The organism is Bradyrhizobium sp. CCBAU 45389 (assembly GCF_028128625.1).
GTDB lineage: Bacteria > Pseudomonadota > Alphaproteobacteria > Rhizobiales > Xanthobacteraceae > Bradyrhizobium > Bradyrhizobium liaoningense_B.
Genome location: NZ_LBIY01000084.1, coordinates 57,672 through 162,484, shown reverse-complemented (window position 1 = coordinate 162,484; position 104,813 = coordinate 57,672). Strand labels below are relative to the sequence as shown.

The window sequence follows — 104,813 nt, the reverse complement described above, 5'->3', positions numbered from 1 at the left end:
GGCACACCCGCGCGCAGATCTCCTGTTCGCGGTAAGGCTGGATGATATAGACTTTGCCGTAGCGCTGCAGTGCCCGATCGACGCAGTCATTGAACCAGGATTTCGGCAGCTCCCAATAGGCCTCTGTCCCGCCGATCCACTCAGGCGGCGTTCGTCGCCCGTTCTGTAGCCATTGCCTGTTGTCGGCAGCAAATGGCAACCGCGCCCGAAGCCGTTCGCCAGCCCAGTTCGGCGCAGCACAACAGGAACCGGCTTCTGCTTCCCAGACATAGTTGAGGTCGAGCCGCACCATAGGGACCTACCTCCATCACGGGCGACCGCCCGAATCGCCGGCCTCATACTCGAGGCGCAACCACCGATACCGAGTTTCGCTTCAGATCTCTGTTAACGTTCACGACGTTAAGGACCCTATTCCCTTGAAGTGCGCCCCGAAGAAGCAGGGCACATTTTGCACAAAAATTGTTCCACCGGGCTACCCCTCACAGGCACCAATCTAGCGCAGTCCGCGACCCCTTATAGCCAAGGTTTACGCGAGCCCTCTCACACCCTCTCCGTTGAGGCTCCTTTGGCGGGGGGGCACCATGAAGGCGGGCATGACGCTCATGCTCGTCGGGGCGTACAGGTACGCGTAGGTGTCCTATCCCTGAGCGCCGCAGCAGCGCCACCGTCTCCTCGACGGCTTCGAGTACGAAATTCCGCCACACGGCCTCGCCTTCGTCGTCGGAGTCAGCCTCAGTCAAGAACTGCGGGCGAGGTACGATGCTGAGCGCAAGCTCGCCGGAAGTCCCGCCATCGCTGTCAGCAATCGCCTTTTCGCGTTTTGAGATCGGACTTTCGACCGGGCAGCTTACCGACCGATCATGGCTCCGGTCCGGCTGCTTAGGCCGACGGGCTTGCGGATGCAGGGCCGCGAAGTGAAGCGGCGCCGAGATCCAGCATGAACTGGCGCATATGCGCCGCAATCCTTTCCTGAATGCGAGATAAGAGCAGCCAACGTCACCTCAAATCCTATCAGGCTTGAGATCCGAATTGCGATTTGGCGAACACCTTTGGGCATCCATTCACACGCGTATGGACGCGACGACACTAGATCGGACTACTCGTCCTCGAAACCTGTCTCTTTGAGAGGCGCAAATTCCGTTGTGCCAAGCTTTGAGCTGTCCATGATCAGGCAGGTTCGATGCTTGAGGGCCCGACAGCCATGCAGGAACGAGCGAGGAATAGGATCAAAGGGCCTCCCCAGCCCGACAAGGACGGCCTAAACTCGCGCCCCATCTGCCGGATCCGCACCAGCATTTGTTTTGAGTGTTCTTGTTCTAAAGTCGAGCGCGGGTCCGGCAGGTGCCGCTAAGATTTGCGGCTTTGGTGCTAACCCGTTTGGTTGGAGAAAGTGAGTTTTCAGGTCTCGATACTTAAGATTCTCGCCGGCCAACCGGACGGCCGGGCGAGCCTTCCCGTCCTAAAGGATTACCTGGCGGTGTTCTACACCAGCGGTCCGGAGTGGACGGATCGTACGAAGCGATTGGCGGCGCGGGCGCCGGACCTCAATATTTTCGGACAAGGACTGGTTACGCGAGAACCCGGACAATGGATCATAACGGACAAAGGCCGGGCCTTTCTTGCTCTTCTGGAACAGAAGAGCGTACCTGACTCTCAGGCGCGAACGCTCGAAGGCATGGCTGAGCCCCCCCTTGCAAGTAAGCTTCCCGCGCTTGCGCCGGGCCGACAAGGTCACAGTGCCAGTCGCCGGCACCTCCGCCGAAAGCGGCTAAGGGCGCGCGATGGGCGTTCCACCTAGCTCATCCGTAAAGCTCACGCCCGGCGACGATGTTGCTCCATATCGTGCTGGAGCAACATTGCCCCCCCGCACCGGCCTGATGCCTTCGCAAACCATACTTAGATCGCGGTTGTTTGAGACGGAGACATTGTAGTGGCAACCGGTATTGTGAAGTGGTTCAGCGCGACAAAGGGTTAGGGATTTATTAAGCCCGATGATGGCGAAGCCGACGTAGCCGTGCACATCAGGTCAGTCGAGAAGGCCGGATACACCTCCTTGCTGAGGGGGCCCGGATCAGCTTCGAGCGCAAGACCGGCAGCTCCGGCAAAGTGTCCGCAGACAATCTGCGTATAGGATGACCTTTTTTCGCGGCGAGGGAAGACATGGTTCTCTAAGGACCAAGCCACCACAATACGAGGTGCACAGGCTGCCGTGCCTGCTTCCAAAGTAAGAGCTGCAAAGCCGGCTTTGGTGCCTCGCTGCTCACGTTCTCGCGCTCCATTGCAGCTCAAATGCGCATAAGGGCGGCGGTGGACATAAATCCGGCGGAGACAATCGAGTTTTTGACGGATTTAATCGCAACGATTTTGCGAATTTGCGTGGTACACTCGAAGCCGGCGCTGGGTGATATCCTCATAAATCGAACCGGAACGAATGGACTGGCTGTGGCGCCTGATTGATCGGGCGCTTTGGGCGTCAAAGTGATCAGCGAGGATCGGTCCTCTTTGCTGAGCCACCCAGCCAGCAAGCAATATTTTGAGGATGGAGCTCCTGAGATCAGATGCCACCCAAGCTGCCTGCATTAGCAACACGCTCCCGGAAGGAGCCACGCGCCAGCCAGGATCTACTCAGGCGTTTTACATGGGAGATCAGATCAATCGACATATGTCTTGACGATCTTCGGTCCTACCACGCGAATGCGCTTGGCATTACTGGTCCGCAAATGATGATCTTGATGGCTCTGACGGAGCTGGAAGAAGAGTATGGTGTTCCCGTCAATGCCGTCGCGAAGCTGATGAGAGTTGAGTCGGGTTTCATCACCAAGCAATCGAAGGAGCTCGAGAGTAAGCGGTTCGTGCGCCGGAAATCTGACATGAATGATGCCAGGTACGTCCTTTTGTCGCTCACGGACATCGCTCGCAAGAGCCTTGCGAGCATTGCAAGGCAGCAGGACGAGCTTGAACAGTTTGTCTTTGATTATCTCAGCATTCAGGAGTTCGCCAAACTGGCGGCCTGTTTGAGTGGACTCAGGTCTCGGTTGGAGAAGGCTCGGCTGCACGCCGCGCTGAACTCTGAGACAGATTGAGACAGTACTGGGAAGAACGCGGGCCTTCTGCTATCTTCCGAGAGACCATCTGAGCCAGAAGATTCGTTTCTAACAGTGTCGCCCCGCCCCGGGAGCGGGTATTGCCGTCCAGATGCAAGCACGGCACCGGGCGCAGTCGAACAGACGGCCCAATCAGCCGATTCACCGGTTGGGGTCGAGCGAACCGCGACAAGAGTCTGAACGGCGCGCACGTCCATCCAAAGCTGCTTGGCTGACCTGACGACGTTCGCCTCAGCGCAATTGCCTTCCCTGTCGCTCGAAGGCGTAGATCGGATTGATACCGCAATAGGCATAGGTGCCGGATGCGGTAGCCATGCACTGACTGTAGGTCGAGAACTGGCAGTTGCCCGGATATCCCCAGGCTCGGCCCTGCAGGCAATAAACGTCTTGGCGCGCCGGTGGGGTGTACGAATGAACCCGTGAAGCAGCGGTCGAACCTGATCCAAAGCTAACGAGGATAGGAAGTGCTAGGATTCCAGTCGCGAGAAGGTAACGCATGAGATCTCTTGCCTCCTTAATTCGCTGAAGGATAGAGTATCCGAATTAGATGGTTTGATCTTAGTCAATTGCCGGTGTCGGGTCCAGTTGGACCATTGTCAGCAAGACAATCACCCGTGGCAGAGCCTCGACGGGGGCACTTGAGCAGACGTTGATATCAGGGTGGGGCAATAAGAGGGCCGGAGCCGATTATCCGCGCCCGTCCTTGGTCCAGGACACACTCACTCGCAATCCGAAGCCGCCTTTCAAAGATACTCCGCAGTGAAACGCATCTTTCAAGCGCGACTTGGCTCCTTTGCGCAGCAGAACACTCGTATAGCAGTCGATTATCGATCGCTTCGTTCGCTCCGACGGGTGTTGCGGGGCCCCCACGTCGACCCAGGGCTATCGCATATGGCCGAGCATGCTGAGAAGGAAGGCATCGTCCCAGCCGGAGCGCTTGATTTTGCGCCGGATCGAGGCGCGGTCGGGGTGAGATCGCAGGATGTTGAGGGCAAGCCTGCGCAGGATGGCGAGGTTCTCGGGGGCATTGTCCTTTCGGGCACGATTGCCATCCTCGGCGAAATGAACGTCGAGCACCCAATGAAGCTGGTTCTCGATGCCCCAATGGCTGCGGGTGACGTGCAGCAGCCGCTTGGGCGAGATGTATTTGGAGAGGAGATAGTAGCGCACGACTGGCGTGTCGGCTGGCGTGCCCCGCGGGCGCCTGCGCGAGGTGACGCGCCCCACTGCGACAACTCCAGGAAAGCGGTGGTGTCTCGCCAGGCTGGTGTTGCGCATGACGGTGGCCTGCCGCGCTTCGCGCCGATCGTGGCTGGAAGGCTCGATCTGTGCAGCACTGCTGCGCTTGCCCGACCGCGCAAACTGCTGCGTAACCGCCTTGAACAAGGGGCCGCGGTTGGCCTTGACCACAAGGGCGTAATCGCCGCCTCGTTGCAGCACGGCGCTGGCAAAGGCGCGGCTGCAATGCAGCGCATCGGCGGTGACGATGCAGCCCCCCAGATTGAGAAGCTCCAGCACTTCCAAGGCGCCGGCCGTCTCGTTGCGACCGGGCGCTTTCTGCTGGGCCAAGGCCATGCGGGCTTCCACCGCGAAGACATTGACCAGATGCAGCGGCGTGGCCTTCCCGCCGTGTTCGTAGGCGCCGCGCAGCGCCTTGCCATCGACGGCCACCACCCCCGTGAGTTTGAGCCCATTGGCCTTGGCGAAGGCCGCCATGAAGCGACGGAATGTCTTCTCGAAGGCCTCCGGTTGAGTAGGCGGAACACGCGGCTGAACGTGTCGTGGCTCGGCACGCCATGCTCCAGGCGTAGGAAAAGCCGCAACAGCTCTTCCTTCGCCTCTCCGAAGTCCGCCATGTCCGAGCACGACTCTGCTCCGCACAGCGTGGCCGCCAGCGCGATGACCAAGACCTCCAGCAGATCGTGCTTGGCATTGGCCGCGCGCGGGTCCGGCAATTGACGAAAAGCCCTCGCAAATCTGCGCATCCGACCCCCTCCATGATTCGGGAGTCGTCTTCAGAATCTCTCTTGCTCTCCAATGCAATAGGCCAGAAAAATCCATATGCGATTCCCCTGCACGTCGACCGGAGGCCACACATTGCGTCACCTCAACTGGTGCGCACGCACTGCGTCACAACGACACCACTTCTTCACTTCGTAGCCGCTTGTTACAATGACATCCATAGATTGCGCCGGATCGATTCGCGAGGCTCCTATTCGCTTCGCATGTTCTGTTTCAGGAGTGTCGGACCATGTTCGTGAGCATCACCACAGACCATAGATCCCGAATCAATTCGCTCAGTGAGCTCGGCATATCGAGCGGCTCGAATCCGATCGTCAGCTTGAGTGAATTCACTTACAAGAAAGCTAAAACCATCTACATCGAGAGTGAGCCAGCCGAGTACGTCTATCAGGTCAGGAAAGGCGCGGTACGGACCTACAAATTACTCTCCGATGGGCGGCGCCAGATTGGCGCATTTCATTTGCCGGGTGATATTTTTGGACTCGAGAACGGCGGAGTCCGCCGATTGACGGCGGAAGCGATCATCCAAACCACTGTTCGCCTGATCAGGCGCCAACACCTCGAGACGGCCGCCGAGAATGACGGGGTTGTCTGGCGCACCTTGCTCAGCTTGACGACGAATAACTTGCAACACGCCGAAGACCATATGCTGCTGCTCGGACGTAAAACTGCTCTGGAGCGCGTTGCCGCGTTCTTGTACGAGATGGATGAACGACTCGCGGCTGCTGACGTGATCTCGCTCCCAATGTCTCGGCGCGACATCGCCGATTACCTTGGTTTGACCGTCGAGACCGTTTCGCGTGCAGTGTCGCAATTGCACACTGATGGCGTCCTCGATTTCATCGGCAACACCCAACGCGAGATTGTGATTCTGGACCGGCAGCGGCTCGCGAGCCTTGACCTGCAAAGCTAAGATGCGGAGGGCCTGAAAACCTTCGGTCGCGGTTAGGATCGCCCGCGCAGCAACTACCGCCTTCAGGAATAGATTGATGTCACCTCCGGGGGGCAACCAATCAGCCATCGAGTGTCCCGAACGCTGCGATGTGCCTTCGGGCGGTGCCGGTAAACACTGCCGGATCATACAGGCTCTTGAGCCGATGCCGGTGACGACGGCAAACCATTGCGATAGCCTCGACCGCCGTTTCGATCTCGAATGGAATGCACTCAGGTTTACGCGCGCCCTTGATGGCATCCAAGCTATGCATTTGTCGCCGCGACTTTGCGGACCATTTTTTGTGCCGCAGATTCTTTCTTTGGATGGCGCGCGGCTTCGAACGATCGCGCGAGCAAGAGCGGACACAGCGGACGGCGCCATCACGTATCGGATTGCCGATCTCGACACGTTGGAACTACCGAAGGCCACTCTTGACCTCGCTCACAGTGCGTTGACCTTCTACTGTTTGAGGATTTCGGCCGCCTCGCGCGTGCGATCCGTAGGATGCTGGTCCCCGGCAAGCATCGGCTTTCGCGATGGAGCATCCGATCTTCATGGCAGCAGCGCATCTACACTGGATCAGCGGTGAGGTCGGCGGACAGACCTGGCCTGTAAACTGCGGCTTGCGAATCCTAGGCACGGCGACCCAGCCGTTGTCGCAGGCGAGAGCGGCGGTGTCGGTCTCGCGGGCTTGCTGAAGGTTGCTTCCGACCAGAGCCTGCGGGAAAAGATCGGTCTTGGACCAGATGCGCAGGTCTTCCTGATCAACACCGAGGGCGCGACCGATCCTCGTTTGTACGAGGAGCTCGTCGGCCTGTCGCCAGGGCAGGTGACCGCGCGAAATACTACACTGACCAAGGACCAGTAGCGTAACGCTTGCGAGCCTTACGGCGTGATGGATCCCAATTGTCCGGGTCGGCACCCCACTTTTTGTTTCGATTCCTGCCGAAGCCTTTCAAGTCGCTCGAGTGGTTTCACCGCGAAGCTAACGCTCGCCTGCAAGACAGGTCCATGATCATCGCGAACTTCAATTGCCACGCGGTGATGCGGCCTGCTTCTGGCCTATTCGCGCGCCATCTCTGAGAGCGTAGTAGTCGCCTCTTCGCGCGCAGCTTCGTTATGTCCAGCTCGACACCTTCATCGTCACGGATAAATTGGCCGCCGTCACGGATATCAAATTGGTATCTTTTGATGATCGACTCGAACAGCCTTTCCGGCTTCAGATGGTGCCGCTCCCATATTCGAGTTGCCGATGCATGGCCTCAAATGGAATGGCGAGAGGCGCTCCGTGCCGGAAACATCCGGGCACTTCTTGGAGGGCAGCACTGTCCGTCCGGAGTAGCGCCTGACTTGCGGATTATGGGTGGCAGGAATGCGGCCCGACGGAATGCTCCCACGGCTCTCCGTCTGAACCAGGGCTGTTTTCGGTTGGGCGCCGGCAAGCATAGATGGTCCGGTATCGCGCGGCAGGCGGCACGCGGCACGCGGCACGCGGCATGATCTGCTCGCAAAGCCTGGAGCCGCTTTGCAAGCTCGGACTGGTTCAGCCATTCGATCGTGTCGTACTCACCTGCTTTCAAAGCTACCAGGCGATCGGGCGCAACGAATTGGACGGCACCTGCGCAGTCATTTCCAACATTTGAATGAGAGCGAAAACCGGCAATTGCAATCAGGGCTGTCCCCGGAGTTGCCGGCGTCGTGCCACGCGCTCTTTTGGAGCCATCTACCAAACCGGCCCCGCACAAACGTTTGTATGTATTGGACGGACGCTTCGAGCAGCTAAGTTGAACCGCCCAAAGAGTGCGCTAACATCGGAGAGGCTTCCTGGGCTTGACGACCTGCTCGCCCTCGTTTGGGATAGGCAATGGCTTCCTTCGGCCTATGGGGTCGGAGATCATCTCGATGAGCACTTCAATGAGTACTTTGATTCGCCTTCGCTACAGCACAATGGCGGACGAAAGCCCGGGCGGCGAATGGAGGTGGCGCGTGATCATGGAGAGAGATGGCGGATATGAGGAAGTTCTCGTAAAAGAGCTATCGATCAACGTGCCGTCATTCTCCCAGGCTGACGAGATGCCTGTTGTTGGGCGCAAGTACCATATTGCTTGCCAAGGCACACTCACCGTGAAAGACGGTCTCGGTATCATCAGGTGAACCGACACGACGGTGAGGCTCTCGACGGCGGTCCATGGGACGCTCTCCGCGCGCTCCTCTCCCACAATCGGCAGCAGCGTCGCTGCGATCTTCTCAGGGCGGTGTGACCGGCTTCTTTTCTTACGACCTAAACAAGACACTGGAACGGCTGCCGCGTCCGGCAGCGCAGGGACAAGGATTTCCGCAATCGGTTCTCGGTCGCTGAATGGAACATCGTCGGGTACGATTACCCGCAAATCTACTCCTGTTCTGTCTTGTGGGATGGATATTTGGGGCTAGTCTAGAAACTAAACTTCGAACCTGAGCCTTCGGAGAAAATCTTTGAGTCTATTCAAGAGTCCCGATAAGGGCCGTTGAAATGGCTCGAGCGAGAGCTTGGCGGTTTTCTGGATTGCTCACCATTGTCACATGGTTGCCTGGAACAGGTATCGCATGAATGGCCCCCGCATCGACGACCAGGTCCCAGCCAAGCTTTGGCAGGTTTGCATCGCGACCAGATTGCTTGTCAGGCGGTACCCAACGACTAAGAGGCTCACTGGCATAAAACTGGTATATTTCAATTGGGAGCGACGGAATGCGATACGATTGTAGCGCCCGGTGAAATGCCGCGGCTCTTTCATACGTCGAAACGTCACTGTGAAGATCGTGATCTGGAGCTAACGCTCCTGTTTGCTGCGCCTTTTCGAGCAACTCAGAGATGGAACATTGTTCCGTGTCGCGTTCTAAAACCTCGCGATATTCATCGCGCAAGATCCCACAACGATCCAAAACAAATTCTCGCGCCAAATTCTTCAGTGATCCGTTTGAAGAAGCCGAAGGTAGACTGACATCGATGAACGCCATGAATGACACAACTTCATCAACACTCAGTAACTGCTCGGCAATTGCATACGCCAGGATTGCACCTGATGAGTATCCAGCAAAGCGGTATGGGCCCCGTGGCTGGATCTGTTTAATCGCAACAATCACCTCCGCGGCCATCGCCTCAAGAGTCGGTGGACGAACGTCATCGAAATGCGGCCATGGCAGAGCGTAGACCGGGCAGTCTGCATCCATTTCCGCCGCCAAACCGAGGACATACGAACAATCGCCAAAGCCTGTCGGGACAAAGAAGAGCGGTGGCTGCGATCCGTTCGGTCGAACGGAAATCACCGCCGAGTGACTGGGCTGCACTTGCAAACGAATCTTCGATGCGAGGTCCTTCAGAACAGGTGCGCGGAAGAGGTCGGTGGCGCTAAAACTCAGCCCAAGATTTGATGCTCGACCGAGCATCTGTACGGCCAAGAGCGAGTGGCCGCCCAGTTCGAAGAAGTGGTCGTTGCGCCCGATGCGCTCGACACCAAGAAGCTCGGCCCAGATCTGCGCCAGCGCCGTCTCGACCGCACCTTGCGGCGACTGGTAGGCCGCCAGGGCATAGGCCTGATCGGACGGCGACGGCAGCGCATTCCGATCGAGCTTGCCGTTCACCGTGAGCGGAAGCGCCGCCAGCCGCACGAACGCACTCGGCACCATGTAGTCCGGCAGCCGCGCACTCAAGTGCGCCCGCAAGGTGCCCGCAACCCCGCCTCCGTCGCCCTCGTCCGCGCCGGCCTCGGGCGCGCAGACCACATAGGCGATCAGATGCTTGTCGCCGGCGCCGTTCTGGCGCGCCACCACCACCGCCTCGCGCACCCAGGCATGCTCGCAAAGCCGCGCGACGATCTCGCCCGGCTCGATGCGGTAGCCGCGAATCTTCACCTGGTCGTCGTTGCGGCCCAGGAACTCAAGATTGCCGTCCGGCAGATAACGTGCAAGGTCGCCGGTCCGGTACAGCCGATCGCCCTCGACAAAGGGACTGGCGATGAAGCGTTCGGCGGTCAGCTCAGGGCGGTTGAGGTAGCCCCGCGCCACCCCCGCCCCACCAATGTAAAGCTCGCCGACCGCGCCGAACGGCACGGGCGCGCCATGGCCGTCCAGCAAGTACACCCGCGTGTTGGCGATTGGGCGCCCGATCGGGACCACCGACCCATTGAAATCAGCCGGGCAAGGCCAGATCGTCGCGCAGACTGTTGTCTCGGTCGGGCCATAAGCATTAACCATTGATGCTGGAGCCAGACTTCGGATGAGTTCTGGCTTCGGCAGCTCTCCAGCAAGAATGAGAACTTGCACAGCCAAACATTCCGGATTTGTCTGAAGCAACGCTGGGGGCAATGTCGCGTGGGTGATGGCTTCGCTTTGGAGATAATCCGATAGCTTGTTACTCGCTTGACGGATCTCTTCCGCGGGCAAGTGCAAAGCGGCTCCGGAGCCAAACGCCATAACAAGCTCCCAAGCGCTTGCATCAAAAGCAATGGAGGCGAACTGCACGACTCGGCTGTTGGAAGAAGCGCCAAAGAGGCCGAGTTGAGCCCACAGCAGATTAACCAATCCTTGATGCTGGACCATGACCCCCTTTGGGGTTCCGGTTGAGCCTGAGGTGTAGATCACATAAGCGAGATGGCCCGATGTGAGGCCAAGCGTGTGCCGGTCCGGGTTCGAAGCCGGCCGTTCGGCCCACGCGGGCGTGCCCGTCTCCAGATCAATGACCGTGACATCGGTCAGCACTTCGGGGCCGAGTGCTGCGCGACCGACGACGTCGCAAAGCAGCAGGCGCGGCGCGGCATCGTTGACAACCTGCCGCAGCCGCTCACTGGGATAGGCTGGGTCCAGCGGCAGATAGGCACCGCCCGCCTTCAGGATCGCCAAGATGCCAACCATCATCATGAGGCTGCGTTCGAGGCAGATTGCCACCGGCTGGTCCGGCTTGACCCCAAGCTCGATCAGAAGATGCGCCAGCCGGTTGGCCCGCGCGTTGAGCTCGCCATAGCTCAGCCGCTCGTTTGCGCAGACCAGCGCCACCGCATCCGGCGCCTTTTGCACCTGCGCCTCGAACAGCTCATGGACGCACTGCTCTGATGGATAGGCCTCTTCCGTCCGGTTCAGATCCTCGAGCAGATAGGTGCGCTCCTCAGCCGGCAAGATGTCGAGCTTGCGTACCGGCGTATCCGGGGCATGCTCCAGCGCCTCTGCCAGTTGCTCGAGCACCCGCTGCATGTAGCCGCAGATCCGATCCGCCGAGATTGGCTCCGCCACCTGCACAGTGAGGCCCAGCGCCTCGCCAAAATCCTCCACCGACAGGGTCAGGGGATAGTTGGTGCGTTCCTCCCCGCCCAGCCATTCCATGCCCGACAAGACATTATCCGTCCCGGAGCCGGGCACAGCCGGCGCCGTGTTGTGACGATAGTTCAACAGCGTGCTGAACAGCGGCGCCGACGCCGCAATAGCGCTGCAGCGCTGCGCCAGCGCCAGCGAGGCATGCTCATGTGCCAGCAGCTCGGCCAGGCGGGCGTGCGTGGTCCGCACGCTCGCCTCGACGGCGGTCCCATCAAGATCAAGCCGCAGCGGCAGGGTGTTGATGAACAGCCCCATGGCGCGGTCGGCGCCGGCGCTGCCCTGCAAGCGGCCTAACAGCACCGTGCCGAACACCACCTGCTCGCGGCCGCTGCTGCGCGCCACCACCTGTCCCCACGCCAGATGGCACAGGCTCGCCAGACTGACGCCCAGCCGCCGCGCCTGTTCGCGCAGCCGCGCATGGAGCACTGACGGCAGCATCCGATGAGCCTCACGTACCCCGCCGCCGTCGCCGCGCACCTCGCTCAAGCCGAAGGGCATGGTCGGCTCGTCGATGTCGGCCAGCAGCTCCCGAAAGAACGCTTCATCAGCCTTGGCATCACGGCGTAGGTGCGCCTGGGCCACCAGATTGCGGAATGGCTGCGGCGCCGTCAGCTCATGCTGGCGCCCCTCCAGCTCGGCCCGGACCTCAGCATGCATCACGTCCCGCGTCGTGTGATCCCCGATCAGATGATGCTGCAGCTCCAGCAGCAGCCAGCGCGCGCTATCGGGCTCGCGCGCAATCACAAACCGCAGTAGTGGCGCTCGGCCAAGCTCGATGCGGTGCCGACGCGGGTCAAATCGATCCTTAAGCTGCGCGGCGCCAGGACCAGCAGACCCGTCCAGCTCGACCTCGGTCACCTCCAGTTGCGCCTTCCGCCACACCACCTGCGCCGGCCGCGACAACCCCTCCCAGACGAACGAGGTACGCAGGATGTCATGCCGATCCACCACCCGCTGGACCGCGGCAAGATAGCGCTCGAGCAGCCCACGGTCGGCAAACGCCATCTGCGACACCAGCAGGTACGGATCGCCCTTTGCCGCTAGCAAATGATGGAACAGGATGCCGTCCTGCAGCGGCGACAAGCCATAAATGTCCTGGATGTTGCCGACCCCGCCGGGCACTGTGGCGAGGATCCGGTCGATCTCGTCCTGCGCCAGCTCGATCAGCGGCAACATCTCTGGCGTGATCGCCGTACTCTGTTCGCTGATCAGGTTGGCAGGGACCGCCACCTCGTGATGGCGGCCCAGGCTTGCGGCCAGATCCGCCAGCACCGGCTTGACGAACAAGGTGCGCACCTCGATGCGCAGTGACCGCCGCCGTAGACGCTCGATCATTTGCACCGCCAAGAGCGAGTGCCCTCCCAGTTCGAAGAAGTTGTCGTGCCGTCCGACCCGCTCCAGCCCCAGCAGCTCGGCCCAGATCTGCGCCAGCACCGTCTCCATCTCGCCCTGTGGCGGCGCGTAGGTCCGGCGCGCATACGCCTCGTCGCCCGGGGCCGGCAGCGCGTTTCGATCGAGCTTACCGTTCAGCGTCAGCGGAAGCGCCGCCAGCCGCACGAACGCACTCGGCACCATGTAGTCCGGCAGCCCCGCACTCACATGCGCCCGCAAACCGCCGGCAAGATCAGATTCCTCAGCTTCGGCGGCAACGACATACGCAACGAGGTGCTGCTCGCCGCGACCATCCTCGCGCGCCACCACCACCGCCTCGCGCACGAACGGGTGCTCGCAAAGCCACGCCGCGATCTCGCCGGGCTCGATGCGGAAGCCGCGGAGCTTCACCTGGTCGTCGTTGCGGCCTAAAAACTCCAGATTGCCGTCCGGCAGGTAGCGCGCCAGGTCGCCGGTCCGGTACAGCCGGTCGCCCTCGACAAAGGGACTGGGGATGAACCGCTCCGCTGTCAGCTCAGGGCGGTTCAGGTAGCCCCGCGCCACCCCCGCCCCGCCAATGCAGAGCTCGCCCACCGCACCGAACGGCACCAGCCCGCCATGACCATCCAGCAAATAGACCCGCGTGTTCGCAATAGGACGGCCAATCGGGACGATGGCCTCATCAAACTCAGCCGGGCAGCTCCAGGATGTAACGTCGATCGCGGCCTCAGTCGGACCGTAGAGATTGTGCAGGGCCGTCCAGGGCAATACGCGCCGAACCCTATACACACTAGCGGCAGGGAGCGCCTCGCCGCTGCATAAAACCTGCCGCAGCGATGTGCAGCGGTCAACACTCTTCGCCTCCAAAAAGCTGACCAGCATGGATGGTACGAAGTGAACCGTCGTGATGCGCTGGGTGACAATCAAGTCGACCAGTGCATCGGGATCTCTGTGCGCACCGGGCGGGGCCAGTACCAGCGTTGCCCCTTCAAGCAAAGTCCAAAAGAACTCCCAGGCCGAGACATCGAAGCTAAATGGCGTCTTCTGCAACACGACGTCTGTTGGTTTCAGACCATAGGCGTTCTGCATCCAGATCAGGCGATTAACGATAGCCCGATGCTCATTCTGTGCCCCTTTGGGCGTGCCTGTGGATCCCGAGGTGTAGATCACATAGGCGAGATTGCGAGAGGTCAAGCTGAGCGCGCACGGGTCTGGATCCGCTTCCGGCAGGTTGGCCCAGGCCGGGGCCGCAGCATCGAGCTCCACCACGCTCACATCGGCCGGCACATCCGCGCCCAAAGCTGCACGGCCGGCCACATCGGTCAGTAGCAGGCGGGGCACCGCATCGTTGAGCACCTGGCGCAGCCGCGCCGACGGATAGGCCGGGTCCAGCGGCACATACGCCCCGCCGGCTTTCAGGATGGCCAAAAGCCCCACCACCATCATCGGACTGCGCTCAACGCAGATCGCAACCGGCTGGTCCGGCCTGACCCCGAGGGCGATCAGGTGATGCGCCAGGCGGTCGGCCTGCGCATTGAGCTCGGCATAGCTCAGCCGCTCATCTTCGCAGACCACCGCCACCGCATCCGGCGCCCTGTGCACCTGCGCTTCGAACAGCTCGTGGATGCAGCGCTCCGTAGGATACGACGCCGCCGTCCGGTTCAGCTCCTCCAGCAGATACGTGCGCTCGGCAGTCGAGAGCAGCTCGATCCGGTGGACCTCTTGCTGTGCATCGGCAGCCATCGCCCGCAGCAGCGCCAGCAGATAACCACGCTGCCGCTCGATCGTCGCCTGATCAAACAGCGCCGTGGCATAACCCAGCGTTCCGGCGATCTCCTCGCCATGCTCGCCAAGGTTCAGCTCCAGATCGAACTTGACCTGATCAATCTCCTCCCCGGCAGGTTCGACGCACAGCCCCGGCAGGTCCAATGACCCAACCGCATTGTTCTCCCAGGCCAGCATCACCTGCAACAACGGCGTGTGGTCAAGAGCCCGGGGCGGCTGCACGATCTCCACCACCTGCTCGAACGGCAGGTCCTGATGCTCCTGCGCAGCCAGCACCGTGCGCCGCGTCCGCTCCAGAAGCTCCGACACGCGCGGCTCGCCCGACAGGTCCAGCCGAAGCGCCAGGGTGTTGACGAAGAACCCTATCAGCTCTTCGATCTCGCGGTGCCCCCGATTGGCGCTCGGCACGCCAATCACAAGATCGTCCTGCCCGGACAGACGCGACAGCACCGCCGCCCAGGCCGCCAGCACCGTCATGAACAACGTCGTGCCATGCTGCAGGCTCAGCCGCTTCAGCTCTCGGGTCAAATCCGCATCGACGGTGATCGGGACCGTGGCCGCGGCAAAGGACTGCTGGGCAGGCCGCGCACGGTCCGTCGGCAAGACAAGACGGGCTGTGCCTGCCAGGGCGCTGCGCCAATACTGCGCCTGCTTCTGCAACCGTTCCCCCGACAGCCATTGGCGTTGCCAGGCGGCGTAATCCGGATACTGGATCGCAAGCGGCGGCAGAGGATCGTCCTGCCCAGCCTGGAATGCCCGGTAGAGCTGGCTAAGTTCACGCAGCAGCACGCCCATCGACCAACCGTCCGAGACGATGTGATGCTGGGTCAGCAGGAAGACGTGCTCCTCATCCGACATCCGCACCAGACGCCCGCGGATCAGCGGACCGCGCGCAAGATCGAATGGCGTGCGCCCCTCTTCATGACACAGATCCAAAAATGCCGCTTCCGCATCCGATCTCTCCCGCAGATCATGCTCAACTATCGGTAGACCCGCATCCGGCGACAAAATCTCAACCCGGGGCTTGCCCTGGGTCGCGACAAACACACTGCGCAGCGCCTCATGACGCGCAAACAGATGGTCAAGGCTGCGCCGCCAAGCGCTGCGGTCGAGCATCCCGCGCAATCGCAAGGCCAGCGGAATGTGATAGTTGGTGCTGCCTTCGTTCAGCTGCGCCAAAAACCATAGCCGCTGCTGCGCAAACGACAGCACAAGCGGCTCATGCCGCGACACGGCTGCAATCGACGGCAGCTCTTGTGGACCGGAGCTGCTCAACAGCTCGACGATGCTTGCCGCCAGGTCAGCCAGCACTGGCCTTGCGAACAGCGCCGACAGTGGCAGTTCGACCCCGACAGCCTGTGACAGCCGGCTCGACATCTGCACGGCCAAGAGCGAGTGGCCGCCCAATTCGAAGAAGTGGTCGTTGCGCCCGATGCGCTCGACACCGAGGAGCTCGGCCCAGATCTGCGCCAGCGCCGTCTCGACCGCACCTTGCGGCGACTGGTAGGCCGCCAGCGCATAGGCCTGATCGGACGGCGACGGCAGCGCATTCCGATCGAGCTTGCCGTTCACCGTGAGCGGAAGCGCCGCCAGCCGCACGAACGCACTCGGCACCATGTAGTCCGGCAGCCGCGCACTCAAGTGCGCCCGCAAGGCGCCTGCAACCCCGCCTCCATCGCCCTCGTCCGCGCCGACTCCCCCCCCCCCCCCCCCCCCCCCCCCCCCCCCCCCCCCCCCCCCCCCCCCCCCCCCCCCCCCCCCCCCCCCCCCCCCCCCCCCCCCCCCCCCCCCCCCCCCCCCCCCCCCCCCCCCCCCCCCCCCCCCCCCCCCCCCCCCCCCCCCCCCCCCCCCCCCCCCCCCCCCCCCCCCCCCCCCCCCCCCCCCCCCCCCCCCCCCCCCACCACCACCGCCTCGCGCACCCAGGCATGCTCGCAAAGCCGCGCGACGATCTCGCCCGGCTCGATGCGGTAGCCGCGGATCTTCACCTGATCGTCGTTGCGGCCCAGGAACTCAAGATTGCCGTCCGGTAGATAACGTGCAAGGTCGCCGGTCCGGTACAGCCGATCGCCCTCGACAAAGGGACTGGCGATGAAGCGTTCGGCGGTCAGCTCAGGGCGGTTGAGGTAGCCCCGTGCCACCCCCGCCCCGCCAATGTAAAGCTCGCCGACCGCGCCGAACGGCACGGGCGCGCCATAGCCATCCAGCAAGTACACCCGAGTGTTGGCGATTGGACGCCCGACGTGAGGCATCTGGGGCCAACATGACGGATCAGCTGCAAGGTGGTGCTCGGAAATGACGCTGATTTCCGTGGACCCATATTGATTGATCAATCTCGCGTTCGGATGTGCTTCGAAGAACGCCCTGAGCAGTGGAGTGGCCTGCAATCGCTCGCCGGCAGTATAAAGCTCTCTTAAGGAGGGCAGCTGCACGCGCTGCGTGCTCCAGACTTCCGCAAAATGATTCAATGCCACGAACGGGAGGAAAAGCCGCTCGATCGCTTCCCGCTCTACAAATTCCAGCAGGTCGGAGAAGCGCCTCCGGGTCTCTTCCCGCACGAGCACAAGCACTCCGCCGTCCTTCCAACAGATGAACAATTCCTGGCAGGACACATCGAAGTTCAGGGTCGCGAATTGAAGTGTGCGCAGTTTTGACGTGCCAATCCCCGCAAGCGAATTCACAAGCGCGCCGTGGGACATTTCCACGCCCTTTGGGATTCCGGTTGAGCCGGAGGTATAGATGACATAGGCGAGATGGCGTGATGTGAGGCCAAGCGTGCTCGGGTCCGGGTTCGAAGCCGGCCGCTCGGCCCAGGCCGGGGTCGCCGTCTCCAGATCGACCACAGTCGCACCGGCCACGGCCTCCGCACCCAATGCCGTTAGACCGCCGGCATCGCAAAGCAGCAGTTTCGGGTCTGCATCGCCAACAATCTGCCGCAGCCGCGCCGACGGATAAGCCGGATCTAGCGGCAGATACGCGCCACCCGCTTTCAGGATCGCCAAGAGACCAACCACCATCGCCAGGCTGCGTTCGAGGCAGATCGCCACCGGCTGGTCCGGCTTGACCCCGAGCTCGATCAAATGATGCGCCAGCCGGTTGGCCCGCGCATTGAGCTCGCCATAGCTCAGTCTCTCTTTCTCATAGACCACCGCCACCGCTTCCGGTGCCTTTTGCACCTGCGCCTCGAACAGCTCATGGATACATCGCTCAAACGGATAAGGCGCCGTCGTCCGATTCAAATGCTCAAGTAGATACGCGCGTTCGTCGGCGGCCAGAATGTCTATTCGGCCGACAGGCTGCCCAGCATCGGCCATCACGCTGCGTAACAAAGTTTGCAAATGCTGCGTCATGCGGTCGATCTGCTTGGACGCTAATCGAGCGGCGTCAAAATGCCAGCGGAAGCTCCCATCCAGAGCGCGAACCTCAAAGGTCAGCAAATCGCCGCACAAGGCATGGCAAGCTATGTGGTTCGTCGTCAGATCGTCAGCGACGGCACAGCTCTCTGTCGTGATTGCAATACCAATCGGCCAAGGCTGGCGCGCCCGTAGCGCCTCCACTCCTCGCAATGTCGGGCAGCGCGCGATAAGATCTCGGGTAAAGCTAGCGTGCGCCCTCAGCTGAGCGACTTCGGCCGCTACGGTTTTGCGCACTTCTTCAAAATCGAGAGCAAGCTCAATGCAAACATCCATCGGCACGACGGAGGCCATTAAGAGTTTGGAGCCAGTTTGCAATCGGTCCCATGCGGGCTTCCATCCCAGTTGAAGCTCTTTTTGCCCCGTGATCCGAGCGAGATAGATCAGCCAAGCCGCTACCAAATATTCCGAGCGATCTTGTGGGGAAAGCTTAGCCAAACCGCCTGGGCTAAACCATGAACTCGACTGCCATCGGGAAGGCGCCGCAGCCACGGACGATGAGACGAAAGGAGGATGCAATCTGCTAAACTGCTCGAGCCGCCGTCGCCAAAACTCCTCCCCACGCGCCAGCCGTTCATGCGCGGCAGATATGCTCTGCTCCTGCTCATCGCTCAAGATCGGAAGGCGACTTTCTTGATTCACGCAAATCGCTCACATCGGTTCGGATCTGTTATCGGGTCTTGGCTGGTCCGCATTGATGTGACGAAACCCTTCGCCGAAGCAGATCACTCAATCTTCCTGCCAACCTTCCGCATCACCAAATAATATGGTGTCAGCAGTATCGCCGCAGCCACTCAACCGCGTCAGAGTTTCTGGCAAGCGTCCTCATCGAACGATTTCTCCTCTATGGCGCCCTTTAGACGATTACGCATGTATCGTGCCAAAGGTGAAATCGAGTGCAATCAGTGCGATAGCCACAGCACTGCTGTGTCAGCCGTCCAACAGCGTCGCCAGACATCGTACAACTGAGCGCGGTATCAATCGGCACAAGCCCCCGCCCGCCCGGTATTCCGGACAAGGGAAAATGGACCTGGAATGCCAAAGTACTTTGTCAGCTCAGCCTAACCGCATCGCGTGCGCCTTTCGTAAAAGGTCCGCGCGTGCGGTACGAGGCAGTGCTGGATCGCTCGAGTAAATGTTTCTCGCAATTAGCGGCAGTTCATATTGGATTGGCGCTTCTTCGCATCGCTCAATATGTGGAGCCTGCCGGGTCGCCCAGCTTGTGGCGCTCGGTCCCGGTGAGGGGCGGGTTGAAGATGCTCACGAGGATCATGTCGTTGTCCCGTCCCCCGCGCAGGAAATGCTTGTCATGCTTGTCAAGCACATACATGTCACCTTTGCGAATGGGAAAGACATTGCCGTCCATGTCCTCGACCTCGCCCTCTCCGCCGATGCAGTAGCAGGCTTCGAGATGATTCCGGTATTGCAGAAGCGAAACGGTGTTAGCGCGCACCACGGTGTGGCAGATGCTAAACCCCATGCCGTCCTTATCCGTCAGAAGGCGATGGCTAGTACCATTGCCCCAATCGACGAAGTGATCGGTTGCTTCGACGTCGCGCAGGCTACGCACAATCATGGTGTTCGATTGCCCGGTACAGGTTGAAGTGATTGATCTAAAAGCTGGAGGCCATTGTTCTGGCCCGGAACTGCGACCTCCCTGTCGCGCGGCCGACTGCGGTCTGTCGAAACAACCAACCGTCGGTCGCGGAGAGCCCGTGCAGCAGTCGCATGGGATCGACTACACGCAAAAGGCCTGCCATTTGTCCGACGGCGACCAGTGAAAATATCGGCGCGAGGATATTTCGCCGCCGAGCCCGATCGGCGCGTACCAACTTGATGCTTCACCTTTCGCGTGGTGCCGCCGCTTACCTTTGTATTCCCCAGAATGCTGCTGGAGATATTGCCGACGACGTAAACTGTCTCCAATCGCAGATTTGGCAAGTCGTTTCCTTCCTTGCTGTGCCTCTCGCCGCGAATAGGGTTCCGCAGCGTCTCAGCCAACAGAGCAAATCTCATGCCGTGGTCGCAGGCCGATGAAAGATGAAGTTGTGGCTGTCTCAGCTGGCTACGAGTGAGAACGATTTGGCTGGGCGTGTAGCCAATCTAACAAACTGCCGAGATATGGCCGAATACAAACAGGACCGGAGCGAGAATCGGTCGAACAGTGCTGCTTTCTAATCCGCTATGGGCAAATGATTGAGCACCTGATACCCGAGCCGACGAACTCACGTGCAGGTCAGCAGATCAGGTCCTGGGGCTCAGCCAGCAGCGGGCGGATATCATCGATTATTTGCCGGGTCGCGATCTCATGATGATGCCGCCGGCGAGAAATCGCGTCGTCCCGAATGCGCGTGTCGTTCGCGGCTCCGCGCCTAGCTTGCCGACATGTCCGTCCCCTTCGGAAGGCTAAACGCGAGCGGGAAGGTCTCGGCCGAAACAGACTCGAGGGCGGTCTGCTCTTCGGTGAGGCGCCTTTCAATGAACTGACGTTCGACATCCGACAGGTTCGACTTCAGCAGGCGAGAATAGCGGTGGATGTTGGTACGGTAAGCACGAATGCGGGCCAAATATTCATCGAGCATCCTGGACGCTCCTGAGGTCGTCGCAATCTCTACGAAGAGATATTCAGGCAAGCATGTCGTTGATCAACGCGCCGCCTGCCATCGCATCTCGGATACCGTTCGGCAGACGGAGACCATGCTGGTATCATTCCTTCCCCTAGCCAGCATTTCCATCGCGACGATCCGCAGCGTTTTTGGCGCGCCATACACTGTCTTTCTGCTCGGCTAGTCGCTCAAACAAAGCTGGACGCTTCTAAGGCGCAAGGAATAGGCGGTCACGCCCCCGGCGCCGGACGCTTGTCGCTAACAAGCTCGCCCGTCAGTTTCTCTCCCGACGAGCTGAACATCGTTCCCCGATGTGCTATACGCATCTTCGTTGAGAACAGCTTTGTTTGAGAGTTTCGATGTCTCTTTCGATTGAATTGATTGTCGACGGCTATGTGAAACTAAACAACCGCGGCGCGCTGGAGAACCTTCTGGCGCATCGTCGGGAGCTACTGCAGCAGTTGAACTGCGTTACCGGAGTTGATTCGAAACCAGCGATCGCTCAGGTCAGTCAAGACATCACAGTGATCGAAAGGGCACTTGCGGCGCTCGCAGAGGAGTAAACAGCAATGGCGCACCGGCTCGATGGCGCTCCGGCGTCGAACACTGAGTTCGCCCTTACTTCCGGATAAAGGCTACTAGCGCGACGCCTCACCGGCATCGTGACGCGCGAGGGTGCGTGCGCCAAGGCTTGGATGCGCTGCCTGTTGTGCGAGCTCTCTCGTTTCAACGATCGGCCTCGCAGCGCACAACGCGCCAACCGACTCATATCGGAGACTGCCGCGTCTTTGGAGACGTTAGGCCGCCATCGATTTGCGACCACGATACACCTCTGCGAGCTAGCCGGATCACTTTGCCGCAGGCGACGCGACGCGCGCGCGAACCTGGATAGCAGGCCAGGATCTTCAGCACTGTGACTTGGAAATTCACCTCAATGACAAGCCATGTCCTAGATCTATCGCCACATCGTTGGTGCTCTGGAAAGAGCTTCCTGACCGATCTGTTTAAGCAGATCGGGGCGCGTCTCACCTCTGGTGGTGGCCTCCAGGATTGTGGAGGCAACGTAGGTGCGGACGCCAGCGTCATATGGTGAGACGCTTTCGCAAACCTCATCCAGGATCTTGCGCAGAAGCGCGGTCGTGACACCGTCCAGCATTGGGAGATCTCCCTCATGCCATCGAGGAAGATAGTGAGCATTTGCTAGACCGCAACTCGATCGCTGATCCATTGCGGCAGCTCGCTTGATCGGCCTGCTTTTGTCTTCTCGTCGGCCTCCTCAGCTTAACAGACAAGCTTGCTAGAGCTCAGAGGCCAATGTGAGCGCCCCGCGATCATGCTCTGCGATTTTGTACGGCATGCTCGGCGATCTATTGCGCGCCGGACTGACTGGGCGGCTGCGGCAGGCCAATGCTCTGCCCTGCTCCGATGTCGTTTCATGAGACGGCACCTATCGTCTCCAAACCTGAGCGCTTGGCATCCTGGACCGTGGGAGGATTTCGCGATCAATTGTTGCGGTGAAGCATATCTTTTGACCAAAAAACAGCGCCCGCCCCACGTCTGGCGACGAAATCGGGCCAGGATCGGGCGCCCGCGCTCAGTGCCCCCTTGAGTCGCCTCTGGCCGCTCTTCAGGGAACTTCAGCTTTATGCAGCCTGACGAGATCGTCTGCGCGATCGCGAAATGGTCATGGGCGTGTGGATATTGATCCATAATCGCACGGATTGGCAGCACACGATCTTGAGCGACTCTCCTATGACAATTGCCCGCTTGCAGGCGGATGATATCGGCAGCGACTTGCCTTTTGGATATATAAGCCCGGTGTAGCTGAAGGACCCCAGCACGGATACACGAACGTCGCGTGAAAATTCATCGGGGGCGCTGCCGTAATGCAGGATTCGAGCGCGAGAGCGCGGCTCGTTGCATTAATCGATATTGCCATTTTGTTACAGTCTCCACCCAGAGCAAATCACATGCAGCCGGAGGCGGCATACTCCGCGGCCACATTGTTGGCGGCCATTACTGCAACTGAGCATAGCGGCGAGCGAGATGGCGTCGCTGAAAGGCGCCGTCGCATGCGCGAGCTGGGCGCAAGCCCTTTGCGGGGAGTAAGCCGCAACCAGCCTACGGCGGGCTGCGTGTGAAACGCTCCGATCTGACGCCGAGGTGCCTCGTTTAGGGAAGAGAAGCGACTGGGCTGTTCAGATTATCTGCTGTGTTTGTCGAATCGGAAAGGGAGCTACATGAATCATCCCGGCAACAGCTGTCGTCGCACACCATCTGTGATGGCAGACGGACAGCACGAGCTGGAGCGCTGCAAGCAGGAGATTGCGCGCCTCAAACAGCTGGTTGTACGACTTTCTGAAATTGCCTTGCGCGACGTCGTAATACGCGCGGAAAGCGGTCCGACCGTCCCGGAGTGTCTGAGCGAGCCGCCGAAGTCATAATACAGAAAGCGAACTCGCACTTGGCTGCTCTCGGCAGCGTGGGAGCAGCCCCGCCTCGCTCCACCCGTCAGCGGCAGAGCCAATCTCCAACCGACATCATGAGCTCGAGCGGTGGGGTAGTTGTTCAGCACGCAAAGGGCAGTTGCGGATCGCCTTCGAGAGTTCTTCCAGGATGTTGAGGATTTCAGGGCCGACCCATCCGGTTCGACTGTTTCTGAGCGCAATCACTTGCGGATCTGGCTGCGATGGCGATCAGGACAGGACTACGTTGTCGATCAACCGAGTGGAGCCGACGTACGCTGCGACACAGAGGACCGCCGGATAGCGCAGAGGGCTCTCGGCAATCCTTAGGGTCCCAGTGTCGACAAGCTCAAGGTACTGCAGTCGATCGACTCTTTCCAAATGCCTTCTTGCAAGCGCAATCAGCGTTGCGGCATCGCGCTCCCCTGAGGCAAAGTCATGCGCTGCGGCGAACAAGCCACGGCTGATCGCAAGGCTCCGACCACGTTCTTCCGGGCTGAGATAACGGTTGCGACTGCTCATTGCCAGCCCATCTGGCTCCCGCACAGTTGGCACAGTGACAATTTCGATCGGAAGATTCAGATCAACCGTCACGCGGCGTATCACAGCGCATTGCTGAAAATCCTTCTGTCCAAAGTACGCGACGTCCGGCTTCACCATGTTGAATAGCTTGCAGACGACAGTCGCTACACCACGAAAATGTCCAGGCCTGAAAGCTCCGCAGAGCGGCTTTGCGAGTTCGCCCGGCTCGACAAAGCTCTCAAATTGAGCCGGATAGATCTCCTCTGCACTTGGCGCGAAGATGATGGACACCCCGGCGCTGCGGCACAACGCTTCATCGCGCGCGAAGTCGCGAGGGTACCTGCTGAGATCCTCATTTGGGCCGAACTGAGTGGGGTTGACGAAGATGCTAACGACAGTGACGTCGCAGTGTCCCCGGCTAGCCGAGATCAGGGCCAGGTGGCCGTCGTGCAAGTATCCCATCGTCGGAACGAATCCGATGCGCTTACCGGCATTGCAAACGTCTGCAAGGGCGCGACGCAGCTCAGCGACCTTCGTAATGACTTGCATTTCTTACCTTGACGTTGAACTGGAGGGCACCCAGTTGGCGACGGCATCCCGAAGCTGATCAGGAAGCCGATAGCACTCCTCTGAGCCCGGGAATGCACCTTTGCGGATATCGGCAGCCCAGCGCGACAGCGCCTCCTGGAACAGCTGGAATCCATTTGTATAGGCACGAACGAATTTGGGGCGATGGCCTTCGGTTAGCCCCAAGACATCATGGAGCACGAGCACTTGGCCCGAGCAATCGGGTCCTGCTCCGATCCCGATGGTGGGTATCGTGAGAAATTCGGTCGCTCGCGCCGCGAGCTCGGCAGGAATGCCCTCCAGGACCAGCGCGAAGCAGCCGGCTTCCTGCAGACGGTACGCGTCATCGAGCAGCCGCAAGGCGGTATCCGGTGTCCTCCCCTGCACCTTGAAACCACCCATCACGTTGACGCTCTGCGGGGTCAGACCGAGATGTCCCATCACAGGAATTTCGCAATCGACCAAGGCGCGTACCATCTCGATGCGTTTGGCACCACCCTCGAGTTTCACAGCATCGGCGCCACGCTGCAGAAAACCTCCTGCATTGCGAATCGTATCCTCAGAACCGACATGAAAGCTCAGAAAGGGCATATCGGCCACAAGCAGGGCATGAGGCCTCGTGCGCGCAACAGCCTCCAGGTGATGATTCATCATGGCCACGCTGACGGGCAGCGTGTTGTCGAATCCTAGGCAGACGTTTCCAACGCTGTCGCCGACCAGGATGATATCGACAATGGGATCGGCGATGCGCGCCGCAACCGCATCGTAGGCGGTGGTCATCACGACACGCCGTCCTTTATCCTTCCACTGCTGCAGTGCCGGAATCGTGACACGCTCTAGAGGCTGCTCTGAACTGTGGCTCATATTGAATCCGCTCCCCACACATCCGTCGGCGCTTCCTAGAGAACGCGGGAGAAACCTGTCAATGGCATGAAGGATGGAGATCCCAGTTCCCTAGAACTCGAGAACAGCGCAAAAACGGTCCAATGGTCGCGCAACCATGAGCCAAGACCTTCCTCATCGCGATTTCACCACCGATGTCTCGTCTTCCCGTGCAATTTCAGCGGCTATGCCAGCCGCGGCCCCAACCGAGGAACGGGGCTCGCGACGAACGACCATCTGCACGCGTTTCCGGGGTGATTGCAGCCTCTCCATACGGTGACGGCTCGACCGGACCGAGCTGCAGATGCACGCAGTGGGGACTTCGTCTTTAGGGCACATCTCCGTGTCTGCCCCCTAGGGGTAGTCGTGAGACTCCTGCTTCGGCGCTGGCGCACCGAGCAAAGCAAACGGATGGCAGGCCAGGAACGTCCAAAGGTGACAGGCCGCCGTAAGCGCAGCGAGAGGCGCCGTCGAGTAGATGTCGTCGCGAAGGCGCTCAGACCGAGCCAGCCTGCTGGCCCTGTAGGCCCTGAAGTCGATAATTTTTGCCGATGTTTCTGTCACTTGATTTCCACGTGCTCTAGAGGGCCACTCGAATTCTCTGACCAGGGCCGTACCGGCACAACTCAGTCCATGCCTAAGCCGCTCGAAGCCATCGGAGCCATTTCTGATCGGCCTCCCGTCGAGCCTTGAAGCGGTTGACGCATTTCTTGGAGCAAAGAGCCGTTCGCCAGCAGTAATGGCGGATCAGCCCAAACTTTCCGCCGCATATCGCGCAGCATGTGGCTGAATGGTCGAGGGAATTACGGAAGCCAATGTGCATTCTCGCCTCCTGTCAGACATTTACTTGGGAAGCCCCACTGCCCTCTGAGCACAGCACCACGCGCGCACTAAAGGTGCGCCGCCCGGCGGGCCGTCTCCCTGGTTCTTGCAACCATCAAGAGCCTTGACTCTGATGTGCGGCTGTCTCGCGAAGCAGTGCTTTCCGCAGAAAGCCTCGCCGAGAATTTGCTCAAGATAATGGATTCCTCTGTCGTGATTAACGCAATTCACTCGACATTTGTGTCAAATGCTGCACCTTTCATGGCCAGCCCGCAGAATTGCTGCGGCAGTTGGATCGGAAGCGCTTAAGTGCTTAAAGCACGATCAGCCTGGGGGCCCTGGGGGCTGCATCCTCGTTGCACTATCAAAGGCCGCAATAGGGACACTTTCGCCTTCCAAGATCCTGTCACTGCAAATGATCGCACAGTCTCGTGCATCTCACATCAGCAAGTCAGCAGCGTCGCGGATGGCAGTATAGATTTCATCAAGGTCGGCCGCCGTAACGCAGTAAGGCGGCATCACGTAGATCGTGTTGCCGAGTGGGCGTAACAGCAGATTCCGCGCTTGGAAGAAAGCCAAAAGCTTCGGACCGATGTCCGCCAGATAGCCGACATCGCTCGTGTTGAGTTCAACCGCCGTGACTGTTCCTGTGCGCCGGACGTTTGCGAACCGTGAATCGGCGCGGAACGGCGCGAGCGCCTGTTCTTGCATGCTCGCCAAGGATGCCAGCCGGCAGCGATATTCCTGATCCTGCCATAGGTCCAGATTAGCCTTGGCGGCGGCACAGGCCACTGGATTGGCCGTATACGAGCTCGAATGAAAAAACGTACGCGTGCGATCTTCAGAATAATGCGCATCGAAAATATCGGCTCGACAGAGTGTGACGGCGAGCGGCAGCGCGCCAGCCGTGAGGCCTTTCGAATAGCAGGCAATATCGGGCGTGACATCGGCCTGTTCACATGCAAACAAGGTACCCGTCCGGCCCCAGCCTGTCATGATCTCGTCCGCAATGAACAGGACGTTGAAGACTTCGCAAATCCGCTTCATCTCTCTTAGCACCGAGGGAGAATACATTAGCATTCCACCGGCACCCAATATCAGGGGCTCCACGATAAAGGCTGCGGGATGTTCGTTTCGACAGGCGTTTTCAAGCGCATCGAGCGCTCTTTGCTCACAATCTCTTGCCGGGAACGGAATCGAGGTCACCTCGAACATCAGCGCCCCGTAGGCTGCATTGAAGATGCCTCGGCTACCTACCGACATCGCCCCGATCGTGTCGCCATGGTACGAGTGCTGCATCACCACAATTTTAGTTCGCTCTCTTCCGGTATTGCGCCAGTAGCCGAGCGCCATTTTCAGCGCGACTTCGACGCTGGTTGACCCGCTATCGGAGAAGAACACATGTTCGAGCGCGGGGGAGGTGACCTTCAATAGTTCCGTCGCAACTTGCTCAGCCGGGTCGTGAGTGTATCCGGCGAAGATGACCTGGTTGAGCTTGCCTGCCTGTTCTCGGATCGCGTTCACGATGCATGGATGGCAATGGCCGTGGGTCACGACCCACCAGGAGGAGATTGCATCGATAAGGCGTCGGCCATCTTCGGTGTAGAGATAAGCCCCCTCTCCCCGCAGCACCTTCGTCATGTCCCGCTGTAGAGCATGCTGCGTGAACGGGTGCCAGATCGGCGACCTCTTGGCTGTCTTCATAGGTTCAGGAAATCGCTGACAACAAAGGAGTCTTTAAAAGCGGCCTGCAGCCTATCGTCCGTGAGGGGAACAAGCCACGGGAGCCGTCCCAACCAACGCACTCTCCCGATCTCGCAAATCGCGCTTTCAGTTTCGGCGTTTCTTTCGCCAATGAACGCAACTCCGAGGATTCGGATCTGACGCTTGCGCAGAGCCTCTATGGAGAGCAGGGAGTGATTGATTGTGCCCAGTCCCGTCCTTGCGCAAAGCACGACGGGAAGCTGCCAGCGCTCGAAGATGTCGATGTAAAGAGTGCGCGCTGTCAGCGGTACCATGAGTCCGCCGGCGCCCTCGATCACGAGTTGCCGCTCGCCGCTGTCCGGCAGTCGAAACGTCTCTGTATCTATGCGAACGCCGTCGATCTCCGCGGAGTAATGGGGCGATGCAGGCGTCCGAAGTCGATAGAGCTCCGGGACAATCCGATCGGACGAGAGGCCACCGAGGCGGCGGATGCACTCGGAGTCGATCTCTTGTTCGAGTCCAGCCTGGACCGGCTTCCAGTAATTCGCGCCGAGAAGCCCGGCGAGCCCTGCGGAGAATACCGTTTTGCCGACCCCGGTGTCCGTACCAGTCACGACGATCCGCTTATTCATCAAAACGAGCCCCTCGTCACCTCAACCAGCGCATCGAGCATTGCGCGCACGTCCGCTTCCCCAACATTGAGTGTCAACGAGATTCGCAAGCGGGCGGTGCCTGCAGGGACGGTTGGCGGCCGAATTCCGCGGACATCGAAGCCGCGCGCCTGCAGAGCAAAGGCAAGTCGCATTGCATGAGCATTGTCACCTACGAGGTACGGTACGATCTGAGAGGTCGATGATGTGCGCAAACCAAGCGAGGTGATCTGCCGATGCGCGAACGCAACGAGTTTGGCCAGCCGTTGCTGCCGCTCCGGCTCTTTCTGTAAGGTGAGGAGTGCCTCTCGAACGGCAACGGCCATCAATGGTGATGGGGCGGTTGCAAAAATAAACGGACGGCAGCGGTTGACCATGAAATCGCGCAAGATGCCGGAGGCCGTAACAAGTGCACCCGCCGCACCGAGCGCTTTGCCGCAGGTATGAACGACGATGAGATTTTCGCGCCTGTTATAAGGGGCCGTGAGCCCTCGTCCCTGATGCCCGTAAACGCCTGTGGCATGAGCCTCATCCACGATCAGAAACGCGTCCTGGCGATCGGCGATTGCTACCAGCTCTTCGAGTGGAGCGAAGTCGCCATCCATACTGTAGAGACTTTCGGCCACAATCCAGACGCGGCCCGCCCCACCTTTGTATCGCCAGTCGCGAATCGCGTCTTCGACCGACTGGGGATCATTGTGCGCGTGAATTCGATGCTCTGCGCGACCGGCCCGCGCCCCCTCGTGAATACTGGCGTGCACCAGCGAATCGAGAACGAGCAGATCGCCGCGCTGCGGCAGCGTTGTCAGGAGCGCAAAATTTGCGATGTAGCCGCCTCCAAAGAAAAGCGCGGCCTCCGCGCCAAAGAACTGAGCCGCTTCCGTTTCGAGCCGTTCATGCTCCTCGCAATTGCCGCGCAGAAGCCGCGACCCGCCGGCTCCAACCGGAGTGCCCGCCTCGAGTGCGGCGACCATCGCCTTTTTGATGCACGAGGCGTTCCCGAGCGCCAGATAGTCGTTCGATGCGAAATCGATCCCCACACGCTGCTTGAGGCAGCGCAGCCGTTTATCTTCGTTCAGGGCATTCAACGCTGCGACGTAGGGACTAAGCCTAGCTGTTTGGATCGACCGCATTCATCACTCCGAGGATCGCATCAAATCACGCAAAAGATGCGTTGGCCGTTTAAGGAAGGATGGCCCGTTGGATTCAACTTGCCAGGATGCGATTGTCTCGGTCCACGCGCACAATGCGTGGCTTGAACATCTTTGCTTCGGCCTCGTCGAACGAGGCATATGCAACGATAATGATCTTGTCTCCGGGCATCGCCAGTCGGGCGGCCGCACCGTTCAGGCTTATCGTGCCAGACATCGGCGGCGCCTCGATCACGTAGGTGGCAAAGCGCGCGCCTGTTTCGACATTGTAGATTTCGACGCGCTCGTTGATCACCATTCCTGCTGCCTCCAGGAGCGTACGATCTATCGAGATCGAGCCTTCATAGTGCAGATCAGCTTCGGTCACTGAGGCGCGATGGATTTTGCCCTTCATCAAAGTTATCTGCATTTCTCACCTAGGCTGGATATAGGGGCAATTGCGCGCACTGCTTCCGTCAGGCGAGCCCGGACGTGATGCCGAGCCGGGCCAGCAGATCCGCGTCGCGATCAACTTTAGGGTTTTTGGTGGTCAAGAGCACGTCGCCGACGAAAATTGAATTTGTGCCAGCCAAGAAGCAAAGCGCCTGCAATTCATCGGTCATGTATTGCCGCCCGGCGGACAAGCGAACCACACTCCTCGGCATCATTATCCGCGCGGTCGCCAGCAGCCGGACGAGCGCGATCGGATCGGGAGGCTCCGCGGCGTCTTCCACCGGCACGCCCTCGATCTTGTTCCACAGGTTGATCGGCACGCTTTCGGGATGGTTGGGAAGATTAGCGAGCAGCACGAGCATACCTAGGCGGTCCTCGACGCGCTCGCCCATGCCGATAATGCCGCCGCAGCAGATCTTGATGCCGGCATCGCGCACATGCGCCAGCGTATCGATGCGGTCCTGCAGGCTGCGGGTGGTGATGATCTTGCTGTAAAACTCGGGCGAGGTGTCGACGTTGTGATTGTAGAAGTCAAGGCCGGCCTCGGCGAGCCGCGCGGCCTGCTTCGGTGTCAGCATGCCGAGCGTGACGCACGTTTCCATGCCGAGTCCCTTGACCGCGTTGACCATGTCGCAGACGGAATCAAGATCGCGATCTTTTGGCGTGCGCCAGGCCGCGGCCATGCAGAAGCGCGTGGCGCCGGCATCCTTCGCGCGCTGCGCGGCCGCAACCACATCGGCGCAACGCATCAGACGGGTCGCTTTCAGGCCAGTCTCGTAATGGGCGCTTTGCGAGCAGTAGCCGCAGTCCTCCGGACAACCGCCGGTCTTGATGCTGAGCAGGCTCGCAGTTTCGACGTGGTTTGGATCGAAGTTCTTGCGATGAACGCGCTGCGCCTGAAGCATCAGGTCGGCGAAAGGAAGGTCGTAGAGCGCCTTAGCCTCTCCGACGTTCCAATGATTACGAACCTGCGCCCCGTTGCTTGCTTCCTTCCGTTGGACTTGCGCAGCAGCATCCATAACCCAACCCCGCTCAATTGTAGATAATCTCGTGAATTATCTATAGTCATCGCTCTCAAAGAGATGCTAATCGAGCTGCCTCGCAAATGCACCGGATATTGCGGTAGATAATCTATGATCACGGCTGACAACAAGACGACGGTCGCGCGCATCGCGGACTCAATCGCTGAGCGCATTATCAGCGGCGCCTTGGAGCCAGGCGCGCCACTCCGTCAGGATCACGTTGCACGAGAATTCAATTCCAGCCACGTCCCGGTGCGCGAGGCCTTTCGGCAGCTGCAGGCACAACATCTAGTTGTCGCTGTGCCGCGTCGCGGTGTTCGGGTTGCCCCGCTCGATACCCGTTCAGTGAAGGAGATCGCCGAAATGCGCGCCGCGCTCGAGGTGGTGGCATTGCGCCATTCGGGGCCAAGGCTCACAACAGCTCATTTGGCTCAGATCGAGCTGGCCTTGATCGAAGGAGACAATGCAAAGACGATCGAGGAGTTTGAGATGGCCAACCGCGCCTTTCATCAAGCCTTGGTCGCGCCATGCGGAATGCCGCGTCTGCTCGCGAGCCTCGATGGATTGCAGCTTGCCAATTCTCGATTGGTGTTCGCGATGGCGCGATCGGTGGGCTGGCGACCGCGCTCCAATCAAGATCACCGCCTGATTCTGCAAGCCTTGCGAACGCGCAACGTCGATCAAGCCTGTAACCTGCTCACGCGGCACATTCAAACCATTGAGCGCCTTGCCCTTCCGGCGTCCTGAGCAAATCTGGCAAGCTTCATTGCCGATCGCCTACGATCGCAAGCGACGATCACGCGGCAGGCGACTAGCCTCGTTGCAACGGGCTCTATTCCCAGATAGTTATGGCCCCCCCTAGCGGCATCTCCACGGACGGCCATGATTCGTCACATCGTCTTCTTCAGCGCCAAGGACGAAGCGCATATCGACCAGATCATCGAAGGTCTTTCGCTTCTCACCACGATACCACATGCGCGCCGGCTTGAGGTTGCCCGCAACCGCAAGACCGATCAGCTCGGCAACGATATCGACATCGTGGTCTATGGTGAGTTCGACAACGAGACGGAGCTCGCAGCGTACAAAGCGCACAATCTCTACCAGGAGTCGATTAAACGGGTCCGACCGCTCCGCGAGATGCGGTTCGCGGCCGACTACGATGTATCAACAGATACCCCTTTCGCCTCCAGGGCAGGATGATCCAGGTGCTGTCGCAGCAAAACGTCCACCGCCGGGTTAACTTGGCAATGGCCCTCATGTTTCGGCCCATCGCAGATAAGCGTCATTCTCATCGGGTGGGGCGAAAGATGGAACGGCACTTCCACGACGTTAGCCGCCCGTGACCGATAACCCGATGTACGTTCGCGAGTTGCAGTGGGTTGAACCTGTCACAGCGATGCGACATCTTGGGCATCGAACGCATCTCACGTTTCTCGATAGCGCAGCAAGGCACGAGCTGCTTGGGCGCTACTCATATCTAACGTGCGACCCGTTCGGCACCTACAGGGTCGCGAACGGCCAAGCCAGTTGGAACGGACTGACTCTCAAGGCCGATCCATGGAAGGTCCTTCGAACGCTACTCGCGAAGTACCCGCAAGAGCATCGCCCCGATCTCCCGCCGTTCCAGGGAGGAGCGGCAGGCTACCTTGGCTACGACATGAACAGGACATTGGAGCGATTGTCTGCGCCAGCAATTGCCGGTCTGGGTTCGCCCCAATCCATCCTGCATTTCTATGACGTGGTCATCAGCTTCGACCACCGGGATAACAAATGCTGGATCGTCTCAACCGGATGGCCGGAGCAGAATCGCGTGCGACGGAGCGAACGAGCGCGTCATCGAGCCGACGAGTTTGCAGCATTGCTTGCCGGTCCAAAGGCGCCACAGAAGGGTTGTTCCAGCAAAGCGGGCGCATGGCACTCAAACTTCAGCCGCGAGAGCTACATTGCGGCGGTACAACGCGTGATCGACTTGATCCTGGCGGGTGACGTGTTCCAGACGAATATTGCGCAGCGTTTCAGCACCCGCCTGTCGACCTCGTTTGATCCGCTCGCCTTCTATTGCCAGCTTCGATCATTGAATCCGGCGCCTTTTGCGGCCCTGCTGCGATGGGGAAAGCTGACCATCGCATCAAGTTCGCCGGAACGATTCCTAAAGCTTGACGGGCGACAAGTCGAGACACGCCCCATCAAGGGCACGATCGCTCGTTCGCCTGATCCCAAGGAAGACCACCGCCGTGCGGCAGTTCTCCTCGCTTCCGAAAAGGATCATGCCGAGAACACGATGATTGTCGACCTTTTGCGTAACGATCTGTCACGCGTTTGCACTGCGCATTCGGTCGAGGTTCCGGCCCTATGCAATCTCGAGTCCTATGCCTCGGTGCACCATCTCGTGTCGATCGTTACGGGGACACTTGCCGGAAACGAAGACGCCGTTAGCCTGCTCCGTGCTTGCTTTCCCGGCGGCTCCATTACGGGAGCGCCAAAGCTGCGGTCGATGGAAATTATTACAGAAATCGAGCGCATAGCGCGAGAGGTCTATTGTGGGGCGATCGGCTTCATCGGCTTCAACGGGCACGTGGACACGAGTATTGCGATCCGCACTGTCACGATCGACGGCGGCCTGGCTGTCTTTCATGCGGGCAGCGGTATAACGGCCTTGTCGGAGCCCGAGGCCGAATACGAGGAAACGCTCGCCAAGGCAGAGCGAATCTTTGATGCATTTAGTTCTGAACCAGCTGGTGCGTTTTGATTGTCATCATCGATAATTACGATTCCTTCGTGTTCAACATTGCCCGCTATTTCCACAAGCTCAGTGAAGCAACGGAAGTGATCCGAAACGACGCTATCAGCATCAGCGAGCTCATTGGTCTCAACCCGCGCGCGGTGGTCATATCGCCCGGCCCCTGCACCCCAACTGAGGCAGGAATATCGACAGCAGTGGTTCGCGAACTTTCAGGACGCGTACCAATTCTCGGTATCTGCCTTGGACATCAGTGTATTGCGAGCGCTTTCGGAGGACGGGTGGCGCGTGCGCGTCGGCCCATGCACGGTCGGCGCTCATACGTTGCGCATGACGGCCGAGGGTTATTCAAGGCGCTGCCAACCCCGCTTGACGTCGGACGCTACCATTCTCTTATCGTCGAGCTTGATGAGTCATGTGCGCAGAACCTCATAGTGACAGCGCGTTCGGAGGAAGGCGAGATCATGGCCCTCACGCACGGCTATTATCCCACCTATGGGGTCCAGTTCCATCCCGAGTCGATACTTACCTCACAGGGGCACGTCCTGCTCATGAACTTCTTGCGACTCACAGAGGATTTCCGAAACCACGCGGCGCAATGAGAGGCTTGGCCTGCCGATCAAGATAGTGGACCGTTGATTTTCGACGTGGTTGGAAGGCGAAGCCTCATATGGCAGGCATTTTGTGGTCATCAGCGTTGTTCCGTGCTCGGCTCCGCAGTCAGCGGCCGGCTCCGACAGAAACCGGACCTTGCGGGTTCGAGGGCCGGACGTTTCTCTTGGCCGGCTTGGATGTGGTGCACAGGGGTGGCGAAGAAGCAGCAGGAGCAGGAGAAGCAACAGCCGCCGGATTCTGCAGCTCCTCCATCCTTTGGGTCAGGGCTGCGATGTGATCCGAGGATCCGCTTTAGCTCGGCTTGCTGCGCATCGACGTTGCGATTGAGCTCGGCAATTTCATCGGCCGTCTTCTGCAGCCCTGATTGGATCCCTAAAAGGACGCGTCCCTATCCTCAGGTGACAAGCCAAGCGCGGGAGGCACGACTTCGTGCGCCAGCGGCGCCTCGACAAACGTTTCGAAAAAAATAGGCTGCTCCGGCGCAAAGAACGAGCAATACGACTAGAGGAGCAAAGATCCACCGAAAGCCTTTCGACGGTCTCTGCAGGACCGGCGGCAACTCCGATGCTTGGGGTTGATCCGAATGTCGTTACACTTGTGCAACGGCGTGAGCTTCCAGGTCGGGAAGATTTCGGCCCAAGAGAGTGTTGATTTCGTCGACATCGAAAGTCGGCAGGCCAATCTCGTGAAAGTCGTGGTGACGTCGCACAGCATCAGACGATTGCGCGGCAGAGAGCGCGCGGTTGCCTCTGCAACCGCATCGGCAATATTTGGTGATTTCTTTGAGGGCACAGAAGTCGTCGACGCTCAGCCTGCCTCGCGCTGCTGCCGGAATGGCGCCCTCGCGAGCGCGGAGCTCGCGAATATGCTCCTCAATCTTGGCGGCATGTGCTTGCACGGCAGCGTTTAAGTTCACGCCTTGCGATCCAAGAATGAGCTCATGCAGGTTCTGTCGATGACCAGATTCAATATCGATACCGGAGCACACATTTTGAGCGACGAATGCGTCGTAAAAAATCGCTGTCTCGGGGAGCGTTGCGGACTACGCTTCATTTTGGAGTCGCAGGACGCCCCGTTCGCAATGCTTACGACGATGTGCGGATTGTGAGTTGCGGTGAGACGCTTGCGCTCCGTAATGTATACGGGATTCCCGTCTCCCAGAGATCGGAGAACGGCCGCCAGCGTTGTCTTACCGCGGCCGTTTTCGGCGAATACCAGTGTAATCTTGGAGAACGGGAGCTGCCCTCCCGCGTTGACGGAATCGACCTTGCCAACATTCCTCAGCAGCCGAATACGCTCGACCACAGCCATCGCCCCATATAATAGAAGAACAACCGCAAATACCAAAAGCGTCAGGTACACGGAGTCGCGATTGCGGAAGAGCGGCGGCACTAACTCACGGTCCTTGGCCAACACTTGCTGGTCCGACCAGTCGCCTTGACCGACAGAATGTAACAACGACTGGTGTTGCGCTGCTGTCCGCTCCCAGGAGCCGTGATGGCCGCCATCGGCTCGACACTCTTACGATCGCAAGGCATCATCAGACCGGTACAGTAATCGCGAAGCGGTTTGGCTCGGCCTGCGTGCCCGATCACGCTCGTAAGACCCTCAACATATGCCGAAAACCTCGACGCGACGTCCCCCCATCTTGCCAGACGCATCTCAGCCTCTCAGCATGCTGAAAAAGATGAGTCTTCTCAAATATGTATGAATCTTCTCGGTAAAAGCCGCGACACTCTGATTCAGTAAGACTACGCAGTAGTGAGCCGGCAGTGGAAGCCGCGCAATGTCGATGGGCAGCGCTCGGCCGAATGCCTCAGGCGCGCCGTGACTTTGTCGTCGACTGGGTCTTTGCCATGGCAACTAGGCCCAAGAGCAGCTTGGCCTCCTTGCGAGCGAGCTCTGGTGTCCAAGGGCACCGTGAGGGCCGATGGTGACGAAGCGGTGCCAACCGAACGCTGGGCACTTGAGAACGTATGTCGCTTTGTCGCGTTGACGTTTACGGCGGGAAACGGCACGTCTTGATCATCCGTATGGAGCGATACCGGATACGGTTGATGACGAAGACTAAAGGCATATCTAAAGCCTGTACGTATAAACGTCGTACGATGCTGTTGGGCAGTAGCTTCTTGGGTAGCGCGTTTTTCGGGGGGGGGTTACGGTGCCTACACCCAATCGGCCGCAGCGCAAGGTTGCCATGGTGTTGAAGGCGGCCGACTCTCCCTTCGTCGTTGGGTGCACACAAGACGGCATTACCTCCTTGCGTTATCGTAACGATGTGTATGACACGGATTATGTTCTGCCTGGAGCCGCGCTGGGGACGGCTCACGCTAGAGTTCGGCGTGCCGGATCCGAGTGGCATACGCTTCGAACCGGCGTTGATGCAACGAAGCCGATGCATAGCGCGGCCCTTGAACTAGCAGCCCGCGATGCCGACGTCCTTCTCACGACCCGCCTCGCAGTCGACGAGGCTGGATTGACGTGGGAGATCATGCTGCGGAACGACGGCAAGGCGAGCGTGGAGGTTGGCGACCTCTATTTGCCCATGCCGATGAACACCGAATTTCCGGCAGGGCAACCGGTATCGCTGGCGGTTTTGAAGCACAGCTTCGTCTCAGGGCATGGATCGCACATCTTCTGGATTCGCGGCAACAGCACCGGTCCCTTCCTCATGCTCTTACCGGAAGCGGACACGTCACTGGAATATTGGGATGTCCACAACGATTCGGCCGAAGCCAGTGGGACGTGGTGCGCCTACATCTTGGGCGGGGCGGCTGCCGGCGAGTCAGTGGCGGGCGGGACTCGCTGGCGACAGCCGACCCATTCTCTGTCCCTGCCGCCGGCCGAGCAACGGCGCTACCGTCTCCGCTTCCAGTGGGTTGCCGATTACGAAGCGGCGCGCAGGGCCATCGCGGACGCCGGTCTGGTGGACGTGGAAGTAATGCCGGGCATGACGGTTCCCAATGACCTGCATGTCGACATCGCGCTCGCGTCCTCCATTCCGGTGGAGCGAATCGAAGCGGAATTTACCGGCGACACGGTGGTACAACGGTTGCCGGATCGGGCTGGCAGGCGCCTGTGGCGGGTTCGCTTTTCGCGATTGGGCGAGAACCGGCTGACCCTGCACCAGCCGGGTGCGCGCCAGACCTTTCTTGAATTCTTCGCTACCGAGCCCGTCGAGACGATGATGAAGAAGCGCGCAAACTTCATCGTGAAGCGGCAGCATCGTAACCCGTCCAAATGGTACGACGGTTTGTTTGGCGAGTGGAATATGGAGACCCAGGTCCTGCTTGGCCCGGACAATTACGACCGGATCAAGGGCTGGCGCATCTACGAGGTGACGTGCGACGATCCCGGGCTGAGCAAGCCCGCTTACCTCGCGACCAAGAATGCCGAGCATCCTGATGTGGCGGAAGTGGCGGCGCTGGATCGGTATATAGATACGTTCGTCTGGGGCGGGCTGCAACGTACCACACAGGAGGCATACGCCTACGGCCTCTACGGCATACCCGATTGGAAGCAGAACAGGGAAAGCAGCGATCCCGGCCCAAAGGGTCGCCTGCATATCTGGCGGCCTTATGACTATCCGCACATCTTCGCGATGTATTTGGCCATGCACCGCATCGCGCGTGACCATCCCGCGATACCCACCCGCCAGAGCGCACGAGATTATTTGGTACGCGCCTACGGTACGGCGCTGGCCATGTTCACGGTGCCGAAGCGCGTGGTAATGTGGTCTGCCTACCGCACCGGCTTCTACAACGAATGTGTGATCCCCGAACTGGTCTCGGCGCTCACGACGGCGGGCTTGACGCGCGAGGCGGCGACGTTGGAGGCGCACTGGGCGCGTAAGGTGCGCGCCTTCGTCGATCCGAAGGCGGACCTGTTCGCGTCTGAATATCCGTTCGATTCCACAGCCTTCGAATCGACTCAGGCACTGGCGCGCTCGGCCCTTGACGACCCTGTCGCCATGGGGGTTTCGAAGGCGGCAGCGCGTGCCTTCGCGGAGCGTCAGATTGCTGCAAATCTGTTCTGCCGTGGCTGGCTGGAACCTGCTTATTACTACCTGGGCAGCGATTATCGCGCCACTGCGGGCGACGCCTATACGCTGACTTACATGGCGCAGATGGGTGGCTGGGCGCTGCTTGATCATGCGCTTAACGATGCAGATGACCCACATCCGCTCCTTCGTCTCGGCTATGCGTCACAACTCAGCGCGTGGGCTTTGCTGAACAGCGGCCCTGCGTCGGCGGGTCATGGCTATTGGTATCCGGGCGAGGAGAATGACGGCGCGGCCGGTGGCGGCTTCGAGCCGGCGCCGAGCGGGACCACATGGCTCGGTCAGCCGCATCACCGTGGATCGTGGTATTACTCGTGCGAGATCGACCTGGGATTTTGTGGGGCGGTCCGCGCTGCTGCGACGATCGTTGCCGACGATCCCATCTTTGGGCAGGTTTGTCACGGTGGCATCACGGAGACGTTCGCTCACACCCTGCGTATCTGGCCACGTGATGGCGTGCGGCGACGGCTCAACGTGCGGCTCCAGTCTCTCCGATTGGACTTGGTGCTGCTCGACGCCCGATTCCGGGCGGATCGACCGATCATTCTGAATTTGGGGGAGGGGTGGATCAGCCTTACGCCTGAGCCCTTTGCCCCATCTGCATCGGGAGTGTCGTTCGAATTGCGGTACGATGACGGGAGAAAGCGCACGGAAGTCGTCGACATCACGGACGGCCAGCTCGTCGTCCGCTTGCCTGGGGCGCGCTTACCGCGGGTTCAGGGCCGCTAGACTCTAGTGTTGCCGATTATGGGGTGCGATCGGCACTTATGGCCTGCTGTTCCACGCGGCTTCCGAGGCGATGACGATCATCCCCCCAAATCCCGAGCATCTCGGCGCACGTATCCGCATCACCGCGGTGCTGCATACCTCGGGTTCGGCGATAACCCACCATCCGCACATCCACATGATCGTGCCGGGCCCAGGGGCGCCGAGTTGATCGCCGCTAAATGAGCCGACAGCCGCAAGGTCACGCAGATCGCTTTCAAGCCCGACTGGACGAAGCACGCCAGGGCCGCTCCGTTCAAACGCAAAGATGCGATCCTGGAGACGCTACCCATCGGCGTGATGCACTTCCCCGGCAGCGAAATCTAGGACAATCTCGCCGACAAGGCCAAGAAGCTGGGAATTCCGGTCTGAAGGTTGGGCGGTGCATCGCGCCGCTTTCGCATCGACGCGTGATATACATGAACCGGAGAGGCGGATCGCCACCTTTACGCAAAAACATCTTTCGGTCCGGCTCGCCTATCACGGCGATCCGCGCCGCACGGGCATAGTGCGCTAACTCCGCCTCGTTCTCGATCATTTCGTCGAGCAGCGGCTTCATGTCGCTTTGGTCTGATGCCGATTTAAGCGGCCCCGGCAGCTGATCGATCGCCAACACGGCAATGGCGAGCGCCTTCCTCACCAGATGCGAGTCGTGCCCCGTGACTGCCGCCATGGCGCTTATCGATTGACCGGCCAAGTTTTGCGGCCCTCCTCATCGGAAATCCAGTGCGCATGCGCCGCATGCCTTGAGGATCGGATGCTCAATCGTAAAGACAAAATGCCCGTCAGGAACCAGTCCTTTGCGGATCACATGCACGAGGCGGCCAAATTCCTGAATATAGTGAAAGGTCAGCGCGCTATAGGCGCGGTCGAAAGCCGTCTCAGGTAGGTCCAGCGTGTCGAGATCGGCGATGCGATACTCGATGGCCGTTCCGCTGTGTCTCTCCTGGCCACGCTCGATCATGTTTTGCGACAGACCCAGAACCCAGGCCGCGCCCTGCTCGCGCATCCAGCGCGAGGCCCAGCCGAAGCCACATCCCAGATCGACGACACGTTTCCCGCCCAGATCGGGCAGCATAGCCCGGATCGCGGGCCATTCAGGGGCGCCGTCCAGCCCATGCACCTGTCCGGGCAACTGGCTGTAGCCAGCGAAGAAATCGGGATCGTCGTAAATATTCTGCGCCTCTACTCGGCTTTCGCTCTGCCTCGGACGGTTCCTGCAGATCAAAACAGAATTGTCGCGGTGGGCTGCGAGGCGTCATGATCCTACTCAAATCAAGCTACACAAAAGGCATCTTGAATTGGCCGGACTTCTCGCGCCGAAAACGAAAAACCCCGGCATGAAAGCCGGGGCTCCCGTGATGCCACGGCGTACATCCGGCCGCGACAACCAAGCGACAGTTAGCACGCGGTTTTCGAAGAAAATGTGACCTTCGCGTCGTCGTTCTTGAATATCGGTCGATTTGTACTTCGCACGACGATAACGCCGGGCATTGTATTTCTGTCCAAGACCCACGACCAGGCGAGACAACGGATTCCTTGCCACTTCGCGCAGAGACTTGCCGAAGGGTTCGTTGATTGATTTGGACCGATACTCTGTGGAGTGACCCAGAACGCGTAATCGCCGGAGTGACCTGTGAGAGCCTCGTCCCCAACCCGCAGGGGCAAGGATATCGTCTGAAGACTAGAGCGGCGTCAAAATGAAGAGTGCTCTCGATGAGACCGCTCGGGAGCACAGATCGATCTCAAATATCTTCGAAGCGACGCAGCCGTTCCAGCACTGTCTTTCCATCTGTTGAGGCAGCAAGGCTTCTGGTAGCCAAAGTGAGACCGGCGCATCGTGCGCTTCGGCCCATGACACCGCGTTAGCCAAGTATTGCTGGGCAGTGGCCGCGCGGCTGTCGGTATTGAGACAATGTCAGCAACTTGGCGATACACGCCGCGACGAAGTGCCTGCAAAGCCTGCGAATTCAATTCGGCACGCGACTTGCTCTCTTTGCGGCATCATCACCAACCGCAGTGCGATGGTCTTCGGGACGGATTCGGCGCCTGTCGCTGTTAGCGTCTGCTCCGACCCGACGGTTTGCTGCGGCGATAGCTTATGGACGCTCGGTTATGGACCGAGAAAATGCAGGGGACGTGTTGAATGCGATCTGGAGTTCTTCTTTTGGGGGCCACGACAATTGCGCTCGTCGCAAGTGGTGCCGGCAATGCGGCAGACTTTGAGCCGGAAGTGAAACTGCCACCGGCGGTGTGGAATTGGTCCGGAGGCTATATTGGCGGACACGTCGGCGGCGGGTACGGCCAAACCTCCTTCAGCAATCCCTACGGCCCGTCAATCTATGGCGGCATCGTCGATACGCCGACGTTCCTCGCAGGTGGCCAGATCGGCTACAATTGGCAGAAGAACGGCTGGGTGTTTGGCGTCGAACTCGATGCCAGCGGTGCTGTGTCCGACGGCACAAATACCTGCCTCGCGTCGTCCGGCTTTGTCGTGAGTGCAAACTGCAAGGCAGGTCCGAACGTCTTTGCCACCGCGACCGGTCGTGTCGGTTACACGTTTGGCGCGTCGGGTGGCACACTGGCCTATCTCAAGGGAGGCGTGGCTTGGCAAAACAATCGGGGCGACGTCGTCAATAACTACGAGTGGGGCCTATTGCCACAGGAGAAAACCCATTTTGGCTACGGTCGCATCGGCGGCATCATCGGGCTGGGCCTCGAGCAAGCGCTTACGCCCGCATGGTCGGTCACAGCTGAGTATGACTATCTGAATTTCGGCGGCCCGAGTGTCGCGACACCTCCGACGGAGCAGGGTCCGCCGTTCGCAATTGTTCCGGCGAACACAACGAGCCCATCCAGCAACTATCACATCGGAAAGATCGGTTTGAATTACCATTTTGGCGCCGACCCATGGACGGCGCAATGGTCCTATGTGCCGCTGTACGCGAAAGAACCCGCCGGTACGCCGCCGATTGCTTACACGGCCGATTGGTCATTCGAAGGGGGCTCCCGGCTCTGGCTCAGCCGGGGACGATTCCAATGGAACGCCAGCGGTTTGCGCGGTGCGCCCGGCGGCATCGGTACTATAGATCCTAACATTCTTGTATCAAGGCTCACCTACCACGGCCTGGACGGACTTTCCGGGGAGCTATTTGGCCGTGCCGACAGCCCGTGGGGAGTGTTCCTGAAGGGCAACATTGGCCTTGGGCGCTTCGATAGAGGAAACGAAAACGATGAAGATTGGAGCCTCCGCTCGGGAACGATAACGCTGCCCTACGTCAACTCGGTATCAGACCAAGCAAACGGGAGGTTCAGCTATTACACCGCCGATGCGGGTTACGATTTCCTTCGCGGCGCTAACTACAAGGTTGGGGGATTTATCGGTTGGCCTATTGCGACCAGAGCTCCGACTCGACCGGATGCGTAGAAACGGTTAACCCCCGAAGGCCATGTCTTGCGAGAGGCGACAGGATCGTTGGCAGCCAGAATACTCAGTGGAATGCACCTCGGGTCGGCCTAAGTGCCGAAACCATGCTCAGCGAGCGCTGGCGTCTGAGCACGGACATCGCCTACCTGCCCTGGACCGATTTCAAGGGGCGTGACAACCATCTCTTGCGCGACGTGACCACCTTCGCTGAACAGCGCGGCAATGGTGGCGGCGGCGTCCAGGTGGAAGGCGTATTGTCATACTTCATCACCAAGAACTTCAGCGTCGGCGTCGGCGGGCGCTATTGGGCAATGTGGACTAGAAAGGACAGCGAAGTGAGATGCACAGGCTGTGGTGGCCCCGGAAAGATCAGCGATACTCAGTTTTCGAAGTTCAGCATGGAGCGCTGGGGTACGTTCTTTCAGGCGTCCTATAAGTTTGATTGAAAAGATCACACCTCAAGCCAAGCGCCGGGCGTCTTCGACACTAAGAAATGGCGCGCATCGAGCAAGGATCATTAGCCATGTCCTTACCGGTCGCGGGCCTTATGCAGTCCGAGCATTTCGATCTTGAGCGCATGGTTTCTGTAAAACGAGACCATGCGCATTGTGCGCTTCGGTCCATGACATCGCGCCCGTAACGTAGCGCGCTGTGACATGGCGTAGTACGCGCGCCACTGTGTCAGGTAGACGTTTCGACGGCGCCCGGCTGCATACAGAGCCGACTTCGGATTTGGACAGGGCGACAAGTGGAGTTTCTGCCTGACGGCGAGCAAGATTGTCCTAGCATCGCAAGGAGCAATCGCGGTTGTCATAGAGCAGATAACAGCAGACCTCATCAGCGTTCCCAAGGTCCTCACTTAACGAGTAACGCACATCTGCTCTGTATGAAGTCCAACATCAGCGGCACAGACCGCCACAGTAGCCCCGCCGGCACCGGCCAGAAGAATGATCTTCAGAACTGAAGAGCTCAAGCTAAATGATCTCGAAGTATCTCCGACGTTCAAAGTCGGTGACCCGATGTTGAACGGCTTCCCACTCCCAACGGCGCGAGCAAGAAAATGCTTCAACAAACCTTTCTCCGAAGACATCACTGGCCGCTGCAGACCGTGCAAAACGAGATGTTGCCTCTGATAGGCTTTGAGGCAGTCTCGCCGACGGACGACACATTTCCGCGCTTGCATCACCAATGATCGAAGCCGGTAGTGGCGGACCTGTCTCGACGCCCAATATTCCCGAACCGATCGCACATGCGAGCGCGAGATATGGGTTCACGTCTGCGCCAGGCAGCCTATACTCCAGGCGATGGGCAGATGGCTCTCCCGGAATGGCGCGAACCGCGCAGGAGCGGTTGTCAACTCCCCAGCTTGGGCAGATTGGTGCCCAGGAGCCAGGTACCAATCTCTTGTAGCTGTTGAAGTTCGGCGCAGCGAGCACACAGAACTCATTCATGTATTCTAGTTGTCCGGCGATGAATTGCCTCATAAGATCGGAGAGGTTGCCGAACGCATCACCGTCGTAAAACGCATTTTGACCATCCGAGGACATCGAGATGTGAATATGGCCGGACTGGCCGGGCCATTTCTCGGAAACCTTGGCCATGAATGTAGCCATCATGCCTCGCGTTTGCGCCCAGCCTTTTATCATCGACTTGAATATGGTTGCTCGATCGGCAGCTTCCAACGCATCACAATGACGAAGTGACGCTTCGACCACGCCTGGTCCCGTTTCAAAATGTAGTCCGCTGAGAGGTATTCTAGCCTTCTCACAAAGCGCCAAGATCTCATCGAACAGCTCATGTTGCGCGACAGATCGCGCAATCGAGTAGCCGAACGGGCCGCGCGTAAAAGGAGCCCATTCGCCGAACGGCTTTTCTTCGATCGTGTCTGCGTTCTCCTTAAACAGCATAAATTCAAACTCGAACCCGGCAGTGCAGTCGTATCCGTGGTCAGCAGCCCTTCTTAGGACCTTGCGCAGAACGCCGCGGGGGCAGATGTTCTCATGTACGCCCGTGAACTCCGCGAGGTAGAGATATTGATCGCCAAGATGAGACACCGAACGGCCGGTGCCTGACAGCATACGCAGGTTAGCATCACCGAACGCTGATAGCGGCTTTTGCGTGAAACTGGCCGGAATGACCCGGTCCGTACAATCCCACGCCAGCACCGCTTCAGAGAACTTGATAACTTTATCTCCATCCGAGAGATCTTCCCCTAAGACGTGTTTGCCTCGCAGAACGCCATCGAAGTCGCTTACGCCGACCATCGCGGCGCGGGCTGGATTCGCTCCGGTCAACCTGGGATCAGTTGGCATTAGTCCCGATCCTGCATCACTAAATCGAACACCTGGTCCATCCGCATTGCTCGCAACTTGCGATAGTCACTCTCAAGCTGAGTCAAGTCGCTATTCACGAGATAAACGATGCCCGGTGTCGACGCCAAGTCGATCGTGGGAACTAGCTCTTGGCCAATCGGAACGAATGCAATGGCATCCGCGAAGCTCGGGAGCTTGCGGATTGCTTCGAGTCCCGGGTAACCGGCAACGACACCGCCCATATCCGAGATCAGCGAGACGCAAAGTGCGTGAGCCTGTCGCTTGTAAGGCCCGCGCGACCTCATATATTCACCAAAGCCCTTGGGATCTGCGTAGCGCCAGGCCGTCAGGCTCATATGGTTGTGCCCCAACGCCATCGTTCGTGCTTTTGCCGACATGGTCCCTTGAAGCCTCGCTCCGAAGTCCACCAGAACCGGTCCCCGATGATCGACGATGATCTCAGCATGAGCCGGTCCGTCGACGATCTGTAGTGCCTGCAGCGCACGCACCAAGTAGTCGGACAGTTCCTGAACGATTGGTTCGCTGCCTCCCAACAATCTCTCAAGTGAGCAGACCGAAGATGCCCTCTCAACAGGAACCGTGTCATAGGTCCAGGCCTCCGTAACGAAGGCTTCCCCGTCGATCGAGACGGCGTTTACGGTATATTGCTGGCCGTTTATTTTCTCTTGCCCAAGGGCAAAACGATTCAACGCTCCGACGCGGTTCGTCTTCCCGACAATTGCGCTCATGGCCCGCTGAATATCAGCATCTGTCGAGCAAAAGAATACATCCTCGGTACCCGTACTGTTCAGAGGCTTGATCACGATCTGATCGAACTTCGCTTCACGCTTCCAGCTCGCGATCTCTACAGGACTGTCGGACACGACTTGTCTGATCGATCGCACGCCTGCAGAGGTCAGCGCGCAAGACAATCGCGCTTTGTCACGCCGAGCAGCGGATAGCGCGGTCCCATTTGATGGTAAACCAAGCCGCTCCGACAAAGAATCGGCGAGTTCAACTCCGGTCTCGCAGCCCGCGATAACGAACTCCAATTCCCGGCCATAGAGAGCCTGAAGATGATAATCAACGATGTCGTCATATCCCATGCGCTCGCTGGGGCGAATGAGTTCATCATACAGATCCGCATTGAAATGCGATTGGAATATGGGCGGTATCTGTGCAGCCGACATCACATGCACTGTTCCAATTCCATAGCGCTTGAATTCTTCCGGTAGGTATCGGCCGGTAGAGTATGCGTCTACGATTACACAATTCCGTTCTTTCATGCGGATCTCCGATACTGCAAGTAGATGTTGCCGACAGCGACAGCCGTAATGAGAGCATTTCCAATGAACGTGTGTAGTGAAGGCACGATACGAGAATCGAAGTACTGGAACAGAAAGGTGATGATAGGGGCGGTGGACAGGACCATGTTGACTGTGAAGGGCTCTACGCGACGAATGCCCTGCTGGATCAAGAGCAAAGGAACAATGATCGTCGACAGCCCAATTGCTGCGATCGCAAACCAATGCTGCGAGATCTCAGGCGCGATAGATGAATGATCGACCAGTCCCAGCAGCAAGAGAATCGTTCCATAAAAGCGATGCGCCAGGACTTGTCGGCCAGAAAACCCATGGTCGAACAGAAGTTTGACAAGTATATTTGTAAGGGCCAGCGATAGGCCGGCCACGATTGCCAAGACGATGCCAAAGGACGATCGAGTTCCCCACTCCACGCCTGCGTTGCCGCTGGCCGAGATCCAAATCATGTAGCTCCCGATCGTTGCGATCGTAACGCTCACGACAATATCAGATGCTGGAGGGGCACCCTGGCGCCTGATCAGTGCGTTTAACCACACTGTTGCGGTGGGCCCCAGCGCCACCATGAAGGCGACGACGATCGCAGGTTCAGCGTATTTCAGTCCGATAAATAGGCCGATCCAGCTGATTGCTGTCACGATATTGAGCGCGACGAAGACCAGGAGCGACCATTTCGCCACCGTTGCCTCGCCTCCCTGGTGGCAAGCCAGGAGATTGAACATCAGACAAACCACAGCGAAGGACAGCGGGAGCGCGACGAACACATCCGCTTGCTGAAAATACGACGCCGCATAAACCTCGCCTGCCGCGCTCACGACGACATAGAGCGCTACAAATAGAACTCCCAGAGCGAAGCGATTCGTCAATCGCCCAGTATTCCTGTGCCCGCGAGGCGGCGCACGGCCCTCGCAGGACTGGAGGCGTGCATCGGCTCCGAGGGAGTGTCCCTTCGACGTGCACGGACCACGTTTGGTTTGAAATGTCACAACCCGCCTCTAGTTCTTCTTAGTTCGGTAGTATCGAACACACGCCTCTCCAAATGCCTTGAATAGTTGCTTGCTGAGGAGATCGGTTGAGGCGTGCCATTCGGGGTGCCATTGCACACCGATTTGGAGGGTCGGGGCGCCAATGACTGAAGCCGCCTCGACCAAACCGTCAGGCGCCCACGCCTCCCGCCTCAGCGCCGGGGCAAGCGCCTCGATGCCTTGATTGTGCAGCGAGTTGACTTGCGCTTCGATCGTCCGCGCGATTGGAAAGAGCGCGCCATCGGAACATATCGTGACGCCGTGCGCGGCGTCGTACTGACGGTCTCTTGGACGATCTGGCTTCTCGGCATGCATCGCGCCACTTTCCGGCCTCCACTCCGCAAGCGATGAGCGGAGCGTGCCGCCGAAATAGACGTTGAGTTCCTGAAGCCCACGGCAGATGCCCAGAATAGGCATTCCGAGTGCGATGGCGCTCGCTATAGTTACGGCAGAGAGCCTGTCCCGCGGACGGTCAAGGATCCCAATCTCAACGTCCTGCCGATCAGCCTGCGTCAGGGACGCAGGCGCTCTCAGGACGGCGGGGTCGACGTTGGATTCATCACCTGTCAACACCAAGCCATCGAGCCGGCGCATGATCGCCGGGGCGACCTCCTCCCCCGCATCCTCGGCGTCGACCGTCGGCAATATGACGCAAGCCACTCCCGCATGACGATTGAGTGCCTGCAAGTACTTGCGCCGCAACCAGTCGCGATGCACACCATCGACCAGAAGACGGTTCGAAGTGACGCCGACCACGGCTCGGGTGCTCTCTGGCCGTAGCAACGTCACGCGACCTGCCCTCGCGCGCGAACCTCGGCAACGGACTGCTCATACAAGCGTCGATTTCGCTCTTTTAACTGAGCTATGACGCTAGGTTGACCTTGAGGTCCCTTGACAAAGAGCCCACCCCAGGTCGCGGCAACCTTCGCATAGTTCGGATCCTGCATTCGGATTTTCTGAGCTTTACGCAACAGCCAAAACGGGATCCCCGGCGAAAGGTGATGCTCAAGGTGGTACTCATCCAGATTCTGTCCGAGGATAGCCCGCTCGAGAAAATTTCCTTTCCGATTCCTGGTGAGATAGACGTTCTGCGTCTCGGTTTCGCACATAGGTGAGTGCTCGGCTAGCTCGATAAACCATCCGAGGACCTGAAACGTGGTGAGATAGGGCACGATCCAAAACAGGACGACGATATGGAGCAGCCCAACAGCATATGACCCGGCCAGGATGCTGATCCAGAAGAGATAGAAGCCATACTTGTCGATAAGTATGCCTGAGCGGCTCTGATCCTCGACTTCTGTGATCGAAAATCGATTGACCCAAAGATACTTCAGATACGCCACTGTCGCGCCGCCAAAGATCGGCTTCCAGATCATGTTGAAAGCGTACCGCTCCGGAGGCTGCACGTTGTAAACCCCGCTGGCCAGGAAGAACTTCAGGTCGGGATCCTTGTCCGGATCTCCGAGATACGGATGATGCAAATAGACGTGCGAGATCCGGTAGGCCCAGTGGCGCTGGAACAAGGGATAGGAAGCGAACAGAATGCCCAGGACGTAGTTCCAGGTCGTGTTCTTCGCGAGCGTGCGGTGAGCCGCATCATGAGCGATGGTTGTCAATCCGCGCTGATAGGCGCCAATCAGAAGGACGGCGAGCGGGTAGAACCACCATGAGACCGACACAGTCGCGAGCGTACACGCTGTGATGACAGCGTAATCTTTGGCAATATAAGCCGCTCCCGTTATGTTGTCGGGCCTCAGCTCGGATAGCTGCCTATTGATTTCTCGGCTGAATTGAACGGCCTCATAGCGTGATGACCTCAATTTCCAAGCGTCTGCCTGATTCATGAGAACCTCCTCCTGATCGCCTTGCAGGTTGTCAGATTGCGGAAAGCGCCTTGTCCAGATCGCGCAGGATGTCGTTGACATCTTCGATGCCGACGCAAAGCCGGATCGAGCCGCCAAATATGCCGGCGGCTTCGCGCTTTTCCCGCGGGACGGTGGTGTGGGTCGTCGAGACAGGATGGGTCACGAGCGTGCGGGCGTCGCCTACATTCGAAACGTGATACATCAAGTCAACGTTCTGGATGAACTTGCGCCCGGCCAGTTCATCTTCCACTTCGAACATGACCATCGCCCCGTGTCCGTATGCGGTGTCGAGTGTCTGCTCGACGATTTCCCGATCGGCGCCTTCGAAGAGCCCCGGGTAAAAGACGCGACGCACTTTAGGATGCTCCTTGAGAGCGCCGGCGACGATCCTGGCATTTGCGCAGTGCTGCTTCATGCGGAGCGGCAGCGTTTCAAGCCCTTGGATCAGTTGAAAGCTCGCAAACGGGGCGATGGCTGCGCCGGTATCGCGCAACCAGGTCATGCGAGCCTTGAGAAGAAACTCGCTCTTTCCAAGATCGTCGACATCGCACACCGCATTATGCCAAACAATTCCGCCATGCGCATCGTCGGGACGGTTGAACAAGGGAAAGCGAGAGGCTCCCCGATAGCTAAACTCGCCGTTGTCAACGATCAGTCCACCAAGCGTCGTGCCGTGGCCGCATATATATTTCGTTGCGGAGTACGTCGTAATGGCAGCGCCAAGATCTGACGGCCGGCATACCAGTGGCGTGGTCGTATTGTCCACGACCAGAGGCACGCCGTACTTTCGGCCGATCTCGGCCAGCTGTTTGACGGGGAGCGGAATCAGACAAGGATTCGAGATCACCTCTCCGAACAGGCATATCGTGCGATCATCAATGGCACGTTCAAACGTCTCGGGCCTTCGAGGATCAGCCGTCCTCACGCTGATCCCAAGACGCTTTAATGTGTTGTGGAGCAGGTTCCAGGTATTGCCATATAGATACGGAGAGGCGACGACATTGTCCCCCACTTCGCCACTTGACAGGTTGACGATAGCAAGGAACGTCGCTGCTTGACCTGACGCAACGGCGAGCGAATCGCTTCCCATATCGACGGCGGCGTAGCGCCTTTCCAGCGCGCGGGTCGTTGGATTGATGATCCTTGTGTAGGTGAACCCATCGGCCTTGACGTTGTAGACGTCAGCGATGTGGTTTAGATCGCCATCGAGTTCATAAGCTGTATTCTGGTAAATCGGCACTGCGACGGCTTTCGTCACCGGGTCTCGCCGATAGCCCGCATGCAGAGCAGCAGTCTCGGCCGAAAACGGCAGCCGCGGGTCCGCAGCCGCTCGAGCCGGCATCTTTAAGCCAGCCCCGCACGCCTCTTGGCCCGACATGGGCCTTGCTAACCGAGCCTGACCGGATCGGAAATATGTACGAAAAGCGCATCCCAACTGCTCAATCCAGCTGGATTGGATTTCCCCAATGCAACCGACCCGAAAGCTACGCGTCGCAAGATGCAGCTTTGAGTAGATGTATAGGTTGTGGGCCGCCAAATGGCGATAAAGCCCATCGAAACCTGCCTGGTCCACAATTCCCGACGGCGCACTGAACGCGACGCAAACCGGCGACTGCAAGTCCGCGGAAAGGAGCGGAGACACCAGTCCTTCGAGTTCTTTTACGAGATCGCCCCTGACCTTCTCGTACCTGCAGCGCCTGGCATCGATACCCTCCTCGTGCAGAATCTTCAGGGCCTTTGTCGTTGCCTGAACGATGTGGGTGGGAGGGGTCGAGCGCCACTCACCGGTGCGCTCGAGCGAGAGCCACTGATCTCTCACGTCGAGCACAAACGACCTCGGTTCTTGAACGGCATTCTCCAGCAGCTCGCGGGCCGCGATGACAAACGCCACTCCCGGCGGCCCTTCTATGCACTTGTTGCTCGACGTGACCAGGACGTCAGCTCCACGCTGGCTCAGGTCGATATTAAGGGCGCCGAAGGAACTCATCCCATCGACGATGGTCTTTACGCCACGTCGCCTCGCCTCCTCCACGATCTCGTGCAGCGGATTGACGATCCCGGTTGTCGTCTCACAATGCACGAAGCATAGGTGCGTAACGCCAGGATTTCGGTTCAAATACTCGCCGATTTCTTGCGGATCCAAAGGATCGGTCGCGCGCTTGACAAACTTCAGTGCTTCGATACCCCACAGTCGCAAAATTTGTAGAATGCGCTCGCCATAGATGCCGTTTACGCAGACGAGCGGCCTGTGGGCCCGGGACACGAACGAAGAGAGGGCAGCCTCCATTGCAAAGGAGCCCCCCCCTTGAATAGGCACCACCGAATAGTCCTCAGCATTTCCCAGCAAGTTGAGCATCAGGCGCCTCATGCAGGCGGTCACCTCCTTGAACTCGTCATCGCGAGATGCGAGATCAAGCTGCATCTGGCTCCTCACCGCCAGCGATAACGACAATGGACCAGGCGTCAGCAGAGAGCGCTGTCTTGTCAAACCATTCCTCCTACATTGTATTCGTTGATGACCTGGAGCACGCCCACCGGGCAGCCCCCGTGGCGCACGCGTCCCCTTCCTCGTCAACAGCTTCGAATGAAGCGCCATTGAGCGCGCTTGGCATCGGCCGCTCGAAAAGGCTGCCGGATGACAAACCTCCAATATTCCATCGCGGATGGAGAGCGATTCCTCACAAAGCTCCCCGTCGATGCCCTTCAGATCTTCCAAATAGCCTTTGGCACCGAGCGCTCGGACGCAAACTGGCGCCGAACACGCTATCATCCAACTGCCACGCCATGTGCAGGCTTGGGCGCGGTCGCCTTCTTGCGCTACGCAGCGCCAGTTGGCCGACGATTTACGTGTGAGCCTGCCCAGCCAGGCGCTTTACGCCAGAAAGGCGATGCAGCCGGGATCGTCGCGCGCGGATGATTAAGCATCACACACTCGATGATCGTCGTTCGCGGCGGAAGTCCAATGCGTTTGCTTGGGACTTGATACATTTGCACTCCGTCGCTCGTTGGAGGATTTGTGACGCTAATGACCGTGTTGGCGATTTCTGAGATCGTACAACTTGACGTTACGGGCGTTTCAACCCTCTCCGGCGTTTTTCTCGCGCGAATTTTTCGTCACGTGCTCCCATTTGGCAGCGACAAGCCGACGCAGGCAGCGGAGTACGGAGGATCCACAGCGAGGGTTCGCTACTTTGAGAGTTCAATTTGGATCTATCGTAAGCATTCCGCCTGCGAGCGAGATTCCTGCAGCGAAGTGAGGGCTGATCGTTTCGTTTACGGACGATCCTGGCGAAAGCGCCATATGGAAGTACGGAGTTTCTCCTCGGTTCCGGCGAGATCCTCCTGGATGCGGCGCCCGAAAGCTTGCACCTTCTGGCTTAGCTGTTGTGTTACGTCATTGCGCTCGAATGGAGCAGCCTTCGCAGCCTGCGGCCGAGTCCGACCAGAAGCGGTTGAGCGATCTTGGATCGCTGCCCGGTCAGCAAGGATCAGTCGAGACCTTTCGGCGAGCGGCGTGACACAGAACATCTCGTCCTGAATTGCTAGGAGTACGTCAAGCCGAGTCCGGCGCATCTTGAAAGCGATCACTAGGTTGGCAGCATCTCTCGGTACTACACGCAGCTTCGCCGCGAGACGTCTCATCAAGAGATCATGGCGGCAGCCAGCATGCCGTAGTTTACTGCGGCTCCAAACCGTGAGCCGGCGGGCAGGAGTTCCGCGCATCGCCAGCACCCGGTCCGCGCCAGTACCTCGCGGATGAGACACTCTGGTTTGACGCAAGCCGCACTTCCGAGTCGTTCTGCTCTCTTCTCGTCTCCAGGGGCCGCTCGTTGATGCGAGCTCGCGTCCGACGCCGTCTACAGCGCGGTCGAGCACGTTGACGGTTGACCAGAGCGGATTATCAAGAGATCAGTCTTAGTCGCTTGCCAAGGGTTCGGCCGTGCCATGGCCGCCTTCATGGCGACACGATGGAAGGCGGAATGAAGCATGCCCCAAACACGCGGCAGGAGCTCCGTAGCTCAGGATGGCTGATGTTCGCGGCAGCGTTGCCTCGCGACACGAAGGTGCGGAGCGTACGCCGATGGTGTTCGCCCACGAGCGGCGGCCAATAGGAAGTAAGCTTCTCGGACGTTACCATCACCGCGACAGGATGGATCGTGACCGATTGCTCGGTTTAGATTGATCAATATGCCGGGAGTAAGCGCAGGCTCGCCGAATAGCCAGCCCCCCGGAACTCGCGGTACGAGCTTCGTACTGCGCGGAGGTTAAAGCTGGCCGAGTCGCGGCCCCCGGCTCGGCTTTGAACGGAGCTCTGCGTGGCCGCACGCGCAGCAAAAAGTGTCAAGCGAAAATTCAACCTGGCGGAAGACGGACTTCCTCTCTGGCCTTTCTCACCGCGTCGTAAATTTCGACCTGCAGCATGGGACGGCGTCTCTTGAGCTCCTCGGCTTTTGACCATGCTCCATCTTTGCTCGCGTACTCGGTTTTGAATTGACCATCCACCTCGAGCACAAAACCGGAAGCTGGCAGCACACGAGTTGGTGCGACCATTTTGTTCCTTTAGAGCGAAAAGTTCGGTCGCAGGCCCCGCCTCAGAGCCGTATACGCGGTGCGAGGAACATCTAACCATCAAGAATTGAGCGCGCCATCAAGAAATCCACCACCGCCTTCGCTGAATGCTCTAGGGTCTGCTCCATGGTCCTGAGATGAATGTCCGGTGTTGCTGGTGCTTCGTAGCACGCGTCGATTCCCGTGAAGTTCTTGATCTTGCCTGATTTCACCTTTGAGTACAGCCCTTTCGGGTCTCGCCGCGCGCATTCCTCGATCGGCGTATCGACAAAGACTTCTATGAACTCTTCCTTGCCAACCAGGGTGCGTACCCTGTCCCGTTCGGCTCTGGTGGGCGAGATAAGCGAACAGATCACGATCAAGCCGCTGTCTGCCATCAATTTGGCAACTTCACCGACACGACGAATGTTCTCCACGCGATCCGCCTCCGAGAAGCCCAGATCCACACTCAATCCGTGCCGGAGGTTGTCGCCATCCAGCAGCATTGTATGCCGCGACATCGCAAACAGCTTTTGATCAACGAGATTGGCAATCGCCGACTTTCCCGCACCAGACAGGCCGGTAAACCAGATGACGCAGGGCTTCTGATTCTTGAGCGCGGCGCGCTCCCTCCGATCCACAGATAGGCCTTGCCTAGCAATATTGGCAGCCCGCCGTAGCGGAAAGGCAATCATGCCGGCCCCGGCCGTACGATTGGTATAACGATCGATGAAGATAAATGATCCGGTCTTCCGATTGACATCGTAAGGATCGAATACTGCGGGCATTGTGGTCGCAACATTACAGAAAGCGATCTCGTTCAGGGAAACCATCCCGGCGGCCAGATGCTCACAAGTGTTGACGTCGATCCGATGCCTAATTTCGGTAATGCTGCCGGCAATCGTCTGCGATCCAATCCGCAGGACGTAATTGCGTCCCGGAGCGAGCGGCTCCTCGTCCATCCAGATGACATAAGCAGCGAACTGGTCGGCGACCTCCGGTTGATTGTCCGGCCGCGACAGAACGTCGCCGGCATAGCCCCGAAACTCCGGGTTCGGCCGGTTCACCCATTGTACCGGAAAGCGGAAAGCCTGGCTTGCGGTCCCGGACTGGATGTCAATGCTCTCCAGATATTCAAGCAGGCAGGGGCCATGATACCAGTTGGCGCGCGCAGAGCGGTCTACGACGTTGTCGCCGTCGCGGGCCGAGATCGGGATTGGAACGATCGAGGTGAAGCCGAGACCGGCAGCAAAGGCCAGATAGTCACGGGCGATCCGGTCGAAGCACTCCTTGTCGTAGGCGACAAGATCGATCTTGTTAACTGCCAGCACGATATGACGAATACCGAGCAGCGCACAGATAAAAGAGTGGCGGCGCGTCTGAACCATCACGCCTTTGCGTGCATCGATTAGGATAATGGCGAGCTGGGCTTGCGAGGCACCGGTAGCCATATTGCGGGTATACTGCTCGTGGCCAGGAGTGTCGGCCACCATGAAGGAGCGCCGCGGCGTAGAGAAGAAGCGGTAGGCAACATCGATCGTGATGCCCTGCTCCCGTTCGGCCTCGAGCCCGTCCACAAGCAGAGCGAAGTCGATGTTATTCCCGGTGCTACCGTATTTGATGCTGTCGCGTTCCAACGCCGTGATCTGATCGTGGTAGATCATCTTGCTGTCGTGCAGCAATCGGCCGATCAGCGTCGATTTGCCGTCGTCCACCGAGCCACATGTGATGAATCGCAACTGATCCTTCGTCCGGGCCGGGACCGGCTCCATTGTCGGATTTGTTAACATCAAAAGTAGCCTTCCCGCTTCTTCTTCTCCATTGAAGCGGCTTCATCTGTATCAATGAGGCGCCCCTGGCGCTCCGACACAGTCGCAGTTTGCATTTCTGCGACGATACCTTCGATCGTCGTCGCATCGGATTCAATTGCCCCGCTCAAGGGATAACATCCAAGGGTGCGAAAGCGGATCATCCGCATTTCCGGCGTCTCGTCGCAGTTAAGCGGCAATCGCTCGTCGTCAACCATGATCATCGCACCATTTCGATGCACTATCGGTCTCTGTTTTGCGAAGTAGAGCGGAACGACCGGAATTTTCTCGATCATGATGTATTCCCACACCTCAAGCTCGGTCCAGTTTGACATCGCAAACACGCGCATGGTTTCGCCCTGGCGAATCCGTGTGTTGAACAGGCTCCAGAGCTCCGGCCGTTGGTTACGGGGGTCCCATACGTGTCCGGCCGAACGGAAGGAGAGTATCCGTTCTTTTGCGCGACTCCTTTCCTCATCGCGCCGGGCTCCGCCAAAGGCGGCATCAAATCCGTGGAAGTCGAGCGCCTGCTTCAGGGCGTCGGTCTTCATCACCTGGGTATGGAGGGCGGAGCCGGAATCGATCGGATTGATCCCGCGGGCGATGCCGTCCTTGTTGACATGGACGATCAAGTCGAGGCCGAGTCGCCTGGCTGTTGTGTCTCGGAAGCTGATCATCTCGCGGAACTTCCATGTCGTATCGACGTGAAGCAGGGGGAAAGGTATTTTTGCCGGATAGAACGCCTTGATCGCGATGTGCAGCATCACGCTTGAATCTTTTCCGATGGAGTAAAGCATGACGGGCCTTTCGAACTCGGCGACCACATCACGCATGATTTCAATCGATTCCGCCTCGAGACGGCGCAGATGCTTCGGCAGCATATATCTTGTTTTCCGTGAGGATCTCTGTTCTTCGCCGCTCTATGGCTCCCTAGAGTGGCAATATCCGCGAAGCGACCGGCGGAGACGCATGGCTCGTCCATCGGTCGAGCCCCTTGGACAGCAGACTTCCGGACGCGGCAGCATATCGCATTCTTCCGCTCGTGCGGCCGGCGCCTGCGTCATACCTGATCGGGGGATCACCGCGCCGATTAGCGAGCTTGGCTAGATCAACCAGCGTGTCTTGATCACAAGCATCCAGAGTCCTTAGGAGATGCTGAGGATCTGTTCAAGCCGCGCGACCTCGCCTCGCAACATCTCGATAGCCACGTCCCGGTTTTCCGAAATATTCCAAGAAGTGTGGACCGGCCCTCCAGCGTGAGATGAGCTGGACAATCCTCCTGCCTTGGCACTTCGCAAATCCCACCAGGTTCGGAACATCCGACGATAGAGTTCGGTTACCTCCCGTCCCCTGTCCAGAACTCCGGCTTTCTGAGCATGCAGCAATTCCTGCTCATATCCGAGGTCTAGCAACAGCTCGGCACCGACCAGATCGGTCACGGTTTGCATCTCTTCGACGCTCAATTGAGATTGCCATGATTTGACAGAGCTTTCGTCGATGGCGTTTCGTTCCAGGATTTTTCGATCCCCAAAGCTGCTGGATTGAAGATAATCTGCTCATCCCATGCTCGCCGATGCGACGCCTCCTGGATCACAGCCGAGCCCTGCCAGTAGACGCTGGATTTCCTCGTCCGGATGCGCCACGAGCAGCTCGTATCGCACCAAATGAGTCTGCCGGCGAGTACGTTGCGCGGCGAGCCTAGGCAGACCCAAAACCAAATCGGCGAGTGAAGATATTATGCCATCAGGCAGACGGAGCATGAGGTCAGCGAGACTGGATACGCTGACCGGCCGCTAGCTTTCTGCCCGCAGTGGGATGCCCCATGTCGATTTCAGTGAAGCGGCGATGGCGTAGGGATTGCGCATCAAGAGGATGTGTGGTGCTTCTGGGTACACGGATTCAACAAAGTCAAGGACCGTCCAATAGCGTGGTGTCTTGTCTATGATGATGCGCTTGCCCGCTTCTGCCAGATACTGATTGTATGCTGCGTCTGTAAAAGCGCGGCTAACGATCTTGCGATCTATCCGTCCCAGGAATTCGGAGGTTGCGGCCTCGATCAGTGAGCTGCCCGCCGGATGGCGCCGATCCACCTTGCCAAATGCTTCAAGCGCCAGCATCAACCAGGGTTCAGGCGGAGCCACAATGTCCGGATGGAGCTGCAGCAAATGTGCCAGGAGTGTCGTCCCGGATCGTGGAAGGCCGAGCAGAAAGCACACCTCAGGTGAACGATCAAGACGTCCGCTCATCGTTCAGACACTCGTGCTTGGCAAGCGCCCCCTGTGAGCTCGATTGGGCCAAACAAAGCCAGCCGGCGGATCACATGAGGATAACCGCTTGCGTGCAAAGAGTCGAAACGACACAGATTCTGTCTGCCACTCATGACCTGAGACCCGTTCAGTTCGATTGGGTGGGATCACGGAAGGATAACTGCAATTGCTTCCCCGGTTGCTCGACCCAATAATACGAAATGAAGCAACAGCTCAATTGCACGAAGATTGACTGCGGATATGGGAAGGTTGAAAAGAACTATACCGACGTTTGCCGAAGACCGCGCGCGGCATGGAAGATAGCTACCTTTAGTCAGAAGATGCATGCGCTGGGGCCATTGAAGAGGTAAATGCGACATGCACCTCGCTGAGGCTCGGCATACTCCAATCAATTTCGGCATATGAGCGCAGTGCTGCAAAGACGCAGACCATTTCGTGGACATCACACCTGGCAGGACAGCAGCAATCTTCTCAACGCGGCAGCGATCCAGACTCAGAGCGCCGCCGTTGGTCGGTCAACACACTGGATTATAGGTCCGGCAAGCTTGTTTTACACAAGCCCATTCGTCCAAACTGTAAGAGGTATTTAGGTTAGCGGACCTCGCAACGCTGCTCCTCCCTGCCCGGCGCCAAGGAGTGTTAGATTGTTAGTGTTAGATTGATGGACCTCCACAAGATTACCCGATCAGCAAAGCGCGCTTGGCCGCACCTCTAGTGACGGAGGCAGATTGTTCGGCCGTTCATGTGGGAGATCCTTGACAGGGCTATAGCCGAGACGGTGTCTTTACTGCCGATATGGGATGGCGAGTGGTCACAACAACTGAGATCACTTCTAAGAAAGTCCATCAATGAGAGGATGCTCGAGCCCCCCACCGCGACATTGAAACACCATCCAAAAAATCCTCTCAGCGCGGATCGGTAAAACTAATTTGCGCCAAAATTTCCATGGGTGAGGGCGGCCTGCGAGCCGCCCTGCCGCGCCAGTACCAGCGCTGCCCAAAGCTACCGCTGATGTCCGAGTCCAATTCCAAGATTTAAGGCCTTCTGGCGGAGAGCACCGACGCTGCGTTTCGTCATCTTTGCTATTTTTATGACCGGGGTTCGGGCCTTCGAATGAACTTTGAGCTCCTTGATATCTGCCTTGGTCCATTCGCGCCGCTTAACGCGTTTCTTGGTTGCTTTCTTCACGATTAATGCTCCTTTTGAGAGGAGCGGCTTGTAACATGGTTTTCGAGGCGCGACGACCGCAAAAAACAGGCAATATCATAGGAAGTCGCGCCAGGGTATAAGCTCGGTCACGTCTTACGAGCGAGGCGTCTCGACTGGTGCAGCTGTGGAATTGTAAACTTCATACAAACCTCGCGCTCTAAGACCCATCACAACCACAGTGTTCTAAATTGAACTTCGCGATCTGGTCGAAGTACATATTGGTTTACGTAGGCTCCATCGCTTGCCGTGGGGCGCTTTCTGCGCGCGTTCGTTCCCAGCTGCGAAGTCAGAGAGGCGGCTGCCCAGCTTTCAGCTCTTGCGCGACCTCCCGCTCAACCTCCGCCTGCATAGTACCCCGATCTAATTGTGCGAGCGTCTCGAGCTGATCCCTTCCCTCCTCGGTGATAATCCAGCCCGGCCTTCCGCTCGATCAGCCTTTGGCCCAAAATATCGAGTGGGGGCGCGCGGCTTCCGAAGCGCTTCATACGAGCCGGCAACTCCGGGCCGCTGCCATAATAGATAGCCAAATGCTGCTCAACGACTTCGATGCTCGCCTAACCGTGCGGCTGGCCGGCAATTAGCTTCAGCATAGACAGGTGAAAACTCAGACGCACGCCATTGAGTCAAGGAAAAGCCGCATAATGCTTATTTTGAGGCAAGCTCCAGAGCAGCGCGCCGCTTTTCAAGAGAAAGATTCTCCTGAAGCCTAATGCAGGACACCCGCCTGCCGTCGCCGCGGTAAGCAACGCTTTCGAGACGGCATCGGCGAGGTCCTGCCAGAATGTTCCGAAGGACGGTTCAGCACTAGATAGCTGCGTGACTAGGAGTTTGACGAGGTCTCAACTGCCGCCTTCGACCGATTTGAGATCAAACGACGCCGGTGGTAACCACGCTGTTGTACGTCCTGACGAATGACGTCGCTCACGGAACGAACCGCCCGCTTCCTTCGCTTCCAATTGCCGTCCAGTCCCGGGGGGATCGCAAAGCCTCTCGGAACGACCAAAAGATCGTGTCTTCGGTTCAAATAAATGTCGAACATGTGGTGTCTCTTCTGACGCGAGCGTAGATCGGCTGTTCATCGATTTGGTGATATCGAAGCAACAGTCTCCTTTAAAGTCACTGGACGAACAAATGACATTCAATTGCTCCCGTCCTGATACGTGAAGACCCTCACGGGCACGATCGCGCCGCAAGATGTGAGCCCGTTCGCGTCCCAACTTACGGTCCACTGGAGGACACTCGACGATCGTCGACCTCAAACGCGGCGGAGAGTACATGATAACTGGCTCAGCCACTTTGCGGCGCTGGGGAGCATACGCCCTAATTTTGAATTCTGGCAACTAGGTGATCCAGCATAAGCTTGACCAGTCCTGGCGAGCACACCTTCGCCAGCTATCAGGCTCCAAAGCAGCGACTGTACGATCGTTGCTTTGGAAGCAGACGATTACGTATATCGTCGGTGCTAGTTGAGGTAATCCTCCGGGCCGCCTTCGCGGACCGTGTCGAGAGTAAAGCAATGGAACCCCCCGCCAAAAATCCGCCTATGGCGGTGCCGAACCGGGACTACCTGAAAGCGATTGTGTTCGAGGATCCGCGCCAGTTCTGGGCAGGCGTCGTTGACTAAAACGACGTCAGGAGCGACCGAAAGGACGTTGATATCTATGTAAAGACTGGACAACAGAAGGTCGTCATCGTCGTAAGTTGGGAAATTATTTTTGAGTGGTTCGGGCGCCACTATCATGTCCCATTTGCGCATTGCTTTTGGCAAATAGTCGGCCACCTCGCGAGATCGCACGAGCAGCCGCCCAGGTGCAAGCGCTATGACCATGCTATCGATATGGCTATCGCTCAACTTGTAGGCACGGTGGATCCGAGATCTTCCCTCCAAATGGCGCTCTAGCCAATCACATGCCATCGCGTGATTCGCGGTGGCGATATTTACGACGAGGTCGCGTCCCAGGCGCAAACACTGCGCACCATCCCACATCATCTCCAGGCCAACGTCATAGGGATGCGTTCCGGGATTTGAAATCGGTTCCGTTGGGCCACCGGTCGTTGATAGGACGTAGGAACGGTCGAATGACCGGTCGGTCATCAACGGGCGCGGCATCACTGACCATCGCGCGCCTTGGTCGAAATAGGACGCGAAGATTGGTTTGAGAAATTGTGTCTCGAAGTATCGTGAGCGGAGCATAGGAGGGGTCTCGATCACTTCGTCTCCAACCACCAAAGCTATGTCGCGGACATTGAGCGGCGGCACGACTGCCGCCGACCAGGCAAGGGTGCGAACCTCCACGCTGGAGGCATCGAGGGTCATCGGTCGATGTACGGTCACGTTAAGCGCCCGCAACGTGTTCACGATTCCTTCGACGTCCTCGTTCAATTCGTCCAGGTAGCGGTCCTTGATCCGATGGCGGACCCGTGCGCCAGCTTCCGTACCTGCTACCGCAGACGAGAGACGCGGATAATACCACTCCGAGCGGACCTTAAGATTGTCAAAAAAGAATAGATCGAAAGAGAGTTCGCGATCGTGAGCCGCATAATTAGTGGCCGTACCCACTATGACTTCCTTCAATCTCGACCACTCGTCGTACGAATTTAAGGCCACGCTTACCTCCTAGCAGCGCGATCTTCCGCTCTCTGCTTTTCCGAGATCCCGCTTGGGTCGATAGGTCAGATGCGCGCTACGCTATTGCCGGATACGTGCTCTATACCACCAATTCAACCTATCTGACTTGGGAGGCTCGCCACGGGGCGATGGCGTATTGGCCGTCCCTTCAGGATTCCAACACGACTGCCGACGTCGTGCCGTTTCTATAAGTGGAACGTGTGCTACAGTAAGGCTACCGCACGAAATGGCAGCGGGCGGAAGTAAGCTTGATCCGGAGCGGCGCCGCCAAGGTTCAAAGGGAACGCTGGCCATTGTAAAAAGCGAGGTACGTCCGATCGAGACGCCGGCGTCGGACGCACGTGCCGTAGGCATGCTCGACGACCACGATGTCGCGCCCGGCGCCCAAGCTGTCTACGCTGAAGGCGATGCCATGACTGGCGAGCACAAACGTCGCGGGCGAAAACTACGAGACTTAGTCGGTGTTGAAGACTCAAGCTTCCGTGGAACAAATCGGGAAGTACAACGCCCTTTGCTCATTCAGGAGAGCTCGTCCTTGCGGGATGCTCAAAAGGCTGATGTGGACGGATTAGCTCATGCAGGCGGGGTTCGAAGCTCCAACACATCGGCGAAGATTGTCCAATCGCGGACTCTCTTTTGCCTGCAGAAATCGGTCTCCGCCTGCTGTGCAGCAGCACTCAGCGAGGCGGCATCGACCTTGAATGCTGCCTGGCATGCACGATGCTCACCGCCGGTATCGTCGCAGACGGTCTTAATAAACCGAACGTTAAATGAAGGCATGACCCTCTCTTCCTGTTCGCTCATCCACTATCTGCCATTCGCCCTTAGAGTATTTGATTTGCCTCAAGCAGCATCCCGAGAGCTCTGTCCGCTCCTCCGAAGACAGGTCGTATAGCAGCGCGGCGCCAGCCTCCTGTTGTCGCGAAGAACCGCGATCGCTTGCCGGCTCATCGCGGCCGGATTTCTATATGCGCCGACGGGCTGCTATACGCGCAAGCGATCGCGGGGCAATGCGCATCCCGAACCTGCATCCGACGGTCCACTTGCCGGCGCGACAGCAGAGCCGATCATCAGGCTTGTCGTCGATGAGCCCGGTCCAGGACCTCAGTGCCAAAGCTTAAGGGTGGGATCAGCGCCGGCAAAGCTACCGACAATGAAAGGCGGAACATCGATCGACGATTCGGGTGGACGGAGCAATGAGGAAAATGCCGTCGTAGCCCGTGGGCGTGAGTTGCGCCTCAAATCAACATGCTGGGCGTTGCAGAGAAACGCGAGGCGCTGGCGGAAGCGCGAGTTCGGACATGTCGACTGTCAACGCGGGCGTCTGCGGCTCGTTGTGTCCGTTCGAGCTCGACCAATCCCGAACGGGCACGCACCACTTTTTGACCCGCATCAACGCTACGGCGGCTGCGTCCTGATAGAAGTATCTTCCAGTAAGGTCAGACGCATGGCAGACAGAAAGATTTGACGCCCATGATGCTTTCATGTCCGGGTACCAGCGACCGTTTTTTAGGACTGCTGCCGGGCGCAGCCGAGCCGCGGGCCAATGACCTGCACATGATAGGTTGCGCCGCTCGCGACGGCGTCTACTTTATCGGCCTGCGGACCGGCCCGACTATGGGCTCCGAGCGGAGCTACGCTCATCCTAATGCTGTTAAGCGAATCCGAGGTCTTTGCGCTCTCGCTGGATGGGCTGCGCGGCGCGCGCGAGGGCGCGGCCGAGCTCACCCACACACCCAGCAGGATGACGCCGCAGGACAGGGAATGTCTCACCAATAAGGGACGTGACATGACAGAAAGCCGGACCATTTACCCCGCCGCGGGCCAGATTGCTGGAGCTGCAGTCCAGTTTAGCTTGTGCGGTACAGCTACAAATACCAACAACCGAGTTCTTGAGCTGATCAGATCGATTCGACGGAAGCTCGGGCGTTCTTTCGTGGCGGAAGTCAAAATGTTTCAGTTCGCGAGCGGATCGTGTTCTGTTCACAACAGCGCATGGCCGATTAGCCCTATCGCCGCGGCTAACGCGATCGACACCCCGGGCCGTCCGCGCGATATCGGGCCGAGCCTGTCCGCGCGGAACCCAAGTAACGTGCGTAGTCTTCACAAGGTTATCTGAATTTGTCAGCCCGCAGCAATGAACACCGACCAGGATCCAATGGCGATCTGATCTGGGAGCGGCTCGAAACGGTGCCGCCACACGATCAGGATCTGGAGATTGCCGTGATCGAGGGTAATTCGATTCACCGGGTTGTCTTTCCTTGCCGTCGGGTCTTCGGCGGATGGATCAACGCGAATACCGGAAAGCACGTCGCCGTGCAGCCAACGCATTGGCGTATCTGGCCGCGATAGCGGCGCTATCCTGCAAAATGGACTGGCGTGAGTTGGGCGGGGACCGCCCTGCCGTGCGCTCTTCGGAAACTATGCAGCGTCGATCGAATGAGCGAGCCTGACGGGAATCATCTCCGAGCAGACCGAAGCGTGGTGGGTGCCTTGCTTTCAGTCAAGCATGACTTTTCTCGTTGCTGTCGCAACCGTTGCCATCGTGCTCAGGAGCGACAAACGTCGGTGTAGATTTTTAACTCTCAGGCTGTACGGTCGCATACCACCGCATAATTTAGCTGCGATAAACTCGTGCTTTATAATAGGCGCAGATCCTTTGGCGAATGTTGTCGCCTTGATCGAACCATCAGCTATTCTCCCTCGGCCGACGAAAGTAGCGCGACGCGTCACCGTCGTTCCTCCGACCCTGCACCTTCCCCGGTCCACGAAATGGACCGGACATTCTTGTTGGCGCCAGGGCTTGCCTCGACATTGTGGAAAGCGCAAATGGCCACAAGCGAATTAGCTTTGGCGAGAACAGACCCGGGCTCGGGATCAATGGTTTTGCGGATAGGCTGCAGCGCGCAGTTCGCGAGCGGCAGCGACCATGTTGGTTAGCGCAGGCCGAACCTCCTCCCATTTACGCGTTTTTAGGCCGCAGTCCGGATTGACCCAAAGCTGCGAATCCCGCAAACGCGTCCGAGCTAGCACCATCAGCTGCTTCATTTCGCCCGCCTCGGGAACGCGTGGAGAGTGGATGTCGTACACGCCAGGTCCGATTTGATTTGGATATTCGTACTTCTTGAATGCATCCAGTAGCTCCATTTTCGAGCGGGACGACTCGATCGAAATGACATCCGCATCCATTGCAGCGATCGCAGCGATGATATCGTTAAACTCAGAGTAGCACATATGTGTATGGATTTGCGTTTGATTGGCAACTCCCGATGAGCAGATGCGGAAGCAATCTCCGGCCCAATCGAGATATGCCTTCCAGTCCGATCGGCGCAATGGCAATCCTTCGCGGAGTGCAGCTTCGTCGATCTGGATCATGGCCGCACCGGCATTCTCGAGATCCCGGACTTCGTCGCGGATCGCGAGCGCAAGCTGACGGCAGACCTCGCTTCTAGGAATATCATCGCGAACAAACGACCAGTTCAGGATCGTCACCGGTCCGGTCAACATCGCTTTCATCGGCTTACTGGTTAGTGATTGCGCGTAGCGCCACCATTCCACGGTGATCGGCTTCGACCGTACTACGTCCCCAAACAGGATCGGGGGCCTGACGCAGCGCGAACCATAGGACTGTACCCATCCATTCCTGGTAAATGCGAAGCCGGCGAGTTGCTCGCTAAAGTACTGCACCATGTCATTACGCTCGAATTCGCCGTGCACGAGGACGTCAAGACCGATGTCTTCCTGCCAACGTACGGCGCGGGCTATCTCCTCCTTGAGGAACCTGTCGTATTGTTCGTCGCTCATCGCACCTCGCGCATGCGCCGCACGAGCATTTCGGACCTCTGTGGTCTGTGGAAACGATCCGATCGTCGTGGTAGGAAAATCTGGTAGTCCAAAGCGTTTCCTTTGGATCTCGGAACGGCGGGCAAATGGGCTGGCGCGCCGGCGCATCGTCTGGTCGATCGTCCTCATCCGGACAGCGACATTGGCATCATGGATCTTCGGCGAAGTCCGGCGGGCAGTCACAGCGCGTTCCGAATCGGCAAGAGCTAGCCCAACATTCTGGTCGCCTGCGAGTACCCGCCCCAGGATCGCAAGCTCACGCATCTTCTGAACCGAGAAAGCAAGCCAGCTCTTGACCTCGGACGTAAGCCCGGTCTCGAGTTCAACATCGACCGGCACGTGAAGCAGCGAGCAGGATGGAGCGAGCTGCACACGGTGCCTGCCGAGCTTCGCAATCGCTGGATCCAGCCGCTGACGGAGCGACGACAAGTTCGAGCGCCATATGTTCCGGCCGTCGATCACACCGAGCGACATGATGAGATCTCTTCGGCCCTCAGCAATGATTTGATCCAATAGCTCTGGCGCTCGAACAAGATCGAGGTGCAGACCGGAAACTCGCAGGTTCAAGGCAGTATTTAGATTGTCGCCTAGCGCGCCGAAATAGCTGGCAACCATGATCTTGATGGCCGGTCCCTCCTTTGCGAACCGGTTATAGGCATGTAGCAAAGATTTTCGCGCCGCCTCATCGAGATCAAGGGCCAGGCAGGGCTCGTCAAGCTGAACCCAACTAGCCCCTCGTTCGGCCAATTCATGCAGAACGTCGATATAGACCGGTATCAGATCATCCAAAAGGGAGAGGGGCTGGAACGCGCTATCGGCACTCTTGCCGAGCTTCAAGAATGTGACCGGCCCGATCAGGACCGGGCGGGTCTGAAAGCCAAGAGCCTTTGCTTCCTCGTACTCTTCAATGGGTTTGCGAGAGCACAGTCTGAACGCTTGTCCCCTGTAGAACTCGGGAGTCATGTAGTGGTAGTTGGTGTCGAACCACTTGGTCATTCCCTGCGCGGGTGCGCCAGATCCCCGTGGGCTCTGACCGCAACTCGCATCCTGGTCGTCGCATTGTGATCCGCGGGCCATGGCGAAGTACGTCTTGAGCGAAACGGATTCTCCTTTCGAGGCGTAGATCTCCGGGATGGCCCCAACCATGACACTTGTATCGAGCACCTGATCATACAGCGAGAAGTCGTTCGACGGAATGATAGTGACGCCGAGAGATTTCTGACGAGCCCAGTTCGCTGCGCGCAGGCCGGATGCGTCCTCGTGCAACTGCTGTTCGCTGATCTTTCCGGCCCAGTAGCTTTCGAGAGCGAGTTTGAGCTCACGCCTTGGACCGATGCGTGGCGTTCCGAGCGTAGCGATTGGAAGAGAGCGAAGAGACATAGCATCAACCCCTGTTGGGGACAGAGGCCATGGCGGACGCAGGCAGGGGAGTCGCGCGTGCGACGGCTGCTTGGCGCACCACCGAGACACCCCGCCCGTGGACCAATATTTTGTCGGGGCAGGTCTCCTGGCTTGCTGGTCATCGCTGCTGTCCGGCCTTCCCGAAGCCTTGGAGGCTTCAGTGACATCGTTGGACAGCGGCTCGCCGCTTACAGTTGCGGGGGCAGCGCCGGCATTCGCACCGGCTTCCCTCTTAGCTCCGGATTAAATGGGCACCGGAGAACCTCGACGGCCGTGGATTATCGGCAGGAGAACTCTTCCGTCAACCTCTCAGATTGTGTGCCAAGCCAATCTGCGACATTTGCTAGGCGAATGAGCGTGCATGTGTATGATTCACCACCATCTAGAGACATTCTCCAATCAGAGATGCAGTAATCAGACATGTCTTTGTCAGATGTCTCAATGAGCATCGGAGGTGCGTCGAGGCGATGCGGCGCGCCAGACCGATGAAAGGGACAGAAGCAGCTTGCCGGCGGGGAGTACCGCTGTTTCGCGCAGAATACTGGCGATGCGGCTTCCGATTTCCAGAGGCTCGCCCAGCACCTCCGTTGGCCAGCTGTTTTCGGACTAAAGGATCTACATCGAATAGGCCAAGGCACAAGGATACAACAGCTGCGGCGGATACACTGAATGAAGACATCGAAACGGGCGCAGGTCGGAAAGTCGACAAGAGGGACACAGAAATCGTGGAAATTTCTGTCTATTGCCTGGCACGAAGAATGCAATCGCTCGGCATGCCCAATCTCCTCCTGCTGGGCATGTCCAGCTCAGCCAATTGACGCTGTCGCTGGCGAGGGAAGTCAGCGGCGCGTGACATAGAGGGGAGCGCCTGCTGGCGCGGGAGAGCGGTGCCCCCTAGCATCTCGGGACATTTCTTGCGCTCGCTCATAGCAGGTTCAAGGTTGCCCGCTTTGAAAGATGTCTGGATGAAACGCGATAGGCTGAGGGTTATGAAGAGAATGTCTGGAAGAGCAGCGCCATGGCTTTGCCTGGGCGGATTTCTAATCTGCCTCGCCTGGCCGGCTGCCATGAGCACCAATATTCGCGCCAGCGACAGCCCCATTGTCGAACGACTCAAGTCAACTTGGCGAGCGCAAAATGGTGAGACGATCGAACAAATCATCTCCAATGTTTCGATGGTGGCCCAGTTCGTCCCTCAAATGTGGGGCGTTGTTGAACTTGGCCAAAACGACTTTGTTTTCGTTTCGTGGACCAGGCACCGGGACAACAAATCGGACGAACAGTACGTTATCGCCTGGAAAGTCGCGCCCGACGGTACGATTGAACTCGCCTCAACGTATGCGAAGCCGATGGAGTTGGGCTGGCGCGCCCTGGCGCTCTCGTTGATCGCCACTGAAGTCGCAGATGGCGAACGGGGCGCAAATCTTAACTTTCTGCATGATCCGACCAACTTCAACTTTGTGAGTACGCCGCAAGGCCAGCTCGGCGATCTTCTGCGGCACGGCCGCTGCACTATCATCGATCCTGTTGGAGTGGACTACCTACCGAAGCGGAATGACAAGCCGACCGAGAAAGGTGATATGTGGCGCATTCTGCTCGTGGTGAACTGTAGTATCCAAGGACCACGTTATTTTACACACAATGGGGTCATCTCCTTCGAGAAGAGCGAAGGACCTGATTGGGAGCCACAATCCTCCTTTGCCAAGCGCATCGCGAAATTCCCTCCTGGCTCCTGGTTCCAACCTACCGAGCCAAAGGAAGAGGAAGACTTAGGAGAGCAGAGGCCTTAGTAAACCATCTTGCAGCGCAATATCGCGCCGCAGCCCGTCCATGGCCGGGCGCGTCGGAGCCTACTGCAGACATACCCGCTCTGTTGTTTAGGGCTCCGCAACCGTAAGCATATCGGCTCGAGGCGGCACCAAGGGCCCAGTGCTGAGACGAAAGCGACGAGGAAGTTACCGCGAACGGGGCAGCGATAGCGACCCTGGCATACCCGCTGAGCGCCTGCCCATTTCCGAGTGCGCAGGGCGGGAAGCTCCGGGGCGGTACGCGAGAACGTGGAGGACCAGACTGGCTCGGCCGCTAGCTTTCCTCGCACTCATTCGTCTGCACGCATAGATCCGGATTCGAAGCATGGGAAAGCGCGTCTTCAGCTCTGCTCCATCCGTCCTGGCACCGTCTCTGATTGCGAATTCGGCTCTGAGTCGGCCATCCAGTTCAAGCGCGCAACAAAAGACCGGTACTTCCCGAACGGCCGCGACCATGTCATTCCAATAGTGCAGCGAGGTGCTTAAGTATGATGCGCAGCCTGAGTCGGCAGCCGCACCGAAGCTATCCGCCCCGAGTGCGGTGATGCGCAACGCGTATTGTAGACTCAAGCCTCGCACTGAATTGCACCAGGATGGTACTCGCGATTGTCCGAACACGTGGGCCGCCTCCCCTTCTCCGGCGCGTCTACGGCAAAGCCGGGCCTCAATATCGCAGCCTTTACAATTTGTGGAGCAAACGCACGCTAATGCCAGCGCTCCTGGGTATGCACGTTGAGATCGCGGGGAACGTCCCTACCAAAGAGCGGCCGCCCGTCGCGCGGCCTCAGTCATAAATGATTCAGTCCTTGTACAAACGTTTGGGAGCTAGCGCTTAACGGAATACGGCGCAGCGCGGAGGAGCCAAAAGCCCCAATGCGATTGCCATCAGCGATCATCTGGTCGGGCGTAAGAAGGGACCGGATTTGTGCGGTTTGCTCAAACAAGAACGGTTCATTTGTGCGGCGAGCGTTGAGGCTCGCACTCCATTGCGTCCTTTTTCTAAAATCCGTCAGAGCGATTCAGACCAGAACCTTCTTGAACATCTTTTTTCTGTTAAGACTTAGGGCGAACTTCATTGTCCTAGTCGGGAGGGTCGGCAGCGTCCAGTTTGCCGATCGAAGTCGTCACCAACTACAGCAAGGTTGCTCCTCCACGCCTGACTGGACCGCGAGCGCCAACGCTTCATAGCTGGCAACTTTTTGCAAAGACAACATTCCGAGGCTCGGGTTTGTCCATCAGCGCGAGTTCGTCAGGGTCCGACGCCCATCTTCTTCTCAGGTCGAGAGCGTACAGTGCGCTCCCAGTGAGAGAGCCGTCGATGCTCGAAGAATAACGCCGCACGCAATGCGGAAGAAATCTCTTGATCCTTACGCAGCGTCAGGTCGTAGCTTCGCGAAGCTCTCATAAAGCACGTCGAAAAAGCCAGCGGGATAGCGGATATCATTCGGTCGGCAGTCGAATGTATCGGCACCGTATCGTGCGTGAACATGGATCAGGAGCGAAAGGTTATTCTCGGGATGACGCACCGCGGAATCATATGCGCATTGCTCGCTCTCATCACATCTCCGGTCTGCGCCGCGACACTCAGCGGTGTTCCGCGCATCCTCGACGGCAATACTATCGAGATCGAGCACACCAACGTTCGGCTCTCAGGTATCGGAGCTCCTGAGACGGACCAGATTTGCCTCGACGCCCAGGGCCGGAGATGGGCCTGCGGCGTAGCTGCTCGCGACGAGCTCATCAAGCATTCGAATGGGCGAACCTGGGATTGTCACACCCAAAGAGCCGACGAGTACAGGCGAGCCCTCGGCAGCTGTTTCATCGAAGGTGAGAATGTGAACGCCTGGATGGTACGCTCCGGCTGGGCACTATCGGCTGGTGCATCTCGCCATACCTACTCTGTCTATGAGTTGGTGGCGAGCACAGCCCATGCGGGGCTGTGGTCGGGGGCGTTCATCGCGCCCTGGGACTGGCCTCGCCGCAATAGGGGCACGATTATCGTCGGCGCGACGTTGGTTCCGATCGACGCTCAGGAAGTCCTTCTCGGATCCGATCTGCTATCGGAACCGCCGTCCCCCGAGTGCCTGATAAAAGGCATTCACGAGCGCAGCGGCGAGCGCATTTATCACCTGCCAGGGCAACCTAGTTACGACCAAATCGACATGACGAAGAGGCGCGGCGAACGCTGGCTCTGTAGCGAAGCGGAAGCCGAAGCCACCGGGTGGCGTAAGGCCGTGCGATGAGGCGACACATGCATGCAGCCAATACTCCAAACATGTACCATTTAACCAAGATAGCGCGTTCGCGCCGGTCGCTGTTGGTGTTCGCGGCTTTGGCAGTTTCCCTGCGGTTCGGCAATGGCATTGTCGATGCGAAGGAAGCAAAAGGCCCGCCCAAGCCAGACAACCTGCTGGCGCCAGATGCTGCCCTGAAGCGGCTGCTGAGGGGGAACGATCGCTTTGTCCAGGGCGCATCACGAGTCGACGATTTCAGGCGCGAGCGTCCGGTCTTAGTTGAGGGCCAAAATCCATATGCGGCGGTTCTGAGCTGCGCCGACTCTCGCGTGGCGCCCGAACTTGTCTTCGACAGCGGACTAGGTGATCTATTTGTCTGCCGCGTCGCCGGAAACTTCGCTAATGATGATACGCTCGCCAGTATGGAATATGCGGTCGCAGTACTGAACACGCCGCTGATTCTTGTACTCGGCCACGATCATTGCGGTGCGATCGACGCCACGATCAAGTCTCTCCATCAAGATAAGCCGCCGCCGGGGCACATTTCATCCCTGGTCACCGCACTTGCTCCTGCAGTGAAGGCATCTCTACAGCAAGCCGGCGACACATTTGCTCACGCAACCCGACAAAATGTGATCGATAATGTCAACAAACTTAAATCGACGGGCCCTATTCTGAACGCCGCACTCGAGCAGAACCGACTGAAGGTCGTCGGGGGCCTGTATCGGATCGACACCGGCAAGGTCGATATTGTGAGCTGACGCTTGCACCTTCACACCCGCGGCAAATCATCTGCCGTCTGATGCAGAACTTCTCTTCTCCGCTGCTGTGTTGGTCCATCGTCTGCAACACATGCGCCGGATACCATCCGCTCAACAATATTCATGGCTTCGGGAAGCCCTTCGGTATGCGTGGCCTCGTAATTCTGCTCTTGTTCTACGCACTCATGTTGGCAACGCGCGGCCAGCATCCAGAAACGCACATTGCGCGTCCGACGGCATTCATGCCTCGAGATTGAGTTGCCGACCCAATAGAGGTGGTTCCGTCAGCAGATCGCAATGAAAAACATTGCCCTCTGAACTCCCGAGCACGCGACGATTACGAGAGCTTCTCAGCCCAGATCGGGCAAACCATCCATGGTCCTGCTTTACCAAGCTCAGCCAGGGCTGAACATCAGATAGAACCACCAGCACGACTGGCAGCCCTGGGGCTGTAAAGAAACATGCTATCCGCCTCAGTACCGGACAGCCCTTCTTGATCGATTTAGGAGACCGCGACCTCACACTCTCAGCCGCTCATCAATCATTTGTTAGGTCGTCTCGTTCGCCGCCAAGGATGCGGCCCACATTGACGGTGCCGTTGAAGGCATGACTGTTCTCGCTACGATTTCGCATACGCTCTGCTTGACATTCCACACAATCGCACGACCGACCACTTGGACAATCTACTATCCGTCCTCCATGACGAGTTCGACTCTCAGGTTCTTAGTGCCTGCGGGACTCGGCAAATGAGCTAGATCTATCCGCCTAGGTGAATTCGGTGGGCCAGCAACAATGATTTAAGCGTCGCACACCGCGTCTGGAGCAGGAAATGATCTGGCAACCGAGCGCTTCCGGAAGCAGGCTCTTCAGCCAGAAAGTCGCTCAGTGCGAAACAGAGCGCTAGCTTCAGAACGTAGGGTGCCTGGTCTGTCGCAATGCTCGTCGTGCGGGGATAGTGGCTGCGCGACTTTGGCAAGCTCGGCAAAGATCGGAAGCATTGGAAAACCGCCGAAGAAAGAGGCGCCAGCGGCCGCAAAAGAGTCGGCCAGGAAAAGGAATCTGCGTCGATCTCTTGCGTCCGGTACGACAGAACGTAGATAGCTCGTGTGTTGCTGGCGACTCTCGAATACTCCCTAAACCTGTCCGAAGCGCTTCCTCTTCGCTTGCATGTGAGGGGCATTCTTGCAGTCACCTTGAACCTGGCTTGATCGCGAAATTACAGCCTCCTGAGCTCCGTGCGGTTGAATACCTGCCGTCTGGAGGTCCTCTTCTAACCAGGCGCTCTCCCGCAGTCGCACGAAAAGCAAATTGGACTTTGTCGCGTCGGGAGATCGGAGCGGGCCCCCATTTTAGCAAAAACATTGAATCCGGTCGGCGCTCGAGGTCCGCCTCTGTCGTTTTGCTTGCGGGTCGTTGAGTTCATGACATTCGCGCCTGAAAGTGGACATGAAGACACGAGTATGCGCTGGCACGGCACGCCGGTGGGGGCCCGCGCAATTCAGACAGGGACGGCAGACATGCTTAATGGCACGTCGATTGCTGGGAAGATGGAAAAGAAGACGCAGGCTTGGCGCCCTCCCAAGCACAACTCGGAAATTCCAAACCTCGTTTGACCCGGCTTGTCATAAGTGTGACACACGTCCGTGGAGAAGACATGACGCCGCATGCGCCCGATCAAACGCCGGAGACCCAGTGCGGCAAAGACGGATCGATGTCGCCGCCTATCGGCTGCTTTGCCAGCCAGCCTCAATACCAACGGCAACAGCTGTATCTCGGTCAGGCTTCCGCGCCCTTAAGCCGGGAAGTTACCGTGCGCAATCTCATGCATTCCATACAGCTTTGGGGATGCCCTCCTCGCTATTAAATCACGCGGCGTCGCCATGCGCGCGTATGAATGACGCGCGAATGATCGGAAAACACGGAGGACGTTTTATGAATGCACCACCAGAAAAGATAACTCCCGAAACCCACGCTGCGGCTGCGACCTGGGCTCATCTGTCCCCCCTACTCGTCGAGATCCGTGCGCGTCGCAACGAGTTTGGCCGAGTGCAGAAAATCCCAAAAGAGATCATAGACGGCTTCAGGCGTGTCGGCGTCTATCGGGCTATGGTCGCCAAGCGATTCGGCGGCGAGGAGCGAACGCCAGCCGATTTTTGTCGCCTGATCGAGCGCATCTCCGAGGCCGACGGATCCGCCGGTTGGGTTGCCAGCTTCGGGGATGGGGCTCGCTACCTCGCTGCTCTTCCGGACGACACGCTTCGAAAAGTGTACGCCAATGGGCCGGACGTCGTGTTGGCGGGCGCGCTTTTCCCGCTCCAGCCCGCCAAGCGATGCACCGATGGATTTGTCGTGAACGGCGTGTGGCCATTCGCTAGCGGCTCGCCGGGGGCAGATTTGATAGGAGTTGGTATCACAGTGGAAGGCGAGCCGACCGGAGACCTCCCGCGCGTAGCGGTGATCCCGGCCGAGAAGGTAACAATCCGGCCCAATTGGGACGTCATCGGACTACAAGGCACCGGAAGCCACGACGTTGTTGTCAGCGACGTCATTGTGCCAGAGGAATGGACTTTGATCCGCGGTGGTCCGGCGACACTTGATGGGCCGATCTATAGTTACCCATCCGTCGCTTTCGCCGCGCAGGCGCATGCGATTGTGGGCATCGGGATTGCACGTTCCGCAATCGACGAGGTGCTCGCCATGGCCGGAAGCCGCGCCTCGATCACTGGAGCGCCTGTGATGGCTGAGCGCGGCTATGTCCAGCTTGAGATCGCCAAAGCCGAAGCCATGCTACGTTCCGCTCGTTCCTTCTTTTACGAGACCACGGAGGAGCTGTGGAAGCAAGCGCTCACGGGTGAGGTAAATCTGAGCACCACGATGCTGATGCGGCTCGCCGCTACGAACGCCGCGCAGCGGGGCGCTGAGGTCTGCAGGATTGCGAGCGGCCTTGCTGGAACTCAGGCGCTCTATACCACCGGCAATCTCGCACGCGCCATGTGCGACAGCTTCGTGGTTGCCCAGCACGCAGCTTTAAACGAGGGAACGCTTCAGAGCGCTGGCCGCGCTCTGCTCGGCACTGCAATACAGCCGGGCTTTCCATGAAGTGGGGCACGCACGGGCAAGCCACACGCCACGCGAACGAATTACCGGACCGGAGTCGTGATGTGGTCTGCCGCTGAGGACTTGGCGCCTTGTTTCAATGTGGACAAAGACAGCTTTGGGCTGTCCCTCTTCAAAAATCCCACTTCATATCCTGGAGCGCAGGTTCGTTGTCCGAACATAGCGCGCCATTATTAGCCTCTACAGCCCTGCCCCGATCATTGACGTGCCGAGCGGGACCACCTGAAATTCTGCGCAACGGCTCGCGGTTCAACTCACACTTGCCGCTTGGGCCGCACGGTGCGGAAGACGCTCTGCATTGCGCACTTCCTAGCACTCACCCTTGCGCTCATCGATGCGGCACGCCAACGCGCTGGCAACGGCCGTGCGACATTGATATGAAGCGTACTGTACACCGCCGATCGGAATTAATGGATCAATTCGGCCTTGGCGGCTGCTGGCGGATCAGCATCGACGGCGCGCAAGAGAAGCTGCGGCCCATGAGGTCGCGCATCGCCCAACCGCTTATCTTGCGGCTGAAGAGATCCATGTCGGCCGCCAACACAGCCAGCCCTTTGCCGTTGCGATCGAGCGATATCGGCGAGCTGGACCGGTTCGGGCTACGCCGATGAAATCGCGCGATCAGGTTCGGCGTGATCAACATTAGATCGTAGCGACTGTCGCTAGAGCGAAACCGACGTAGCGGCGTCACGAGCGCCCGCCCCGCTGCTACATCGGCCGTTCGATCGCAGCGGCAGCACCACGGCCTGCCTGCTCGGGACCGCGTGGACCCGAGAACTGCCATGGCGCTGCCCCCCGATGGACCGGCCGACGTGCACGCCGGCCCAATGCCAGCCCGTCGCGCTGCCTGTCCGGCTAGCGATGGCCGCTTGCCTTGACGATCACCGCTGTGCAGCTACGACCATCATAGAGTCCGCTGGTCAAGCCTTCCGTGAATGAGACGTCGATATGGGTAGCTGCTAGAGACGCGTATTTTTGAGCAGCACATCACCTTCCACAGTGCGCGGATAGTGAGCCGCCACTTCAAATGATGGCAATAAGTTAAGAATGCCTTGCAGGGTTAACTGCCCTTCGTAGAGCTCGCGGTCACTATATTCGGTGTAGATGAAGCGCGTGTTGCTCAAGGTCCGCATTCCGCCGGCGATAACGTCGGCTTCGGCTCCCTGAACGTCCATCCAGATGAAATCAATTGCGTCCACGTTGGCTTCTCTGCACCAGTCGTCCAGCCGCCGTGTTTCAACCGAGACAGGGTGATCAAACCGAACCCAATCATACTCGGTAAGATGGTTCTTTGGCCGGCGTATTGAACCGGATAAGTCCCAATCCTTCGCATCCCCATCTGCATTGCTCGGATGGAAGTCGATCGTCCCGTTTCGATCACTGATGGCGATTTCAAGCAGCTTCACCCTGTCGAGGGATGGACCGAGCTTCCTCTTGAAGCGCGCGATCGCTCGGGGGTCCGGCTCAAAGCAGTAGAGCCTGGGTTGCGGGCACAGCTCGAGAAACTTTTTCGTATCAGTCCCATCATTGCAGCCAATATCCAGGATGACCGGATCCGGCTTCTGAAGAAGTGAGAGGATGTGCTGATGTACTTCTACGGACGACACAGCTGCTCTTCCATGGTGCGCGGAGATCGGATGATTTTCGACTTCGAAACCGATCACACGTCAGAAGCCGCTGCACAACGTATATCAAGGTATAAAGTTCATATATGCGCCAGCACCCCTTGATCCACGACAGCCGTTTGGATGCCATCGACATCAAACGGAGAGCCTGTCGAACAGCTCGCGATGCAATTCTCGAACTTATCGTCGGAAAAATGCGGCCTCGGAGAGCCAGATCGTCGTCCTACTTTTCCAATTGCCGAAAGAGCGCCTTGGTCCGAGCGTCACCTATCGGAAATGTTTTCTGGCGCGTGCCGATCAGAGTGCCCCTCGTGCAGAGCAACAGCCACTCCGCTCGATGACGAGTGGTGCGAAAATGTGCTCTGCCCACTGACGGCCGCCATCTCAGATTGGCTGACGGTAGCTCCCGGCGATCCCTTCCTCGGAATCGTCGGTGGAAGCGAAGTCGGTGAAAGCACCGGCCCACGCGTTGCTAGGCGTGATCCTGCTTTCGCGGCATGTTCAAATTTCTTAAAATGCTGTGGCCCTAGGATAACCAGGCTCAACTCAATAGGCTTTGAGCGGCGCGCCGCGGCCGGACACGCATCATTCGCTACGATGGTGACCTGGCTTGGAGCACGCCGCGTCTTACAAGAAACAGCTCTCGGTTTTTCGAGATCGTTGCAAACTTCTTCGCATGCACGACTACGACAGCTTTGACGAGCCGCTCTTCGATATTACTCGTGGACTGCACGCTGCGCCGACCCCAGCTGCCAGATGATGCGTCAGGTCGTCATGTGCAATCCCGGCACCGTCCTCGACCGGCGGCGTTTCGGTTGGTGCAACGCCAACCGAGCAAAGTTGAAGTATCCCAAGGACCGATGCAGGTGTCTCGAAGAAACGCAATGTCAATTTCACGACAGCAGGGCGGCCGTGCACCTCTGCACGTTTGCTTCCGGACAAACACACACGCAGTCCGGTCAATGCTTCAGCAGAACTGGAAGGATAGATCGCTCAGCGCATTTCTGGCCTGACTCTTGCTACGAGGGGCTGGTCACATTCTGTCTAACGCCAACTTGTTCAAACGCGCAGGAGACCTCTATGCAATTCCGACCGCTTCACGACCGCGTCGTGGTTAAGCGCATCGACGCCGAAGAGAAGACCGCAGGCGGCATCATCATTCCGGACACAGCGAAGGAAAAGCCATCGCAGGGCGAGGTCATTGCAGTTGGCCCGGGCGGCCGCGATGATAGCGGCAAGCAGATTCCGATCGACATCGAAGTCGGTGACCGAGTGCTGTTTGGCAAGTGGTCCGGCACCGAAGTCAAGATCGATGGGCAAGACCTGTTAATCATGAAGGAGAGCGACATTATGGGCGTTCTCACCGAGGTGTTCTCGAAGAAGAAAGCCGCCTGACACAGGGCTCGCAGCAGCCCCTCCTGAGGAGTGCCCATCGGGCGCGCTAAAGGATGAACCAATAGGAATTGAGGGAATTTGTATGTCAGCCAAAGAAGTCAAGTTCGGAGTGGAAGCGCGAGACCGCATGCTGCGAGGCGTCGACATTCTCGCCAATGCCGTGCAGGTCACGCTCGGCCCGAAGGGCCGCAACGTCGTGCTCGACAAGTCGTTCGGCGCGCCTCGGATTACCAAGGACGGCGTCACCGTCGCCAAGGAGATTGAGCTCGACGACAAGTTCGAGAACATGGGCGCCCAGATGGTGCGCGAAGTGGCTTCGAAGGCCGCGGATGCAGCCGGCGACGGCACCACCACCGCGACCGTCCTGGCGGCCGCGATCGTGCGTGAAGGCGCCAAGTCGGTTGCCGCCGGCATGAACCCGATGGACCTCAAGCGCGGTATCGACCTCGCGGTCGAAGCCGTCGTGGCGGACCTCGAGAAGAACTCAAAGAAGGTCACCTCGAATGAGGAGATCGCCCAGGTCGGCACAATTTCGGCCAATGGCGATGCCGAGATCGGCAAGTTTCTCGCCGACGCGGTGAAGCAGGTCGGTAACGATGGTGTCATCACGGTCGAGGAAGCCAAGTCGCTCGAGACCGAACTCAACGTCGTCGAGGGCATGCAGTTCGACCGCGGCTACATCTCGCCCTACTTCGTCACCAACGCCGACAAGATGCGCGTTGAGATGGACGACGCCTACATCCTCATCAACGAGAAGAAGCTCTCCTCGCTGAATGAGCTGCTGCCGCTGCTCGAGGCCGTGGTGCAGACCGGCAAGCCGCTGGTCATCGTCGCCGAGGACGTCGAGGGTGAAGCGCTCGCGAGCCTGGTCGTGAACCGCCTTCGCGGCGGCCTGAAGGTCGCGGCCGTCAAGGCTCCGGGCTTCGGCGATCGCCGCAAGGCCATGCTGCAGGACATCGCGATCCTGACAGGCGGCCAGGCGATCTCGGAAGATCTCGGCATCAAGCTTGAGAACGTCACGCTCAACATGCTCGGTCGCACCAAGAAGGTTACGATCGACAAGGATAACACCACGTTTGTCAACGGCGCCGGCAAGAAGGCCGACATCGAGGCGCGCGTGGCCCAGATCAAGGCGCAGATCGAGGAGACCACCTCGGACTACGACCGTGAGAAGCTCCAGGAGCGTCTCGCCAAGCTCGCCGGCGGCGTCGCGGTGATCCGCGTCGGCGGCGCGACGGAGGTCGAGGTGAAGGAGCGCAAGGATCGCGTTGATGACGCGATGCATGCCACCCGCGCGGCGGTCGACGAAGGCATCGTCCCGGGCGGCGGCGTCGCCCTGCTCCGTGCCTCCGAGCAGCTCAAGGGCCTGCCTACCAATAACGACGACCAGAAGACCGGGGTCGAGATCGTTCGCAAGGCGCTGTCTTGGCCGGCCCGCCAGATCGCGATCAACGCCGGCGAAGACGGCTCGATAGTGGTCGGCAAGGTCCTCGATAACGAGCAGTACTCTTTTGGCTTTGATGCGCAGACAGGCGAGTACAGCAACCTTCTCTCCAAAGGCATCATCGACCCGACCAAGGTCGTGCGCATCGCGGTCCAGAACGCCTCCTCGGTAGCCGGGCTGCTGATCACGACGGAAGCCATGGTTGCCGAGCTGCCGAAGAAGGCGACGGCTGGTCCAGCAATGCCGGCGGCTCCAGGTATGGGCGGTATGGACTTCTGATCCCTTCAAGTTCTCGATGACATGTGAAACCCTGGCAATAATGTCAGGGTTTTTTTGCATCGAGCGGCCTGTAGCCTGCCAGCCGCGGAAGGATTGGGCCATCGGCCTATCCATGTGCGCCGCGGCTGGACTCGGACGCAATTTTCTTGTGACCATTCCTTCGGGCACTGAGCGAGAGTGGAAGATCGTCCATCGGACGTGCTGGTGGATTCGTTGTCGATGCTGATGGACTCGCCTAGCCCGAAAGTCACAGAGACAATCATTTTCTGTCGTAGCTGATACAGCGGAGCCGCGCGATCCAATAGCGCTGGGCTAGTTATGTTTTAAGCATCCTGCCACCTTCTCGCTGGCACATGGCATTATGCCAGTTTCATTGAAGGGATGGGCTTGTGCTTAGCTCGATTATACCCTTAAGCCAGTCGTCCGCTAGGCGGACAGCAGGGTTCAAGGCAGGAGGGCATCGATCCGCACAGGCCGCTACGCCTGATGCATCGCGTCGGGTCCGTCAGCTTTTGGACAGCTTGTCGGTGTACAATGATCTTGAAGTTAGCGGCGCGTGGTAGGGACAGCGCTAGCCCCGAGTATGCGTGGGGATTTCGGCGCCGAGTCACGTTTCTGCTAACTTCAACCAGTAGTGCGGGCGTGGCAGAGATAACGTCTGGTCCATCCAGCCCGACCAGCGCCGAGTCGCGCCCGCGCTGCTTCCGTGAGACTGGGATCAGATCCACACAGGCGATGGTCTTCCAAGTCAGCTTAATAGCTCGCTTGCGCTCGCTGCGGCCGAGAGAGCTCCTAGTCTTAGCTTCAGGATGTCATTCCGATTATCGGCAAGTTAATCCTAAAATGGCTTTGTAGCCCAGCTCGGCGCACAATTCGATTGAGACGCTTGGAACGAGACAGGTGCTGTAAGATCACTGAGTCAGATCGCGGATGAGGCCTTCACCGAAGCCAGAAGTCAAGTGCAGCAACGAGGAGAAGACGCGGATTGTCGCGGAGCTCCTAGCGAGCGAGGACTGGGTTTGTGCGCCGGTGCGAGGGCATGCGGATGTGCCCAGCAGCAGCTGTCTGGTTGACGAACCCACTATAGAAGCGACGATTCCGATGCAGACGAACTAGAGCTTCGTGCCGACTGTGGATGCCTGGTCCCAACCTTATCCCTGAGCGCGCGATTGCGCGCAGGTAACGAAACAGGTTCGCCAAACGGGCCGCCGATCGTGCCTGAGTGCAAGCGCAGGCGATTGAGGCTTTGAGGGGCGAGGGCGGGCTCACGAACTTGAGTGATCGGCCAACCTATATCGCTGAACATTCGCCCCTCTCCGCACTACGTCCAGAGAGCTTCCGTCTAGAACACCGACTGAACATCGTCAGAACCGCGCCGGGTGCATCATGGTTGGCGATGCGACTGTCCCGCATCGACCGATGAGGTTCCGCGCGGCATCGGGCAAGTCCGTTGCAACGTCGGAAGCCCTCACGCTATCCTTTGTGTGACGACAGTCGATATATCAAGGTTGTTCGGGGGGCTGCCGTAGCGCTCCGCCAGACTCTTGAACAACCCTCCGACCCGATCTGACGCAACAGCAAATTCCCCATAGTTGGGATCAAAGAGGGTCGTCGTTCCATTCGACGTCGCCGTCGCGATCGAGTGGCCGCCACCCCCGACGAAATTCAAGCGGACCCAATAGCGGGACGCATCCTGGGTGACCTCCTTCACGATCTTGTCAATGCGCGAAGATGTACCAAACCTATGTCCCGTCTGTTCACCAGACGGTTCTAGGCCGGCGTTGCGTAACATCGTGCTTTTTGCCTGGAGGTTGTGAGACCCTTCCGCCGTATCCTCTTTCAATGAAGTCAAGACCCGTTCATACTCCCCCTGCCGCCTTGCCGCTGAGCTGTGATTTTCAGTCCCCGGGAGCAGAGCCCTCATTCGGGATGAAGGGTTGCTTGGGAGACTAAGGAGCCACTCCGCTACCAATCCAACACAAATTCCGCTGACATTGGCTTCGGACAATTCAGCAGTCCTGTAATCGAACAGATCACGGACAGGACTACCGGCTGAGGATAGCTCCGAGCTGGAGGACAGAGAGGATGTGCTGTGGCGCGAGGTGCTTGGACTAGAATCGATTGCATCTGAGGTATGTGGCTTGCTGAAGCAGAGCCCCATTCGGTCGACCGATTCGTCTGACGGCAGGCTCTCCCGCCGTGCGACTTCGGTGAGTGTTTGCGCAAATTCGCTACTGTCTGCGGGCCTACTCAATTCATCAGCTTGGCCAGGGCGTGTGTATTCGCCATCGACTCGATTATACATGCTGGTCACCTGCTTCTTCGGCGTACGCGTCCTCAGAGGGAGCGCGCAGCTTTCCTGCGGCTGATATCGCGGCAAACTGACGAAGAGCTGACCACCAAACAAGCTTGCGGAAGCTACCGCCGCGTCGGCAAATTGGTTGCGCGACAGTCCCTGTTCATTGAGGCAGTGGTCGACCAGCTAGTTACTCTTGCACAGTGACGCGGGCGCCGCTCGGCCGGCACAACTTCGCCTCCAAAGAGTGCGCAATTCGCGTCTTTCAAATCGCTCCGTGATCGGCCATCGGCCAGCGAGATGCCGTTGCTGCCGCTCAGGCACCTTCAGCGCAGATCCGCAAAAACTGGTTTGAACCTGCCAAGACCCAAATTACGATCTATCGGTCTCTCTATAACAATGGCGCAGACATTCCCCCCGAATCAGGGTGCATTAGCAAGCTCCTGTTTGACAGCGGCATTTCAGAGCAGCCCGCCGTGCACAATGCAACAGTCGAGCGAGCCTGACATGCACCCGCTTGTGACACCTCATTTCGGGACGCGGAACCTGTGCTCCTGCAACCGCTCGACACGTCTGCTCGAACGTTGTTAACTCAGCCCGTCATGCTGTCGCGCTGATCCGCGCGAACAACGTTGCCGCATCTGAGGGACTTAATCCAACGACGCCTACGAAGCTCGGGGACGTCATCGGAATGTCTCGATAAGTGGAGCTCCACAAGTGAAGGCAATATCGGCTGTTATTCACATACCGCGATTGTGCCGGATGCAATTGCATGACGCTCTCCCCTTCATCCCAGAACAGGTCTTTGACAAAGCACATCTCCTCCCAGTTTGGACGACGCCGCGGGGTCGAAACAGCGACATGCTCCCAGCCAGGATGGACAAATGCAGTTATCTCGAGTTCACACCCGCAGGGCCCCTGTACAAAGAAAACACCGCAAGGTCCTGATCCCGGAGCAGTAGCGAACTGGCCATGTTGCACACGGCCAGCCTCCAGCTTGTCTATCATCTGCGCTCGCACGCCCGCTCCTTTGGGTCTTGGATAGCACTAAGCTCTACGTAGATGACGTTGTCGCACAACAAGTCAAGCTTCTCGGTTCTCGGCCCAGCGTTCCTGAATCAGTCTACAGCGTACCATCCGCAAAAGCGGTAGATGTCTATCGTCATTCACGCGCCTCTTATTCCTCCCGTGCTCGAATTGCGGCCTCGGTGCCGCTGGTTGCTCGAGCATGGGCGGTAGCACGGTCTGCGCGTTGGGCGAATTGACCCACCGATCGGACCTTCCTGCTACTTATGTAAATGCGTCATTGAGCCTCTCCGAGGCGAAGCAGTTTGCCATCGCTGCCAGGCATTCACTGCTCATCGCCGGCAGAGCGCACATCGCGCTCGAGCACACGAAGTTGGCGGCTGTTGAGGCTCCACCTCCTCTTCAACGAATTGGCCTTCATCATGGCGCGCCCCGATTGGCGGCGACATTTAGATCTCATGATGCTGGCAACACCAGTAGCGGCACCAGATAGGTGGGGGCCACTTGCTTCGTGAGGGAGTACTTCATGACTCGCGGCCTCCTCGCCAAGGCTCAGCGTTCCTAATGCGCCACTTATGTGAAAATGATTCAGTTCTATGGCGTCCAAATCGGTGCAGATAGCCGCGGACGTCTGGCACGCCCCTTCTTCGAACTGATACATCCAGCGGGTCGCCTGCGATCTTGGTCGTAAGCTAACGGTCAGGAACAATGGATAGTCATCTCATTGACTGCAACGGCGAGTATCGCCCGATCTTTTCCGCGCCACTAAGATGCAGCTCTTAACGCGTTGTCTAGGGCATGTCACTCGCGAAGCGCTCACCCTTTGCTGCTAATGGGGGTGTCGTTTCCGACATAAATGTCGCGACTTCGACGTCGCGCAACTGCTTCGTGTGACGAACCCATCTCATCAAACGCGCTGTCGACAGTTCTACCTCCTGGCATGTCGCTTGCTGTGCTGCCAGAACGCGACCTTGCTGTACCAAGGATGCATGAGCAATCAATCGGCCGAGTGGTCGTCAGGCAACTATCATCGATTCTCATACTGCCTACGAAAGAGGACTGCTAACTTATGAGTGATAGGAGGCATGCAAAGCTTGGCATATTTCTGTCGACCTGCGCGGAGCGCGATGAAACGACACATTGGCGCGCAACAAAGCACTCAATGGTCAAGCATTTCGGCGCCGATCGTCCCTCCCTGCAACCCCGGAAGAGGTTGAACTGGGGCCTTTGCGCCGCACTTCTCATAAATGCGCTGCTTTGGGCTGGAATCTACTGGGTCATCACATCGTTCTTCTGAAAGACTCTCGCGCGTGGCAACCGCGCGAGGCGGCTCCTAGGGCCTATCCCAAGCCGCGGCCACCAGGGCTGATGCCAGTGCGCATTTCACTGCTACCTGGATATAGAATGCGCTGCTCCGGCGGTCGCAAAGGGGAGGTCGACGCATAACCCCGATGGCTCAAATTGGCGACACTGACATGCGTTGCAGCCGCGACCAAGTGCCAAACATTGACCAGTAGCAGGTCAATGCGTCCGTACGCAGTTGGCATCTTGGCGTCCTCGTTAGGCGCAACGGATTGACTGCAAGTGAGAACGAGTACTCCCCATTCCCATCATGTGAAAGGTCCCGGCTCCCGCAACGCCCCTGCAGGCGGGATTGACTCGCTTGCTGAGCGATGTCTGCCTAGCCATTGGAGCGGGTATAACAGGCTGAGGCCTTTATGTGAGGTAGCGACGCTCTAAAGCTCTTGCTCAGGCCACGTATCGTCCTCGTTTTTGCGCATCTGCCACACGAGGGCACGCCGCGCTAACTTGTCGTATTCCAAGGCGATCTTAAGCAGCCTGTCTTTGGCTTTTCCGTCATCGAGCCCTGCCGCTTTCTTTCGCGTTGCTTCCGCGCGGCCTAGCCAGTGATCGGGCTGGTAGAGTTTGCTTTTCGAATTCATGCCGAGAGCATGCAACTCGTAGATCAAAGAATTGCGACACCGACGCTCCGTATCATCACGTAGGAGCCACGCTCGCCGCCGCGGCTTCCGAAGCAGTCAGGCCCAGTCCAGGCTAATAATTCAGAAACGGCTAAGTACGCGTTGCAGACGATCCTTGTAGGAACAATGCACAGGCACCGACATCTTAAGACCATCGGTCCCGAGAAGAGACTTGAATCGCACGCAGCGTCAGATTGTAGGGTTCTAGACAAGTGGAGATCACCTCTGACAATCGCGTGATTCCTGACAGTTTACGAGAATTGCCAATGTCTCAAGTACCTACACTCGCCCAGGACGATCGAATAGAGAGCCTAACATCATTCCGATGCAGACCTGCCCGCGATTGATCGAATGCTATTCCTGTCACTGCTGGACGAAATCGCGCGTTGCGGAGTCTGCACGGCAGGACTCCTATCACCGCAGTCTCCCCTGACCCAACGCAAGACGAGACCTACCTCACAGACAACCCCACCCAACCTCTTCACATAAAGTGGAACAGAAGGGCGATGATACTAAACATTGTCTCAGCGCGTCATCATCGTCGCGCTTGCAAGTCCGAATGCGTCATCAACAACGACCTAAGCACATCTGGTTTGCCTGATCTCTTTGCCTCGCCAGAGCTGGCCTGTGCCGCTTCGAGCCGGCATCGCGCCGAGTCCTCCGTCACTCATCGGCCTACGATTAGGCCGCCCCATAGTCCCTCAGGTCATGTCAGGCGGGCCCAAGCAATGCCACGAGACATCGAGGCATGCACCGGCCGCACAACCACCAGCAGCTCCAAAAAGATCATCTGCTGCGTCGGCGCAACCGCTAGTACTTCCCCCTTTCGTGAGGCTCTGCCGGTATGGAAGGTGTCGTCCCTGTCATGCTGGACAGATGACGCGCTCCGTACGGTTGGCAGGTGATCGCTCCGCGGGGCAAGAACAATAAGTAGCTCCACCGAATCAAAGAAATGTCATGAATCGAAAACAACGAATTCAGTTGGCTTCGTGCCTCAGACTCTCCTACCGCCCCGTCGCTCTTGGCCTGGCAATGACAACTGTAATGCTCGGGCCGCTCAACGCGCGTGATCGAACGCCGACCGCAGAGGAGAAAGAGGCCTGCATGGAAGACGTGTTCCGCCTTTGTAGTAGTCAAATACCAGATCGCACCGCTATCACTGCCTGCCTCAGATCCAGGCAAGATCGCCTCAGTCAGCAATGTCGCGACGTGATCTCCGGGCGGGACATCAGCAATAAGAGCAGCGGCTCGAAATGAAGATGCTGAGACCTGTCCGTCCGCCTCCTCTCCAAAGACGTCGCCCCAGCTTGACATGCAACACGTCACTCGAGGGGCGCCGGGCGGCTCACCTCTTCATGCGGGCGGATCAAGGACGCGTCCTCGCTTCTTGAAGGCTGTCGCGCACAGGCTCATTTGCGCCCGGCGAATTTATTTCGTAGAGCCAGCTGAGCGCGGCCTGAACTCTTCAGCACGATATACTCATAGTGCGTGGGAAGCCCATCAGCGGCTCCGCTACGCCGGCGCCCGGAAAGCCAAGACTAGCCGCCACTATCCTATCGACGGCACCATCGATGGAGAGAGCTTGACCCTCACGTAGCGTCAGGTTGTAGCGTCGCCACCGATGCCCACGTTCAGCTGACGGCCGCCTCAAGGACAAGTGCGACACTGCGCGTGCGAATAGACCGGCAGCTGCGACAAGGCATCCGGTTTGCAAAGGCGCGTTGGCTGAACGGTCAGGCCGCAGATTGGACAAAGGAACGTGTAAAGCTCGATGGAACCGCTCAAGTCGATCATCGCCAAAGTTGCCAGCGGCGCCACTCTGACGCGTGAAGAGGCTGCGTCAGCGTTCGACAGCATGCTGACGGGTGACGCAACTCCCTCGCAAATCGGTGGCTTGTTGATTGGGATGAGGGTCCGCGGCGAGACAGTCGAAGAAGTCACCGGCGCCGCATCCGCAATGCGAAATATAATGCCCAAGGTGGAAATGCGATGCGACCCCATCGATATCACTGGCACGAGCGATACCGCTATGTGTTCGCTCAACGTATCGACGTGCGCCTCTTTCATCGTCGCCGGGGTCGGCGTTCCCGTCGCCAAGAATGTCAGCCCCGCTGCATCCTTGCGCTCGAGCATCGCAGACGTGTTGGGGCGCCTCGGCGTAAAGGTCGATCTCAAGCCTGACGCGATTGCACGTTGTGTGCACGAAGCCGACATTGGCTTCATGTTTGCGTCAGCCGGCTATCCTGCGATGCAGCGTATCAGCCAGATCCGGAGCGTGCTTGGAACCCACACGATGTTCAACCTGATCGAGGCCCTGTCCAATCCGGCCGGGGTCAAGCGGCAGATCCTTGGAGTGTTCACTCCCGAATGGGTGCAGCCTCTGGCGTACGTCTTGAACAACCTGGGCGCCGATTCGGTATGGGTTGTTCATGGCTCGGACGGGCTCGACGAAATATCCCTCACCGGGACAAGCTTCGTTGCTGCGGTTGAGGCCGGTACAGTCCGCACGTTCGAAGTGACGCCGGAAGAAGCCGGGCTCCCCCGCTACCGCGCGGATGCGTTGGAGAACTGTGATGTTGAGGCTCGCGCCGCTGCGTTACAAAAAGTGCTTGATGGCTTGCCAGGACGTTTTCGTGATGCCGCACTTTTGAACGCGGCGGCGGCACTGGTCGTGGCCGGGCGTGCCTCGAACCTACAGGAAGGCGTGGCACTTGGACAAGAATCACTTGATCGCGGCGCGGCAGCCGCCCGGTTGAATCGCTTGATCGCGGTTTCAAACGCCTGAGAACCGAGTTGGCTGATGCTCGATCAATGCCGTCAAGAGTGCAACTTACGCGCGCGAAAATATTGCAGCCGCAATACGCGTCAGTTCTGCGGAATTTGAGTGAGCGCCACCGGCTAAGTCTTTGTCAAAACAACTCGCCTGAGCACGTGACCCGACAGCCCCCCCTTCATCTACTAGAGGCTGTTCGAGGCCAGGTCGCTGAGGTGAGGACTCGCGCCGCAACGTGCGTTGCGCGCCAAAGGAGATAATCGGTGATGCCTTGGCAAAGGACTGAAACACTCGGAACGATCGCAACGATAGAGCACATCATTCGGAAGTTTCGGGAATTGATCGATACAGATAGCTCGATCCCGCCAGAGCTGCGGCGTGCGCTGCACGAGACCCTAGATGAGCATCTTCTCGAGGCAAAACAGCGTGTTCTCCTGAGAGCGCATTAGGCGCGCCGATTCCGTCTACATTTACGCAGACGCTTAAAACATGCCGCCAACCGGGCTTCGATCTGCTCGCTCGTCCAGCGGTGGCTAATCGAGATTGCTAAGCGCCGCGACTCTCGCCCTTCTCAGACCGACCGACGATGGTGATTCCCGCATACGCCCCGTGAGCAACTCAAACTTTCGTCGGAAGTCAGCGACCAACGTGCGTTGGACACGCCGCCGGGCATTCGTCGAATCTCTCATCAAAGGCCTCACAGGGCTACAGCCCAGCCCAACCAGGGCAGCGCTGACATGCTTGCGACAGCCCCTTGGCGGGCTGCTTGGGCCAGCGTGAGCTTGGCCACTTTCCCGTAGACCGACGGAAAAGGCTTGAATCTGACGTAGCGTTAAATCGTAGGCTCCTGGGGTGACACCCATCTGGGTGTTGAAGGACTTCGAATGCCTCAGCTGGTCAGATCCGCGGACCGATGGCCGCTCATGCTCCTCATTCTCTATAACCCGTCGCTCGGGAGGGCTGTGCAGCGAGGTGCGGCGGCAGAGCTCGCACGTAGCCATAAATGGTTCGGCATTTCTGATCCGAACCATGCGGCTGTCGACGACCGCTCCGCGCCGATAAGGTCAGCATTTGTCGGCGTGGAACTCTATCCTACGGCCCTAGGTGGCGCTGCTTTGCTAACAAGCCCCTCGTCTCGCGCAGCAACGCAAAAATCAGTTTGCCGAACCCACTACTTTCAAAAGCCTTCCCGCACCTGGCAAGGCATTTCGATCGCGCAAGGTGTGCCAGATCGTGAGCCGGCGCAGGTTTTCGAGGAGTGACCCGCGCGTGTGACTTCGCGCAACCAGCGCGGCACCGAAGACATTGCTTGGCATGCTGGAGCAGAACGTTGAAAGACCCGGACGGCCTTAAGAAGGTCCTGTTAATTGATCATATTGAAGGCCAGTGCCGTTACATCATCGGCTTCAAGGATAAAGATATGAGAGCGGCCTATATGTGCGGCGAGCCCGTATATCAAAGGCGCGGCAAGAAAACCTCTTCGTGGTGCGCCTATCATTACCGACAGATGCACACGAGCGCAGCAGAGCAGAGCGAAGTGAGTGATCGATCGGCAGATCTGCCTCGAGCGATATCCGTCCGTCGCACCCCATGACAGCCATCAAGAGCCGGGTTCTGCCAAGACGCTGTGATCATAGCGTGTACAAGGGGCAACCGAAGCATATCACCCGGGCATCGCCAGGATCCGGGCTTCCATTGAAGCGCGTCGGCGCAGACATAATGTGCGGACCTGATACACATGAATAGCCGACTGGATTGCTCGACCCTGGTCGAGCGACAAAATACGTATACTCTCGACAAGACCGTAATCCATTTCGACCGGAAGACGCCCAGCTATGTCGTCAGTCGACACATAGAGCGGGCCTCTCGTACCTTCGAAAGCCGCTTTGGTGTCCAGAGAGGAGACCGACCCGAGATTCCCAGCGTCGCCGGGGACATTGAATGCTACGACACCGATGGAACTTTTCCGCTTCACGGCGGCAACACAACACTCGACTATTTCAAGCGAAAATATCCATATAGCAAGAATAGAGCGAGCGCTTACGGAATATCCAGCTGCAGCCGAATGCAGCTGGTCGGTCGAGCCGATGCGCGCTGGGAAGAAGCACCGGGCGGTTATGTGACCAAGCAACGGGGCGGCAGGATCGAGGAAGCGCTGATCGCACCTATTAGGTCACAACCAATTCTAGTGTCCCCCGCGACATCATTTCACGCGAACGGCTCCGAACACCGCGCTAGGCGACGTAAAGCTCGTCTGAAGCGACTTGCCACGCGACCAAGCTGTCAAGCGAAATCTGCAGATCGGAAACAAGCCGTTCTCTCGCGCTACATCGTAGGTGACTCGAGACGGCGCAAAAACCTCTCCTCTCTCAGAGCCTCACCACGGCATGGCAAAGACATCATGGTTGTCATGCGATCCCATCCTGATCACGTCCAGATACCCGGAGTCGAGAATGCCGCGAATCATAATTATGAATGCCGGTACGCCTCAGATGTCCGGCGCCCATCTAACAAAAGCTCAACTTTCGCTGGCCGCCAACTCGGCATATCGTTCAGCGTGGTTTGCTCAGGAGGGCGACCTGATAGTCTCCCCGGTCGTCATCCCGGCGGATCTGCTATCCTTCATTGGCGGGACGCTCGATTTCGATGTATCGAGTCTTCGCCTGCTTGTACCTGCGAGCCGCCAATCGACGATCCTCGATGACTGTACGTTGCTGTCCAAGACTGTTGTCGAGCGAATCAAAAGACATCTTCGTCAGAAATCAGCCTGGCGATTGTATCCCTGCTACCCGACCGAAGGCGTCGCACGCCTGGCGGCCATGCTAGGCATACCGAACACCGGTGACGAGTTCGCTTTGCAGCGCGGGCCTGATCTGTTGAATCGCAAGAGCCACTTCCGCCAATTGGCAACCAGCGTCGCACTTCCGCTCCCTCATGGGTCGGTCGCGACAGACCCAAATGGACTATTCGAAGCCGTCACCTCCCTCAAATCCGAGACCGGCAGGGTCATTGTAAAGTTGGATAATGGAGCTGGTGGAGTCGGAAATGTCATCTTGACCAGCACTAAGAGCGATCCGCTACCTGGAGCCAGGGATACAAGGTGGATTTCGTGGCCGTCGTTTGATCCCGAAGCACTTTGGTCTGAGATGACAACAGCCTCGTGTAAGACGCTTGTCGTGGAATCGTACCACTTGGCCCAATCTTTGTTCTATCTCGAGTATGCAATCCAGGATGATGCATCAATCGCCTTTATCAATAGTGGAAGCATACGTCTGCGCAAAAGCACAGACCGATCCGAAAGAGCTCTGATCTGGACCGGGCTCGAGCTTCCTAGCGACCTGGAGAATGAGCAATGGTTGGCTGCCCAGGCGCATGCCTACCGATTTGTGGCACTAGCGCGCGACCTGGGATATCGCGGAATGATCAACATCGACGCCATTTTCGCTAAAGATGGACGGTTGCTGTTCAATGAAGCGAACGGCCGCTGGGGTGGCGGCTCGGTGTTACACGACATCGCCATTCGTCTGCTAGGCTTCGACTATTCCGGTTCCAACGTTGTTTTGTCAGTAAGAAATGTCCGATCACCATCCTTCCAAGCCGCGCATGATCGTTTCGTCAAAGACGGACTTATATTTGACCGCACCCGTAAGGAGGGCGTGATCCCGCTTGCCGCCGACGAAGAGGCTGGCACTGTGGAGTGTGTTGTGATTGCGCCCAACAGGCCCGCGGCCCACGATCAGCAACACCGACTGTTGAGGTCCTAGCAAACAAACCGTCAGCCGCTCAATTTGGCGCAGCTGCCCGGGGGTACACTATCGCGCACCGCCGACGCGCCCCCCGTGGTTTCACGCAGCGACGAAGATGGCCACAAGCACCTAGTAAGCTTTGGTCGGATGATGTGTCGTGGCCGTACAGAGATCAATGTTAGCCATCTCTTCCGACAAGAATTGTCCCAGACCTTACGAAGGTCAGTCTGACCACAAGATGGGAAAGCAATCTAATTCTCCGGAGAGCCGCCCGATTCTCAGAGAACCATATCAGGCGCCACCCTAAAGCCGAGCGGTAGGACCTTCGATGACCCGGCGGTTCGCGCCGCCGCGTTTCGAACAGAAGTACACGAGGGATCGGCGTTCCCCGCTCAACACCGGCCTTACCTCATGCCGCACCTTACATGTTGTGACAATCACGGCGCCAAATGGCGGTCGGAATACGTGTTGTTCGTACCCCGTTGGATATACCACGAATTCGCCGCCGTTGAAGTCTCTCGTTAGCTGCACAATCACCGAGTACTCGAAATCCGGATCGCTCTCCGCGTCCAAATGGATGCCGACAAAGGACCCCGGCGGCATACGATGCATTTGGCATCGGCGAACCACGTAATCTGAGGATGCTCCGAATATCCTGCTTAGCGCGAAGCTGCGGTCTTTACTTTCGAGTAGCTCCATGATCTGCCGTGCAGCTGTCCCACTCACGTTGCTAGGCGCGCGGCCCGGCGGGTCTACCCTCACGCGCTTGACAAAGACCCTGTGCAAGTCGCCGGCATCTCCCTCCCGCACTTCTTCTTCCGGGATATCAGCCTGCAGCTGATCGATCTTGGCCAAGTCGTCTTGCGTGAATAATATCTGCGGGGCGATCACGACCGTCCCTTTTACTAACAGCTCTACGCGGTACTTTGTCAGGACTTCTTCTGTAAGCAGACGGGATTTATCATTCATTACGCGCGCCATTCGAGCTCACTCCTTTGATTTTCGAAGCATGACTCCGGGTCCCGGTGCATTGACGCGAATGCTTGCTCCCAATGCTCGCCGTCGAACTCAGTTATTCTTATGCGCTCGATCGTCCTTCTATCTAGACATCGAACATTTACGCTGAACCCGGAGGGGCTCGACCTCGGCCTATAGAATGGCTTTACGCCACAAAGCCGGCAAAACGTGTGCCGAGCAATGTTCTTGTTGAACTGGTACGTAGTGAGGAATTCTTCACCGCACTCGATGCGTAGCTTATCGCCAGTTACGAGCAAGTGGACAAATCCAGACATTTGACAAATTGAGCAATTGCATCGAACTGCGGACAGCTCTCGGGGCGCACTGACGTGGAACTTGATAGAGCCACAATGACAACGCCCACGATGTTGGATCTCGGAGTGATCATCTCCCGTGCGCACGGCCATTCCGAGCAGATCGCGGCACCACTGGACGCTGAGCTCATAGGCTCGACCGAATTCATCCAAAAAGCGATCACTACTCCCAGCCGGCACGAGTTTACCAATCAGCCGGCCTGTCATGTCTCCGTGGTACCTCTCCGCAGGATCCTCTCCACCGACATGAACGCGAAAATACTCGAGATCGTCCGGCCGCGCCTTGAAGGTCTTTACCAGACTGGTCCACAGCGACTGGATCATATCCGCAGCATGGAGTTCAAACGCGACCATGTAGGCGCAACGAACCAGGGCGTCTTTCGATGACAATCCGGCATAGAGAGAATGCAGGTACTGCTTCGTCCTGTCGCTATAGTTGGGCAGTATTGCTCTGCCGAGTAGTTGCGAGGCATCCTTTCTCAAGAGGTTGGAGTGAAAGTATTCCGTCAAAAGAATATCGGGTAGCGCCGCCTTGCCGCCCTGGAGAATCCGGCCATGGCCGCCGGTCTCATCCCAGCAGATAAAATTGGCGACCACGCTGGTTAATTCAATGTCCCTCGCAAGATCCCGATTTTGATCCATCGCATCGAATATGAGATCCCTTTGGGACCCTGCCTGTAGGTACGGGAACGCCTGTGACATCGCCAGGTATTCAGGCAGCAGGCTGGCGACCTGATCTTGGGACATCTGCGAAGCGAACGGATGCGGACCGAACAAGGCTTGCGCTTGCTCGGTCAAGTACTCGCAGGATATCCTCGGAGGCTGATCCGGTGCAAATTGAGACGCTCGAGATGTCATTTGACCCTTGCAGATGAGAAGCGAACCGGTCGTTGACGAAGCAACTCCGTATTCGGGCCCACTATTAACCGTCCTGAGTTCATTGACTTCGAAGGGCCTATGACTGCGTTCACCTTTCTGGCGGACTTTCGTATTTTCCTTGGCGGGGCAGACAGCGGCATGCTCTGTCCCGCTCATGCACATCGAAGGGAATGCGTTCATTGATGGAGCGGCGAGGATCCGTTGGTTTCCGGTCCACCAGCAATCCGATGCGGCAATGCCAGCCACGGCCAGCATGCGCGTGGAGGCTCATCGTGGATACTTCGCCGCCCACGCCATGCTGAGGCTAATGTCGCGTGCGCGAGTAGCGCATCTGCTCGCTCGGCGAGCTTGCAGCTTTCGCGATCCGGGGCGAATGAGCCAAGCCCTCGCGGTTGCTGCTGCCATTTCATCGAAGCGCTGTCAGCTTGGTACAGCATTGCAAATCCAATTTGTACCTACCGAGCTCATATGGCCTCCGGTCTCTGGTGGGTCGGGTTCGCGATCACCACCTCTTAGTTGTTACTGGCTCACAGCAATCATCATGCCAACCCTCGAATTCGGTTCGCAAGAGTCCGAAGAGGTTGCTATACGCTCGTGACCTCTCCTCATTGCAAGTGCATGCACTTGAGAGGCTGCGCACCGCCGTTAGGAACCAAACAGCGAACGGCCAGCAGCCGTTCACATGCGTACGGGGCTGCTGAACCGTGGAGATTGCCTCGAGTGCGCCGCATAGATTGGCTTTGCGCCCTAAAGCCAGCGACAGCGCTTTTGGCGCGCACAGCGCTGCGCTAGTATGGTGACGAGGGTCGCTGACGTATTCCGTCTTCGCTCGCGATCGTTAAAGGGGAAGCAGTGGCCTTCGCCGTCGAACACGACCGAACGGAGGATCTGGAATATGCCCAGGCACGTTTGGCCGTATCCCGACAAACCCGTGCGATTCCGGGCATCGACCGTAACCATAGCGTCGTCTACGGACCATGCGGCCCCGGTTGATCGCGAGATCGACGGACGCCATAGCAGACTCTCTTGGCAGCTGGTCGAGATTCCTAGGTACATGTTGCGCGCTCATCGACACGGCGCGGCATTGATACATTCCTTGGAGCGTAACTGCTACGATTGCCTGGACTCTCCAGATCGAGCCTCACGAGCAAGCGCCGCAAGATCGGTTTCGAGCTTCGGTTGATGCGAGAAAATTGCGTCTATCAACGCCTGCGCCGGTTGCTCGGCGCACTCGACCAACGCCGCCTTCTCGGCCCGCGCAGAGGGAGCGAACACACGCTTGACGACAGTTGGCGAGCCCTTGAGCCCGCATTTGGAGATGTCTTCGATACCGGCATCTTGCGCGCTCCATTTCACGATTTGGGCACGCGCGGCACGTAAGGCATCCGGCATCGCGCCACGACGAATCTGATTCGTCGCCTCAAGCATGGTGATGAGGCAGGGCAATCTGGTGTGCAGAACCTGCACACCACCTTCCGAGCGTCGCTCAGCTTCTATTGTTTGATTGGTGACGTCCAGGGATCTGACCTTCGCAACGTAAGTTAGTTGGCCTACGCCCAGTCGCTTTGCGATGCCGGGACCGACCTGCGCAGTATCGCCGTCGATGGTCTGCTTTCCCGTGAAGATGAGGTTTGTCCGGCCATATTCCTTACCAATTTTCCGGATCGCTGTTGCAAGTGCATACGTTGTGGCCAGCGTATCGGATCCCGCAAAGCAGCGATCGGTGAGTAGGACGGCGCGATCAGCACCATAGGTCAGTGCCTTTCTCAAGGACTCCTCGGCCGATGGCGGTCCCATGGTAAGCACGGTAATTTCACCGCCGAACCGATCGCGCAGCTCCAGCGCGGCCTCGAGCGCGAAGAGGTCATATGGGTTGATGATGGTCGGCACTCCCTGACGCATGATTGTATTGGTTACGGGGTGCACGCGGATCTGCGCCGAGTCCGGCACTTGTTTGATGCAGACAACATTATGCACGGGGTTGCTCCTAAACTTGCGTCAGCTGCGAAGAGAACAGCAAGTGTTGTACCATCCCCGCGGTTTTGGACTCGGCTTGCGGTCACAAAGGCTCAAACCGGCTAATGCGTCTCTCTAGGCTGCTCTGCCGACGAACGAATGACGACACAAGTCAGGGCTCCGACACAGCGCTGTTCCGCAGCGCACGCCAGGCAAATGACGGCTGCTTGCGGATGACTGCCGCTAATCACCTGCGCGCATCAGACCGATCGAGGGTCAATAAGCATTTGGTTCGCTAATCCGGTTTGATTGAGCACCGGGATGATAGCTCTTCGTGACGAGCAACCGGCGGTTCGCGATTGTATGACCCGCAGGCGAGGCTCTCATGGCGCACGCTCCATCTCTGACCGAACAGATCAGCCCTCCTCGCGGTCGCAGCGCTCGCAGCCAGGTCGTCGCCGCGGACGGACCCATTCCCTTCAGATTGCATGGACTGGCTTAGGCGGATCGTCTTCACCTATCGATTTGGCGGTATCAGTTCCGACCGATGTGGTCGTTCAGAACCGCTTTATCTCGATTCCGTATTTCCTCAGCGCGTAGCCGATTTGGCGCGGGGTTAGTCCAAGTAGGCGCGCTGCCTTGGCCTGGACCCAGCCAGATTTTTCCATGGCCGCAATGACCCGCTCGCGATCGGCCATCCTCGCACCACCAACGAGAACCGTGCCAGGAGGTGCCAGTGAGGCCAGTTCGCAGCCAGACTGCGGCGGCGGGGTCGTTTCAGCTAGCGGAATGATAGGCTTTGCAGGCATCGGTTGCATCGGTGCCGCTTGGTCTGTTTTGCCGTGCGATGTGCTTTTCCACAGCATCGTGGAAAGGCACTGGTCTTGGCTGCATGCAAAGTCACTTCTCACAATCGATGATCCGGCACACAGCGTCGCTGTTCGCTCGATGCAGTTTTCGAGTTCGCGGACATTTCCCGGAAAGCCACAGCTCATCAGTACTTCGATCGCGCTCGCCTCCAGAGTGAGCGTACGGCCGTTCTCGCTGTTGAACTTTCTGAGGAACTCTCTGGCGAGCAGCGGAATATCACTGCGTCTTTCGCGCAGCGGCGGCAACAACAAGGGCACTACGCTAATACGATAATAGAGGTCCGCGCGGAACTCGCTCCTTGCCACGGCCTCTTCAAGGTTCCGGTTGGTCGCAGCTATAACTCGAACATCGACTTTAATCGTGTGATTGCTGCCGACGCGCTCGAACTCCTGCTCTTGCAGAACTCGCAGCAACTTCGCCTGGAACGGAGCTGAGATCTCGCCGATCTCGTCAAGAAATAGCGACCCTTTATCAGCAAGTTCGAAGCGCCCCTTGCGGGAGCTGACAGCACCGGTAAAGGCACCTTTCTCATGGCCAAACAATTCCGATTCCAGAACCGTCTCAGGGAGCGCCGCGCAATTCAGCTTAACGAACGGCCGCTTAGCACGGGCCGAGGACTCGTGAATGGCCTTGGCTACGAGCTCCTTGCCGGTGCCGGATTCGCCGCGCAGCAGAACCGTGCTGTTTGATCTGGCTACAACCGCAATCTTCTCGAGCAGCCCGCTCAGCGCCGGGCTGTCGCCAATGATCGCGTGGGCGTGAAGCTTTTTGCGCTCGCGAGCGGGCGGCCCACCGTCAACTATCTGCTTCTCTAGCCGGTCTTTGTCCACTAACAATGGCTCGCGATCGCTGGCGAACACGCGATGTAACTTTACTGCTTGTCCCACCAGGTTGGCGACCATGGTGAGCAGCCGCGTATCGTACTCGAGCCGGAGACCTGAACTATCTTCCGGGATACGGTCGATCGTCAGCGTGCCAACGACCCCCTGATCAATACGAATCGGAACCCCGATGAATGCTACCGGCATACTCTCGGAGGCGCCGAGAACCTCCCGGTCGGCAGCGCTGAAGGCCGGCTCGGCGGCTACGTTCTCGACGACAAGAGGCCTACCTGTCGTTACAATCTCGTCGATTGCTTTCTGCGGCAGGCAGCTCCGGTAACGCTCGCCAGTGCCTTCGCTCCAGCCGGCGCCGACTGTAATTTCTGGCATGCCGTCATCCCTGAACAGTGAGACGATGCCGTGTCGCATCGGCACAAACGATTGCAGAACAGCCAGGACGTTGGCCAAAGTGACTTCGAGCCGACCAGGAGCATTGAGTATGTTCGATATTTCGAAGATGCCGGTCAGCGCGCTCTCATGCGACGGCTCCCCCGGGGGCTTACGCTCCGGCTCCGGTTGCGAGGCAGGTCTTTCGCTTGAGGAAGGAATGTGCAGCATGAGCCTGTCTCCGTTGTCTTGATCATCCTCCCTGGAGCAATGTCCGGATTGGCGAGCTTCGTTTTGCATGTCACTCTCGATCTAGCGCCAAGTGTTGACGAGATGACATCGAACCGTGACACTTTTTCATGGCACGACAGTAAACTTGCGGTGTGCCTTCGATTCATTTTTTGTTGATTGTATGCGCGCCGTCAGCGGAGAACACGAGTGCGGTTGCTGCAGTTCAAGTCAGCCTCGCCGCCGCGCCGGCCGATTCACAGATGCTGCCCACCATTGATCGGCACCTCAGCACCCGTGACATAACTCGCCGCATCCGAGCACAGGAAGAAGATGACCTTGGCCACTTCATCCGGGGTCCCCACTCTGCGCAGCGGGATACTTGGAACGAGACGGGCTTCCGTCTCCGGCGATAGCATGTCGGTTTTGATTTCGCCGGGCGCGATCGCATTTACGCGAATGCCATGCGGCGCGTAGTCGTGGGCCAGTTCGCGTGTGAGGCTCGCAAGCGCAGCTTTCGAGGTCGCATACGCGCTACCGGCGAATGGGTGCACCCGCGAGCCCGCAATTGACGTCACATTCACGATCGATCCTGACGCGGCTCTTAGCTCATCAAACAAACCCTGCGCCAGCAGGATCGGAGCCACCAGATTAAGGTGAAAGACCCTCATCCAGGTATCGGTTGACGTGGTCAACGATGTCAGCCGATCGCCAGTGGGCGTTTTCGGCGAGACACCGGCATTGTTCACCAGCGCGTGCAAGGGCGCACCGGCCAAGCGTTTCTTGACCTCGGTGATCGCGCGCGGCAGCATTCGATGATCGCCCAGGTCGATCTGGAAGTGATCGTCATTCCCAGCCCCCCAGGGGCATCGCTCACCGTCGAACGGTTGGCGCGCGCAAGAAATGATGCGCCAGCCCGCCTCCGAGAATAGCTTGGCGGTGGCATGGCCAATTCCGCGCGATGCCCCGGTGAGCAACATCGCCTTCGGTTCACCACGATCAACATGCGCTTTATCAGCCTCAATGAGGCGATCCATATGTGCTTCGGGCAGCGGGCCTCTGATCAGTTTGTCATTTGGCAGATCGAGACCCACAGCCGCCTCCTCTACTGTTGCTCCCGCGCACCCGTAGCAGGATTTGCGCCACTGCGATGCACGTAAATCCACTTCCGTTTCGCGTCCTAATGTCGCGCACGCGGAATGCTTGGCGGATTCAAGACAGCGGCGGTGAGCTTTCCGACAGCGATGGTGAATTCGCTACGTAAGTTTGCGAGTACACTCGCCTCCTTCATGAAAGGGCGACCAGCCGCGTTCGCTCTCTTGATCGCGCAGCCGTACGAGCCTGCGGCTGGCCGGCACCTCTCGTCGAGGTCAAAGATCGCTCGGGAAAAACTGACGTACCAGGCTTGCACGTTAGATTCGGCAGGCGGTCGATTTTGATTTATCGCGCGATGCTCTGAGCAGCACTGGGATCGGGCGTGTCGGTTCCAAACACGAGCTGGCGTGCTGAAATGTTCATCCGTGATTGAGCGCCGATTAGCTTCCATTTGTGGCCCGCCCGAAAAGAAGACGACGACGTGCTCCTCCTTTGCTGAAGCAGCAGTTTAGGGCCGTTCTTGTCGAAGTCGCGCCTCAGCCGAGGGCATCCGACCCCCGCTTCGTTCTCTTCGCCGCTGGAAGTTCGCGGCAACTGCAACACGGGCAGAAAATCGTCGCAGGAAAGATCTTCCAGTACTCTTGGATGTACAGAGCGGCTGTCAGATCGATCCAGCCGGTCTGCGACTTTCATGAAGCCATGAGCTCTTGCGAGTCTTCCTCAATTAGGATCAAGCGGCCCGGATCGTTCAAATCGAATTCTATAACGCGTGGGGCGAAAAGACGCGCATAGCGCGTGAACGCGCTCGTTGGGGGAAAACGGATCACGGTGTCGCAGCGGGCTAGGAGATACATCTCGGTGAGTGCAGAAAAGCCACCTTCGGCTCCGAGAGCTGGATTGTGCAATGGGCCGGCTTGAGGCGCCTGGAACTGCTTTGGGATCGCGAAAACATCAGGGAATTTAGCCGAAACCTGCTCAAGGACGAGCGCGCTGTCCGTGCACAGGAACGCCCTCACAGGTTTTGCGTGGCGCAAGCCCCTGGCCTTATCAATGGCATTACAGACCTGCCGCAAGGCGCGCTCCGCGTCCGCCCAGTAAGGAGCATGCCCCATAATATCTTCGCCGTTGCCATGCCGGACATGAATGCCGATGACGCTGTACGGCTCAAAGTGCTCGCGGTAGATAGCATCAATCCGAGCCTGAATTTCAGGTCGCGGCTTGATACTCCGGAAGATTTCTCGTTCCGCCTCCTGATCGCAGCGCCACATCAGGCAGGCATCACAGACAACCGTGTTAGCGTCGCTATCTCTCTGACTTTGGAATAGTTGATCGAGTTGGTCGCGTTCCCGGAAAATCTGCTCGTCCGGGCGATAGACGCAATCGATAGATGGCTTATTCCACCATGCCGGAAAGAATGGGCCCGGAAACGAACGTTGATTGATGTCGTCATCGCAAATTATCTGCACACCTGCAATGTCATCAACCGGTTCGAAGAAAACTGGAAAGGCATTGGTGAATGGTTCATCAAGATAACAAGATCCCCGCCAATCAATGGCTAGCGTCCGTCCTGTCTGCTTTGCAAAACGCCAGGCTGCCGCCAGTGACCACAGACAGTCGCCGAACCCCGTACGTCGCCGGGACACGACGAACCGATCCTTCCTCAAATCGCTACCCATCTGCCTTGCCTTTTCGTGCGCTCCTGGTTGGACACGAGATGTCAACACAGACATCTCGGGCATCTTCTCGCCCGACGTCAGGGCCTGCGATCGCAGTACCGGCGAGCTGCGTCGGTAGAACTTCATAGCGGGGTTATCCGTGCTGAACCGCGTTCTCTCAATACTTTCCGTACTTTCTTCAGCGGTGTTGCATCGACCAGCCCGAAGTCCAGACGCCCAATGGCCCGCTGTGCATCGGATGGCCTGGTCCCCTCACATACACGCATAGGCATAGCCGTGCTCATGACTTACGGCTATGTTCCGCTTTGCACTTCATTGTGGCCGCAAGCCGCGCGCGGCGGATGCAGGCGAATGCACCGCCGTTCCCATACGAGCCGCAATTCCTTCACAAGATCTTCACGCTTGGCCTGGTCCAGCATGGCTGGTTCGAAAAGCCACCCGAGCGACGCCTCGCCCTCGATTCGCATCAACATCTCGAAAAGCTCAGGTGAGATACGCATACTCGAGTGGGCGGAATGTCCCGTGCGGATCTCGCAGACCGTGTCCTGACGATCTGGCGCTGTGTGGGAGCGAACACGATGAAGGGATGCATACGGCGGCAATGAAACGCCTAGCGCACTCCAATCCTCCAGTGATGTTGGTCGCTTCCTGACGAGGAACGGCCCAACAACAAGTCCGTCCAGGTCAGTCGTCAAGAACGTGGTGATCGCGTCCGACACGGACTGCACGATCGGTTCGGCATTGTTGTTAAATGAGGTATTTAGAAGAATCGGAATGCCCGTTCGCTTCTTGAACGCATTAATTACATCCCAGTAGGCGGGGTTTGTCTTGCGCGATACGGTCTGCAGCCGAGCCGTCCCATCAACGTGCGTGATCGCACCGAGCACGTTACGCTTGGCTTCACGCACACGAACCACGAAGTTCATGAAGGGGAGCTGCCACGCGCCGTCCGGGAGCTCAAAGAACTCGCTCGCATCTTCCTCCAGTACAGATGGCGCAAAGGGGCGATAGCCCTCCCGCTTCTTGACCATCGCGTTGATGCGGTCCTTGTTCTCCGCAGGACGCGGGTCGGCAAGAATGCTTCGGTTACCAAGCGCACGTGGGCCGAATTCAGAGCGGCCCTGAACCCAGCCGATTACAGCGCCATTTGCCATCAAGTCTGCCGCACTGGATGCTATGTCATCACTGCGTTGAATGTCGAGATGGCCTGACCATGCGTTGAGCTCAAGCTCTACGGCTTGCTCGTTCCCCAGATCGGGCCCCCAATAAACGTCCGGCAGTCGCACGCGCGGCGCTGGCCTACCTAGCTCATTTGATACCATTAATGCAGCGCCGAGTGCGCAACCAGCGTCGTGCGCCGCTGGTTGAACAAAGATGTCGTCAAATAGTCCGGAATAAAGCAGCTTACCATTGAGCGAGCAATTATGGGCCACCCCGCCAGCTAGGCACAAGCGTTTCATGCCTGTCGCTTCACGATGGTGCCGCAGGGTGTGAAGGACGATCCGCTCCAGTGCTTCCTGCAGCGACGCGCTGACATCTCGATGCTGTTGGGTGAATGGCATTCCCTTTCGCCGCACTTGGATGTTGCGGACCAGGGCCGGTCCGATTCGGTCCAGGTGAACGCGATAGCCACCGCTGTCCAACAGCTCGTAGAACTGGGCGAACAGTTCGCGATAGCGATCGGGATCACCATACGGTGCGAGCCCCATCACTTTGTATTCGTCGAACATCCCGTAGCCGAGATATCGGATCGTCTCAAGATAGAGCAGCCCCAAGGAGTTATGTTCCGGGAAACTTACAAGTTCCGCAATTTCGGTGCCAGACCCTACCGCCAATAAGCCTGAGAGAAAATCTCCACCTCCGTCGATCGCAAAGACGAGACTTTGCTCGAACCCGGACATGGCAAACGCGCTCACGGCATGTGCTTCGTGGTGATTCACGAAGGAAAGCCGGGACGAATCGATCTCAGCCCCGAACTCCCGTGCCAGCAGCTGCTGCAGCAACAGTTTGGCGTCCAACGGAACGGGCTGAGAAACAGAAAGGCGCTCGAGCATGGTTTTGCAGTAGGCTTCAGTCGCGTAGAACGCGATACGGTCGATGTCCCCGAGCTCGACTCCTGCGGTAGAAAGGCAGTACCGGATCGAATTGCTAGGGAACTTGTTGGAGTGCTTGATGCGGTTGAGGCGCTCCTCTTCGACAGCAGCAATTACGCGGCCATCCTGCACAAGAACCGCAGCGCCATCGTGAAGAAATGTATTCGGCAGCTCCGGAGAGCTTTCATAGATTCTGTCAAGGCCGCCACTCAGTCCCAGGCACAACATTGCGTTCTCCAACTAGCCATGGCGGGAAGGCCAAACTGCACCGTCCCACCGATCTAACCTGTACTGTCACGCTCCGCAGGTGCGAAAGCCAGACAGCACAACACGACTTTGTAAGGTCCGTCTCGGCGCCGAGCGACAGGCGCTCATAAATAAGGGTGCTGACGTCCGACACCGATCGGCCGAACAGGCGGCCGTAGAGCTGGGTCGATCGTGGCTTCTTAAGGTCATTGCAGAAGCTGTCACAGACCAGGTCACTCGCGAGCTACCGCGGTACCTACCATGACACTGCATTGATTCGACCTTCTCCGTTTCGCTCATGTCATGTCAACGCAGAAGCCGGCGCTGAAATAGCGCTGTCGACGCGAAAAAGGGCAAGACCGCGTATACGCAGAGCGCACCTACGTGCAGGGCAGCACTGTCGGCGCCGCGCTCAAGCATCGCTGGACGAATAAGGTCGACCGAATGTGCGAGCGGCAGCATGGCGGCAGCGTGCTGAAATGAACCGGGCAGTTGGCTCGTCGGAAAGACCGCGCCACACAAGAACACCATAGGAGTGAGGACAAGTGTCTGGTAGAACACGAAGTAGTCGTAACTTGGTGCGAGAGATATGACGACCATCGCAAGGCTCGCGAATACGAGGCCAGTAAGGGCGATTGTGGGCATCGCATACAGAATGGACGGCCATGACGTATAGCCCATCGTGGCGGCGACGATTCCGATCGCTGTTCCGGCCAGAACGGACTTACTGGCCGCCCACACCAGTTCACCCAGGACGATATCGCCAAGCGTGAGCTGAGTAGAAAGGATTGCTTCCCAAGTGCGCTTGGCGTCCATGCGAGCAAAGGCTGCATATAGCGTTTCAAAGGTCGCGGATGTCATCGCGCTGACCGCGACCATACCCGCTGCCAAAAAAGCAATGTACGAAGTTCCCTCAACTTGTCCCACGATGAGTCCGAGGCCAAAGCCAAGACCAAACAGATTGGTTATGGGGTCTGCGAGATTGCCGAGAATCGATGCAAGCGCGACTTTCCTCCATGCCATGAAGTTTCGTCGCCATACCGCGATCCAGTTGTAAGCGTTAGCCGGCATCACCGACGCATAACTCTCATTCATTGCTCATTTCTCCATCTCGCGCCCGGTCAACCGCAAAAACACGTCTTCGAGGTTCGGGGGGCGCTGCAGAACGCGAAGGCCCGCTCGCCCGCGCAAATGCACGCAGACTTGCTCCGGATATTGCGCGTAGCAGAAAAGCGTCTCACCACTGACTTCGATGTGCCGCGCATAAGGCCTGATCAGCTCTTGGAGTTGATGTAGATCACCGCCATAGATTTCGAGCACGTTGCAGCCAATATGTTCGTCGATCAAAGCGTCTGGCTTGCCTTCGGCGATTTTACATCCACTCTCAAGCACGCATAGCCGATCGCACAGGCGTTCGGCTTCTTCCATGAAGTGGGTGGTCAAGAGGATCGTCTTGCCACGTGCAAGCAGAACCCGCAGGCGCTCCCAAATCAGGTGACGTGCATGCGGATCCAGACCAGTCGTCGGCTCGTCCATCACGAGTAAATGCGGATCATTAATCAGGGCACGCGCCAGCGTCAGCCGCCGCTTCATGCCACCGGACAACTTGGAGACGCGCACGTCCGCTTTGGCCTCAAGGCGCGCAAACTCGAGCAGCGAGGGCGCAACCGCCTCGATCTTGCGAGCGCTCATGCCGAAATAGCGGCCAAACACAAGCAAATTCTCTAGTACCGTGAACTCGTTTTCAAGATTATCGAACTGCGGCACCACGCCGACGCGCACACGCGCCGCACGAGCGCGGGAAGGCACAGGCTCATCGAGGACTGTAATCTCGCCAACGTCGGGCGAAATCATGCCGAGGAGCATGCGTGCAATCGTGCTTTTGCCAGCTCCATTGGGCCCCAGCAGTCCGAAGCACTCTCCGCGCGCAACCGAGAACGACAAGTCGTTGACGATGAGCTTGTCGCCAAATGACTTTTTCACGCCGGAAAAGTCGATTGCCACAGTGGACATGTTCATCTTAGGCTGACAGAAGTCGTTCCGTGGACGACGGTATCTTGACGAACGTTTTGCTCCAGAGGATGCCTTCGCACCAGACATGCTCGACAAGCCCCCAT

At 58.3% G+C, this 104,813-nt stretch carries 72 protein-coding genes, 7 pseudogenes and 1 riboswitch (1 of these 80 only partly in view); of the genes and pseudogenes, 31 read left to right on the top strand and 48 right to left on the bottom strand.

Going from position 1 to position 104,813, the window contains the following annotated elements; genetic code table 11:
• A partial coding sequence (locus XH79_RS15115) for a hypothetical protein (RefSeq protein ID WP_271582136.1) occupies window positions 1-292 on the bottom strand: 292 nt, incomplete at its 3' end.
• Window positions 293-1,981: 1,689 nt separating this feature from the next.
• Here XH79_RS15115 and XH79_RS15110 point away from each other — a divergent pair.
• Both XH79_RS15110 and XH79_RS15105 read left to right on the top strand, forming a co-directional pair.
• A pseudogene (locus XH79_RS15110) lies at window positions 1,982-2,136 on the top strand (cold-shock protein).
• Between the two features lie 422 nt (window positions 2,137-2,558).
• Window positions 2,559-3,083, top strand: a complete 525-nt coding sequence (locus XH79_RS15105) for a transcriptional regulator, SarA/Rot family (protein ID WP_271527540.1) — start codon at window positions 2,559-2,561, stop codon at window positions 3,081-3,083.
• 252 nt (window positions 3,084-3,335) lie between these two features.
• Here XH79_RS15105 and XH79_RS15100 read toward each other — a convergent pair whose 3' ends face one another.
• Together XH79_RS15100 and XH79_RS15095 are read right to left on the bottom strand one after the other, a co-directional pair.
• Complete coding sequence (locus XH79_RS15100) at window positions 3,336-3,602, bottom strand: DUF3551 domain-containing protein (protein ID WP_128948543.1); 267 nt, start codon at window positions 3,600-3,602, stop codon at window positions 3,336-3,338.
• A gap of 384 nt (window positions 3,603-3,986) precedes the next feature.
• Window positions 3,987-5,089, bottom strand: a pseudogene (locus XH79_RS15095) (ISAs1 family transposase).
• Between the two features lie 266 nt (window positions 5,090-5,355).
• Between XH79_RS15095 and XH79_RS15090 the strand changes: the two are divergent.
• The 6 genes from XH79_RS15090 (at window position 5,356) to XH79_RS43285 (ending at window position 8,419) form a co-directional block, all read left to right on the top strand.
• Entirely contained in the window at window positions 5,356-6,039 is a 684-nt protein-coding gene (locus XH79_RS15090; RefSeq protein ID WP_271527539.1) for a helix-turn-helix domain-containing protein, read from the top strand.
• A 76-nt stretch (window positions 6,040-6,115) separates the two neighbouring features.
• Window positions 6,116-6,649 carry a hypothetical protein gene (locus XH79_RS43125; RefSeq protein ID WP_333921540.1) on the top strand — a complete coding sequence of 178 codons (534 nt, stop codon included), beginning with the start codon at window positions 6,116-6,118 and terminating at the stop codon, window positions 6,647-6,649.
• 102 nt (window positions 6,650-6,751) lie between these two features.
• Complete coding sequence (locus XH79_RS15080) at window positions 6,752-6,928, top strand: hypothetical protein (protein ID WP_333921538.1); 177 nt, start codon at window positions 6,752-6,754, stop codon at window positions 6,926-6,928.
• 580 nt (window positions 6,929-7,508) lie between these two features.
• Window positions 7,509-7,703, top strand: a complete 195-nt coding sequence (locus XH79_RS15075) for a hypothetical protein (RefSeq protein ID WP_271582135.1) — start codon at window positions 7,509-7,511, stop codon at window positions 7,701-7,703.
• Between the two features lie 259 nt (window positions 7,704-7,962).
• Complete coding sequence (locus tag XH79_RS15070; RefSeq protein ID WP_271527538.1) at window positions 7,963-8,214, top strand: hypothetical protein; 252 nt, start codon at window positions 7,963-7,965, stop codon at window positions 8,212-8,214.
• Window positions 8,215-8,248: 34 nt separating this feature from the next.
• On the top strand, window positions 8,249-8,419 hold the full coding sequence (locus XH79_RS43285; protein WP_442868910.1) for a hypothetical protein: 171 nt from the start codon (window positions 8,249-8,251) through the stop codon (window positions 8,417-8,419).
• A gap of 122 nt (window positions 8,420-8,541) precedes the next feature.
• Here the strand turns inward: XH79_RS43285 and XH79_RS15065 are convergent, their stop codons facing one another.
• A complete protein-coding gene (locus tag XH79_RS15065; RefSeq protein ID WP_271582134.1) occupies window positions 8,542-16,203 on the bottom strand; it encodes a non-ribosomal peptide synthetase in 7,662 nt (2,553 codons plus the stop codon).
• Window positions 16,200-17,735 carry an amino acid adenylation domain-containing protein gene (locus XH79_RS15060; protein ID WP_271582133.1) on the bottom strand — a complete coding sequence of 512 codons (1,536 nt, stop codon included), beginning with the start codon at window positions 17,733-17,735 and terminating at the stop codon, window positions 16,200-16,202. Before XH79_RS15060 ends, XH79_RS15065 begins: the two co-directional genes overlap by 4 nt.
• Window positions 17,736-18,485: 750 nt before the next feature.
• On the opposite strand from XH79_RS15060, the gene XH79_RS15055 reads away from it, so the two are divergent.
• Window positions 18,486-18,737 (top strand): hypothetical protein, encoded by a 252-nt coding sequence (locus tag XH79_RS15055; RefSeq protein ID WP_271526395.1) that lies wholly within the window; start codon window positions 18,486-18,488, stop codon window positions 18,735-18,737.
• Window positions 18,738-19,161: 424 nt separating this feature from the next.
• On the opposite strand, the gene XH79_RS15050 is transcribed toward XH79_RS15055, so the two are convergent.
• Together XH79_RS15050 and XH79_RS15045 are read right to left on the bottom strand one after the other, a co-directional pair.
• Window positions 19,162-19,548: an ectoine synthase gene (locus XH79_RS15050; RefSeq protein WP_271526396.1), complete on the bottom strand. Its 387-nt coding sequence runs from the start codon at window positions 19,546-19,548 to the stop codon at window positions 19,162-19,164.
• Window positions 19,549-20,344: 796 nt separating this feature from the next.
• On the bottom strand, window positions 20,345-20,554 hold the full coding sequence (locus tag XH79_RS15045; protein WP_271526397.1) for a hypothetical protein: 210 nt from the start codon (window positions 20,552-20,554) through the stop codon (window positions 20,345-20,347).
• A gap of 383 nt (window positions 20,555-20,937) precedes the next feature.
• Between XH79_RS15045 and XH79_RS15040 the strand changes: the two genes are divergently transcribed.
• Window positions 20,938-21,141 carry a hypothetical protein gene (locus tag XH79_RS15040; RefSeq protein ID WP_271526398.1) on the top strand — a complete coding sequence of 68 codons (204 nt, stop codon included), beginning with the start codon at window positions 20,938-20,940 and terminating at the stop codon, window positions 21,139-21,141.
• 392 nt (window positions 21,142-21,533) lie between these two features.
• Here the strand turns inward: XH79_RS15040 and XH79_RS15035 are convergent, their stop codons facing one another.
• From XH79_RS15035 to bioB, 8 genes are all read right to left on the bottom strand, one after another.
• Entirely contained in the window at window positions 21,534-21,734 is a 201-nt protein-coding gene (locus tag XH79_RS15035; protein ID WP_271526399.1) for a hypothetical protein, read from the bottom strand.
• A gap of 1,540 nt (window positions 21,735-23,274) precedes the next feature.
• On the bottom strand, window positions 23,275-24,114 hold the full coding sequence (panC, locus tag XH79_RS15030) for a pantoate--beta-alanine ligase (RefSeq protein WP_271526400.1): 840 nt from the start codon (window positions 24,112-24,114) through the stop codon (window positions 23,275-23,277).
• 3 nt (window positions 24,115-24,117) lie between these two features.
• Window positions 24,118-24,996: a 3-methyl-2-oxobutanoate hydroxymethyltransferase gene (panB, locus tag XH79_RS15025; RefSeq protein ID WP_271526401.1), complete on the bottom strand. Its 879-nt coding sequence runs from the start codon at window positions 24,994-24,996 to the stop codon at window positions 24,118-24,120.
• Window positions 24,997-26,274: 1,278 nt separating this feature from the next.
• Complete coding sequence (locus XH79_RS15020; protein ID WP_271526402.1) at window positions 26,275-27,540, bottom strand: adenosylmethionine--8-amino-7-oxononanoate transaminase; 1,266 nt, start codon at window positions 27,538-27,540, stop codon at window positions 26,275-26,277.
• Complete coding sequence (gene bioD, locus XH79_RS15015) at window positions 27,537-28,172, bottom strand: dethiobiotin synthase (RefSeq protein WP_271526403.1); 636 nt, start codon at window positions 28,170-28,172, stop codon at window positions 27,537-27,539. The genes XH79_RS15020 and bioD overlap by 4 nt, the downstream gene beginning before the upstream one ends.
• Window positions 28,172-29,323: an 8-amino-7-oxononanoate synthase gene (locus XH79_RS15010; protein ID WP_271526404.1), complete on the bottom strand. Its 1,152-nt coding sequence runs from the start codon at window positions 29,321-29,323 to the stop codon at window positions 28,172-28,174. The genes bioD and XH79_RS15010 overlap by 1 nt, the downstream gene beginning before the upstream one ends.
• A 73-nt stretch (window positions 29,324-29,396) precedes the next feature.
• Window positions 29,397-29,750 (bottom strand): aspartate 1-decarboxylase, encoded by a 354-nt coding sequence (panD, locus tag XH79_RS15005; RefSeq protein WP_128948109.1) that lies wholly within the window; start codon window positions 29,748-29,750, stop codon window positions 29,397-29,399.
• Window positions 29,751-29,796: 46 nt separating this feature from the next.
• The gene (gene bioB, locus XH79_RS15000; protein ID WP_271526405.1) at window positions 29,797-30,792 is read right to left on the bottom strand and encodes a biotin synthase BioB; all 996 of its coding nucleotides are present in this window, start codon (window positions 30,790-30,792) and stop codon (window positions 29,797-29,799) included.
• Between the two features lie 114 nt (window positions 30,793-30,906).
• On the opposite strand from bioB, the gene XH79_RS14995 reads away from it, so the two are divergent.
• The 5 genes from XH79_RS14995 to XH79_RS14975 all read left to right on the top strand — a co-directional run bounded on the left by XH79_RS14995 (window position 30,907) and on the right by XH79_RS14975 (window position 35,060).
• Window positions 30,907-31,542, top strand: coding sequence for a GntR family transcriptional regulator (locus tag XH79_RS14995; RefSeq protein WP_271526406.1), 636 nt, complete (start codon window positions 30,907-30,909; stop codon window positions 31,540-31,542).
• A gap of 135 nt (window positions 31,543-31,677) precedes the next feature.
• Window positions 31,678-31,995, top strand: a complete 318-nt coding sequence (locus XH79_RS14990) for a Dabb family protein (RefSeq protein WP_271526407.1) — start codon at window positions 31,678-31,680, stop codon at window positions 31,993-31,995.
• 154 nt (window positions 31,996-32,149) lie between these two features.
• Complete coding sequence (gene pabB / locus XH79_RS14985) at window positions 32,150-33,544, top strand: aminodeoxychorismate synthase component I (RefSeq protein WP_271582132.1); 1,395 nt, start codon at window positions 32,150-32,152, stop codon at window positions 33,542-33,544.
• The gene (locus XH79_RS14980) at window positions 33,541-34,137 is read left to right on the top strand and encodes an anthranilate synthase component II (protein WP_271526409.1); all 597 of its coding nucleotides are present in this window, start codon (window positions 33,541-33,543) and stop codon (window positions 34,135-34,137) included. Before pabB ends, XH79_RS14980 begins: the two co-directional genes overlap by 4 nt.
• Before the next feature lie 620 nt (window positions 34,138-34,757).
• Window positions 34,758-35,060, top strand: coding sequence for a hypothetical protein (locus XH79_RS14975; RefSeq protein WP_271526410.1), 303 nt, complete (start codon window positions 34,758-34,760; stop codon window positions 35,058-35,060).
• 473 nt (window positions 35,061-35,533) lie between these two features.
• On the opposite strand, the pseudogene XH79_RS14970 reads toward XH79_RS14975, so the two are convergent.
• Window positions 35,534-35,811, bottom strand: a pseudogene (locus XH79_RS14970) (transposase); the annotation flags it as partial.
• A gap of 536 nt (window positions 35,812-36,347) precedes the next feature.
• Between XH79_RS14970 and XH79_RS14965 the strand changes: the two are divergent.
• The 3 genes and pseudogenes from XH79_RS14965 to XH79_RS14955 form a co-directional block, all read left to right on the top strand.
• Window positions 36,348-38,939, top strand: coding sequence for a DUF5695 domain-containing protein (locus XH79_RS14965; protein WP_333938872.1), 2,592 nt, complete (start codon window positions 36,348-36,350; stop codon window positions 38,937-38,939).
• Between the two features lie 91 nt (window positions 38,940-39,030).
• Window positions 39,031-39,135 (top strand): annotated as a pseudogene (locus XH79_RS14960) (transposase); the annotation flags it as partial.
• Window positions 39,129-39,347: pseudogene (locus XH79_RS14955) on the top strand (SLOG family protein); the annotation flags it as partial. The pseudogenes XH79_RS14960 and XH79_RS14955, both read left to right, overlap by 7 nt.
• A gap of 309 nt (window positions 39,348-39,656) precedes the next feature.
• Here the strand turns inward: XH79_RS14955 and XH79_RS14950 are convergent.
• Window positions 39,657-40,200 (bottom strand): annotated as a pseudogene (locus XH79_RS14950) (class I SAM-dependent methyltransferase); the annotation flags it as partial.
• A 921-nt stretch (window positions 40,201-41,121) separates the two neighbouring features.
• On the opposite strand from XH79_RS14950, the gene XH79_RS14945 reads away from it, so the two are divergent.
• Window positions 41,122-42,402 carry an outer membrane protein gene (locus XH79_RS14945; protein ID WP_271526412.1) on the top strand — a complete coding sequence of 427 codons (1,281 nt, stop codon included), beginning with the start codon at window positions 41,122-41,124 and terminating at the stop codon, window positions 42,400-42,402.
• Between the two features lie 104 nt (window positions 42,403-42,506).
• Window positions 42,507-42,848, top strand: a complete 342-nt coding sequence (locus XH79_RS14940; RefSeq protein ID WP_271526413.1) for a hypothetical protein — start codon at window positions 42,507-42,509, stop codon at window positions 42,846-42,848.
• A gap of 528 nt (window positions 42,849-43,376) precedes the next feature.
• Here XH79_RS14940 and XH79_RS14935 read toward each other — a convergent pair.
• The 13 genes and pseudogenes from XH79_RS14935 to XH79_RS14870 form a co-directional block, all read right to left on the bottom strand.
• Window positions 43,377-44,714 (bottom strand): glutamine synthetase, encoded by a 1,338-nt coding sequence (locus XH79_RS14935; protein WP_271526414.1) that lies wholly within the window; start codon window positions 44,712-44,714, stop codon window positions 43,377-43,379.
• Window positions 44,714-46,000 (bottom strand): ATP-grasp domain-containing protein, encoded by a 1,287-nt coding sequence (locus tag XH79_RS14930; RefSeq protein ID WP_271582131.1) that lies wholly within the window; start codon window positions 45,998-46,000, stop codon window positions 44,714-44,716. Before XH79_RS14930 ends, XH79_RS14935 begins: the two co-directional genes overlap by 1 nt.
• Window positions 45,997-46,899: a DMT family transporter gene (locus tag XH79_RS14925; protein ID WP_271526416.1), complete on the bottom strand. Its 903-nt coding sequence runs from the start codon at window positions 46,897-46,899 to the stop codon at window positions 45,997-45,999. The genes XH79_RS14930 and XH79_RS14925 overlap by 4 nt, the downstream gene beginning before the upstream one ends.
• Before the next feature lie 129 nt (window positions 46,900-47,028).
• Window positions 47,029-47,814 (bottom strand): gamma-glutamyl-gamma-aminobutyrate hydrolase family protein, encoded by a 786-nt coding sequence (locus tag XH79_RS14920; protein ID WP_271526417.1) that lies wholly within the window; start codon window positions 47,812-47,814, stop codon window positions 47,029-47,031.
• A gap of 29 nt (window positions 47,815-47,843) precedes the next feature.
• On the bottom strand, window positions 47,844-48,902 hold the full coding sequence (gene rtxC, locus XH79_RS14915) for a dhydrorhizobitoxine desaturase (protein ID WP_271526419.1): 1,059 nt from the start codon (window positions 48,900-48,902) through the stop codon (window positions 47,844-47,846).
• Window positions 48,903-48,933: 31 nt separating this feature from the next.
• Window positions 48,934-51,345, bottom strand: coding sequence for a 2-aminoethylphosphonate--pyruvate transaminase (locus XH79_RS43120; RefSeq protein WP_442868884.1), 2,412 nt, complete (start codon window positions 51,343-51,345; stop codon window positions 48,934-48,936).
• 2,200 nt (window positions 51,346-53,545) lie between these two features.
• On the bottom strand, window positions 53,546-55,261 hold the full coding sequence (gene cysC / locus XH79_RS14900) for an adenylyl-sulfate kinase (RefSeq protein ID WP_271526420.1): 1,716 nt from the start codon (window positions 55,259-55,261) through the stop codon (window positions 53,546-53,548).
• Window positions 55,261-56,169, bottom strand: a pseudogene (gene cysD / locus XH79_RS14895) (sulfate adenylyltransferase subunit CysD); the annotation flags it as partial. The pseudogene cysD and the gene cysC, both read right to left, overlap by 1 nt.
• Before the next feature lie 255 nt (window positions 56,170-56,424).
• Entirely contained in the window at window positions 56,425-56,718 is a 294-nt protein-coding gene (locus XH79_RS14890; protein ID WP_271582130.1) for a hypothetical protein, read from the bottom strand.
• A 354-nt stretch (window positions 56,719-57,072) separates the two neighbouring features.
• Window positions 57,073-57,525 carry a sulfotransferase family protein gene (locus XH79_RS14885; protein ID WP_271582129.1) on the bottom strand — a complete coding sequence of 151 codons (453 nt, stop codon included), beginning with the start codon at window positions 57,523-57,525 and terminating at the stop codon, window positions 57,073-57,075.
• Window positions 57,526-58,548: 1,023 nt separating this feature from the next.
• A complete protein-coding gene (locus XH79_RS14880; protein ID WP_076829490.1) occupies window positions 58,549-58,734 on the bottom strand; it encodes a hypothetical protein in 186 nt (61 codons plus the stop codon).
• Between the two features lie 1,483 nt (window positions 58,735-60,217).
• Window positions 60,218-61,363: a hypothetical protein gene (locus tag XH79_RS14875; protein WP_271582128.1), complete on the bottom strand. Its 1,146-nt coding sequence runs from the start codon at window positions 61,361-61,363 to the stop codon at window positions 60,218-60,220.
• A 594-nt stretch (window positions 61,364-61,957) separates the two neighbouring features.
• Entirely contained in the window at window positions 61,958-62,188 is a 231-nt protein-coding gene (locus XH79_RS14870; protein ID WP_271526425.1) for a hypothetical protein, read from the bottom strand.
• An 844-nt stretch (window positions 62,189-63,032) separates the two neighbouring features.
• Here XH79_RS14870 and XH79_RS14865 point away from each other — a divergent pair.
• Complete coding sequence (locus tag XH79_RS14865) at window positions 63,033-63,503, top strand: hypothetical protein (RefSeq protein ID WP_271526426.1); 471 nt, start codon at window positions 63,033-63,035, stop codon at window positions 63,501-63,503.
• Between the two features lie 5 nt (window positions 63,504-63,508).
• Here the strand turns inward: XH79_RS14865 and XH79_RS14860 are convergent, their stop codons facing one another.
• Together XH79_RS14860 and metE are read right to left on the bottom strand one after the other, a co-directional pair.
• Window positions 63,509-63,715 (bottom strand): hypothetical protein, encoded by a 207-nt coding sequence (locus XH79_RS14860; protein WP_164937386.1) that lies wholly within the window; start codon window positions 63,713-63,715, stop codon window positions 63,509-63,511.
• Window positions 63,716-64,261: 546 nt separating this feature from the next.
• Window positions 64,262-66,607: a 5-methyltetrahydropteroyltriglutamate--homocysteine S-methyltransferase gene (metE, locus tag XH79_RS14855; RefSeq protein ID WP_271526427.1), complete on the bottom strand. Its 2,346-nt coding sequence runs from the start codon at window positions 66,605-66,607 to the stop codon at window positions 64,262-64,264.
• Between the two features lie 100 nt (window positions 66,608-66,707).
• A riboswitch (cobalamin riboswitch) is annotated at window positions 66,708-66,910 on the bottom strand.
• Window positions 66,911-67,695: 785 nt separating this feature from the next.
• Here metE and XH79_RS14850 point away from each other — a divergent pair.
• From XH79_RS14850 to XH79_RS14835, 4 genes are all read left to right on the top strand, one after another.
• The gene (locus XH79_RS14850) at window positions 67,696-68,418 is read left to right on the top strand and encodes a nodulate formation efficiency C protein (RefSeq protein ID WP_271526428.1); all 723 of its coding nucleotides are present in this window, start codon (window positions 67,696-67,698) and stop codon (window positions 68,416-68,418) included.
• 1,562 nt (window positions 68,419-69,980) lie between these two features.
• Window positions 69,981-70,679: a thermonuclease family protein gene (locus tag XH79_RS14845; RefSeq protein ID WP_271582127.1), complete on the top strand. Its 699-nt coding sequence runs from the start codon at window positions 69,981-69,983 to the stop codon at window positions 70,677-70,679.
• Window positions 70,680-70,687: 8 nt separating this feature from the next.
• Entirely contained in the window at window positions 70,688-71,431 is a 744-nt protein-coding gene (locus XH79_RS14840; protein WP_271526430.1) for a carbonic anhydrase, read from the top strand.
• Window positions 71,432-73,336: 1,905 nt separating this feature from the next.
• Window positions 73,337-74,530, top strand: coding sequence for a flavin-dependent monooxygenase (locus tag XH79_RS14835; protein ID WP_271526431.1), 1,194 nt, complete (start codon window positions 73,337-73,339; stop codon window positions 74,528-74,530).
• Window positions 74,531-74,963: 433 nt separating this feature from the next.
• Here the strand turns inward: XH79_RS14835 and XH79_RS14830 are convergent, their stop codons facing one another.
• The gene (locus tag XH79_RS14830; protein ID WP_271582126.1) at window positions 74,964-75,191 is read right to left on the bottom strand and encodes a hypothetical protein; all 228 of its coding nucleotides are present in this window, start codon (window positions 75,189-75,191) and stop codon (window positions 74,964-74,966) included.
• A 316-nt stretch (window positions 75,192-75,507) separates the two neighbouring features.
• Window positions 75,508-76,155: an FkbM family methyltransferase gene (locus tag XH79_RS14825; RefSeq protein WP_271526914.1), complete on the bottom strand. Its 648-nt coding sequence runs from the start codon at window positions 76,153-76,155 to the stop codon at window positions 75,508-75,510.
• A gap of 1,098 nt (window positions 76,156-77,253) precedes the next feature.
• Between XH79_RS14825 and groES the strand changes: the two genes are divergently transcribed.
• Together groES and groL are read left to right on the top strand one after the other, a co-directional pair.
• Window positions 77,254-77,568: a co-chaperone GroES gene (gene groES, locus XH79_RS14820; RefSeq protein ID WP_128948479.1), complete on the top strand. Its 315-nt coding sequence runs from the start codon at window positions 77,254-77,256 to the stop codon at window positions 77,566-77,568.
• Between the two features lie 82 nt (window positions 77,569-77,650).
• Entirely contained in the window at window positions 77,651-79,291 is a 1,641-nt protein-coding gene (gene groL / locus XH79_RS14815; RefSeq protein WP_271526433.1) for a chaperonin GroEL, read from the top strand.
• A 1,468-nt stretch (window positions 79,292-80,759) separates the two neighbouring features.
• Here the strand turns inward: groL and XH79_RS14810 are convergent.
• The 3 genes from XH79_RS14810 to XH79_RS14805 form a co-directional block, all read right to left on the bottom strand.
• Window positions 80,760-81,452 (bottom strand): YopT-type cysteine protease domain-containing protein, encoded by a 693-nt coding sequence (locus XH79_RS14810; protein ID WP_271526916.1) that lies wholly within the window; start codon window positions 81,450-81,452, stop codon window positions 80,760-80,762.
• A gap of 735 nt (window positions 81,453-82,187) precedes the next feature.
• Complete coding sequence (locus XH79_RS43280) at window positions 82,188-82,595, bottom strand: DUF7694 domain-containing protein (protein WP_442868885.1); 408 nt, start codon at window positions 82,593-82,595, stop codon at window positions 82,188-82,190.
• A 1,754-nt stretch (window positions 82,596-84,349) separates the two neighbouring features.
• The gene (locus XH79_RS14805; RefSeq protein WP_208757086.1) at window positions 84,350-84,556 is read right to left on the bottom strand and encodes a hypothetical protein; all 207 of its coding nucleotides are present in this window, start codon (window positions 84,554-84,556) and stop codon (window positions 84,350-84,352) included.
• 1,810 nt (window positions 84,557-86,366) lie between these two features.
• Between XH79_RS14805 and trpD the strand changes: the two genes are divergently transcribed.
• The 4 genes from trpD (at window position 86,367) to XH79_RS14785 (ending at window position 91,132) form a co-directional block, all read left to right on the top strand.
• Entirely contained in the window at window positions 86,367-87,380 is a 1,014-nt protein-coding gene (gene trpD, locus XH79_RS14800; RefSeq protein WP_271526434.1) for an anthranilate phosphoribosyltransferase, read from the top strand.
• Between the two features lie 911 nt (window positions 87,381-88,291).
• Window positions 88,292-88,630, top strand: coding sequence for a hypothetical protein (locus XH79_RS14795; protein WP_271582125.1), 339 nt, complete (start codon window positions 88,292-88,294; stop codon window positions 88,628-88,630).
• Window positions 88,631-88,698: 68 nt separating this feature from the next.
• Window positions 88,699-88,962 (top strand): hypothetical protein, encoded by a 264-nt coding sequence (locus XH79_RS14790; RefSeq protein ID WP_271526435.1) that lies wholly within the window; start codon window positions 88,699-88,701, stop codon window positions 88,960-88,962.
• 859 nt (window positions 88,963-89,821) lie between these two features.
• A complete protein-coding gene (locus tag XH79_RS14785; RefSeq protein ID WP_271526436.1) occupies window positions 89,822-91,132 on the top strand; it encodes a peptide ligase PGM1-related protein in 1,311 nt (436 codons plus the stop codon).
• 285 nt (window positions 91,133-91,417) lie between these two features.
• Here the strand turns inward: XH79_RS14785 and XH79_RS14780 are convergent, their stop codons facing one another.
• From XH79_RS14780 to nodU, 11 genes are all read right to left on the bottom strand, one after another.
• A complete protein-coding gene (locus XH79_RS14780) occupies window positions 91,418-92,083 on the bottom strand; it encodes a 2OG-Fe(II) oxygenase (RefSeq protein ID WP_271526437.1) in 666 nt (221 codons plus the stop codon).
• Window positions 92,083-93,243, bottom strand: coding sequence for a GFA family protein (locus tag XH79_RS14775; RefSeq protein ID WP_271526438.1), 1,161 nt, complete (start codon window positions 93,241-93,243; stop codon window positions 92,083-92,085). The genes XH79_RS14780 and XH79_RS14775 overlap by 1 nt, the downstream gene beginning before the upstream one ends.
• 1,191 nt (window positions 93,244-94,434) lie before the next feature.
• On the bottom strand, window positions 94,435-95,301 hold the full coding sequence (locus tag XH79_RS14770) for an electron transfer flavoprotein subunit beta/FixA family protein (RefSeq protein WP_271526439.1): 867 nt from the start codon (window positions 95,299-95,301) through the stop codon (window positions 94,435-94,437).
• Between the two features lie 536 nt (window positions 95,302-95,837).
• A complete protein-coding gene (gene nifA, locus XH79_RS14765) occupies window positions 95,838-97,589 on the bottom strand; it encodes a nif-specific transcriptional activator NifA (RefSeq protein WP_442869954.1) in 1,752 nt (583 codons plus the stop codon).
• A 254-nt stretch (window positions 97,590-97,843) separates the two neighbouring features.
• On the bottom strand, window positions 97,844-98,680 hold the full coding sequence (locus XH79_RS14760) for an SDR family NAD(P)-dependent oxidoreductase (RefSeq protein ID WP_128948437.1): 837 nt from the start codon (window positions 98,678-98,680) through the stop codon (window positions 97,844-97,846).
• 346 nt (window positions 98,681-99,026) lie between these two features.
• A complete protein-coding gene (locus XH79_RS14755) occupies window positions 99,027-99,374 on the bottom strand; it encodes a hypothetical protein (protein ID WP_271526441.1) in 348 nt (115 codons plus the stop codon).
• On the bottom strand, window positions 99,371-100,483 hold the full coding sequence (locus tag XH79_RS14750; protein ID WP_271526442.1) for a nodulation protein NodZ: 1,113 nt from the start codon (window positions 100,481-100,483) through the stop codon (window positions 99,371-99,373). Before XH79_RS14750 ends, XH79_RS14755 begins: the two co-directional genes overlap by 4 nt.
• 167 nt (window positions 100,484-100,650) lie before the next feature.
• Window positions 100,651-102,678 carry a carbamoyltransferase family protein gene (locus XH79_RS14745; RefSeq protein WP_128948435.1) on the bottom strand — a complete coding sequence of 676 codons (2,028 nt, stop codon included), beginning with the start codon at window positions 102,676-102,678 and terminating at the stop codon, window positions 100,651-100,653.
• 324 nt (window positions 102,679-103,002) lie between these two features.
• Window positions 103,003-103,791 (bottom strand): ABC transporter permease, encoded by a 789-nt coding sequence (locus XH79_RS14740; protein WP_271526444.1) that lies wholly within the window; start codon window positions 103,789-103,791, stop codon window positions 103,003-103,005.
• Between the two features lie 3 nt (window positions 103,792-103,794).
• Window positions 103,795-104,715 carry a nodulation factor ABC transporter ATP-binding protein NodI gene (gene nodI / locus XH79_RS14735; protein WP_128948433.1) on the bottom strand — a complete coding sequence of 307 codons (921 nt, stop codon included), beginning with the start codon at window positions 104,713-104,715 and terminating at the stop codon, window positions 103,795-103,797.
• Window position 104,716: 1 nt separating this feature from the next.
• Window positions 104,717-104,813, bottom strand: the 3' portion of a protein-coding gene (nodU, locus tag XH79_RS14730; RefSeq protein WP_271526445.1) for a nodulation protein NodU. Its footprint extends 1,613 nt past the window's final position; only the last 97 of its 1,710 coding nucleotides appear in the window; its start codon lies beyond the right edge, outside the window; the stop codon is at window positions 104,717-104,719.

Coding starts and splice junctions, on each gene's coding strand:
- XH79_RS15105 (WP_271527540.1), top strand. CDS start 2,559: ATGCCACCCAAGCTGCCTGCATTAGCAACACGCTCCCGGAAGGAGCCA.
- XH79_RS15100 (WP_128948543.1), bottom strand. CDS start 3,602: ATGCGTTACCTTCTCGCGACTGGAATCCTAGCACTTCCTATCCTCGTT.
- XH79_RS15090 (WP_271527539.1), top strand. CDS start 5,356: ATGTTCGTGAGCATCACCACAGACCATAGATCCCGAATCAATTCGCTC.
- XH79_RS43125 (WP_333921540.1), top strand. CDS start 6,116: ATGTCACCTCCGGGGGGCAACCAATCAGCCATCGAGTGTCCCGAACGC.
- XH79_RS15075 (WP_271582135.1), top strand. CDS start 7,509: ATGGTCCGGTATCGCGCGGCAGGCGGCACGCGGCACGCGGCACGCGGC.
- XH79_RS15070 (WP_271527538.1), top strand. CDS start 7,963: ATGAGCACTTCAATGAGTACTTTGATTCGCCTTCGCTACAGCACAATG.
- XH79_RS43285 (WP_442868910.1), top strand. CDS start 8,249: ATGGGACGCTCTCCGCGCGCTCCTCTCCCACAATCGGCAGCAGCGTCG.
- XH79_RS15055 (WP_271526395.1), top strand. CDS start 18,486: ATGCAATCTGCTAAACTGCTCGAGCCGCCGTCGCCAAAACTCCTCCCC.
- XH79_RS15050 (WP_271526396.1), bottom strand. CDS start 19,548: ATGATTGTGCGTAGCCTGCGCGACGTCGAAGCAACCGATCACTTCGTC.
- XH79_RS15045 (WP_271526397.1), bottom strand. CDS start 20,554: ATGCTCGATGAATATTTGGCCCGCATTCGTGCTTACCGTACCAACATC.
- XH79_RS15040 (WP_271526398.1), top strand. CDS start 20,938: ATGTCTCTTTCGATTGAATTGATTGTCGACGGCTATGTGAAACTAAAC.
- XH79_RS15035 (WP_271526399.1), bottom strand. CDS start 21,734: ATGCTGGACGGTGTCACGACCGCGCTTCTGCGCAAGATCCTGGATGAG.
- panC (WP_271526400.1), bottom strand. CDS start 24,114: ATGCAAGTCATTACGAAGGTCGCTGAGCTGCGTCGCGCCCTTGCAGAC.
- panB (WP_271526401.1), bottom strand. CDS start 24,996: ATGAGCCACAGTTCAGAGCAGCCTCTAGAGCGTGTCACGATTCCGGCA.
- XH79_RS15020 (WP_271526402.1), bottom strand. CDS start 27,540: ATGAAGACAGCCAAGAGGTCGCCGATCTGGCACCCGTTCACGCAGCAT.
- bioD (WP_271526403.1), bottom strand. CDS start 28,172: ATGAATAAGCGGATCGTCGTGACTGGTACGGACACCGGGGTCGGCAAA.
- XH79_RS15010 (WP_271526404.1), bottom strand. CDS start 29,323: ATGCGGTCGATCCAAACAGCTAGGCTTAGTCCCTACGTCGCAGCGTTG.
- panD (WP_128948109.1), bottom strand. CDS start 29,750: ATGCAGATAACTTTGATGAAGGGCAAAATCCATCGCGCCTCAGTGACC.
- bioB (WP_271526405.1), bottom strand. CDS start 30,792: ATGGATGCTGCTGCGCAAGTCCAACGGAAGGAAGCAAGCAACGGGGCG.
- XH79_RS14995 (WP_271526406.1), top strand. CDS start 30,907: ATGATCACGGCTGACAACAAGACGACGGTCGCGCGCATCGCGGACTCA.
- XH79_RS14990 (WP_271526407.1), top strand. CDS start 31,678: ATGATTCGTCACATCGTCTTCTTCAGCGCCAAGGACGAAGCGCATATC.
- pabB (WP_271582132.1), top strand. CDS start 32,150: ATGTACGTTCGCGAGTTGCAGTGGGTTGAACCTGTCACAGCGATGCGA.
- XH79_RS14965 (WP_333938872.1), top strand. CDS start 36,348: ATGGTGTTGAAGGCGGCCGACTCTCCCTTCGTCGTTGGGTGCACACAA.
- XH79_RS14945 (WP_271526412.1), top strand. CDS start 41,122: ATGCGATCTGGAGTTCTTCTTTTGGGGGCCACGACAATTGCGCTCGTC.
- XH79_RS14940 (WP_271526413.1), top strand. CDS start 42,507: ATGCTCAGCGAGCGCTGGCGTCTGAGCACGGACATCGCCTACCTGCCC.
- XH79_RS14935 (WP_271526414.1), bottom strand. CDS start 44,714: ATGCCAACTGATCCCAGGTTGACCGGAGCGAATCCAGCCCGCGCCGCG.
- XH79_RS14930 (WP_271582131.1), bottom strand. CDS start 46,000: ATGAAAGAACGGAATTGTGTAATCGTAGACGCATACTCTACCGGCCGA.
- rtxC (WP_271526419.1), bottom strand. CDS start 48,902: ATGAATCAGGCAGACGCTTGGAAATTGAGGTCATCACGCTATGAGGCC.
- XH79_RS43120 (WP_442868884.1), bottom strand. CDS start 51,345: ATGCAGCTTGATCTCGCATCTCGCGATGACGAGTTCAAGGAGGTGACC.
- cysC (WP_271526420.1), bottom strand. CDS start 55,261: ATGTTAACAAATCCGACAATGGAGCCGGTCCCGGCCCGGACGAAGGAT.
- XH79_RS14885 (WP_271582129.1), bottom strand. CDS start 57,525: ATGAGCGGACGTCTTGATCGTTCACCTGAGGTGTGCTTTCTGCTCGGC.
- XH79_RS14870 (WP_271526425.1), bottom strand. CDS start 62,188: ATGAGCGAACAGGAAGAGAGGGTCATGCCTTCATTTAACGTTCGGTTT.
- XH79_RS14865 (WP_271526426.1), top strand. CDS start 63,033: ATGCTGTTAAGCGAATCCGAGGTCTTTGCGCTCTCGCTGGATGGGCTG.
- XH79_RS14860 (WP_164937386.1), bottom strand. CDS start 63,715: ATGCGTTGGCTGCACGGCGACGTGCTTTCCGGTATTCGCGTTGATCCA.
- metE (WP_271526427.1), bottom strand. CDS start 66,607: ATGTCTCTTCGCTCTCTTCCAATCGCTACGCTCGGAACGCCACGCATC.
- XH79_RS14850 (WP_271526428.1), top strand. CDS start 67,696: ATGAGCACCAATATTCGCGCCAGCGACAGCCCCATTGTCGAACGACTC.
- XH79_RS14840 (WP_271526430.1), top strand. CDS start 70,688: ATGCATGCAGCCAATACTCCAAACATGTACCATTTAACCAAGATAGCG.
- XH79_RS14835 (WP_271526431.1), top strand. CDS start 73,337: ATGATCGGAAAACACGGAGGACGTTTTATGAATGCACCACCAGAAAAG.
- XH79_RS14830 (WP_271582126.1), bottom strand. CDS start 75,191: ATGTTGATCACGCCGAACCTGATCGCGCGATTTCATCGGCGTAGCCCG.
- groES (WP_128948479.1), top strand. CDS start 77,254: ATGCAATTCCGACCGCTTCACGACCGCGTCGTGGTTAAGCGCATCGAC.
- groL (WP_271526433.1), top strand. CDS start 77,651: ATGTCAGCCAAAGAAGTCAAGTTCGGAGTGGAAGCGCGAGACCGCATG.
- XH79_RS14810 (WP_271526916.1), bottom strand. CDS start 81,452: ATGGGGCTCTGCTTCAGCAAGCCACATACCTCAGATGCAATCGATTCT.
- XH79_RS43280 (WP_442868885.1), bottom strand. CDS start 82,595: ATGATAGACAAGCTGGAGGCTGGCCGTGTGCAACATGGCCAGTTCGCT.
- XH79_RS14805 (WP_208757086.1), bottom strand. CDS start 84,556: ATGAATTCGAAAAGCAAACTCTACCAGCCCGATCACTGGCTAGGCCGC.
- trpD (WP_271526434.1), top strand. CDS start 86,367: ATGGAACCGCTCAAGTCGATCATCGCCAAAGTTGCCAGCGGCGCCACT.
- XH79_RS14795 (WP_271582125.1), top strand. CDS start 88,292: ATGCTCCTCATTCTCTATAACCCGTCGCTCGGGAGGGCTGTGCAGCGA.
- XH79_RS14785 (WP_271526436.1), top strand. CDS start 89,822: ATGCCGCGAATCATAATTATGAATGCCGGTACGCCTCAGATGTCCGGC.
- XH79_RS14780 (WP_271526437.1), bottom strand. CDS start 92,083: ATGAATGATAAATCCCGTCTGCTTACAGAAGAAGTCCTGACAAAGTAC.
- nifA (WP_442869954.1), bottom strand. CDS start 97,589: ATGCTGCACATTCCTTCCTCAAGCGAAAGACCTGCCTCGCAACCGGAG.
- XH79_RS14755 (WP_271526441.1), bottom strand. CDS start 99,374: ATGAAAGTCGCAGACCGGCTGGATCGATCTGACAGCCGCTCTGTACAT.
- XH79_RS14750 (WP_271526442.1), bottom strand. CDS start 100,483: ATGAAGTTCTACCGACGCAGCTCGCCGGTACTGCGATCGCAGGCCCTG.
- XH79_RS14745 (WP_128948435.1), bottom strand. CDS start 102,678: ATGTTGTGCCTGGGACTGAGTGGCGGCCTTGACAGAATCTATGAAAGC.
- XH79_RS14740 (WP_271526444.1), bottom strand. CDS start 103,791: ATGAATGAGAGTTATGCGTCGGTGATGCCGGCTAACGCTTACAACTGG.
- nodI (WP_128948433.1), bottom strand. CDS start 104,715: ATGAACATGTCCACTGTGGCAATCGACTTTTCCGGCGTGAAAAAGTCA.